Source organism: Haloarcula limicola (genome assembly GCF_010119205.1).
Lineage (GTDB): Archaea > Halobacteriota > Halobacteria > Halobacteriales > Haloarculaceae > Haloarcula > Haloarcula limicola.
In genome coordinates this window covers 1-113205 of the sequence record NZ_WRXM01000002.1, presented here as the reverse complement: position 1 = coordinate 113205, position 113205 = coordinate 1, and the positions used below count along the sequence as shown (strand labels likewise).

Sequence of the window (113205 nt, the reverse complement as noted above, 5' to 3'; positions counted from 1 at the left end):
GCTACTCGCCGGGCTTCGCGCGCAGGAAGCGGGCGTCGAGGAAGCGGTGCTCGACATCGGCCTCAACACCCCGACTCCAGGTAGCAAAGTGTTCGCAATACAAGAAGGCGCAATCGACGCCGGGCTCGAAGTCCCCCACAACGACGACGTCCTCGCCGACTGGCAGCGCACGCGCGGTGCCCACATCGCCGAGTACGCCGAACAGCTGGACGACCCGCTGTACAGCGGGGACTTCGACGCCGAAGACCTCCCGGAGCACTTCGACGAAGTCCGGGAGACACTACTCGAAGGTGACATCGAACTATGAGTGCTGACAACGGCTGGGAACCCCGGACACGCCTCGGCAAGCAGGTCGCCGAGGGCGACATCGACTCCATGCAGGAGGCGCTGACCTCGGGGCTTCCCCTGAAAGAATCGGAAGTCGTCGACCAGCTCGTCCCCGATCTGGAAGACGAAGTACTGGACATCAACATGGTCCAGCGGATGACCGACTCCGGCCGGCGGGTGAAGTTCCGCTGCGTCGTCGTCGTCGGCAACCGCGACGGCCTCGTCGGCTACGCCGAGGGGCGTGACGACCAGGTCGGCGGTGCCATCCAGAAGGCCATCGACGTGGCCAAACTGAACCTCATCGACGTCTCCCGCGGCTGCGGGTCCTGGGAGTGTGGCTGTGGCCGTCCGCACACAGTCGCGCTGCGCACGCAGGGCAAGGCCGGGAGCGTCGAAGTCGAGCTGCAGCCCGCACCGCGCGGACTCGGCCTGGCGGGCGGAGAGACCGTCCGCCACGTGCTGGAACTGGCCGGCATCGAGGACATCTGGACGCGCAGTAGCGGGAACACGCGGACCACGGTCAACTTCGCGAAGGCGACGTTCAACGCCCTGCGGAACACGGCCCAGGCCCGCGTCCCCGAGCGCACGTTCGAGAAGCGCGAGGTGATCGAGTGATGCAAGCGCTCGTTCAGATCCGCGGCGACGTGAACATGGATACGGACATCCACGACACGCTGAAGATGCTGAACATCCACCACGTCAACCACGCCACGCTGGTCCCGCAGACGGAGACGTACCGCGGGATGGTCTCGAAGGTCAACGACTTCGTGGCCTTCGGCGAGCCGAGCCAGGAGACCGTCGAACTCCTGCTCGAAACGCGCGGCGAGCCGCTCGAAGGCGACGCCGACGTCGACGACGAGTGGATCGGCGAGAACACCGACTACGACGACGTCGAGGGACTGGCCGCGGCGCTGGTCGACGAGGAGACGACGCTCAAAGAGCAGGGTCTCTCCCCCACACTCCGTCTGCACCCGCCGCGCGGCGGGCACGACGGAATCAAACACCCCACCAAGGAAGGCGGTGAGCTCGGGAAACACGACACCGAGGGCATCGACGACCTCCTGGAGGCGATGCGATAATGACGAGCAAGAAACGACGACAGCGCGGGTCGCGCACGCACGGCGGCGGGTCGCACAAGAACCGGCGCGGTGCCGGACACCGCGGTGGCCGCGGTGCCGCGGGCCGCGACAAACACGAGTTCCACAACTACGAACCGCTGGGCAAGAGCGGTTTCAACCGCCCGGATCAGGTTCAGCCGGACGTCGCGACGGTCGACGTCCGCGAACTCGACGAGGACGCGCCGCTGCTGGCCGCCGACGGCGTCGCCGAAGAGGACGGCGACGGCTACCACATCGACGCCCGAGACGTCGTCGAGGACGGCTACGAGGCCGACGTGGTGAAGGTGCTCGGTGCCGGGCAGGTCCGGAACGAGCTCACCATCGTCGCCGACGCCTTCTCGGACAGCGCGACGGAGAAGATCGAATCGGCCGGCGGCGCGACGGAACTGAGCGAACGCGGCCAGGAACGGCAAGCGGAAGCCGAAGACGACGAGGCCGACGCGGACGACGAGGAGTAACGACAGATGAGCTGGAAGGACACCGCCGAACCGTTGCTCGTCAGGATGCCAGCAGTCCGCCGACCGGAGGGCCACATCCCGTTCAAGCGCAAGCTGATGTGGACCGGCGGCGTGTTGGTGCTGTATTTCTTCCTGACGAACGTCAAGCTGTTCGGTCTCGACATCGACGCGAGCCAGGACGTCTTCGGCCGATTCGGGTCGATTCTGGCCTCGGGGCAGGGGAGCATCCTGCAGTTGGGTATCGGTCCCATCGTCACGGCCTCGATCGTATTGCAGTTGCTTGGCGGGGCCAACCTGCTCGGGCTGAATACGCAGGACGACCCGCGAGATCAGATCCTCTATCAGGGGCTGCAGAAGCTGCTGGTGCTGGTGATGATCTGTCTGACGGGGCTGCCGATGGTCTTCGCCGGCGGGTTCTTACCCGCCGACACGGCCGTCGCGCAGTCGCTGGGTATCGGGGCCACCGGTGTCCAGTGGCTCATCTTCGCCCAGATATTCGTCGGCGGTGTCCTCATCCTGTTCATGGACGAGGTCATCTCCAAGTGGGGCGTCGGCTCCGGTATCGGGCTGTTCATCGTCGCGGGCGTGAGCCAGCGACTGCTGGGCGGTCTGCTTTCGACGCCCTTCATCGGCGGCCGGAGCGGTATCCTCTACACCTGGTTCCAGTTCATCACCGGCGAACAGGCGACCGGGCCGGTCCTCGCTCCGGGCGGTCTGGAGACGGTGTTCCTCGGTCAGGGCCAGATCCTGGCGCTGATAACCACGATACTCATCTTCTCGGTGGTCGTCTACGCCGAGTCGGTTCGGGTCGAGATCCCGCTCTCGAACGCGCGGGTGAAGGGGGCTCGCGGTCGCTTCCCGGTGAAGCTCATCTACGCGAGCGTCCTGCCGATGATCCTCGTCCGGGCGCTGCAGGCGAACATCCAGTTCCTCGGGCGCATCCTGCACTCGCAGTTGGGGACGCTCCCAGGGTGGCTGGGCAGCTACAGTAACGGACAGGCCACCGGCGGGCTGTTCTACTATTTGGCCCCGATCCAGTCGCCGGGTGACTGGATGTGGTGGCTGGAAGCGACGACCAACCCCGCCTGGCAGATCCTCATCCGCGTCGGGATCGACCTGACGTTCATGCTGGTCGGCGGCGCAGTCTTCGCCGTCTTCTGGGTCGAGACGACCGACATGGGCCCGGAGGCGACGGCCAAGCAGATTCACAACTCCGGGATGCAGATCCCCGGATTCCGCCAGAACGTCGGCGTCATCGAGAAAGTGCTCGAACGCTACATCCCGCAGGTCACCGTCATCGGCGGTGCCCTCGTCGGGCTACTGGCCGTGATGGCCAACATGCTGGGTACCATCGGCGGCGTCTCCGGTACCGGGCTGCTGCTCACGGTCTCCATCACGTACAAGCTGTACGAGGAGATCGCCGAGGAACAGCTCATGGAGATGCACCCGATGATGCGCCAGATGTTCGGCTGAGGCCGCCGAACTCTTCTTTGCGGTCGCTCCCGCTCGAGAGTCACATCTGTGTCGATCCGGTCCGTAACCGGCCCGCAAGCGGAAAAGTTGTCTTGTCTCCTGACTGCCGGTGTTACCGACTGACATTCCCAAGGCGTCAGCCGGCGGTTGGCGTCGTCGTATTGCCGGGAGTCGTCGGCGTGGATCCGCCGGTCGGCGTCGAGTCGGACGCGGTCTCCTCGTCGTCGGGCTCGGGTCCCGGGACGCGCTCGGGGGCGTCACCCGCCGCGAGGAACGAGAGGAGGTTGCCGACGAACGCCTCGTTGTCGGCGTCGTACACCTCGGTTCGTTCGAGGACGGACGCGTCGGCGACGAAGACGACGTTCTCCGTGCGGACGACGGTCGGGTACTGCCCCGTCCGACGGGTCTGGAGCGTCTGCGTGCCGTCGACGGCGGTGTACACCACCTCGGCGTCGCTGTCGTCGCGTACGGAGGCGTAGCTACCGGTGTCGAAGGTAACGGTGTCGACGCCCTCGGTCAGCGGCCCGTCACCGCTCGGGGCCGCGTAGATGCTCTTGAAGTTGTTGTCGTTGGCCGCGTCGTCGACGTTGAACAGCGTCTCGGCACCCATGCGGAACCCGTACTGGCTCGTCAGGTTGTTCGCGCCGAAGGAGACGACCGTCGAACTGGCTATCAGTCCGCCGCTGACGCGCGTTTGGGTCGGTTCACCGAGGATCACGACGTGGCCGCCGGCGTCGGTGTAGTTTTCGAGTACCGCGCGTTCCGTCGCGGTGAATTCCTGGGTCGGCTGGACGACGAGCAGTCCCTCGTGGCCGGCCAGCGTCTCGTTGTAGGGTTTCTCGTCGGTGGTATCGGGATACGAGAGGCGATGACCCGCCCTGAAAACCGCTTCTTCGACCGGTTCGAGGTCCGTCCGTTCGAACTCGTTGCCGTGGCGGGTATCGGCGAGGAGGCGCGCGCTCCCGTTCTCGACTGTGAGCGTGCCGGTTTCGGGATCCGCGTCGACGTTGACGCGCTCCGGCTGGAACTGCGGCGGCGACTGCCCGTCGATCCCCGCGCCGTCGGGCGACCCCGAGTTCCCGTCGACGGCGAGTCCCAGCAGCGCCACTGCGCCGAGGACGACGGCCACCACGACGACGTAAGCGGCCAGTAGTCTGATCGCGCTGCCGTCAGCCATCGACGTACACCTCCGAGGCGTTGGTCTCCGGGACGCCCCAGACGGCGTAGTACTTCACGGGGCGCTGGAACTGTCCATCGTCTCCGGGTTTGCCGACGACCTCGCCGTCGCCGCCCTCGACACGGACCGATGCGTTGCCCAACAGGAGCGTCGGGCTCGACGCCTGCGGTTCCGTCACGTAGACGTCGTACTCGTCGCCCTCGATCCCCTCGGCGCGACTCGCCGCGCGCTCGATGGCGGAATCGAGGTCGCCGATGCGGTCGGCGAAGCCGTTCTCGACGGCGCGGCCGCCGAGGTACGCGCGGCCGTTCGCCACCTCCGTTCGGTCGAGCGAGAGAGCGTCGCCGCGGTGGTACATGACCGTCCCGACGAACGCTCGCTGGAGGGACTCCATCTCCGTGCGAATTCGGTCGATACCGATCTGCGCCTTGTCGGGACCCGAGCGGACGAACTGCTCCTGTTGCTGCCCCGCCTGTTCGATGACGCTCGGGGGCGCCTGAACGATGACGCCGATGCTGCCGACGGTGGAACTGGGCTTGACGATTATCTCGTCGGCCGAGACGATGCCGAAGTATCCGCCCGAGGCCGCCGCCCCCTCCACGTACGCGACGACGGGCATCTCGCTCGCCGTCCGGTTGACCGCCAGATAGAACTCCTCGCTCGCGTCTACGGGGCCGCCGGGGCTGTCGACGCGGAGGACGACGGCCTCGACCGAGTCGTTGTCGCGAATCGCCCGCAGTTGCTCGGCGACGCCGTTGACGTTCGCGTCGTTGGTCGGTCCCCGCAACGTGACGACGGCCACCGACGGGCGCTCCTCGGCGGTCGCCGCCGCGTTCCAGACCACCGGGCCGACTACCGCACCGGTCACGAGCGCCGCCGTGACGACGACCACGTACGCTGCCACAGTTGTCGCTGAGAGGTTATTTTTGATTGACACGATTCTCGGTAGGTACCACCCCAAGTATAAACTAGGGTCGGGTCGCCTGTCACGTTCGGCGGCGCGCGAGTAGCGCGGCGACTACCACGGCCAGTAGCGCGACGAGGACGCCGAATCCGGTGCCGTCCGCCGCTGTCGATCCGCTCTCGCTGGCGGTCGCGGCTGCGGTCGGCCGGTCGGAGCCGTCGGTCGTCGAGGTCGCTCCGCCGCTCGTGGTCGCCGGCGTCGCTGGTGTCGTCGTCCCCGATTCGACGGTGACCGTCACGTTCTCGCCGCCCGCGCCGACGGTGTAGGTGCCGGGCTCGGCAAACCGGTGGACCGCCGTCGCGGTCGCTCGGTCGCCGGCCGGCACCGCGAGTGTCCGCGTGCGCTCGTCGCCCAGCCCGGTGAGGCGGACCGTCTCGTTGCCCGCTCGCTTGCCCGCGTTGGCCACCTCGACGGCCACACTAACGCGGTCGCCGACGGCGACCGTCGAACGGTTCGCTCGCACGTCGGTCACCGACAGCGCGGCGCTCGGGACGCCGATAGTGAGGGTCGCCGGCGCGGCGGTCGCGACGCGGTAGCGATAGCGCTCGCCACCGTCGTCGAGGCGCGTCGTGTTCACGGCCGTCGCGGTGCCGTTCACGTCCCGGTAGGCCGCGAGCGCCGAGGCGTTCGCCTCGTCGAGACGCGAAGCGGGGACGCTGACGGTGAGCGTCACACCGGACTCGCCGTCGGCGTCGGTCGTGACGGTACCCAGCGACCGGATGCCGGCGTTCTCGGCGGTCTTACGTTCCGGCTCGGCGACGCGGAGCGTCGCCGGCGTTCGAGCGGAGGCGAACGTCACTCGCTCGTAGGTCAGGGTCCCGACGGTGACGTTCGGCTCGACCTCGATCCGCCCCTCGTCCGTCTCGCCGGCGATACTGACGACGGCGCTTCGCCCGTCGGGTCGGTCGACCGAGACGTGCGGTTCGCGCGGCGGGGCGTCGGCGTCGTCGCTGTCACCGCCGCTGTCGGCTCCGCCGGAGGAGCCGCCGCTCGGTCCGTCGCTATCGTCGCTATCTCTGTCATTCGTGTCATCGTCTACGCCCCCGCTGTCACTCGCACTCTCTTCGTCTCCACCCGCGCTATCGTCGTCACTTTCGGCGTCATCGCTCGAATCGGGAGCCGGCGCGACCACCACCGTCGTCGCGTCGGCATCGGTGCGGTTCCGGCCGTCGGTGACCGCGAGCTCGAACGTGAGGACAGCTCGGTCCTCTACCGAGGGCGCGGTGAACGCGGGCGTCGGCGAGGCGTCTCCGCCGAGGCTGACCGACGGGCCGTCGGTCTGCGTCCACGCGTAGGCGGGCGACCCGACGACCGCCTCGGAGCCGGTCCCGTCGAGTTCCACCCGCGTGCCGGCCTCGACCGAGCGGTTCGCCCCGGCGTCGGCCGTCGGCGGCGGCGACCCCGCGGCGGTGACGGTGACCGTGTCCGTCGCGGTCGCGTTCCCGTCGCTGGCCGTCAGTTCGAACCGCAACGGCGTCGGCTCGGTGGCTTCGGGGACCTCGAACCGCGGCGCGGCGGTATCGTTGGCCGACAGCGAGACGGTCGGGCCGGCGACTTGCTCCCAGCCGTAGGAGAGCGCGTCGCCGTCCGGGTCCGTCCCGTTGCCGGCGAGGCGGATCTCGGTACCCGGTTCCGCGGTCCGATTCGCTCCGGCGTCGACGGCCGGGGCGCGGTTCCGCTGCTCGACGGTCACGGCGACGCGGTCGGTCGCCGTCCGGTTCGCCCCGTCGGTGACGGTCAGGTCGAAGGCGAGCGTCCGCGGCTCCGCGGTCGCGGGGGCGGCGAACTCGGGCGTCGCCGTGTCGGCGTCGGCCAGCGTGACGTTCGGGCCGCCGACCTGCGCCCAGCGGTAGGTCAGGCCGTCGCCGACCGGGTCCGCGGAGTCGCTCGCGTTCAGTTCGACCCGCGCGTCGGCTCCGACGGTTCGGTTCGACCCGGCGTCGGCCGTCGGCGGCGGTATCTCGGGTTCGCCGCTCACGGTGACGGTATCGGTCGTGGTGTCGGTGATTCGTTCGCCGGTCTCGTCGTAGATGGCAGAACCGGTCGCTCGGAGTTCGTACTCGCCGGATTGCGCGCTTCGAGGGACGCTGACGACGAACTCGACCGCGTGGTCGTCGCCGTCGGTCCAGAGCCACGCGGTCCCGTCCGCGCCGGTTCGCGCGCCGTCGTCGTCCTCGACCGAGAGCGTCCAGTTCTCGGGAAGCGCGACGTCGATCGCGGGCGCGTCCACGTCGTCGACGTCGACGTCGACTTCGACCGAGACCGAACCGCCGGGCTCGACGCGTTCGGTGTCGAGCGATTGGCTCACGACGACGGTATCGTCCGGCGCGGCGAGCGCCGCCGGTGCGGCGAGGAAAACCGAGAGGGTACACGCGACGAGCAGCACTCGCCGAACGCGCGTCCTCGCCATCAGTTCTCACGCGGCGTCGCGGCGGACGCCGCTCGGTTCGATGCGACGGGCGGAGCCGAACGGTGGGGAGCCGACATTCGTGTCCGTAATCGGGGAAGCTACCGGGTTTGTTATGCCGAGCTTGTCGGCGTAAGCGGCGCTTTCCCGCCGTCCCCGGAAACGGCGGCTTCGGCTGCCGGTGCGAACGTTCGGCATAACAATACGCTATTTTTCCCAAGAGTTCGTCCGCATGACAGATCCTCGGCCGACGTCACGCCGGAGCGTACTGAAAGGGGGGACCGCCGCCCTCGCCCTCGTCCTCGGCGGGAGCCGGGTCGGTCGAGTGCGCGCGGACCACGAACACCCGCTCTTGACCACGGCCTTCGACAGCCGCGACCGCTACGGCGACAGCGGCGACGTGCTGGACGATTTCGAGGACCTAGACGAGTGGGAGGCCGACAGCGGGACGCTCGAAGCGAGCACGGACGTGGTCTACAGCGGCTCGCAGTCGGCGAGACTCTCGCTCTCGCCGGAGAGCTCGGACGGGGCCGTCGAGATCGTCCGCGAGTTCGACGACCTCGACCTCTCGGATCGGGACCTCTCGATCGCGATCCGGCTCGTCCGGCCGGAGGTCGAGCAGCTGACGGCCGTCGTCGAGGACGACGACGGCGACTCAGTGACGATGGACCGCCGGACCGTCTCACCGACGTACGGGTGGTTCCGGAGCGACCTCGGCGTCAGCGACGAGTCGGGTGACCCGGATCTCGAAGACGTCTCGGAGATCCGTCTCCGCTTCAACCGCGACGTGGATCGCCCCATCACGGCGTATCTGGACGAACTCCGAACGACGGAACGGACCGACGGCGGTCGCGTCGTCATCACGTTCGACGACGGGGGGATCACCCAGTACACGCGGGCGCTCCCGGTGCTGGAGTCCTACGACTTCCCGGCGCTCACCGCGGTCAACCCCGGGCGGGCCGACGAGGACGACCACCTCGGCGAGGACGAGATGCGCGAGATGCGCGACGCCGACTGGGAGATCGGCAGTCACACCGTCGACCACGAGCGGCTCACGGACCTCTCGGACGAGGAAGCCAGAGAGCAGGTCCGAGACGCCAAGGAGTGGCTGCTCGACCGGGGATTCGAAGTCGGCGCGTCGATGTTCGTCTACCCGTGGAGTTCGAACTCGCCCCGGATCAGGGACATCGTCGGCGACTACCACTACCTCGCGTTCACCGACGGGAGCATCCCCCACGGCGCGCAGTTGACCGGGCCGCTCACGACCGGACGGATCTTCGGTGAGAACCTAGAGCGCCTCGAATCCGTGCTGGACCTCGCCGAGAAGTACGGCCAGACGGCGGTGTTGAGCTACCACGAGATCGGCGCGGACACGGGCTGGGTCTCACGGGCGGACTTCGAGGAGACGATGGCCGGTATCGAGCGCCGGGATCTGGACGTGATCCCCGCTTCCGAGATGCTGACCGAACTGATCGACCCACCGGTCGAGGAGATCCGGCCGAAGTCGCTCAGAGAGGCCGTCGCCCGCGACGGCGGTATCGAACTGGCCGACGCCCAGCGAGCGGTCCGCTGGAACCGCGAGGGATCGTACGTCCCGCGGACCAACGGGAAACGCATGGACGACGAGGCGCTGACGGCGATACTGGACGAGTGGGAGGGCGAGACCTAGAACAGCCGTTCGAGCAGCCCGCGTTCCCGGTGTTTCTCGGCAAGCAGGACCGAACACTCCACGTCGTCGACCACGTCGAGGACCACCGACCCGGAGACGAGGCGACGCAGGAGCCCCTCCTCGGTCGCCCCGAGTATCAACAGCGAGGCGTCCGTGGCGGCGTCCTCGATGACCGTCTGGACGTCGCCGGTCTCGATGCGTCGGTTCGCGTCGGCGAGGCCGTGCTCGCTCGCCCACGTCTGGAGGAACTGCTCGGCCTCCTCGCGGCCGTCGTCGGCGACGTGCAGCAGCGTCACCTCGGAGCCGTACTCCGCCTGTAACATCTGGGCGACCGACGCCGAGAGGTCCGAGTCGGGACCGCCGGCGGTCGGCAACAGGATATTCGAGGGGTCGAACCCGCGGTCGCGGAAGACGAGGAAGTCACAGGGGACGGCCTCGGTGAGTTCGTCCATCGCGGACTCGGCCCGGCCCGGCGAGCCGTGCGAGTCCGGCCCCCACCCCATCACGACGAGGTCGGCGTCGTGCGTGTTGGCCGCGTCGAAGATGGCCTCGTAGGACTTATGCGAGATGATCGTGTGACTCTCCACGTCGACGCCGAACGTCTCGGCGTCCTCGCGGGCGCTCGACAGCAACTGCTCCGAGCTCTCGTCGATCTCGTCGGCCCGTTCGGCGGCTCCCGCGAGCGCCGTCTGGTCGGGGACCGTGACGATGTGGGTGGCGACGACGGTGCCGCCGCGCTGTTTGGCGACGGCGCTGGCGAGCGTGATGAGTTCCTTCTCGTGTGCGGGGTTCGCGAGCGGGACCATCACGCGGTACTGGCCGCCGTCGGGCTGGACGCTCGCCGCGGCGTTGACCGCCGCGCTCGGCATCTCCTCGGAGCGCGAGAGGATGTGCTCCGAGAGGATCCCCTGCTTCTCGGTTCGCGTGCGGGCGTACAGCCCGTACCAGACGACCGCCGCGGCCGCGATGCCGAAGGTCAGCAACAGCGCGTCGCTCGCGACGAACGCCAGTAGCGCGAAGGAGAACACCGCGCCGAGTATCGGCAACAGGGGGAACAGCGGGACCGTGAAGTCGGGCGCGTACTCCTCGGGCGCGACGACGCGCATCACGATGAGCGCGAGGTTCAACAGCCCGTAGATGACGAGGTGGAGTCCCGACGCCGCTCCCGATAAGAGCGTCAGGTCGCCGACGACGATGAACAGCAGGATGAGGCCGCCGGTGATGCCGATGGCGCGGTAGGGCGTCCCGAACCGGGGGTGAATCTCGTTGAGCGCCGGCGTGACGATGCGGTCCCGGCCCATCGCGAAGTTGATGCGCGAGGAGGCGAGGATGGAGGCGTTCGCGCTGGAGGCGGTCGCGAGCAGCCCGCCGAACAGCAGCGCGCCGCCCATGGCGGCCCCCTGGAGGCGCTGGCCCACCTCGACGACGGCGATGGGCGGCGTCTCGCCCGGCGCGACGTTCTCGAAGAGGCCGGCGATGAACCCCTGCGGGACGGCGGCGCTCATGACGACGAGCACCAGCGCGTAGACGACGGTGACGATGACGACGCTCCCGATGACCGCCCGCGGGAGGTTCTTTCCGGGCTGTTTGATCTCCTCGGCGACGCTCGTGATCTGGACAAAGCCGAGATACGAGACGAAGATGAGCCCGGTCGTCTCCAGCGTCGTCACGACGCTTCGCGCTTCGGGGAGGTTCGCGGGGTCGGCCCGCAGCGTCCCGAGGAAGGTGAACACGGCGAGAATCGCCACCAGCAGGATGACGATCGCGTTCTGCAGGCGTCCGGTCTCCTTCGCCCCGACGTAGTTGATGAGGATGAACAGCGCCGCGCCGACGAGCGCGGCGATCTTGACCACCGACAGCGAGAGCGGGCCGACGCCGACGGAGCCGCCGATCCCGAAGATGCGGGCGATGTAGCGACCGAACCCGACCATGTAGAAGGCGCTGGCGAAGGCCAGTCCGAGCCAGTTCGCCCACCCGGCGACCGACCCGAACAGCGGGCCGAGCGCGTGGTTGACGTAGTAGTACGCGCCGCCGGATTTCGGCATCGCCGTCCCGAGTTCGCTCGCCGAGAGCGCCGTGAACATGGCAATGACCCCGCCCAGCACGAACGCGACGGAGGCCATCGACCCGGCCTTGATGATGGCGTCGCCGGGCAGGACGAAGATGCCAGCGCCGATCATCGTCCCGACGCCGATGGTCAGGGCCGCGAGCGGTCCGAGGTCCTTCGCGAGTTCCTCGTCACTCATCGGCGTCCTCGTCGGGCAGAACCACGACCGGACGGTCGTTGTCCGTTATCATCCGCAGCGCCACGTCGCCGGTTATCATCCGAACGAAGCGGTTCCCGCCGCGCGGCGTGACGACCACGGCGGTGGCGTCGATCTCCTCGGCGGCGTCGAATATCGTCTCGGTGACGTCGGTCCCGTAGTAGATATCCGTCTCGACGTCGCCGAGTATCTCGCGGGCGGCCGCGAACATCTCCGCCGCGGCCTCCTCTCGCTGTTCGACGCCCGCCTTGTCGGGCGCGCCGCCGGCCTTCTCGACGACGTTGATGACCACCACCTCCCCGTGCGGGCGGCGGGAGAGGGCGCGAGCGGACGTGACGGCGTCCTCCTCGCTGGCGACGGGCAGGAGCACCCGGTCGAGTAACTCAGCCATAGTGGTCCCTCCCCGGGTGCGAGGGCGGGCGTCGATCGTCTGACGAGTGTCTCGTGACCGAACAAATCATGTCGTTCGAGACTCGCTCGTCACCCTTAACGCTCACGCCTAATCGCCGCCCGCCGGATGGAAATGCACTTGACGGGGCCGACTGAACGGGCCGGGTATGTACGACGCGGAGGGTCGCCGGTGTACGTCGTGATCGTCGGCGCTGGCCAGGTGGGGGCGTCGATCGCCGAGAGCCTCGCCGACAGCCACGACGTCGCCGTCGTCGACATCGACGACGACAGGGTCGAAGAACTCGTCTACGACGTGGACGTACTCGGCGTCGAGGGCGACGGCGCGGACCTCGAGACGCTCGCCGAGGCCGGTGTCGAGAAGGCCGACATCGTCATCGCCAGCACGGACGACGACGAGACGAACATCGTCACCTGCGGGACCGCGATGACGACGACCGACGCGTTCACCATCTCCCGGGTCAAGAGCGCGAAGTTCCTCCGGACCTGGCAGCAGTCCGCGGGGGCGTTCGGCGTCGACCACATGGTGGCGACGAACCTCCTGACGGCCGAGACCATCGCGCGCGTCGTCGGCCTGCCGGCCGCACAGGACGTCGAGACGTTCGCCGACGGCGTCGTCCAGATGGCCGAGTTCGAGATCCCCGAGTCCAGTCCCGTCGCCGACCAGACGGTCCGGGAGGCCGACCGCTACGAGTCGCTGACCTTCGCCGCCGTGTTGCGCGGCGACGAGGTGGTCATCCCCCGCGGGGAGACGGTCTTACAGCCGGGCGACGAGGTGGTCGTCATCGGGAGCAAGGAGAGCGTCCACACCTTCTCTCACGCCATCTCGCCGGACGTCGACGGGGCGCGGAACGTCCTCGTCGTCGGCGGGAGCGACATCGGCTATCACACCGCACGGCTCTTGCAGGACCGCGGCCTGAAGCCCCGACTCATCGAGCGGGACCACGAACGCGCCCGCGAACTCGCCGAGGACCTCCGCGGGACGACGGTCTTAGAGAGCGACGCCACCGACCGAGAGTTCTTGGAACGCGAACACGTCGCGGACGTGGACATGGTAATCGCGGCGCTGGACAACGACGAGAAGAACCTCTTGGCGAGTCTCTTGGCGAAGCGACTCGGCGCGAACCGCGCCGTCGCCGTCGTCGACTCGGGCGAGTACGTCCCGCTGTTCGAGGCCGTCGGCGTCGACGTGGCGGTCAACCCGCGGGAGGCGACCGCCGAGGAGATAACCCGCTTCACCCGCGAGCATCAGGCCGAGAACGTCGCCATCATCGAGTCAGACCGAGCGGAGGTCTTAGAGATCGAGGTGGACGACGAGAGCGTCCTCGCCGGTCGCCCCATCCGCGAGGCCGTCGCCGACCTCCCCGACCGCGTCGTCATCGGCGCGATCACCCGGGGCGGCGAACTGGTGATCCCCCGCGGTGACACCGTCGTCGAACCCGGCGACCACGTCGTCGTCTTCGTCGAGTCGGAGTCGCTCGAAGCCGCCAGCGCCGCCCTCTGAGATGTTCGGAACGACTTCGACGCGGCGGACGCTCCGCGTCGACTGGCGAGCGTCGGTGTCGCTGGTCGGCACGGTGATAAAGTACCTCTCGGTGGCGCTGTTGGCCCCGATGCTCGTCGCGCTGTACTACGGCGAGGACGTCGGCGTCTTCGGGATCTCTATCCTCGTGACTATCTTCGTCGGGTTCGCGCTCGAACGACTCGATACGGACCCTGACCTCGGCGCGCGCGAGGCGTTCCTGATGGTGTCGCTGACGTGGCTGTCGGTCACAGTCGTCGGGGCGATCCCGTACGTGCTGGCGGGGTGGGGGACGGCGTCGACGCTCGCGGACCCCGTCAACGCCCTCTTCGAGTCCATGTCCGGTTTCACCACGACGGGCGCGACCGTGATGGGCGAGATCAGTTTCGAGCGACACTCTCACGCGCTGTTGCTGTGGCGACAGTTGACCCAGTGGCTCGGCGGCATGGGAATCGTCGTGCTGGCCGTCGCCATCCTCCCGGAGCTCTCCGTCGGCGGCGCGCAGTTGATGGACGCCGAAGCGCCGGGGCCCGGCATCGAGAAGCTCACCCCGCGCATCGCCGAGACGGCGCGGGCGCTCTGGCTGGCGTACATCGGACTGACCGTCCTCGAATTCCTGTTGCTGTTCGGTCTCAACCAGCTCGGCTACGCGCCGAACATGGGCCTGTACAACGCCGTGGCTCACCCGCTGACGACGATGCCGACCGGCGGGTTCTCGCCCGAAGCCCGCTCGATCGAGGCGTTCTCCGCGGCGGTGCAGTGGGTCGTCATCCCCTTCATGGTCGCGGCCGGCACCAACTTCGCGCTCATCTGGCGCGCGATCAACGGCGAGCCGCTGGTCTTCTTCGAGGACAGCGAGTTCCGCTTCTACACGGGCGTCATGGCCGCGCTCACGGCGGTCATCGCGGGGCTGCTCTTCGCCGGGCTCGGTCCCGGATTCGCGGAACTGCCGACGAACGTCCCGGCCATCGACGGCAGCGTCGAACGCTCGCTCAGACACGCGGCCTTTCAGGTGACCTCCATCGTGACGACGACGGGGTACGCCTCGATGGACTTCAACACGTGGAGCGACGCCGCGAAGTACGTCCTGCTGTTCGGGATGTTCGTCGGCGGGTCGGCCGGGTCGACCGGCGGCGCGATCAAGGTCGTCCGCTGTCTGGTCATCGTCAAGTCGCTCCGGCGGGAGCTGTTCACGACGATCCATCCGGAGGCCGTCTCGCCGGTCCGCCTCGGCGGCCGGACGATCGACGAACGGGCCATTCGGGGTATCTACGCCTTCACGCTGCTGTATCTGGTCATCTTCTTCGTGAGCGTCGGCGTCGTCTTCGTCGACGCCGCCCGCGTCGGCTACGACCTCACGGCCCTCGAAGCGATGTCGGCCGTCGCCGCCACCCTGGGCAACGTCGGTCCCGGATTCGGCGTCGTCGGTCCGATGAACGGCTACACCGACTTCCCGTGGACGAGCAGAGCGTACATGATCCTGCTGATGTGGGCCGGTCGCCTGGAGATTCTGCCCGTGTTTGTCCTGTTGACCCGGGCCTACTGGCGCTCGTGAAAGAGCGATAACATTTAAATGGTCGTCAGTTGATACTCATTCCGTGGTAGACGTCTCGTCACTGTTCGAACTGTTAGCCGCCGATTATCGCCGGCAGATACTCGTCGTCCTGTGCGACAGCGAGTCCGTGGACGTGCCGGCCGGCCTCCTGCTGCGCTCGGCGAGTGCAGGGGGCGCGCCGAGCGAAGCGCCCGGCTGGCCCGCGACGAACGGCGAAGAGAGCGCCGTGCCGCTCGAACTGATCCACGTCCACCTCCCGAAACTGGCGGAGGCGGACCTCGTGGAGTGGGACCAGTCGGCGGGCGTCGTCTCCCGCGGGCCGGCTTTCGACGAGGTGGAGCCGTTCGTCCGCGTCCTCGTCCGCAACGCCGAGACGCTACCGGGCGACTTGCTCTGAACCGAGCCGCCGCTACTGTACCGGCCCGTACGTCGGTCGAGAGGCGGTGACGAAGCGTTCGCGCCGAGTCGCGTCTCCGAAAAATCGACTGCGAGCGTCCTCTCTACACGAGGTCGCTATCGACGCTCACGACGTAGCGAGCGACGTTCTGCATGTCGACGTCGGTGAACTGCACCTGGAAGTCCCAGACCTGTCCGGGGGACAGCTGCTGGACGTCGTTCTCCTGCTCGACGGTGTCGTTGAAGTCGGTGAGTTCCTGGTCGCTATCGTCGTACAGCGTCACGGAGACCTCGGCCGACTCTACGGCTTCGCTCCCGACGTTTCGGATCGTTCCCTCGACGTAGGTGGTCGATTCCCGGCGCGTCAGACGGTGGCTCGTGATCTCGAGGTTCGGGTCCTGTTGATCGGCTTCCCCGACGATGTCGTCGAAGGAGGTCTGTTCGTTCGCGATGTCGCCCTCGAGGTCGATGACGTACGTCCGGACCTCGCTCAGCTGAGCCTCCTCGAACGTGACGTCGAACTCCCACGTGTTCCCGGTCGCGAGCTGGGTGATCTGGTCCTCTTCGGTCTCGTCGACGAACTCGTAGAGGACCTCGCCCTGGTCGTCCTGCAGCGTCACTTCGGCTTCGACGTACGCGAACGCCTCGTCGCCCGTGTTCTCCACGGTCGCTCGCAGCCCGACCTCGCCGTTCTCTTGATACAGCTCGTGGTCGGTGACGGAGAGGCCTTGCGGCGTATCGTTGACTTCGCCCTGGATGTCTCCGGCCTGACCGGCAGTTCCCTCCTCTTCGGTTCCGGTTTCCTCTTCGGCAGTAGCCGTTTCGGTGTCCGTGGCCGTCTGGGTAGTCCCGCCCGACTCGCCGCCGGCGCCTGCGGTTTCGGTCGCTTCTCCTCCTTCGCCGCCGCCGAGACAGCCGGCGGTAGCACCCAGAAGAGCGGTTCCGCTAACGGATTTTACGAACTCACGTCGATCCATTACATCGACCATCTGGGCGCTTTAGGAGAATGAGGCCAAGGCCTGTCTTTGCAAGTCTCGAACGGGGTTAGGAGGCTGGAACCGTCCACGTGAAGCGGTCTGTGCCGAGCGAATCAAAGGCACTCCCGGGTGACGCGTTCTCAGCGGCGGGGCGGTCCCGATACAGTTCGCTATTCTTCGTAGCGGCGCTGACGGTCGGGATCGGGCTCGAAACGACCGCCGGAGCGAGATTATCCTTCCTCCTCGCCACCTTCACCGCCCTCGCCGTCTTCTTCTCCTTCGTCGTCTTCGCCACTTTCTCCGCCTTCTTGCTCGCCGCCCTCACCGCCTTCCTCGCCTCCTTCGGGCGTGCTACAGCCGGCGAAAGCGGGAATCATCACTGCGGAGCCTACCGCGAGGAATCGTCGTCGTTCCATACTGCGGGTCGCCTCCGCAGACCGATAAGAAATGCCCTTGCGTCGTCAACACTCCGTTCGGGACCACGTCGAACTCCGCCATCACGAGAGCTCCGCGAGACGAGTCCCGTAGCGAACGGTCGACGGCGGTCGGTCGTTACTGTCCCCAGAACGACCGGGTGAACACCACCAGGACGGTGATGATCTCCAGGCGACCGGCCCACATCAGCAGTATCATGAGGACTTTGGTGGTGTCGGGCAGCAGCAGGTACGAGCCGAACGGTCCCAGCCGACCGAAGGCCGGGCCGATGTTGCCGATGGCCGCCAGACTCGCGCCGATCGCCTCCAGCGGTGTGAGCGCGATGCCAACGCGGCTGGCGTCCAGCGCGATGAACACCGCCGCGACGCCGAAGAGGAGGAGATAGAGGAGCGTGAAGCCGACGATACCGCGGACCGCCTCCTCGTCGACGACGACGTCGCCGAGGCGAAGCGGTCTGACGGCGTCGGGGTGGCTGGCGTGGAACAGCTCGCGCCGGAGCGCCTTCAGGACGATGAGCCAGCGGACGACCTTGATGCCGCCGCCGGTCGAGCCGGCCGACCCGCCGACGAACATCACCAGCAGGAGAAAGAGCTGGCTGTAGACCTCCCACTGAGCGAAGTCGCTCGTCGCGTACCCCGTCGAGTTCATCAGCGAAGCGACCTGAAACGCCGCCTCGCGGAGCGCGTTGGCGACGCTCCCCTCCGTCGTCCCGCCGAGGGCGAGCGTCGGCGCGGCACCGTTGAAGAGGAGCCCGAAGAGGATGGCCGTGAACACCGCCGTCGCGCCGGCGTAGGCGCGAAACTCGGTGTCTTCGAGGGGCGCGCGCAGGTCGCCGTCGAAGAGATACCAGAACAGCGCGAAGTTGGTGCCGGCGACGACCATGAACGGAATGACGACCCACTGCACCGCCGCCGAGAATGCGGCGATGCTCGCTCCTTTCGTCGAGAATCCCCCGGTCGGCAGCGTCGAGAAGGCGTGTGCGATGGCGTTGTACAGATTCATCTCCGGCGCGTAGCCGAACCAGTGGAGGGCGTACAGTAGGACGGCCAGTAGCGCGGTAAACGCGAAGTACGCCTGCCAGAGGATGCGGGCCGTCGTGGCGATGCGCGGGGTGAGCTTCTCCAGACTGGGGCCGGGCGCTTCCTCGTTTATCAGTTGCGCGCCGTTGACCGCCAGTTCCGGGAGGATAGCGACCATGAGGACGATGATACCCATGCCGCCGAGCCACTGGGTCAGCTGTCGCCACATCATGAGGGCGTGGGAGTGACGGTCGACGCCGATCTCGCCCATCACGGTCGCGCCGGTGGTCGAGAAGCCGGACATGGACTCGAAGAGGGCGTTGACGGGGTCCGCGAGCGTCGACGCCGTTCCCCAGCCCGCCAGCACGTACGGGATCGCGCCGACGACGGCGACGACGAACCACGTCAGCGCGACGAACAACAGCGCCTCCCGTTCGCGGAGTTCCGTCCCGGGATCGAGTTGTTCGACGGCCAGCCCCAACAGCATCGTGCCGACGATGGAGACGCCGAAGACGCCGACGTCCTCGCCGTAATACAGAGCGACCACCAGCGGGACGAGCAGCGGGACCGCGAGGTACTTGACGACCGTTCCGGTGAGTGCGACGCTCTTTCGCCACTCGACGACGACGTTCATGCCGCCGTCCCGGTGCTATCGATGCGTCTTCTCGTCGCGCGACTCGGGACCGCCGACCCCACCGGGCGGCCCGCCCGATCGTCGACGCGGAGGTGTCCGGACATCCTTGCTACCGTTGGCTGACGAGGCGACGATATTAAAACCGCCAGAGTCGGGCGACCGACGGGAGCGCGACGTATCGGTGCGCCGCTGTCGAGCCCGGCCGCGTCACGGTCTATCGGTGCGTTCCGTCGGCCGCTTCGTCCCCGCACTCGAACGCCTCGACTAGCTGTTCCGGGAACGTCTCCGGTGAGAACACCGACACCACGTCGCCCGCTTCGACGGTGGTGTCGCCGTTCGGCGTGAGCCGGGCGTCGCCGCGTTCGATGCTCACGACGAGCACCTCGTCCGGAAGCAGTCCGGTGCGGTTCGCTTCCGCCAGGGTCTGTCCCGTTATCTCGGCGTCCTCGGAGACGGTGAACTCCACGACTTCGGCCCCGCCGGCGACGCTCTGAAAGTCCCGAATCGCGGTCTGCGGGGGGCCGTCCTCCGGGCCGAACTGCTGGTAGGGATAAAACGCCTCGTCTCGGACGATGGCCTCCCGGTCGATAGTCACGCCCAGGTCCGACAGCTGGCGAGCGATCCGGGCTGTATCGTCGGTGTCGGTCCCGACGACGGTGACCAGCAGGTTCTGCTGGCCGGCCATCAGCTCGCTGACGCGAACCACGCCCGAGACCCGGCCGATGTCGCGCGCGAGGTCAGACTGGGTATCGACGGGCGCGCTGCAGGTGAACTGCATCGTCAGTCGCCCGTCGATCGCCTCGTAGTCTATCTGGGCGTGATAACCCCGGACGACGCCCGCTTCCTCCAGTTGCCGGATGCGGTTACGGATCGTCGCCGGCGTGACGTCGACCTCCTCGGCGATCTTCGGCGCGGCCGTCCCGCGCGCGTCGACCGCGAGATGATAGAGAATGCGACGATCGATCTCGTCGATTCGATAATCCATGCCGGACGTTTCTTTCGTATCGATAATAGCGGTTGTGCTCGCTCTCTCCCGAGAGAGGCGTCTATTCGGTGCCGGCTAGCCGAAATAATTCGATAGAAAATATAGAGCTGGTCGAATAGCTATACGAAAATGTAGCACCGGAATATTTTTTGTATCCGAAACACTCCCGTGTCGTATGGAAGGACACAGCGAGAAGTCCCCCATGGAACTGCTCAAACACCACTACGACGAGACGGAACTCGTCTGTCCGGACTGCGGCTACGAGGACGAAGACGGCAGCTGGTCGAGCGAGACGGACGGCCGCGAGATCCACTACGAACACGAATGTCCGTCGTGCGGTGCCCTCAGAGAGCACACCCTCACCCTGAACGGGGAGTAACTGTTCGCTTCTCGCGGACGCGTCGAAGACGGGTAGCGGCCGCGCCGGTCCGTCGCCTGACGGAGTCCGGTGCACGTGGCGTTAGGAGTCGGTCGAGTGGCCGACTTTTCAGGGCTACCCCGACCGCCTCACGGGCCGCCCCGCCGCGGCCGAACGTCGACGGCCGCCACACTGATATCTCAACGGATACACACTTCTGACAGATGACGCGTGACAGCTTCGAGTCGGACCTCGACGCGTTACGGGCCGACATTCGTGCGATGGGCGAGGACGTCACCGACCGCCTCGACCGCGCCGTCACCGCCTACGAGCGACGCGATCCAGCGATGGGCCGCGCCGTCGCCGAGGCCGACGACGAGATAAACGAGCGCTACCTCGAACTCGAACGGGACTGCATCGACCTCATCGCGCTCCAGCAGCCGGTGGCCTCGGACCTGCGCTTCATCGCCGCCTCGTTCAAGATACTCACCGACCTCGAACGCATCGCCGACCTCGCGTCCAACCTCGGGGCGTACGCCCACGAGATGGAGTCGGAGACCATCCCGAACGTCCCCATCGCCGACATCGCCGACATGGCGCTGGCTCAACTCGACGGCGCGATGACCGCCTACGAGGAGCGCGACGCCGAGCGCTGTCGGACGGTCGCCGCCGCCGACACCGACCTCGACCAGCGCTGTGCGGCCGCCACCGACGACCTCGTCCGCTCGCTGGTCAACCAGGCCCCCGAGGAGGACGAACTGGAGTCGCTGATGGCCGACACCCAGCGCTTCCTCCTCACGGTTCGGGACCTCGAACGGATCGGCGACCACGCTGTCAACATCGCCGCTCGAACCCTGTACATGGTCGAGAGCAGCGACGAACTCATCTACTGAACTTTTTCTTCAGTGGGTTCGCGCGGAGCGCGAACCACGCTCTGCTCACGGGCGCGAAGCGCCCGTTCGCACGGTCAGCGGGACCTTCGGTCCCGCTCGACTCGAAAAACGTTCACGAAAAAGGCCGAACTCGCGGCGATGCCGCGAGTTCGGTGTCTGCCGGAGCACAGCGACGGCAGGCTCGTCAGAACGGAGTTCTGACGGCGAAACCGCGCCTCCGGCGCGGTACGCTCTTTACACCTCTCTTTCGGCGACCGCACGTACCCGTTCGCTCCCGACCGGAGGCGGATTTTGCGCCCAAGGGAAAGGCTGATACACTCGGCAGGGCCACTACGGGCTATGCCACGAGAATCGTATCAGGAACTCCTCGAATCGGTCCGCGAGGACGTCCTCTACATGTCTGAAGTCGTCCTCGACCGGCTGCGGTTGGGGCTCTCCGCCCTCGAACAGAAGGACGAGGAGATGGCCTGGCAGGTCATCGACGGCGACGACGAGATCAATCAGCTGTATCTCGACTTAGAGCAGGACTGCATCGACCTGCTGGCGCTCCAGCAACCGGTGGCCTCCGACCTCCGTTTCATCGCCGCCTCGTTCAAGATCATCACCGACCTCGAACGCATCGGCGACCTCGCCACCAACCTCGGCGAGTACTCCCTGGAGGCCGAGCGCGACGCCTACCCCGAGGTCGACATCCAGGAGGTCGCCGAGGTCGTCATCGAGATGGTCGAGAACGCGATGGACGCCTACGACCGCGAGGCCACGGAGCTGTGTTACAGTATCGCCGAGACCGACGACGAGGTCGACAGCCGCTGTGAGGCGGCCTCCGAGGAGGTCGTCCGCGACCTCATCGAGCGCGAGATCGACGCCGAGACCAGCGACGCGGAGATCGAGCAACTGATGGCCGACGTCTCGCGGCTCCTGCTGACGATCCGCGACATCGAGCGCGTCGGCGACCACGCCGTCAACATCGCCGCTCGCACGCTGTACATGGTCGAGAACGACGACGATCTCATCTACTGAGAGTACCTTTTTGCGCCTCGGGTTTCCTCGCGCCGCTTCGCGGCGCTGTGGGAACCACTCGGCGCAAAAATCTACGCTAAAAAGGCCGAACTCGCGGCGACGCCGCGAGTTCGGTGTCTGCCGGAGCACAGCGACGGCAGGCTCGTCAGAACGGAGTTCTGACGGCGAAACCGCGCCTCCGGCGCGGTATGCTCTCCCGCACACCGACGCTCGACAGCCACGCCCACCCCAACCGACTGCGTTGCTCGCGTCGCTGCGCTACTCGTCCCTCGCGCGTACCTCGCGGTCTGTGAACCGCGAGGGTGCGCGCCACCGCTATGGGGAGTGTCTTCACCGCACCGCTCACTTCACTCCCGGCGCGGCGGTTGCTGTCCGTCGTCGCCGGCCATCCCCTTGTCGGTGATGCGGAACTGGGCGGTGTCGCCGGCGGCCTTCGCGCGGTGTTTCTCCAGCGTGGCGCGGCGGTTGCCGCCGCGGAAGCGGTCGATGCGGAGGATAGCACCGGACCAGTGATTCAGCGTGTGGCCGCCCAGCGCGGTCGAGCGGTCGCTGTCGGGGTCGGTGAACACCTGGTTCGTGAAGACGACGGCGAGGTCGTGTTTGCGGGCCAGCGAGAGCAGATGGGTGATCTGTCGGGCCACGTCCCGGAGGGCCGCGCCGCCGTCCTCGTCGTCCCGCTGGAGGCGGTAGAAGCCGGTAGCGCTGTCGAGGACGACGAGCTCGATCTCGGGCGCGAACTCGGCGGCGTCCTGGACGGCTTCGGCCTGTTCGTCGTAGTCGAAGACCTCGGAGACGATGAGGCGGCCCGCGAGGTCGTCGACCGTCTGGTCCGTCCCGGCGGCGCGGCCGCTGGCGATCTGGCGCATCCGGTCGGCCGAGAGGCCCTCGGTGTCGATGTAGAGGGCGGCGTCGCCACCCGCGGCGACTTCGATGGCCGCCGAGAGGGCGAGGTTCGTCTTGCCGGCCGCCGGCGGGCCGTACACCTGCGTGACGGCCCCGCGCTCCAGTCCGCCGCCCAGCAACTCGTCCAGCGGGTCACAGCCGGTCGAGACGTGGTCGGTCACGAGAGCGGGTTAGACGTGTCCGGATAAAAACGCTCGCACCGACTCGGTTCACGAGGGTGAGAGACGCGCCCCGAGCGCTCGCTCGACGGCGTCCGGGTCGTCCAAGTCTGCGAGCGCGAACCGGAAATCGATTCGGCGGGGACGGTGGAGGACGATGGCGTCGTCGGTTCGGGTGTAGCCGGTGAAGTCGTCCCACGGAAAGAGCCGCCGCGCGACCGGCATCCGCTGTTCGACGCCCACGCTCGAAGCGACGTAGGTCCGCTCCTCGCCAGCCGTAGCGAAGACGATGCCGAGCGGGAACAGGATCTGCGAGGCCGTCTGGAGCCAGACCCTGTTCGTGGCCAGCCCGGCGACGAACCCGGCGGCGGTCACGGCGAGGAGGACGCCGGCGACGGCGAGGACGCGGCGGCGCGCCCGTTCGGGCCACCCGGCCGTGAACTCGCAGTCGGGGTCGACGCCGTCGGTGGCTGCGACGGCGTATCTGGTTCGCGCCATCACGCCGAGGACGAACCCGAGTATCATGGCGAACATGCCGAAGAAGAACGCGAGGAGGCCGGCGATCCCGGTCGCGGCGAGCGAGGCGAATCCGAGGAGGACGAGGGCCGCGGGCGCGATTCCGGGGAGCCAGCGAGCGGCGGACGCACCGAGGCGGGCGTCGACGCCCGCCGCTCGCGCCGTCGCCAGCCAGCCGAGGCCGGTGACGACGGTCAGCGTGACGAGGACGACGCCGTAGAGGACGCCCGAACCGGACATTCCGGCTCGGACGGCGGCGAACGCGGCGAGCGGCGTCGCGAGCAATGCGAGGTAGATTCCGGTGACGACGCCGAACAGCGGGTCACCCGATCGCTCCGGGGCGGTCTCGACGGTGGAGGGCGGCATCGACCGCGGATACCCGCGCCAGCACAATATCTTCACGGGTCGCCGGCTCGGAGTCAACAGTCCCTATAAGTGCCCACACGCTGAAGATTCGACCGTGATAGTCGTCGCGACGGCGGATTTCGAGGTGTACCACGGTGTGGTCACGGAGCTGCGGGACCGCGGCGCCGCCTTTACGACTATCGAACCCGGCGACGAGTGGCCCGAGGAGACCGACGTGGCGGTGATCGCGGCGGGCGAGGCCGTCGAGATTCCGGACGGCGTCGACCTCGTGCAGGCCGACCCCGAGCGGCCGCGGCGAGCGGTCGAGGCGGCCATCGCGGCGCTTCGAGGCGAGAGCGGGCGCACCATCGTCGGCATCGACCCCGGCGAGCGCCCCGGCGTCGCCGTCGTGCACGGCGAGATGGTCGTCGCCGCGTTTCAGGTACCGGCCGCCGACGCCGCCGAGGTCGTCCACCGCGAAGTCGAAGACGCCGCCGACCCGGTGGTCCGCATCGGCGATGGCGCGCGACTCGTCGGCTCGCGCCTCGTCGACGACCTCTCCGACGTCCCCGTGGAACTGGTCGACGAGACGGGGACGACGCCGTATCTCGGCAGCGGCGCGCGCGGGATGGGCGACGTGCTGGCCGCCGTCAACATCGCCCGACTGGAGGGCGAGGAGATCACGAGCCGCGACGTCGAGCCGACGGCGGGCGAACTCCAGCGCATCAAGGACCGATCCCGGGAGGTCAGCGACACCAATCGGGCCATCGACGCGGAACTGGCCCGCGACGTCGCCGAGGGCACGTACACCATCGAGGAGGCGCTGGCCGAACACCGCGGCGACGCGGAGAGCGAAGGCAGTGAAGAGAGCGACGGCGGAGACGACGGTGATTCGGCGGACTAATCTCGGACGATGCGCTCGGCCCGGCGGATGACCTCCCGAACCGGGAGACCGGTGGCGTCGGCGACGGCCGCCGCGTCGTCGAACTCGGCGCTCACGTCGTACACCTCGCCGTCTCCGTCGCTCGCTAACTTCACGTCGACCTCGTACTGCTCACCGTCGAGCGCGAGCGCGACCGTCTCGAACGCTCGCTCGGCGACCCAGCGGTGGCCGGCCCCGTGCTCTCTGACCCCGAGGGTCCCGGTCTCCTCGGCGAGTCTGCGGGCGACGCGCTCGGCGTTCTCGGGCTTGCAGATGACCTTCACGAGGTGACCGGGTCGGGACTTCTTCATCGTCGCCGGGATCACCGAGACGTCGCGGGCACCGACGGCCGACAGCGACCGCTGGAGGTCGCCGAGCAGTTCCGGCGAGGCGTCGTCGAGGTTCGTCTCCAAGACGGTGATGTCGTCCCGGCGGAGTCGCCCCTCGCCCTCGCCGACCATCGCGCGGAGGACGTTGGGTCGCCCCTCGAAGGCGCGGCCACCAGCGCCGTAGCCCGACGAATCGAGCGAGAGCGACGGGAGCGACTCGACGCCCTCGGCGACGTGGGCGAGGATCGCCGCGCCGGTCGGCGTCAGCAGTTCCGCGTCGACCGGGCCGCCCCGCAGCGACCAGTCGGCGCGTTCGGCGATCTCGACGACGGCGGGCGTCGGCACGGGATAGGTCCCGTGGCTCATCTCGACCGTGCCGCCGCCGGCCGACAGCGGCGTCGTGACGACCCGTTCGACGTTCAGGTCGTCGAGCAACAGCGCCGCGCCGACGATGTCGGCGATGGCGTCGTCGGCCCCGACCTCGTGGAAGTGCGTCTCGGCCAGTTCGGTGCCGTGGACGGACGCCTCGGCCTCGCCGAGTATCTCGAAGATGGCCAGCGCGTCCGCCTCGACGCCGCCGTCGAGGCCCATCTCCTCGACGATATCGACGACCTCGGCGTAGCTCCGGTTCGGGCCGTGGCCTTCCGCGTGTGTGTGGCCGTCCTCGTCGTGCGAGTGTGTGTGGCCGTCGTCGTGCGAGTGAGAATGGCTCTGGCCGTCGTCGTGCGAGTGAGAATGGCTCTGGCCGGGGTCGTGATCGTGAGTAGGGTCGTCGCCCTCGTCGTGTGAGTGGTCGTGTTCGGCGTGCTGTTCGCGGTCGTCGTCGGTCAGGAGCACATCGACGCGCGTGGCGCTGATGCCGCTCCGGTCCACTTCGGAGGCAGCGTACTCGACGTCGAGCGCCTCCTCGACGGGTGAGAGGACGGCGCGGTCGGCACCGGCGGCGAGCAACGCGCCGAGGAGCATGTCGCCGGCGGCGCCCATCCGGCCGTCGAAGGCGAGCGTTCGCATACTCGGAGCGTCACGCTCGGCGGATAAAAGCCTACTACAACGGGCCTACGCGCGCCGGACGATGTGGACGTCGTAGGCGTCCTCGTCGTCGAGCTCCTCGATGGGCACGACCACGTCCTCGGTGTCGGCGCTGCCCAGAAAGACGACGGACGCGTTGACGTCGCGGGCGACCTTTCGGACGGTCTCGGAGAGTTCGTTCGCGGAGTAGGCGCTAACGTCCTCGTAGCGGAGTTCGGCGTCGTCGGTCGCCTCCTCGATCTTGCGCCGGAGGTCGCTGGCGGCCGTCTCCGCCGCGAAGTCCTCGTGGGGGTCGACCTGTCGACGGCGCTGCGCGTAGTCGGACCCCGTCGGGATGAGACTGACGGCGACGACTTCGTGGTCGAGGGCGGCGGCGTACTCCACCGCGCGCTCGAGCGCGGCCTCGGCGAGCGACGATCCGTCGAAGGGAACGAGAAACACCATATCGGCGCTATCGGAGCCAGCCTTATCAAACGCGGCGATGGCGGCAGACGCCGGTGGGAATCCGAGTGCGGCCGAGCCGGCCGCTAATCGACCAGATACCGCCGCCGTCGCGCGCCGGCTGAAGTGTGGTAGCAGTTAGCATAAAAAGGCGTCGCTGCCGTCTCCTGCCCGCCGGTAGCATAAAGCATATCTCCCGGGCTACCCGAGTTCTCTGTAGCCTCACTCTACTATGAACGAAGTGCAACTGGAAGTGGCGAAGGCGTACCCGAACGACTCGGGACGCGGCATCGCCCGCCTCGACCCCGACACGCTGCTCCATCTCAAGCTCTCGCCCGGCGACATCATCGAGATAGAGGGGAGCGACACGACGGCCGCCAAGGTGTGGCGCGCCGACCGACAGGACTGGAACACGGACACGGTGCGCATCGACGGTTTCACGCGGCAGAACGCCGACGTGGGAATCGGCGAGCGCGTCGAGATACGGAAGGCCGAGGCCGAGAAGGCCGACAAGCTCGTCCTCGCACCGCCCGAGGAGGCGTCGGTGCAGTTCGGCTCCGACGCCGCCGGCATGGTCAAGCGACAGATCCTGAAGCGGCCGGTCGTCGAGCGCGACATCGTCCCCGTGATGTCCTCGACGAACCACCCCTTCATGCGTTCGCCGGGACAGGCCATCCCGCTCATCGCCGTCGAGACCGAGCCCGAGGGCGTCTGTCTCATCACCGAGGACACCGAGGTCGAACTGCGCGAGGAGCCGATCTCGGGCTTCGAGAAGACCGGCGGCGGCATCACCTACGAGGACATCGGCGGTCTCCAGAACGAGATCCAGCGCGTCCGCGAGATGGTCGAGCTGCCGATGAAACACCCCCAGATCTTCAAGAAGCTCGGCATCGAGCCGCCACAGGGGGTTCTGCTCCACGGGCCGCCGGGTACCGGGAAGACCCTGCTCGCTAAAGCGGTCGCCAACGAGACCTCCGCCAGTTTCTTCTCTATCGCCGGGCCGGAGATCATCTCGAAGTACTACGGCGAATCGGAGCAACAGCTGCGCGAGATCTTCGAGGACGCGAGCGAGGAGTCGCCCGCCATCATCTTCATCGACGAGCTCGACTCCATCGCGCCCAAGCGCGAGGACGTCACCGGCGAGGTCGAGCGCCGGGTCGTCGCCCAACTGCTCACGATGATGGACGGCCTCGAATCGCGGGGTCAGGTCATCGTCATCGCCGCCACGAACCGCGTCGACAGCGTCGACCCGGCGCTCCGCCGCCCGGGCCGCTTCGACCGCGAGATCGAGATCGGCGTCCCCGACGAGGTCGGACGCGAGGAGATCCTCCAGATCCACACCCGCGGGATGCCCCTCTCGGACGACGTCAACCTCGCGAAGATGGCAACGGACACCCACGGCTTCGTCGGTGCCGACATCGAGAGCCTGACGAAGGAAGCGGCGATGAAGGCACTGCGCCGGTACCTCCCCGAGATCGACTTAGACGAGGAGGACATCCCGCCGAGCCTCATCGACCGCATGATCATCAAGCGCGAGGACTTCAAGGGCGCGCTCAACGAGGTGAGCCCCAGCGCCATGCGGGAGGTCCTCGTGGAACTGCCGAAGGTGTCCTGGGACAGCGTCGGCGGGTTAGACCCGGCCAAGGAACAGGTCCAGGAGGCCGTCGAGTGGCCGATGAACAGCCCGGAGAAGTTCGAGCGGATGGGCGTCACCCCGCCCTCCGGAGTCCTGCTGTACGGCCCGCCCGGCACCGGGAAGACGCTGATGGCGAAGGCCGTCGCCAACGAGACGGACGCCAACTTCATCTCGGTGCGGGGACCGCAACTGCTCAGCAAGTGGGTCGGGGAGAGCGAGAAGGCCATCCGGCAGACCTTCCGCAAGGCGCGGCAGGTCGCGCCGACGGTCATCTTCTTCGACGAACTCGACTCGCTGGCTCCGGGCCGGGGCGGCGAGATGGGGTCGAACGTCTCCGAGCGCGTCGTCAACCAGCTACTGACCGAACTCGACGGTCTCGAAGAGATGGAGGACGTGATGGTCATCGGCGCGACCAACCGCCCGGACATGATCGACCCGGCCCTCATCCGCTCGGGCCGCTTCGACCGTCTGGTCATGATCGGCGAGCCCGACGTCGAGGGCCGCGAGCAGATCCTGCGGATCCACACGGACGACACGCCGCTGGCTCCCGACGTGAGCCTGCGCGAACTGGCCGAGCGCACCGGCGGATTCGTCGGTTCCGACCTCGAATCCATCGCGCGCGAGGCGGCCATCGAGGCCCTCCGCGAGGACGACGACGCCGAGGAGGTCGACATGCGGCACTTCCGTCAGGCGATGGACAGCGTCCGGCCGACGATCACGGACGACATCCGCGACTACTACGAGCAGATGCAAGAGGAGTTCAAGGGCGGCTCCAGCCCGCAGCGCCAGCCCGGCGGTAGCGGCCGCATCGGCTTCCAGTAAGCTCGCGTCACATTTCGTCGGATTTCTTCGGCCGCCTGCGGACGTCGCTCTCTGCTCCCGTCAGTGACCCTGCCCTTCCCCGTTCGCCAGCGACGACGCCGCTGGCGAGGCCACCGAGACCGCCACCTCTCACATCGGCGTATCGGAGGGGTTTTACGCGGGACCGAGAGAGCTAGCGGTAGACGGCACGGCCAGACGGCTACCTTTCGAACCCGCGTGGTTTCCACGTGCGGTTACCGCTGTCTGGCCTAAACCGTCGCTCTAACTTCCGCGAGCGGCGGCCATCTCTACCGACCACTCGAACAGGGATAGGACCTGACGAGGCGGAGACGACGTGCGGACGTACCGGCCGCTGTCACGGTCGATGTCTCGAAGCCGGAGAAGAGATCGAACTGTGAGCGCCGCTACAGCTCGCCGAGCTTCCGGAGCAACTGGCCGCGGTACTCCTCGTCGGCCTGGACGCCCTTCAGTTCGAGGACGTTGCGTTCGAGCTTGTCCAGCGCGACGTTGAAGGCCGTCTCGGCCCCGTATCCCTCACCGGAACCGGCGGCCTGTCCCTTGTTGGTCCGGAGGCGGATCTGACACTGGATGAGCGGGGTGCCCCGGAGCTTCTCCTTGTGTTCGTGGAAGCGGACGTGGGCGTGTTTCACCTGCATCGCCTGGTACTTGTCGACGACCTCCCCGATGTCGGTGCGGATGGTCTCCCGGGAGATGGTATCGAGGAGTTTGATGTTGGTTATCTGGACGTCCATGTGGTCCTCCTCGGTGTAGGTCAGCGCCCGGAGCACGTCCGTCTTGGTGAGGATACCGATGACGTGGCCGTCGTCGTCCTCGTCGGTCACGACCAGCCCGGCGAAGTCGTTCTCGAGCATCCGGGAGACGGCGTCTTCCACGGAGTCGCCCAGTTTCGCCGTCTCGACGGGGCTGTTCATCACGTCGTAGACCGGCAGGTCCAGCACGCGTTCGATCTCGCCGGAGCGGTCGCCGCGGGTGGCCTTGTTCATGTCGCGGACCACCACGTCGACGATGTCGTGGCGCGTGACCATCCCGGTCAGCGAGTCGGTGTCGTCGAGCACCGGCAGTCGGGAGATGCCGTGCTTCCGGAGCAGATTGACGACCTGTCCGACGTTCGTGTCCTCGGTGACGGTGATGACGTCGTCGGTGTAGATCTGCTCGATAGTCAGCGCGTCGAGGTTCTCGAGTACGGCTTCGAGGATGTCGTCCTCGGTGACGATGCCCCAGAGCTCCTCGCCCTGGAACACCGGCGCGATTTTAGTCCCGCCCTCGACCAGCACCCGTGCGACTTCGCGCACGTCGTCGGTCCGCCCGATCTTCGGTGCCGAACTGGTCATCGCCCCCGCCTTCGCGTCGTCCTCGACGTGGGACTGGACCAACTGCTTCTGCGTGATGACGCCCGCGTACGCACCGTCCTCGGTGACGATGATGCCCTTCGGGTTCTCCCGCTCGAAGATCGAGCGGACCTTCCCGAGGCGCTTGTTGGCGTCGACCTCGACAAACTCTCTGGTGGCGATGTCAGCAATGTCCATCGTGCTTCACGTCCGCAGATTCTACGTGAAGGGTTATCAAGCTTGGTTTAGTTCCCGGGTTTCGGGAGCCGGACCAGACTTTTACATCGCCGGGCCGTCTGTCAGATATGCTTCCTAACATCGGCGTGTTCGGTCGCTTCACCTACTTCGTGACCGAGGTGGTGTTCGGGTCCGCCGCGCTGGGGTTGCTGTGGCGGGCCGACGCGCTTCGCTCCGCCGCTCGGACCATCGCCGTCCTCTACCCCGTCGCGTACGCGTGGGACTGGTACACGCTGAAAGTCGGCGTCTTCGACATCAAGCTTCGTACCGGCGTCGACGTGCTGGGAATCCCCATCGAGGAGCACATCTTCATGGTGGTGGTCCCCGCGTTCGTGCTGGGGATCCACGAGACTCTGCGAAACCGTGACTGAGTGAACCTGTTACACGGCCGATACTGCATTTACCGAGTGTTAATCGTACGTACTACGGTCACAACGCTGGTAATCGAATTCGAAGAAATCGCCCGACAGCGAGCGGTTAATAGGAATATATATCGTCCAGAGATGTGCATACACTACCCACGGAACCTATATGTAGGCGCGACTGTATGATTCTCATCAGACATGACCGAGGACACTCCCGCGCCCCGAATCGAACTGTACGTCCGGTCGCTCCTCCCCGACGGTGCCCACGAACGGCAGGAGGCCGTCATCGACCAACTCGACCGCCTCGAACGCGAGGACGAGATCGCCGGCTACAACGTCGTCGTCTGGGGCAAGCAGGTCGCCGCCGAGTCCGCCGCGGCCAACACCGAGGAGGGGAAGTACATCCTCAACCGCGTCGCCGAGTTCAAGCAGTGGGCGCTCTCGAACAACGTCTCACTGGAGTCGTTCTACCAGAACAGCGAGACCGACTCCGAAGTCACCGACGACGCCTACGACACGATGGTCCTGCCGGTCATGGGTCTCGCCGAATACCACGAGGGCGAACTCGCCCACGTCGCCCCGTGTACGAAAGGCGACGTCGTCCACACTATCGTGGACCGACTGGAGCGACTGGAAGAAGGCGAACCGTCCGCGCTCGAACAGACCGCGACGGACGTCAGTATCGTCTGAGAGAGACTGTCGTCGGTCGTTTCGACAGTTCGCCGACGTCGGTCGGAGAGAAACGGAGCACAGCGACGACGGCCGCAACCGGCCTACGCGTCCGCTCTGAGCGACTCGGCGTACGAGCCGACGCCTTCTGCGTCTTCGAGTGCGTCTAACACGGTATCGACGTCGACGGCCAGTTCGTACGCCGGTCGTCCCTTCCCGGTCGCCGACTCGGTGCGGTCCTTCGCGAGGACGTCTTCGTCCGCTAGCGTCCGCAGCGCCGAGATGACCTCCTGTCGTTCGACGCCGCCGAACGGTTCCCGATCCACGTCGTCGAGACGGTCGCGCGCCGTCTCCGCGACGTCGTAGGAGTGGGCTGGCGTCTTCCCTTTCACCGACAGTTCTACCACCGACAGTAAGACGAACTGTTCGAACGGCCGCGCCGACTGCAGAGTCTCCTCCATAGGTCCGGGTCGGACGGCCACAGTAAGAAATTTCTGGAACCGGTCGTCTCCGGGACTGCTCTCGGCCGGTCGCTCCGCCGAGCGGGATGCCGGCTCACGAGACTAGTGCTGAACCGCGACGGACGAACGGAGACGCGCTTCCCGAAAGCGCGGTTCTATTCCGACAGCCACCGCGGTCCGTGATACCGGCAGTGTGCAGCGGTCCGGGCGGGCGGAACCCCGTCTCGTAGTCAGCGGGCCGACCGACGCTTAGCTCTCGGGATAGTATATGTAGCTGTGACGGATGTCGCTATCGTACAGTAGCGACCCCGCGGGCAGCCGGAGCAACCGGGTAACGAGGTAGACGTCACCGGCCGCACCGGCGGTATTGAACACCAGCGCGATGCACGCGGCGACCGCGACGACCGGCTGGGGGACGAACAGCAGCGGGCAGAAGATCAGCGTGAGGACGACGAGCGGCGCGATGCCGACGACGATATTGTGATTCCGAGCCTGGTACTGATGGAAGGCCGCGGCGTAGAAGGCACCGAGCTGCGGGGCGACGCCGTACGAGACCGTGTAGTCGAAGTACCGATAGACGAGTCCGTGGACAAGTTCGTGGAGGATAGTTACGAGTCCGACAGCGCCGACCGACGCGAGTAACACCGCCCCCGAGGAGACCGTGAGCGAGATACTGGTGGCAGTCTCTTCGAACGCGAACACTGCTTCGAGGGCGCTCCCCTGGGCGTACCAGAGCAGGCTCCCGAACAGCAGGGCCGAGACCGGCACGATTACGAGTACCAGGCCGAGGAGAACCACGAACGGATAGCGGAACGATCGGGGCTCCTGATAGCCGTCGGGCGTCGCTGGCCGGAGGGTATCGGCGGGGTCGAACTCACTTGAGGGCATTGGATCCCGTTCGGTGTGGGGACGGGTTAATTATCCGCCCGTGAGTTTCGTGACGGACGAGCGCCACCATCCGTCTTTCGAACAACGTGCGCTTTCCGGAACCCGACTCGCCTGCGCGCTTCATACGCTCGAGGCTCGGTGGCCGCCGCAAAATAGCGGGCTCGGGGGTCCTACGCGAACGCAGGACCGGGAATGGGAATCGCTTCCGGCAGAGTTGAACCGCAGATAGACGATCACCTCGCTTCGCTCGGTGCTGCGACTATCAAGATTTAAACCGCCCTCACGAACAGATTTGCGACTCGCGGTTTCGCTCGTCGCAAAATTAGTGGGTTCGGGCGGATTTGAACCGCCGGCCTCCTCCATGTCAAGGAGGTGTCATAACCGACCTAGACCACGAACCCTCGCTGCCTCGTGCAACTCATCCTTGCCGGGGGGTATAATTGAAGGTTTCGAATTCGTGACCGTGCGGCGTCTGTTGATTCGCCGCACGGGCGTGCGTCTGGTAGCGGTCCCCCGACAGGCTTAAGTCATTGTACGAAGTTGTACATCACAACACGAAATAGACCATTGGTGGATACAATGAAGGAGTACATCGAGCGCGTTACCGACGGCGAGGACTTGACACAGGCGGAGGCACGCGAGGTCGCGACGCGGGTCTTCGAGGGCGCGACGGACGCCCAGATCGGGGCGTTGCTGACCGCGCTCCGGGCGAAAGGCGAGACCGAGGGCGAAGTCGCCGGGTTCGCCCAGGGGATGCGCGACGCCGCCCGGACCATCGAGCCCGACCGGGAGGGGCTCGTCGACACCTGCGGGACCGGCGGCGACGACTACGACACGATCAACGTCTCGACGACGAGCGCCATCGTCGCCGCGGGCGCGGGCGTCCCCATCGCCAAGCACGGCAACTACTCGGTGTCCTCTCCGTCGGGCAGCGCCGACGTACTGGAAGTCGTCGGCGTCGACGTCGAGGCGGAACCGAGAGACGTCGAGCAGACCATCGAGGAGAAGGACATCGGCTTCATGCTCGCGCCGGTTTTCCACCCGGCGATGAAGGCCGTCATCGGCCCGCGACAGGAACTCGGGATCCGGACCATCTTCAACATTCTCGGGCCGCTGACGAACCCCGCGGGAGCCGAAGCGCAGGTGCTGGGCGTCTACGACCCCGACCTCGTCCCGATCATGGCCGAGGCGCTGGCCCGCCTCGACGTCGAGCGCGCGCTGGTCGTCCACGGCGACGGCTTAGACGAGATCGGCATCCACGGCAGGACGACCATCGCCGAGGTCGACGGCGACTCGATCTCCGAGTACAGCATCACGCCGGAGGACATCGGACTCGAGACCCGCGACATCGGGCGTATCTCCGGCGGGTCCCCCGAGGAGAACGCGGCGGACCTGCGAGGCATCGTCGAGGGCGACGTGACGGGAGCGAAACGCGAGATCATCCTCGCCAACGCCGGCGCGGCCATCTACGTCGCCGGCGTCGCGGAGACCCACACCGAGGGCGTCGACCTCGCCAGAGAGGCCATCGACTCGGGCGACGCCGCCGCGAAGCTCTCGGACCTGATCGGGGCATGACGCGAGCGAAAATTTGTGGCGTAACGACTCCGGAAGACCGCGACGCCGTCGTCGCGGCGGGGGCCGACGCGGTCGGCGTCATCCACGGCGTTCCCGTCGAAACACCCCGAGAGATCGACGCGGACACCGCCGCGGCCCTCGTCGACGGAGTTCCGCCCTTCGTGACGAGCGTCCTGGTGACGATGCCGACGGCGGTCGAGGAGGCCGTCGACCGCATCGACGCGGTCTCGCCGGACGTCGTGCAGGTCCACGGCGGTCTCGCGCCGGCGGAAGTCGGCGCGCTCGCCGAGCGCGTCACCCAGCGAGTCGTCGCCGCCGTCGACCCCGAGTCCGACGACCTCGCCGACTACGCCGCTCACGCCGACGCGTTGCTGGTCGATTCGGTCGACGCCGACGGGGCCGGCGGCACCGGCGAGACCCACGACTGGGAGCGGACGCGCGAGCTCGTGGCCTCGCTCGACGTGCCCGTGATCCTCGCGGGCGGGCTCACCCCCGAGAACGTCGCCGAGGCCGTCGGGACGGTGCGGCCGTTCGCCGTCGACGTGGCGAGCGGCGTGGAGAGCGGCGGCGGGGCGAAAGACCACGACGCCGTCGAGCGCTTCGTCGCGAACGCGACCGCTCCCGACGCGGAGGTCCCGGCGTGAGCCTCGACGTCTCCCGCGAGCGGTTCGTCGAACGCGCGGAGACCGACCGACCGGTCGTCGTCCGGGCGGCGGCCCAACTCGACGCGGATATCGAACCGCTCTCGGCGTACGCGGCGCTCGCGGGGCGGACCAGCGACATCGACGCGAGCGACTACACGTTCCTGCTGGAGAGCGCCGAGAAGGTCGCCTCCAGCGACCCCGACGGCGCGTTCGCCCCGGAGACCGACGACCGCCACGCCCGTTTTTCCTTCGTGGGCTACGACCCTCGGGCGGTCGTGACGGTGACCGGCGAGGAGAGCGACGTCGAGGTGTTCGACGACCGCTACGCCGGCCTCGTGACGACCAACGGCGGCGACGTCATCGACGACCTCCGGTCGGTCATGCCCGACGCCGAACTGCGCGGGTTCCCCGAGATGGATCGACAGCACCTGGAGGGCGGCCTCGTCGGCTTTCTCTCCTACGACGCCGTCTACGACCTCTGGTTGGACGAGGTGGGCCTCGACCGGCCCGACTCTCGGTTCCCGGACGCCCAGTTCGTCCTGACGACGGCGACGCTCCGGTTCGACCACGTCGAGGAGCGCGTCGACCTCGTCTTCACGCCGGTCCTCAGAGCCGACGAGGACGCGGGCGAGCGCTACGACGAACTCCTTGCCGAGGTCGAACGGGTCGAAGATGCCCTCGCGGACGCCGAGCCGCTCTCGACCGGCGGGTTCACCCGCGAGGCGGAGGTGGCCGGCCCGCAGGACGAGTACGAGGAGGCCGTCTCCCGCGCCAAGGAGTACGTCCTCTCGGGGGACATCTATCAGGGGGTCATCTCCCGCACTCGGGAACTGTACGGCGACATCGATCCGCTCGGACTGTACGAGGCGCTCCGGGCGGTCAACCCCTCGCCGTACATGTATCTGCTCGGCTACGACGACCTGAGCGTCGTCGGCGCGAGCCCGGAGACGCTGGTGTCTGTCGCGGGCGACCGCGTGGTCTCGAACCCCATCGCGGGCACCTGCCCGCGCGGGAACAGCCCCGTCGAGGACCGCCGACTGGCCGGCGAGATGCTCGCCGACGGGAAGGAGCGGGCCGAACACACGATGCTCGTCGACCTAGCGCGCAACGACGTGCGCCGGGTCGCCGAGGCCGGCTCGGTCCGTGTCGAGGAGTTCATGAACGTCCTCAAATACAGCCACGTCCAGCACATCGAGTCGACGGTGACGGGCACGCTCGCCGCGGACGCAGACGCCTTCGACGCCGCCAGAGCGACGTTCCCCGCGGGCACGCTCTCGGGCGCGCCGAAGATCCGCGCCATGGAGATAATCGACGAGCTCGAACGCTCGCCGCGGGGCCCCTACGGCGGCGGCGTCGGCTACTTCGACTGGGGCGGCGACACCGACTTCGCTATCGTCATCCGGTCCGCGACCGTCGAGCACGGCGTCTCGCTGCCCGACGCGGACGTGGGAGCCGACCCGACGCGCGACCGCGTCACGGTGCAAGCCGGGGCGGGCATCGTCGCCGACTCCGATCCCGAGAGCGAGTACGTCGAGACCGAACAGAAGATGGACGGCGTGCTGGCGGCCGTCGAACGCATCGAGCGCGAGCGGCCGCCGGCCGAGACCGGCGCGGAGGTGCGCGAATGAGCGCGCAAGACGCGCGGGAGCCGGCGGCGGACGAGTCGCTTTCGCAGACTCGCGTCCTCTTCATCGACAACTTCGACTCGTTCACGTACAACCTCGTCGAGTACGTCTCCGAGCACGCGACGACCGACGTGGTCCGGAACACGGCGACGCTCTCCGACGTGCGGGCGTTCGACCCCGATGCCATCGTGCTCTCGCCGGGGCCGGGTCATCCCGAGAACGACCGCGACGTGGGCGTGACGATGGACGTCCTCCGGGAGGTCAGTCCCGAGGTGCCGACGCTCGGTGTCTGTCTCGGCCTGGAGGCGGCGGTGTACGCTTACGGCGGCACCGTCGGCCGCGCTCCCGACCCCGTTCACGGGAAGGCGTTCCCCATCGACCACGACGGCGAGGGCGTCTTCGCCGGGCTCGAACAGGGCTTTCAGGGTGGACGGTACCACTCGCTCGTGGCGACCGAAGTACCGGACGAATTCGCGGTGACGGCGACGACCACCACCGAGGACGGCACCGAGTTGACCATGGGCGTCCGTCACCGCGAGTATCCGATCGAAGCGGTGCAGTTCCACCCGGAGTCGGTGCTGACCGCGGTGGGTCACGACGTCGTCAGAAACTTCCTCTCGGGAATCTAGCGGCTCAGAAGCCGAGGATTCCGATCACCCACAGCACAGTCACGGCGACGATGGCGAGGATGACCAGTTTCCAGGCGACTTTCATCACGAAGCGGCCGACGAGAAGTACCAGCGCGACGAGGACTAACCCGACCAGCAACGAGGGGGGCGAGCCGAGCGATCCGAACTGCAACAGGGGGAGCATACCGACAGAGACGCGAGACTGCCACATATAGTTCATGGAAGGTAAGTGGTCACTGACTCGCCGCGGGCCGCAGTCCCCGATTCCCGGCGACTGATCGCGGGGCGGTACCGCGTCGAACGCGAACCTCTCGGTTTGCGTTCAGTCGGGGCAGGGGCGCAACTCCGACTCGAACCCCCGCTCGTTTCCACTGGATTCTCGCACGTCATCTGGCGATTCTGAGGGGGAGTATTTTACTTTCACCGCGGTCTACACACGCTTAAGGAGTGACCAACGTTGCTAGTGGTCGTACGCGACTGTGGTCGTCGTGTGAACGAAATTGCAGGAACTGCCACCGTAGTTACTACTCTACGACAGGTAGGAATTCGCACATGAGATTCAGAAAGCAAGGGTTATAGGACATCCATGAATACCTATTCGCCGCCAGAAATGACAGGAATTCGGCCAACCGTCGAGAGGGGTATCGACCGGCAGACGGACGCTGCCGGGAGGAGGAGCGACGAATGAGCGACGCGGGCCATTCCGCCGACGAACTCACGCTTCCGATCAAGCGAACGGACGGAGACACCTTGGAGGAACGACTGACGAGTAACGCCTATCACAACATTCTCCCCGCCCGATATCTGCGGAAGGACGCCGACGGCGAGCTCGTCGAGGAGCCCGAGGACCTCTTCGAACGAGTCGCACAGAACATCGCGCTCGCCGAGGCCGTCTTCGAGGCCGAGAAGCGCGGCGTCGACGTCACCGTCACGCCCGACCAGCTCAAACCCGACCACCCGCGCCGGGACGAACTCGCCGCCGAAGTGTTCGGGAAGGGCACCACCGCAGAGGACTGGGAGGCCGACGACGAGGAGGCCTCCGAACATGCGAGCGGTGAAACCGCGAGCAGCGCCGAGACGACGCTCTCGGTGTACAACGTCAACAAGTTCGCCTACGAGACGGTGGTTCCGGAACTGCCCGACGAGGTACGCGACCACGTCCAGGAGACCGCCGACGCGTTCCAGGAACAGATGGAGCAGCTCTCGTTCATGCCGAACTCGCCGACGCTGATGAACGCCGGCGACGAACTCCAGCAGCTCTCTGCGTGTTTCGTCGACTCGCCCGAGGACGACATCGACGACATCCACCAGACCGCGAAGGAGGCCGCGCAGGTCTTCCAGTCCGGCGGCGGCATGGGCTACGCGTTCTGGCGGCTCCGGCCCTACGGCGACCCCGTCGGCTCGACCGGCGGCATCGCCTCCGGACCGATCACGTTCATGCGGACCTACGACCAGATGTGCGAGACCATCGCGCAGGGCGGTGCCCGCCGCGGCGCGCAGATGGGCGTCATGCGCGTCTCGCATCCGGACGTCATCCAGTTCATCCACTCGAAGAACAAGGACGTCTCGCTGGCCGAGACGCTCCGCCTGAACGACCCGGACGACTTCACGCACAACTCCTTCGCCGACGCGCTCGAAGAGGCCCGCGGCCTCATCGACGACGAGGGCAAGGTTCCGAAGCACCTCCGCAACGCCGTCGAGGGACATCTCTCTAACTTCAACATCTCCGTCGGCGTCACCGACGGCTTCATGGACGCCCTCCAGAACGGCGAGGAGTTCACCTTCACCAACCCGCGGACCGGCGAGGACCACGTCGCCACCGCCGAGACGGAGGAACTGTACGAGATGTTCGACCTCGGCGAGTACGTCGAGGCCGGCGAAGTGCTCTCGATCCCCGCCGAGAAGCTCTGGGAACGCATCGTCGAGGGCGCTCACGAGAACGGCGAACCGGGCGTCATCTACCTCGAACGCGTCAACAAGGAGCACTCCTTCGACGTCGAGGAACACCCCGACCACCGCATCCTCGCGACGAACCCCTGCGGCGAGCAGCCCTTGGAGGAGTACGAGGCCTGCAACCTCGGACACATCAACCTCTCGACGCTCGCGGCGCGGGACGCCCCGGACTGGCGCGTCTGGGCCGGCGAGCACGCCGACGAGTACGACTCCGACGCCGAGGCCGTCGCGGCGTTCCTGGACGAGGCGATGGACTGGGAGGAGTTCGACCGACGCATCGAACTCGGCACCCGCTTCCTCGAGAACGTCGTGACGATGTCGGACTTCCCGGTCGAGAAGATCGAGCAGAAGGTCCGGGAGATGCGCAAGATCGGTCTCGGTATCATGGGCCTCGCGCAGCTGTACATCCAGCTGGGCGTCGAGTACGGCTCCGACGAGGCCAACGAGGTCGCCCGCCAGCTGATGCGGCACATCAACCACGGCTCGAAGCGGGCGTCGCGCGACCTCGCCGAAGACCGCGGCACCTTCGAGGAGTGGGACAACTCGAAGTACGCGAACCCCACGGAGTACCGCGAGTGGTTCGAGAAGCAGACCGGCGAGGACGCAGACGACTGGGAAGACGGCTTCCCCATCCGCAACCACAACACGACGACCATCGCGCCGACCGGCACCACGTCGATGATCGGCAACACCACCGGCGGCTGTGAGCCCATCTACAACGTCGCCTACTACAAGAACGTCTCCGACGACGTCCAGGGCGACGAGATGCTCGTCGAGTTCGACGACTACTTCCTGCGCGCCCTGGAGGAGAACGGCGTCGACGTCGAGGCCGTCAAGGAAGAGGCCCAGGAGCAGATGGCAAACAACGAGTTCGACGGCGTCACCGGACTCACGACCGTTCCGGACGCCATCGGCGAACTGTTCGTCACGACCGGTGACCTCTCCGCGCAGGCCCACGCTGGCGTGCAGGTCGCCTGTCAGGAGGGCGTCGACTCCGCCATCTCGAAGACGGTCAACGCGCCCAACGACTCGACCGTCGAGGACGCCGCCGAGGTGTTCGAGTACATCTACGACCACGGCGGCAAGGGCGTCACCTACTACCGCGACGGCACCCGCTCGAAGCAGGTGCTGACGACCCGCGCGCAGAACGCCGAGTTCGCCGACATGGACACGGAGGAGATCGTCGCCCAGATCGAGGAGATGTTCGGCGGCGTCGAGGGCTTCCTCGAAGACGAGGCCGTGCAGGCGGCGCTCGACGAGTCCGTCGAGGAGATGCTCTCCGTGGCGGACGGCGAGCAGTCCGACTTCGCCCGCAAGCAGAGTCGCCCGGACGTCCTCCACGGCGTCACCCAGCGCATCGACACCGGCTACGGGAAGCTCTACGTCAACATCAACGAGGACCCGGAGGCCAAGCGGCCCTTCGAGCTGTTCGCCAACATCGGCAACTCGGGCGGCTTCACCGCCTCCTTCACCGAGGCGCTCGCGAAGACCATCTCGACGGCGCTCCGCTCGGGCGTGGACCCCGAGGAGATCGCCGACGAACTGCAGGGCATCCGGTCGCCGAAGGTCGCCTGGGACAAGGGCGAGCAGATCCAGTCCATCCCCGACGCCATCGGTACGGCCCTGCGTCGCTACCTCGACGGCGAGGTGGACAAGGCCTACCCGCAGCAGGTCACCTTAGAGGAGACGGCCGAGGACGAGGAGGAACTCGACGGCCAGTCCGCCTCGACCCAGACTGACGGCGGTCCGGCGTCCGCCGGCGGTGCGGCGGCCGCTCCGGGACCGAACGCCGACGCCGGCACCGAGACGGCCGGCGACCAGCAGGAACTCATCGACGCCGGCGAGAGCCCGGAGTGTCCCGACTGCGGGTCGCTCTCGCTGTACTACTCGGAGGGCTGTAAGACCTGCGAGTCCTGTGGCTGGTCCGAGTGCTGAACTGACCGACTGACCGATCGACTGACGACCGACGACCGATTTCCGCGGCCAGACGAGCGTGTGACACCGGAGCCGACTTCGCCGCGTGCAGTGCCGGTTCGCCTTTCTATTCGGATTCGAACTCGAGTACGTCGTAGACGCCAGCGATATTCGTCTCTCGAACGCTCGCGGTGACTTCTTCGCCCTCCTCGGCGGCGACGTCGGCCACGAGCGTCACCGGTTCGATCGCCTCTCGCCGGAGGAAGGCGGCGATTCGTTCGAGCCACGACGGGCGGCCGCCCTTGCGACAGACGAGGACGTACCGGGAGTCGGCCAGCGACGCCAGTTCGGGGTCGAGGTCGTAGTCGTCGAGTTCGTCGGGCGGGACGACGTGGATGACCTCGCCCGCGATCGTCTCGGTCATATCGGCGTCTCGGGGCACAGCGGGATGTGTCTTGCCAGTCTACGAGAACTCCTTCGAGACCCACCCGGAGGGGCCGGTCGGCTTCGGTCCGGTCTCTTCGTCGGTCTGGACGGTTCCGTCCTCGGTGACCATCCGGACGACGGCGGTGTGAGCGCCCGACGGCGGGTCGTACGTGTAGACCCACTGCCGCCACGCGTCCTCGGCATTCCCGTCGACGTCGACGGAGGGCAGCGGTTCGGAGAGCGAGGCGTCGGTCCACGACTCGCCGCCGTCGGTGGAGACCTCGACGCGGGAGACGCCGCGCAGTCCGGCGTAGGCGTGGCCGGCGAGGCGACGGCGACCGTCGTCGAGGACTTCGCTGTGGTGGAGTTTGGCGATGGGCTTGACCGGCCCGGTGCCCTCCCAGCCCCGGCGTTCCCAGTAGCCGTCGGCTTTCTTATCGAGCACCTCGATCTCGGTGACCCACTTCGTGTTGACCTCCCCCCAGTGGCCCGGGACGAGCGCGCGAACCGGGTAGCCGTGACCGCGCGGGAGGAGCTTACCGTTCATCCCGTAGACCAGCAGGCCGCGGCGCAGCGCCTCGATGGGGAACTCCACGAAGTAACCGTCCTCGGCGTGTAACATCACGCACTCACAGCCGCTCTGGACGCCGGCTTCGTCGAGCAGACGACCGAGGGGCACGCCGGTCCACAGCGCGGTGTCCATCTTCTTGCCGTTGAGGGAATCTCCGACACAGCGCAGCGTCGAGAACTGGTTTCGCGAGTCCATCGAGAGCAGTTCGTCGTAGTCGACCGTCGTCTCCTCCTCGACGGCCCCCGTGACCGAGAGCGACCAGTCGTCGGCGTCGAGGTCGGGGTCGATGGAGTTGATGTCCACCTGATAGAACGTCTCGCTGACCAGCGAATCGAGGCCGTCGACGTCCAGCGAGCGGGCCTCGGCGAGGGCGAGCTTGGTCTCGATGTCCTCGCGGGCCGAGTCGGAGACGGGGAGCGACGGCGCGTCGGCGGCCGTCGCCGCGGGCGTCCGACGCGTTCCCACTGAGTACCCGAGGACGCTCGCGCCGAGGGCGACGCCGACCGTCGAGAGGACGCGCCGGCGCTTCGAGGAGATCGGCGTCCCGTCGCCGTATGCGTCGACCGTCTGTGCGAGGGCGACGACGGCGGCCGCGGCGAGCGCCGGTCCCGCGGCGAGGACGAGTTCGCCCGTGAGCGCGGCGGCGAGCCCCCACGTCAGCACCGCCGTCCCCACGCCGGGGAGCAGCCGATTGTTTGCCGCGTCGCCGGCGACGATGGCCGCCCATGCCGCGAGCGCGACGACCGCTCCGGTGAGCGAGAGGGCGGTCAGGAGGTTGAGTTGCTGGCCGACGCTCCCGAGTTCGGTGATGGCGAGCGAGACGACTTCGCCCGGCATGGTCCGAGCGAGCGTCCGCTCGACCGGCGAGGCGAGAAACGCCGGCGTGTACCCGGTGAGCGCGTACGAGGCGGCGAGTCCGGCGACCGCCGCGACGAGAGAGACGAGCGCCCGGCCTCCGCGCGTGTCGAGGATGTCGTCGGCCATAGTCGGAGGGACGGACTACCCACGCAAAGGCGTTGTTCCAATTTCGCCCCCAAAGAGGGAAGCCGACGGCGCGCCTGCGTCGCGTATGAGCGAGGAGTCGGGCGGCCGCCCCTGTCCGCTGTGCGACCGGGCTATGTACCACCGCCACTGTAAGTACGTCTGTCCGGAACACGGCGTCGTCTACGACTGCGCCGACACGTTCTACTGAGTACCGCGCTATCGAGGACTGCTATCAGATTTATTGTGGTGGACGCGTAGGTAACGGTCAATGGGTAACGACGGCGACATTTCCGTCCTCCACGTCGACGACGACCCGGAGTTCGCAGCGGTCGCCGCGATGCACTTACAGCGAGTCGCCGACGACATCGAGGTCGTGACGGCGTCGTCCGCGAGCGAGGGACTCGACGTGCTGGGCTCGGAGCCGGTCGACTGCGTGGTCAGCGACCACGACATGCCGGGGATGGACGGACTCGACTTCCTGAAAGCCGTCCGGTCGGCGTATCCCGACCTCCCCTTCGTCCTCTTCACGGGGAAGGGCAACGAGGAGATCGCGAGCGACGCCATCTCGGCCGGCGTGACCGAGTACCTCCAGAAGGACGTCGGCACCGAGCAGTACGCGGTGCTCGCCAACCGCATCGACCGCGCCGTGAGCGAGAACCGGGCGAAATCCGCCCTCGAAGAGTCGGAACGGCAGCTGGCGACGCTCATCTCGAACCTGCCGGGACTCGTCTACCGGTGTCGGAACGAGCCGGAGTGGCCGATGGAGTTCGTCAGCGAGGGCGCCGAGGCACTGGTCGGCTACGACAGCGAGGCGCTCGAATCAGGCGAGGTGACCTGGAGTTCGCTCATCGTACCGGGGGACCGGGACGACCTCTGGGAGCGGGTGCAGACCTGCCTCTCGGCCGGCGAGCCCTTCGAGGTGACCTACGCCGTCGAGACGAGGGACGGCGAGCGTCGCTGGATGTGGGAGCGGGGACGGGCCGTCGAGAGCGGCGAGGACGGCGTCGAACTGATAGAGGGCTTCATCACGGACATCACGGCTCGACGGGAGCGAGAGCGGGAGCTCGAACGGGAGCGGGAGTTCACGGAGAACCTCGTCGACGCCATCGACGACGTGTTCTACCTCGTCGGGCTCGACGGCGGCCTACTCCGGTGGAACGACACCGCGACCGAGGTGACCGGCTACAGCGACGAGGAACTGTCCTCGATGACGGCCCTGGAACTGTTCCCGGCGTCGGTCCGTGACCGCGTCGTCGAGGCCACCGGCCGAACGATCGAAACCGGATACGCGACGTTCGAAGCGCCGCTGCTGACGAGCGGCGGGGACGAGATCCGCCACGAGTTCCGCGGCACGCTCATCGAGGACGCCGAAGGTAACGACCTCGGCATTGCCGGGATCGCTCGCGACGTCACCGAGCGAAAGGCGCGCGAGCGAGAACTCGAACGCTACCAGACCATCGTCGAAGCCGTCGGCGACCCGGTGTACACGCTCGACGACGACGGCGTGTTCACCTACGTCAACGAGGCCTTCGAGCCGATGACCGGGTACGCCTCCACGGAGCTCGTCGGCGAACACATCGGGACGATAATGACCGACGAGGACCTCGATAGGGGAGACGAACTGGTCCGGTTGCTCGTCACTGACCCCGACGTCGAGACCACGACGCTCGAGATGGACGTCGTGACTCGGGACGGCGAGCACGTCCCGACCGAGAACAACATGGCGATACTGCCCAGTCCCGACGGGGAGTTCACGGGCACGGCCGGCGTCGTCCGAGACATCACCGATCGCAAGGAGCGCGAACACCGCCTCTCTGAGTTCGCCTCCGTCGTCAGCCACGACCTGCGGAACCCGCTCAACGTCGTGCAGGGACGCCTCTCGCTGGCCGAGGAGACCGGCGACGTCTCCCACCTCGGCGACGCGGCCGCCGCCGCCGAGCGGATGGAACGGCTCATCGAGGACCTGCTGACCCTCGCCAGACAGGGCGAGAGCGTCGGTGAGACCGTCGAAGTGGCGCTCTCCGACACCGCCGAGCGAGCGTGGGCGGGCGTCGACACCGGCGAGGCAGCGCTGTCGCTCGGCTCGGACGGGGCCGTCGAGGCCGACCCCGCCAGACTCCGCGAACTGTTCGAGAACCTGTTTCGAAACAGTGTGGAGCATGGCTCCACGAGCGATCGGAACTCGCCGCGTTCCGATGACAGCGTCGAACACGGTCCATCTGACGGCGACCGAGCGACGCCGCTGACCGTGACTGTCGGGGTGATAGACGGAGACGATCTCGACGGAGCGAACGGATTCTACGTCGAAGATGACGGCGTCGGCATCCCGCCGGGAGAACGGTCGAGCGTCTTCGAACGCGGCTACACCACCAGTAACGGGGGGACCGGATTCGGCCTCGCTATCGTCGAAGACATCGCCGACGCCCACGGCTGGTCGGTCAGCGCTGCGGAGAGCGACGCGGGCGGCGCGCGCTTCGAGTTCACGAGGAGTCGGGACGGCCGCTGAAGTGGCGGTAGGTCGGCCCGGCCAACACCAGCACCGCCATCGCGCCGAGCAACACGAGCAGGTGCGGGAGCGCCTCGACCGAGACGCCGGTCAGCGTCAGCGACCGCATCGACGCCCCGGCGGCGACTTCCGCGACGACCCACGGGATCTCGCCGACGAACGTGCCGACGACGAACGCCCGCGTCGACACGTCGGCGAAGCCCGCGCCGTAGGAGACCGGGTCGGCGGGCACCGGCGAGAGCCGGGCGGCCAACACGCCGCGTGTCTCGCCGGTCACCTCGATGATGCGCCGGCCGGACTCGCCCAGCCGCCCGAACATCCCGCCCTGCTCGCCCGCTCGCTGGGCGAACCGATAGGGGATGAGGCAGGTGACCAACGCGCCCATCAGCGCCACGGGAATGCCGTAGCCGATCCCGAGGACGAACCCGACGAACGCCGACAGCGGCATCGTCGGCCACGCGAACAGCGGACGGACGAGATAGAGGGCGACGATGAGACCCGCCATGTAGACGGGGTGTTCCGAGAGGTGCATCGCCTCCTGGATGAGGCGGGATGGCGAGAGGATCGCCGCGACTACCGCGAGGACGGCGAGCAGCGCCGCCGACCCGAGCACCTGGCGCTTGACGAGGCTGTCCATCTACCGATGAGAGTGTCTCCGACCGGCAAACATCTTGTGGTAAGCGTTAATCCGATGGCGGACGAGGCTCCGGCGTGGACGACGCCGACCGCGACCCCGTCGAACTCGGGGTCGAGCTGCTCGCCCACCTCGAACACGAGGAGCTGTCGGTGGCCGACGCCATGGACCGCATCGAGACGGTGACGACCAACCCCGGCGTCCAGCGCGAGATTCTCGACACCGCGGCGATGCGCGGGGTCATCGACCGCGAGGACGGCCTCGTCCGTCCCCGGTCTCGGGGCACGTACGTCAGTTTCGAGGCCGACGTGGTCGTCCGCGAGGGCGAGTTCTCCTGTGAGCGCTGCGGCGCGAGCATCTCGACGGGCCACTTCGTCCAGTTCGACGGCGGCGAACTGGGGCCGTTCGGGTCGACGTGTATTCGGAAAGTGTTGGGGCGGGAGTAGCGAGGATTCGAACGAAGTGAGAATCCTCGAAGCGGAACGGCGAACGGAGTGAGCCGTGGAGCAGTAGCGTGGTTCGCGCGTCTACAGACGCGCGAACCACGAAGAAGCGAACGACCCGAAAATGCAGCTCTCAGCGACCCTGTCGGAGCTCTTCGATCAGTTTCTCGATGACCTGTTCCTGCCGTTCGATGCGCTCGTTCTGTCGTTCCACGGCGGCGGTGAGCTCGGCGACCTGCGATTCGAGTGACGCGAGGTCGGCGCTGGTATCCGCCGTGGCCGGCGGCGTCCGCTGAGTGGACGGTTGTGACTGGGACGCCGATCGCTGAGCGGCGTTCACGCCGTCCGCCGTGTCCCGCTGCCCGCCGGCTGCGGGGGTTCGTGCGGCCCGTTCGGACGGCTGACCGCCTGATTCGTCCTCGTCGTCCTCGCCGCCGACGAGGGGGTCGATGCCGGCGTCGAGGTCGAGACCGTCCTCGGCGTCTGCTTCCTCGTCCGGTTCCGATCCCACTTTCGCGTTGAGTTCGTCCAGCGACGAGACGTCGTGATAGGCGAACAGCGCCCGCTGGAGCGTCTGCTGGACGGCCGGGGCCTGTTCGGCCGGCGCTTTGATGCGTTCGGGGCGGCCGTCGACGGCGAAGACGATGGCCGTGGCGACGCTGCCCTCCTCGAAGTCGAGTCCGGTGACGTCGGCGAAGGAGTACGATTCGAAGTCGGCGTCCCACGTGACGCCGCCGATGTGTTTCAGCAACTGGGCGTCGGTGACGACGAGCGTGAGCTCGCTGAAGCGGAAGACGCCGTTGACGCCCTCGTCGTCGGCGGTGACGCCGGCGACGCCGAGCCTGCCTTCGAGGAGGCGTTCGAGGACCGTCTCGCCGCGGTCGAGCGGGACGCCGAGGTCGCGCTTCTCGTCGGCGTAGTAGAGGGTGAGCTTGGTCTTCCGGCGGCCCTCGGAGACGGTCAGGCGCTCGAAGTCGTGGGGATAGGCGACGACCTTCTCGTCGCTGAGCAGACCCTCACCGCGATAGACGAGCGTTCGGGTGGCCGTGAAACAGACGACGTCCTCGTCACCGAGGTTGACGCTGGCCCTGATCTCCTCGTCCCCGAGTTCCCGCCGGACGAGGGGTGGTACCTTCATGCTCCCTGCATTTCCGCGTGATGGCTTAAATCCGGGGGGTCAATCGACCCCGCCGTGGGAGTGACCCACAGTCTGCGGGAAGATGAGAACCTTCAAGGCGAGTACCGGCCAAGCATCGGGTGCACCCGAGCCCGGGTGGCTTAGCTGGACATAGCGCCGCACTCATAGGGTTTCACGACTCATGCGGCACCTGCCGACATGACCCGTGGGGTGCTCGTCACGCCCCGAACCTGGGTTATGCGGAGATCGAGGGTTCGGAGCCCTCCCCGGGCATTTTCCAACCGACGCGAACGCCGGTGAGCGGCGCATACAGACGCGTTCTCACGTGTCGCCGTAACCGGTGTTCCGCTCACACTTCGCTGGGGGCGCTCACGTGCATGCCGACGAACCGCCAGTCGCCGTCGCGGCGTTCGAGCGTGCCGCTCCAGCGGGTGTCGAACTCGCGTCGCTCGCCGTCTTCGTCCGTCCACGCGAGGGCCACGTCGTCGCTGAACCACGCCACGTCGCCGCGCTCGGTGACCCTGAGCGCGCGGCTCTCGACGACCCAGTCGCTCGTCGAGAGGGTCTGGTCGCGGAGCCCGGCCTGCACGGCGTTGGACCCGACGAGACGCTCCGAGATGCCGACCTTCACGATGGCGTCATCCTCGGGGCGGTCGTCGGCGAAGAAGGTGTCAAGCGGCGCGCCGTGTCGGAGCGAGTCGTAGTAATCGCGGACGGTCGTGGTCGCGTCCATGGGAGTGCATTCGCCCGAAGCGGCTTACCAGTGTGGGCGAACGGTTTTCCACCGACGGGGCGAAGGCGGCGTATGCGCGCAGCTATCTACCGCGGCCCCGGCGATATCGCCGTCGAGGACGTTTCGAAGCCCGAGATTGAGTCGCCGACCGACGCCGTCGTCCGCGTGACGCACACGGCGGTCTGCGGGTCGGACCTCTGGTTCTATCGCGGCGAGAGCGACCGAGAGGAGGGGTCGCCGGTCGGGCACGAACCGATGGGTATCGTCGAAGAAGTGGGCGAGGACGTCCGCTCGGTGGACCCCGGCGACCGGGTGTTCGCGCCGTTCAAGATCAGCTGCGGGCGCTGTGAGTTCTGCCGGAAGGGGCTGCACACCTCCTGTGTGAACGGCGACTCCTGGGGCGGCGACAACGGCGGCGCACAGGGGGAGTTCGTTCGGACGACCGAGGCCGACGGGACGCTCGTCCGGGTGCCCGACCGGTACGCCGACGACGAGGCGACGCTCGAAGCGGTGCTGCCGCTGACCGACGTGATGGGGACGGGCCACCACGCGGCCGTGAGCGCCGGCGTCGGCGAGGGCGACACCTGCGTCGTCGTCGGCGACGGCGCGGTCGGCCTCTGTGGCGTCCTCGCGGCGCGCCGCCTCGGTGCCGAGCGGATCGTCGCGATGGGCCACCACGAGGACCGCCTCGAGCTCGCGGAGTCCTTCGGCGCGACGGAGACGGTGGCCGCTCGCGGCGAAGAAGCGGTCGAGCGGGCGAGAGAGCTGACCTACGGCGGTCCGAGGCACGTTCTGGAGTGCGTCGGCGCGTCGTCGTCGATGGACGCCGCTATCGACCTCTGCCGACCCGGCGGTACCGTCGGTTACGTCGGCGTCCCCCACGGCGTGGACGAAGCCGGTCTCGACGTGTTCTCGATGTTCCAGGAGAACGTCACGCTCCGAGGCGGCGTCGCGCCGGTTCGCGCGTACGCGGAGGAGTTGCTCGCCGACGTGTTACAGGGGACGCTCGACCCCTCGCCCGTCTTCACGAAGACGGTCGACTTAGACGGCGTTCCGGAGGGGTATCGAGCGATGGACGAGCGCGAGGCGATCAAGGTGCTCGTGAAGGTGGACCACTGAGCGCCAGACACATCCCGCTTCAGTCCAACGTACGGTGATGACACGTTCACCGTCCGTTCTGGTCGTCGGCGGCGGGGCGACAGGTACCGGCGTCGCGCGCGACCTCGCGCTTCGGGGCGTCGACGTGACGCTCGCCGAGCGAGGCGGTCTCTCCAGCGGCACCACGGGCCGCTCGCACGGGCTCTTACACAGCGGGGCGCGCTATGCCGAGAGCGACAGCGCCGGTGCCGAGGAGTGCATCGAGGAGAACCGCATCCTCCGGTCCATCGCCGGGGAGTGCGTCCGCGACACCGGCGGGTTGTTCGTCCAACTCGCCGGCGACGACCCGGAGTACTTCGAGGAGAAGCGAACCGCCTGCGGGACCGTCGGCATCGAGACCGAGCTACTGGACGGCGACGAGGCGAGGGAACGCGTCCCGGACCTCTCGGCGGACGTAGAGCGCGCGATGACGGTCCCCGACGGCGTCGTCTACCCCTCGCGACTCGTCGCGGCGAACGCGGCCGACGTCGAGGCACACGGCGGGACGGTTCACCCGCACGCGCCCCTGGAAGCGCTGAGCACGGTCGAGGGGTGGGTGACCGAGGCGCGGCTCGGCGGCGCGGTCGACGACACCGTCGAGGTCGACTACGTCGTCAACGCGACCGGTGCGTGGGCCGGCGACGTGGCGTCGATGGCGGGCGTGACCGTCGAGATGGCCCCCACCCGCGGCGTGATGGTCTCAGTCGAGTACGACGGGGTCGACCCGGTGTTGAACCGCTGTCGGGACCCCGCCGACGGCGACATCGTGGTCCCGCACGACTCCGAAGCGGTGCTGGGGACGACGAGCGTGCCCGTCTCGGACCCCGACGACTACGAGCGGGCCGACTGGGAGGTCGAGAGCTCCATCGAGGAGTGCGCGGCGATGTTACCCCCCGTCGCCGATTCGCCGGTCGTCCGGAAGTGGTGGGGCGTCCGACCGCTGTACGCGCCGGACGAGGGCGACGGCGACCGGCGCGGTATCTCGCGGGGGTTCTTCCGGCTGGACCACGCCGAGGACGGCGTCGAGAACTTCCTCAGCATCGTCGGCGGCAAGCTAACGACCTACCGACAGATGGCCGAAGCGACCGCCGACCGCGTCTGTGAACGCCTCGGCGTCGACGCCGCCTGCGAGACGGCGACCCGGGAACTGCCGGGTGCCGACGACGCGGCGCGGCTGGACGAGTTCGTCGACAGATACGACGGCCAGGGACCGACCGACGAAGACGTGGTACGAAAGCGGGAGTGAGCGGCCGACCGCACCCTCAACTCCCCGAGAACTCGCCGAAGGCGGCTTCGAAGTCCTGAATCTCGCCGATCGTCTGATCGGCGGTCCGCTTGAGCGACTCGACGCGCTGTGTGACCTCGTGATACTCGTCGTGGGCGTCGAGTTCGGCGGCGTTCTTCTCGGCTTCGAGCGTCGCCTTCTTCGAGGCCATGGCGAAGTACCGCTGTATCTGTTCGTCGTAGGCGTCTCGGACGAGCATCTCCTCGACCGTCTCGTAGAGGTCCGCGCGCGTCACCGGCTTGGTCAGATAGTCGTCGAACGGCATCTCGACGATGTCGAATCCCGGGTCGACGGCGGTGACCATCACGATGCGGCAATCGAGGTCGCGTTCGCGGATCCCGTCGAGCACGTCGTCGCCGGACACCCCGGGCATCTGTCTGTCCAGAAACACCACGTCGACCGACTCGTCTACCGCTTCGAGCGCGCTCTCGCCGCTGTTCGCGCTCCGGACGTCGTGACGCATCCCGAGCCACGTCGCGTACAGCTCTGCCACGTCCCGTTCGTCGTCCACGACGAGCACCGTCGCCGTCTCTGAATCCGCGGTCATATGCGCCTTTGATACCTCCGTCTCGATGGCCGGACCGCCTGCATCTGTTACGTCTTGCCGAATGGCTACCATAAATCCACCTGACGGATTATCAGACATGATTTTCGACTGGTCGGTTGAGAATCATTATTGCCCATAGTAAAATTACCCGTGGCGAACGTCTCTCCGGCGATGGTCTCAGTAACGGGCGCGTGGTCGCTCGACGAAGTCGCCGACTTCCTCACCGAGACGACGGTACCGATCCGCCTCGGCTGTCGGCGACCGTCGGGCGATCTCTGGATGCTCTCGCTGTGGTATCGCTATCGAGACGGCGACTTCGAGTGTGCGACGGCCGCCGACGCCGACGTCGTCCGCTATCTCGAGGCCGACCCCGAGGTCAGTTTCGAGGTGTCGACGAACGAGCCACCATATCGCGGCGTCCGTGGGAACGGGCGCGTCACGATAGCGCCCGACGACGAGAAACAGGTGTTGCGAGCGCTCATAGAGCGGTATCTCGGCGGGACCGATTCGCCGCTGGCCGAGCGGCTGCTCTCGCCGAACCGGAAGGAAGTGAAGATCACCGTCGCGCCCGAGCGGCTCCACTCGTGGGATTACAGCGACCGGATGTAACGCGGGCCGTCGGCGATTTGTACGAGGGGGACCTACGGGCGACCGATGAGCACCGATCCGTCGGCCGTTCGCTCGCTCGCGGTCAGCGCCGAGGACCTCCTCGCGGCGGCGGAGGCGAGCGCGCGGGACGGCCCGAACGCGGTCCTGCGCGTGACGCCGCCGTACAGCGGTCGGATGCGCGCGCGCCTCCACGTCGTTCAGGGCGACGCCGACGACGAGACCCTCCACATCCAGCCCGCGTCGCTCCTGCGTGAGGACGCCCCGCCGTATCCGACGCCCGACCGGACCGCCGACGAGCTCCGCGACCGGGACGACGAGACCTACGGCGTGGCTCGGCACCGCGAGTACCACGAACGGCGCGTCGCGGAGTGGCGCGAGACGCTGCCCGACCACGTCGCGGAGACGGTTACGATTTCGGCGGACGGTCACGAGGTGCGTATCTCGCTGCTCGGACCGTGAAGACCGAAATGATATATGGATTGGAAGATTTGGCGTTACGACGAGTTACTGCCTGAGAAGTGTCGATAAAACGTCTCGGCATCTCTAATAAATCCGTAAAACGTCTAGTCAGTCGCTTCCAGACGTAAAACGAGACAAAATCGGTCGAAGGCTCTCGCGGTTATATCATAGCGGGCCGCATAGTTGTCGGTAGGTCACCCGCCATGTCAAGTTCGTCAGCTAACGAACTGTTCGCCCGTTTCGACGAGACGGTCCCGAACATCGGTCAGTCCCTCCTGGCCCCCGTTCGAGGTATCGCCTTCTGGACAGCCATCGCCCTCCCCTTCCTCTATCTCCCGCTGTTAGCTTCGGGCCTCCACTCGGCTCCCGTGCGGACGGCGTTCGCCGCGCTGGTCGTCTGTAACGCCGTTTCGCTGCTCATCGGCCACTCGCACGCGCGGGAGTAGTCGGCCGATTATCGCAGTATCAGGCCACATATTTATATTCCTACTCATCTAAAAACGGGTATGGCCGCTTACGGCCGGCCGACCTTACGAGACCTGTTCGACGAGTCACCGACGCCGCATATCGCCCACCCACCGCGCAGTCACCATCGAGACTTCTACATCGCCACAGACGGCTCCTTCCGCCCACACAGCGGCGGTGCCGTCGGCGACGATGGCTCCGTGGAGGAGGGCGGCCTCGGCGTGGTCGTCGAGACGTTCGACGGCGAACGCGTGGTCCGGCTGTCTGTCCCCGACAGTTCGCCGGACAACAACGTCGCCGAGTATCGAGCGCTGCATCTCGGACTGGACGTCCTCGCCGCGCGAGCGCCGACGAACGCTCGCATCGGGCTCCTCATCGACCACGACCAGCTCGCCGAGAACGTCAACGCCGAAGTGTTGGCCACGCACGGGTCGGCGTACGACCCGCCCCACGGCGTCTCCGTCCCCCCGTCGACGGGCCTTCACTGGCGTGGCATCCAGGCTCGCATCAACGGCTTCGACGAGATCAGGGCCGCTCGCATCTCCAGCGACCGGAACCCGGCTCATCCGCTGGCGAACGCCCCCGACCAGTACGCTCACGTCAACGGCGAACCCGACCGGTGTGTCGTCCCACAGACGACCACCACCGACGAGCGCGTGCCGCCGCCGTCCCGGTCGAACCGCGGCGGTGCCTCGGACTGAGCCAGAGGCGGTCACGTCGAAACCCAGTCAGCGGTGCTCTCGCCAGCGCCACGTCGGCTCCCAGTCGAACAGCGTCGCCGCCTTCGACGTATCGACCAGCGCCGCGTGGTCGTCCTCGGGGAAGTCGTCTCGGACCGTCGCGTCGTCGAACAGCTCGGCGACGAGCTCCTCGCTGGGCGTCTCCGCGCTCGTATCGGGTGCCGACACCCAGACGCGTTCGTGACCGTCGAAGGACGCCTCGACGGTCCGGCGGACGAGGTCGACCACGTCCGAGGTGTGGGCGTAGGTGAACAGCGTGTTTCGCTGCCCGTGCAGCGATCCGCTCTCGCGCATCCCCGAGAGCGTCCGGTCGGCCTCGGCGAACGTCTCGCGGGCAATAGCGTCGTCGACTACCCACGGGAACCGCAGCGAGGTGATCGTCCGCGGCGCGCCCTCGTCCCGGCGGGCGAACCCGTCGGCGACGGTTTCGAGCGTCTGTTTGCCCATCCCGTAGGGCGTCGAGGGCGTGAGCCGATGGGATTCGTCCACCGGCAGGTAGTCGACGGTGATGGGGTCCGGTTCGAACCCGCCGCCGATGGCGCTGAAACTCGACGCGAGCGTCACCGTCTCGACGCCGAGTTCGCCCGCGGCCTCTAGCACGTGATAAGTCGACATCGCGTTGCTCTCGAACGTCCGATAGCCGGGCGTCGCCTCCGGCGTCGGGAGCATCCCGAGGTGGACGACGGCGTCGGCGTCGCTCTTCGCGACCGACCCGTACACTTCGCCCGCGTCGAGCAGGTCCGTCGTGAGATAGGCGTCCGAGTGCGACTCGTCTCGCTTCCCGCGCGAGAGGTTCACCGTTCGGTACCCCTCCGCAGACAGGTGCTCGAGGACGGCCCGCCCGACCCGGCCGTTCCCGCCGGTGACGGCGACTGTTTCGGTCACGTACCGTCATCTCGGGGCCACGACCAAAGGTCATGCGGCGGGTCCCGGACCGTCACTGACGCCACCGACGACGTGTCACGGCCGACCGATCCCGTGAAACGCCCTTGCATATGTTACGAGAAACCACGATGCCTACGACTTCGACGTTTCAGCGACGTTACGCGGCTCAAACTTTAAGTCGGGGCGGCAATATACGTCATACCGAGAGGTGTCTCACAGATGAGTATCCGTAGCGGCAGGACCCGCGACCCAGATGAACAGCGCCGGGACCGGCCGACACCGTCGGTCACTCGATACGACCTCGTGCTCGCGCTCATCCCGACGGCGTTTCTGCTGGCCGCGGTCGCGGCGGTAGCGATCGGCGTGCCGCTTCCTCTCGCCTTCGCCGCTGGCTCGCTTCTCTCCGTCGCGGCCGTCACCGACGTGCTCTTCCTGCATCCGCCGACGGAGTCGCAGTGACGGTCATGTCGCCGCGGCTAGTCCTGTTGCGCGTCGACGACGGCGACGCCCGCCAGATTCACGATGTCTTTGACCTCGTCGCCGCGCTGGAGGACGTGGACTGGCTTGTCCATGCCGACGAGCATCGGCCCGATGGCCTCAGCGCCGCCGAGGCGCTGGAGGAGCTTGTAGCCGATGTTCCCCGCTTCGAGGTTCGGGAACACCAGCACGTTCGCGGGGTCGTCGAGTTCGGAGAACTCGTAGGTGTTGGTGAGGATCTCCTCGACGACGGCGGTGTCGGCCTGCATCTCCCCGTCGACCGGGAAGTCGACGCGGCTGTCGTTCTGTAGCTTCTCGACGGCTTTCCGCGGTTTGCGCGTCCCCTCCGTGTCGACGCTGCCGAAGTTCGAGTACGAGAGCATCGCCGCCCGCGGTTCGACGTTGAAACTGCGGGCCAGTTCGGCGGTGTGGCGGGTGACCTCGGCCAGCACGTCCTCGTCGGGGGCCTGATTGACCGTCGTGTCCGCACAGAAGACGACCTGGTTCCGGAAGGTGAGCATGTAGACGCCGGCGGCGTACTCGGCGTCGTCGGCCGTCCCGATGACCTGTAGCGGCGGGCGAAGCGCCGAGGGGTAATCGTGCGTGAGGCCGGTCAGCATCGTGTCGGCGTCGTCCATCTCGACCATCACGCTACCGAGGTAGTTGCCGTCCCGAATCAGTTCCTCGGCCTCGCTCCGGGTGATGCCCCTGCGCTGACGGAGTTCGTAGAGCCGCTCCGCGTACTCCTCGACGTCGGCGGTGTCGGGGTCGACCACGATGGGGTCGAACTCCAGGCCGAACCGACGGCGGGTCGCCTCGATCTCGTCTGCGTCGCCGATCAGGACCGGTTCGGCGATGCCCTGTTCGACGAGCTGGTAGGCCGCGCGGATCATCTTCTCGTCGTCGCCCTCCGCTAAGACGACGCGCTTGGGGTCGCTCTTGGCCTTGTTGAGGACGACGCGCATCATCTCGCGGGACTTCCCGAGCCGGGCCTCCAGTTTCTCGACGTAGTCGTCCAGGTCCAGTTCCCTCCGGGCCGCGCCGCTCTCCATGGCGGCCTCGGCGACGGCGGGCGTCACTTCGAAGAGGACCCGCGGGTCGAGTGGCTTCGGGATGATGTATTCGGGGCCGAACTGGAGCGGTTGGTCGCCGTAGGCCTTGACCACGGCGTCGGGCACGTCCTGCTGTGCGAGTTCGGCCAGCGCCTCGGCGGCGGCGACCTTCATCTCCTCGTTGATCTCGGTCGCGCGCACGTCCAGCGCGCCGCGGAAGATGAACGGGAACCCCAGCACGTTGTTGACCTGATTGGGGTAGTCCGAGCGACCCGTGGCCATGATGACGGTGTCGTCGCGGGCGTTCTTGGCGGTCTCGTAGTCGATCTCGGGATCGGGGTTCGCCATCGCGAAGACGGCGGGGTTCTCGGCCATCGACTGGACCATCGTCTCGCTGACGATGCCCCCGACCGAGAGGCCGACGAAGACGTCCGCGCCGGCCATCGCGTCCGCGAGATCGCCGCCGGGGACGTCGCGGGCGAACTCCTCCTTGAACTCGTTGAGCTCCTCGTGTTGGGCGCGGTCCTCGGTGATGATGCCCGAGGAGTCACACATCGTGATGTTCTCCTTTCGCGCGCCCAGCGAGACGTAGAAGCGCGCGCTGGCGATCGCGCTCGCGCCGGCCCCGGAGAAGACGATATCCAAGTCCGCGAGGTCCTTATCGGCGATCTCGGCGGCGTTGACGAGCGCCGCCCCCGAGATGATCGCGGTCCCGTGCTGGTCGTCGTGGAAGACGGGGATGTCCAAGTCCTCGCGCAGGCGGCGTTCGACCTCGAAACACTCCGGCGCGGCGATGTCCTCCAAGTTGATGCCGCCGAAGGTCGGCTCCATCGCGCGGACCGTGTTCACCATCGCGTCGGCGCTGTCGGTGTCCAGTTCGATGTCGAAGACGTCGATGTCGGCGAAGCGCTTGAACAGCACGCCCTTTCCTTCCATCACCGGCTTTCCGGCTTCGGGCCCGATGTCGCCGAGTCCCAACACCGCGGAGCCGTCGGAGACGACGCCGACGAGGTTCCCCTTCGCCGTGTAGGTGAACGCGTCGTCGGGGTTCTCGGCGATCTCCTCGCACGGGGCCGCGACGCCCGGCGAGTACGCGAGCGAGAGGTCCCGCTGCGTGTTGGTCGGCTTCGTCGTCGCTATCTCTATCTTCCCGGGCGGATCGCTGCTGTGGTACTCGAGTGCGTCCTCGTCCAGACCCATAGTCGATGGTCGAACGCCAACTAAAAAAAGACGGGTTTACCGTCAAGCGACGTACCCGACATCAACGTGCGTCGAAATCGTACGTCGGTCCTGACGTTTCACCGTCGCGCGTCGTCGGTGAGGTCCGCGACGTCGTTCGCGAGGTCCGCCACCGCCTCGGACTGCTGGTCCGTCGCGGAGACGATCTCCTCGGTCGCCGCTTCCGCCTCCTCGGCGTGGACTTTCGCGTCCTCTATCATCGTCGTGATGTCCTCGATGGCGCTCGCCTGTCCCCCGTTCGCGTCGGCGACCTCCTGGATGCCGGACGTGGCCGCCTCCACGGCGGTCGTTATCTCGTCGAGCGCGTCCAGCGCCGCCTGGATCTCGGTCTCGGCCCGTTCGACCTGCTCGTGCGAGTCGTCGACCATCTCGGCCGTCTCCGTCGCCTGGGCCTGGATGGTGTCGATGCTGTCGGATATCTCGGCGGCGTGGTCGCTCGTCTCGTTCGCCAGCGTCTTCACCTCGTCGGCGACGACGGCGAACCCGCTCCCGCTCTCGCCCGCCCGGGCGGCTTCGATATTGGCGTTCAGCGCGAGCATGTTCGTCTGCTCCGCGACGTCGGCGATGACCTCCGCCACATCGCTGACCCCGTCCATCCGCGATTCGAGGTCGGTGACGCTGTCGACGAGCGACTCGCTCGTCTCGGTGAGACCGTCGGTCACCTCGTGGACCGCCTCGCTGGCGTCGGCCCCGTCCTCGGCCGCGGCGAGCGCGCGCTCCGCCGCGCTGGCGACCTCGCTCGACGTGGCGGCGACCTGCTGCATCCCGGCGCTGACGTTCTGCACGTTGTCGGCGGCCGTGTCCAGCGCGTCGGCCTGTTCGGCGACCTGTCGCTCGACGGTTCGAGCGGCCGACGCCGTCTGGTCGATGGCACTCGCGAGGTTCGCCGTCTGCGTGTCGACCTGTCCGGTCAGGCGGTCGAACTGGTCGGCCATCTCGTTGAGCGCGTCGACGACGTCCAACAGCGCGTCGTCGACGTACTCTCTCCCCTCCTCGTCGTCGAACGACGCGCGAGCGCCGAGGTTCCCCCGTCCCATCGCGGTCATCGTGGCTTCGAGCTCCCCGACGAGGTCGGACACCGCCTCGTGCCGACGGGCGTCGTCGGTCCGGTCCTGAACCATCTCCACGACGGCGACGACCTCGCCGTCGGCGTACAGCGGCGCCGCGCTGAAGGAGATGTGCCGCTCCTCGCCGTGCTGGTCCTGCATGACGCTCGTGTCCCGGTACAGCGTGAACTCCGCGTCCTCGACTTTCGGCACGTCGTACTCGAGGTGGGTCCGCTCGGGCGCGTCGAGCACCTTGTCGGCGAGCGTCTTCCCGCGGCGGCTATCCGGATAGAACGCCATGCTGGCCATCTCCATCGACTTGGCGTCGTCCTCTCCGACCCCGGTGAGCGCGGTCAGCGAGCGGTTCCACGTCACGATCTCGCCGTCCGCGTCGAGGATGAACAGCGGCGTGCCGACGTGATGGAGAACGTCGTGGAAATCTATCGGCGGGTCGTCGGCCGCCGCCGCGGAAGCCGTCTCTGCTGCGACCTCGGTCGCTCGATCGCCGGCACCCGCCGTCGCCAGTTCGGCCCGCAGCTCGCGCTCGACCGCCGCGATGGTCTCGTGTGTCTCCTCGTCGAGTTCGTCCCGTAACTGGTCGAACGCATCGCCGACGATCGCCTCGGTGTCCGGGTTCCGATCGTGGCCGTCCCCCGGTACCCCTGTGGTAACCGCCGTCGTCTGACCGCCGTCGGTCTCTACCCGTTTACTGTCGTTCGATTCATCGTCGTCTCCGAACAACGAGGCCAGGTCTCTGGGGAACATGATGGCCGAGACCCTCTCACGGAGTGTAAAAAGCGTACGCTCCAAAATACCACAATTAATAATCGGACCACCGGCTCTGCCGACCGCTCAAAGAAGGGGATAAGTACGAGCGCACGAAGACTCGAACATGACCGACCGCTTCCGTCGGCTACTCGCGGTGACGACGGCGCTGACCTTCGCGCTCATCCTGCTGGGCGTCTACACCGGTGCCATCGGCGCGGGTCTGACCTGCAACGGACGCTGGCCGCTGTGTGACGGCTGGCTGGGACTGTTTCCCGCCAACTGGGCGAGCTTCGTCGAGTGGTTCCACCGGCTGGTCGCCATGATCACCGGCTTCGCCATCCTCGGGTCGACGTACGCCGCCTGGCGCGGCGGTTACTCGTCTCGAATCAAGTACGCGACGGCCGTCGCCACCGTCGTCCTCCCGATCCAGATACTGCTGGGGGCGAACACCATCGTCAACTTCGGGGCGGCCGCGCAGGTGCTGCACCACGCCGCCGCGCTGGCGATTCTGGTGGCGCTCGTCGCGGCGACCGCGTGGGCCTACGACGGCACCGCGGCGGACGCCGAGACCCGCTCTGACGCCCGGACGAGCGAGTCGGCCGCCGAGACGGACCCGAGTCCGAGCTCCGACTGAGCGGGCGGCGCTCGCCCCCGAAACGTACAACGCCCGTAGTACCCGTTCGTAACACTAATCCCCAGCTACGTTGTTTTACCGGGTATGTCAGATCGAAGTCTCTCGCGTCGGCAGTACCTCACGTCCGTCGGCGGCGCGGCGGTGACGCTCTCGGTCGCCGGTTGCATGGGTGACGGCGGTAGCGGAAGCGGCGACGGCGGCGGTGGGAGCGGGTCCACCGGCACCGAGCAGGCACCGAGCATCACGGCCGGTACCGCACCCGGGTTCCCGCCCTTCGAGATGAAGGAGGGCGGCGAACTGGTCGGCTTCGACATCGACCTCTTCGAGGCCGTCGTCTCCGAGACGGAGTATCAGTTCGACGGCTGGTCGGAGTTCGAGTTCGACTCGCTCATCCCGGCGCTCACCAACAACAACATCGACGCCATCGCGGCCGGGATGACCATCAACGAGAAGCGCGACGAGACCATCGACTTCACGGACCCCTACTACTCCTCGGACCAGGCCATCGTCGTCCGCGAGGACGGCGACTTCTCGCCGGGGAGCCTCTCGGACCTGGCGGACCGCCCCATCGGCGCGCAGAAGGGCACCACCGGGGAGGGCGTCGTCCAGGACGAACTCGTCGGCGACGAGATCACCCAGAACCAGTACAACGCCTACGACAACTACGTGCTGGCGATTCAGGACCTCCAGAACGGCAACGTCGACGCCGTCGTCATCGACGTCCCCGTCGCCGAGACGTTCGCGAAGAACCGCCCCGTCGAGATAGCGTTCGTCTACGAGACCGGCGAGAAGTTCGGCTTCGGCGTCCGCACGGACGACGACGAACTGACGAGCGCGCTCAACTCGGGGCTCTCGGCGGTCCGGGAGAGCGGGCGGTACGAGGAACTGACCCAGAAGTGGTTCGGCGAGTAGAGCGATGCTTCAGACAGGCGACTGGACGTTCGTCCTGAACAACCTCGACTACCTGCTCTCGGGGGCGGCCGTCACGGTCGGGCTGACGATCGCCAGCCTGTTGCTCGGCCTGTTGGTCGGCTTCCCCGCCGGCGCGATCGAGGTGTACGGCGACGGCATCGGCAAGCGGTTGGTGAGCCTGACCGGCGTCGTCCTCCGCGGGACGCCGATCGTCGTCATCATGCTCGTGCTCTTCTTCGTCGTCTCCATCTCCAAGTCGGCGTTCGTCACCGCGGCGGTCGGACTGGGGCTGCGCAGCGCGGCCTATCAGTCCCAGATCTTCCGCGGCGCGCTCCAGAGCGTCGACGACGGGCAGATGGAGGCCGCCCGCTCGATCGGGATGAGCCGGCTCGGCGGCATCCGCCACGTCGTCGTCCCGCAGGCCCTGCGCCGGAGCATGCCCGGGTTCCAGAACGAGTTCACCATCGTCCTGAAGGACACTAGCATCGCCTTCGCCATCGGCCTCGCGGAGCTGCTGACGCGCGGCTACGACCTCTTCACCCAGAGCGGGCGCTCGACGGCGGTTCTGGAGGTCTTCCTGGTCATCAGCGCCATCTACTTCGTGCTCACGTTCGCGACCAACCGCGGGCTGGACCGGCTGAGCGAGTACTACGCGATTCCGTCGGGTGAGAACACATGACACTGCTACGAGTCGAGGACGTCGACAAGTCCTACGGCGACGAGGAGGTACTGAACGGCGTCAGCTTCGAGATGGACCGCGGCGACGTGGACGTCCTCGTCGGCCCGAGCGGGAGCGGGAAGTCGACGATGCTGCGCTGCATTAACCGACTGACCGAGGTCGACGACGGCGACATCTGGCTCAACGAGACCCACGTCACCGCGCCCGACACGGACGTCAACGCGCTCCGACAGGAGGTCGGGATGGTGTTCCAGGACTTCAACCTCTTCGCGCATCTCACCGCCCTGGAGAACGTCACGCTCGGGCTGAAACGCGTCCGCGGGATGGACGCCGACGAGGCGAACGAGCGGGCCGCCGACCACCTTCGGCAGGTCGGGCTGGCGAATCAGGCCGACTCCTATCCCGCCGAACTCTCCGGCGGTCAGCAACAGCGCGTCGGCATCGCCCGGGCGCTGGCGATGGAGCCGAAGCTGATGCTGTTCGACGAGCCGACCAGCGCGCTCGACCCCGAGCTCGTCGGCGAAGTCGTCGAGGTGATGCGCGACCTCGCCGAGCGCGGGACGACGATGCTCGTCGTCAGCCACGAGATGGGGTTCGTCCGCTCGGCGGCCGACGACGTCCACTTCCTGGACGACGGGCGCGTCGTCGAGTCGGGACCGCCCGAGCAGCTGTTCCAGCGGCCGGAACACGACCGGACCGAGGAGTTCCTCGCGGGTCTCCAGTCGAGGGCACCGGAATGAGCACCGGCGAACCGTCCGTCGCCGACGAGGTGCGGACGACGGCCGACGTCGACGTCGACCGGCCGTGGGCACTCGCCGGACTCGCGGTGTTCTGGGGCTGGCTGCTGATCCGCTGGACCAACGACTTCCTGTTGCCGAACTCGCTGGCGTTCCCGAGCGACCGGTCGTTCGTTCCGGTCGCGCCGTTCGCCTCGGCGGCGGAGTCGGTCGCGGCGGTCGCGGCCTCGCTGGGCGTGGTCGGCGCGCCGCTCGACGCGCTCGCGGGCGTCCTCTCGTTCGTCGCCGGGGCGATTCCCTCGCTCCCGCCGCTGGCCCGCGGCGCGTGGCTCACGATCGTCCTCACCGTCGCCGGCATCGCCTTCGGGTTCGTGCTGGCCGTGCCGCTGTCGGTCGCGCGCGTCTACGGCGGCCGGGGGCTGCGGTGGCTCTCGCTCTCGTACACCGAGCTCATCCGCGGCACGCCGCTGCTCGCACAGCTGTTCGTGCTCTACTTCGGCCTGCCGCTGACCCAGATCATCCGCACGCTCCCCGGCATCGGCGTCGGCATGGTACCGGGGACCGCCGTCTGGGTCGCCATCATCGGCTTCACGCTCAACAGCGCTGCCTACCAGGCCGAGTACATCCGCTCGGCGCTCGAATCCGTCGACGCCGGCCAGCTGACCGCCGCCCGTTCCATCGGCCTCTCGAAGGTCGACGGCATCCGCTACGTCGTCCTGCCGCAGGGCCTGCGCTACGCCATCCCCGGGTGGTCGAACGAACTCGTCTACCTCATCAAGTACTCCTCGCTGGCCGCGTTCATCACGGTCCGCGAGCTGTTCTTCCAGGCCGAGTCCATCGCCAACGACACGTTCCGCTACACGGAACTGTTCGTCCTCGCCGCGCTCTTCTACCTCGCGCTGGTCGTCTCGGCGTCGCTCCTGATGAACGTCGTCGAGGAGCGGACGTCGATTCCCGGACTGGGCGGGAAGCGTCAGGCCTGAAGAGCGCGCTCGACTCGTCCGGCCTACATGAAATCGGAGAGGCCGGACTGCTGGTCGTCGTCCTCGGCCGCCTCGCCGTCGGACGACTCCACCGCGTCCGCCGTCGCGTCGGCTGCCGTCGTCTCGTCGCCGAGCGTCGACTGCCCGTCGCCCCCCTCCGATCCACTCTCGTCGGCGGTGTCGGTCGTCTCGCTGCCATCGCCGCCGACGTCTGCGCCGCCGTCCACGGTCGCCCCCTCGAACGCGCCGCCGGAGTGTTCCACGGCGGCCTCCTCGCGGCGGCGTTCGGCGTCCTCGACGATGGACTGGACCTTGTTCGTGTCCTCGCCCGACCCGGTGACGAAGGAGACGTGCTCGGCCTCCAGCTCGTAGGTGGCGGCCATCGCCACCGTCAGGTCGCGGTTCGTGCAGTGGTGGGTCATCGTCGCGAGGAACGGCATGATCTCCCGACGAGCGGTCCGCATGGAGACGCCGTCGATGACGGCGATCTGCTGGGCGATGTGGTCCCGCGTCTTGCGCGCCCCCTTCGAGCGGCCGAGTTTCGACCAGTAGCTCGGCGGCCCGTAGCGGGTCCAGCCGCCCTTCTTGCCGTCACGGGCGGCGGCGACGCCGGCGGTCATGTTGTCCCCGGCGTACCGCCAGAACGAGTAGTTCTGCGTCGCCCGTACGCGGCCCAGCCACTTATCGGCGTTCGAGAGGAAGCCGTAAGCCCGCGCGAGTTCCGCGCCCTCGTAGTCCTTGGGCATGTTGTCCTCGATCCAGTTGATGAGGTCGTCCGGCGTCTCGTCGACGTCGTAACTGGCCTTCAGCGCCTCCTCGGCTGAGCCTTCCTTGAGCACGACGTCGAGGTACTCGAAGATGCCCTCCGAGGTGTCACGCTCGCCGGAGACGTAGTCGTCGGCCTCGATACGGTCGCGGCCCTCGGCGGTGGCCTGCAGGTCCTTGATGGCTCCCCGCAGGTCGCCGCTGTTCTGCTCGGCGATGTCCTCGATAACGGCGTCGGTATACTCGACGCCCTCTTTCCGACAGATGTCTCGCAGGACGGGGACGATCGAGCGCTTCTGCACCGCCGAGAACTCGACGTCCTGACAGTTGTTGCGAAGCGAGTTCGACATCTCGTAGAACTCGTTGGCGATGAGGATCATCGGCTGGCCGGCCTCCTTCACGAGCGAGGAGACGGCGCGTGCGCCCCCGCGGTCGGCGTTACCGTGGATGTTGTCCGCTTCGTCCATGATGACGAGGCGACGCCCCTGCCCCCCGGCGGTCAGCGTGCCGGACTTGGCGGCTTCGCCGGCCACCCGGTCGATGACGTCCTTCGTCCGGGAGTCGCTGGCGTTGAGTTCGATGGTCGGCCAGCCCATGTCGTTCGCCAGCGCGTGCGCGGCGGAGGTCTTGCCCACCCCGGGCGTCCCGTGGAGGATGATCGCCTCGCGGTGGCTCTCCCAGGTGTCGGCCCACTCCTTCAGGGCGTCGCGGGCCTTGTTGTTTCCCCGTACCTCCGAGAGCGTACTCGGGCGGTACTTCTCCGTCCAGTCCATCAGATCGTGTGCCCCCTATACACAAGATTGATTACGGCTTCACGGTATTTCCGTTGCATGGCTCGTATGCATATCCACGTTGACGACGGGCAAAAAACCGACTGGGAGAACTTCATCGAACATGAGGAAGCGGGGCGTAAATACAAGAACGTCTCAGATCTCGTGCGGAAGTCTGTTTCCGAGCAAATATCACGCGACAAAGGACAAAGTGGTGTTCCGGACGAGGTCGAGAGTATGCTCTACGACATTCTCGACGAATTCAGTAGTCTACAAGCGAAGATGGCGATGGCGAACGAAGCGCTCGACACGCTGGAAAACCAGCAGCTCGACGAGGAGACCGTTGACGAGGTAGTCGGGTTCCACCGTGAACTGATCGAGGGTGAGTTGGAGAAGTTCGACCGATCCAACGATTCATCGGGTGAGGACAGTGCCTAAGACCGCTAAAAAACCGGACGAACCTCCCGTCTCAGACGACGATCCTCGCGGCCCGTACACCATACTCGGTGCTCGCGCGAAACGAGTACGAGATCTGGACGAGCTCAAGGAGTACATCACGCTCCCGACACCCATCCGGAATCACTTAGAGCAGCGACTTGAACGGTTCGAATCTACTAATCCGACTAAGGAAGAGCGGGAAGAGTTCAATGAGGTTGATTTCGATTTCCCCGATCCGGTGCAGAACTATCTCGACTTACGGGTGAAGGCGCACTTCTCGAAGCAGACACTCCAGAACCGGCAAAGCGCGTATCGACACTACATGGTGTACAGTCTCGTGCAGAACGTAGACTTTCTCGAACCGACGATGATTGCAGTTGAGGATTTTGTCGATCATCAACTACTGCATGGGTATTCAGAGGGGTCGGTCCAGAACCGAGTGTATGATCTCTCTGCGTTGTTTGGATATCTGGTGAAGAAGGGTGTTGTTGACGAGAATCCGGTGCAGCGGGATGAATTCGATATGGGGGTATCGCGATCGGAAACGTACAAGGAGATTCGGTATATTGAGATCGAGGATTACGAGAAATTGCTGGATGTGATCGATGATACTCGTGATTTGCTCATCGTTCAAATCTTGTGGAATTGCGGTGTTAGGGCACAAGAGCTGGTGAACATTCGAGTGAGTGATATTACCGACTTTAATGGGGATGACGACAACGGCGGGGGTGGGAAGGATCGGTCGATTAAGATTGAGACGGCCAAGCAGGATGGTTACGAAGATCGAATGGTGTACTATCCACCGTCGGTGGAGCGAACGCTGAAGAAGTGGTTGGAAGGAGGCACGAGGAATGGGTATTTGCGTGCGAATGAGTCCGACTATTTGATTCTTGGTGAATCAAGCGAAGATCTGCATCCGAATCGCCCGACAGAGATTATTCATGACTACGCTGAGGAAGCGGGTATCCAAGCGAAAGTGGATAAGGGGCCGAATGCAGCGGGTACGACACGCAATACCGTCACTGCGCATGCGTTCCGGCACTCGTTTGCTGTGCATCGCGTTCGGAATGGTATGCCGATTGTTTTCTTGTCGGATTTATTAGGACATTCGGATATCACTCAGACCCGCGAATACTTGCGCTTCAGGAAGGAGGACATAAAAGAAGCAGAAAAGAAGTACCGGCCCTGACACTTGAAATTGCTATATTGAAAGATTGCGATCTCCTCTTTGTAGTAGGAGATATGACCAATCAGCAAGCTTTTGGATACTTCTAATAATAATCACACCCACGATGGATGATACCGACCCAGCAAACGATCTGTTAAGATTGGCTGAGCTCGACCACGAGACACTCAATGATGCTAGTGACGAGCAATTGTTGCGGCTTGCAGCATCCTATAAGCGCGGTGATATCGAAGATATGGAGTCTCTCAGTACGGAGGCTATGGTGACGTTGATGCTTCGAAAACGAGGGTACCAGTTTCACCGAGACGAGGACAGTGTAGATATTGAAGCTCCTGACGGCGAGCGCCAGTCACTGACCAATTACCTCTGATCCACATCCGAGGTGAGATGTGTTCTATGTTTGTGCTGAGCGCATGTGCCGTGTGAGTGTGTAATGTACATGTGCTGTCGGTAGTACATCGATTTAGATTGGCTCACCTCAAGCCGAACCCCCGGGTTTCGTGTTGAGAGAACCAGGTCTAGCCGGCTCTACCTATTGTTTTCGTCGTTCCTCGATCCATTCTCCAATTTTTACCTTGGCGTCGGCGATCCATTTTGGGCCGGTGTAGATGGTTACGGTATAGGTGGTGTCGTTGCTGGTCATTGTGTCGATGTAAGGCGTTGGCGGGGGTTAGGTGCCGGAGTCGGGAGTGGATGTGCCGATAGAGTGTGCCGTGCAGATGTGCGGTGTGATTGTGTTGTGTGCCGAGCACATGTGCATGTGCGAGGTGCTTGTGCTGTGAAAATATGCTATAATACTAATCCATAAAATAGAGAAATACTCGTATAATAGCCCTGAGACGGAGTTATCGTGCTCGTAGTAGCAATAAAATCGAACCACACCGAAGTGTTCGCTGATACTGACGAAATTGAGGAAAGCGACCCCGACTGGCTGCGTATAGATCACCGGGAGGGTATCCGCGCCGATCAGTTACTAATCATTCCGGAGGAGGATGTTAGTAACAGTATTACCCGTGATGAGTGGGCGGAACTGATGGAGGCGCATTCAGATATCAACTATGATGGTGGTATTGATGAAGAGTTAGAGGAGTGACCGGCTAGGATTCTGATTCGGCACTTCCCCCTGTTTCTTTACCTTAGAGCTCCGTACTAGCCGCTAATGGCTTACTTCGGGGTCTCGACTGAGCGCTACGGCGGCTGGTCAAAGAAGGAGAAGGAAGATGCATTGGAGAACGCGGAATTACCACCGGATCGGGAACCGCGCAAGGAAGAGGATGAGTGACGATACTGGTCCGGAGTATGATGGTGAATTTGATGTCAAACAATGGGCCGCGATAGCAGAGGATTCCGCCGCCGAGCAGTACACCGACCTAGATACCAATGACTGACCCCGAGGAAATCGCACAGGCGTATCGCGCGCATGCAGACGATGCTGCGGAAACAAACAAAAAGTGGTCGCAAGTCACCCTGGAAGCCAACGGCTCCCTCGGCCCGCACCCCGGCGAGAACGATGACGATGATTAACTGGGGAGAAACAGATCTCTGGCAGGGGATTCAGGATGCGAAGAACGATCGGTTCGTGCGGTCCGACTGCACGTTTGAGTTCTGAGCGTGGTGTCGCATAAGGAGGAAAACCCGTTACAGAACCCGATTTGCACCACTCAAACAGGGGTGATAGTAGTCACAGGAGCGAAGAAACGTCTTTGAGTGTCACTTCTACCGAGAATAGAGGCTTATTCGCCACTCATCGAACGGATAATGTGATCCATGATCTGTGAACCTCCGGCGTGTTCGATAAATGTGACTACTTCACTAGCGGTGGTGACTCCAATATACTCATCGGGGAAGATGAACAGCATAATAATTGCATTTGCGGTCGGATAAAAGAAGATATTCTCTCCACCCTCAGGGTCTGCCGCTTCATCAAATGGTACTGCATCGAGAACCCTCTGATAGACCTTCCCGAGGCCTGCTGGGTTCTCATTTAGTTCACCTACAAGGCCTGCCCGTTCTTCCTCGTCCACTTACAGACCAACATTAGTCTCACGGGCCACGTTTTTGTCTTTTAGGTAGTTCTCCATTTCAGTCATATCTGCTCGCCCGACGATCTCGAAGTTCAGATGGTCTTTTGGTACAGGTGTTGCAATGGATCGAATGTACCCATAGATTTCAGCTATGAATTCTTCAGGTGGAAGGGCTTTCTTCCCACTAGTTCGGTCATCGTCATCTTCGCGTGTAACGTGGTAGAGGATAGATTTTTCGTCGAATGCGAGGGTAAAGTGACGGCTGTTCCAGTCATTTGTGACTGAGAACCCGCTTGTAGTCGGGTTGATTCCGAACATGTCGGTACCGAAGCGGATGGTGACATTGTCACTGGCCGTATCAACGTGGATGTCAGAGCCTGGGTTGAAGTTGAACGTGGTCACCGGTTATAGTTTCCAACGTGTTGTTGTTCAGGTTATTACTTATTTCTATAGTTTCGTATTTGTGTACAAACATGCAGCGAGCTAGGTGGTGATCTTCTGAGACGGTCGAATTCGACTGACTAAGCCAAAATTTATATCTGGTGACAGTTCTTGACCTGGACAAATAACGAGATTAACATGCAGTATGAGAACTCCCCACCGGTCGCTTTTGTCCCACCCGACGTTCTGACGCTCCGCAGGGTCGAGTCTACTATTATTGATTGACCGACCGACGGCCCAGACTGGCTGCGAGAAAGAGTGCGGTGACGAGCAGAAGACCGGCTAGGATCTGTGTCGGAGCAATGGCGTTGATCAGTCCTAGCACCCCGACGACTACCATTGCCACCGACAGCAGCAGAAGGGAGACCTGTCTCTTACCAACAGCAGACATCAGTGCTCGTCGCTTTGTTCCGCTTCCACCGCGAGCTCTAACTGGCGGACGGGACTACCGGCTAGAACAGCCATGCAGTCGCTGCAATACCCGATCGTAATGTTCCCTTCGTCATCAAGTCGGTCTTCATCGTATTCATGAGGTTCCATTTCCACCGTTTTCCATGGTTCTTCGCACTCCCGGCACAACACAGGTATTGTGTCGGTCATTAACACGTGGTACTCAGAGTCCGACCTTAAACATGGGGACGGGGCAGAGAACTATGGTGCAGGGGTATACGACACTGCTCCCATTTTTAGACATTCTCGTCTCGATTCGCTTCTGTGGGTGAGGGCTTCAATAGGGCCGATCAGATTAGTTTGATGAGCATCTAAAAAGTGGTCACCTGACACTACATATTAAACAGCTGAAGAGTATACTGAGAGCATGAGCATTGAGAGGGTCCGAGAGAAGCATACTTCGCTCGTCAAGCAGCTATCTGAGTCAGAGGAGTCGTCGCTGGCGCCGAGCAAAATTGCGGGGCAATTCTATTGCGAGAAGCAGGTCGCGCTCACTCGGGAGCACGGGGACATTGAAACACCTGCAAAGACCCGTGGGAGCGAAACCCACGAGAAAGCAGCCGAGGACTCTGAAGAAGTCTCTGACGAGGAATTTTGGCGGGCTTTAGAGAGAGGTGAGCGCCAGGTTATCGTCGAGAGTCCCTTCATTGGCGAGGCAGCGGAATTCCTCATCGGTGGTATTCCGGACGCCGTTCTCTTTGAGAATCAGAGCCCGCAGCTTATCTTTGAACGAAAGACGACGTCGAGGCCTGACTACCTCTACAAGAACCAGCGAATCCAGGCATGGCTGTACGGTTTCATTCTTGACAGTCTCGGCTTCCACACCGACAATCTGAGGATTGCCGTCCTTAGCCACGAGCAATCACTAGAACCGGGGACAGGAAAGGAACTCCAGCAGTTAGTGATGGCAAGTTACGAGGGGTGGGAGACCGGTGACCACGAACTGACTGAGTCTCCGACGGCCATCCTGCATCTTTCTGAGTTCTCAAAGGTAGAGTATCTGGAGGACCTCAACTGGGCTCTCGGATATTGGCGAAATGAGCGGGAGCCGATTCCAACGGAGAAAGCGGCGAAGTGCCGAGCGTGCGAATACAACGACGTTTGTCCAGATGCCCATGTCTGAACTCCCAGAACCCTTAGTTCGGGATTGTCTCTACAACTGGCTCGGATATGGTAGTCTCGACAGCCCGTATTGGTTCATTGGAATCGAAGAAAGCCTCTATCGATGGGAGGGGTTCAACAACGTAGACGACGTAGAGGACTTCTTGAGGTTAAGGCGGGAGTTCGGACTGACAGAGGACTTTAAACAGGTATGGGAGGAAAAGCATGGATTTGCCTTGGAGAAGTTCTCTGGACCGTCAACGTGGAGATTCCAAGCGGTGTTCATGATGACACTAGAAGATCCATCACTATTAGAGGAGTCGTCAGCGACGCTCGGGAGAAGAGCTAAGGAATACGTATTTGAGAACAAACGGCTTGGTCGGCGAGGCGGGGATAGCCTCACCGGAGAGTTCTTTCCACTCCCGAAGAGCCTGGATACGATTGAACCCTACGACCACATCTGGAAGTCTGAGGCCGCATACCACAGAGAGGTGATTCCAGGACGAGAACATCTCCTGACGGATGCTATCGAAGAGAGCAACGGTGTAAGGTGCATCGTTTCCTACGGGAACACGAACACCAACCCGACACCAGAGGTCCTTTTGAACCATTATCCCAGTGAGAAGGTTGAGACGCTGGTCTCGACCGAGCGCTCGACCTCTTACGAACTCTACAAACTCACAGTTGATGACGACTCAGTCCACCTTATCCATACGCCGTTTTTTGGGATGGGTCAGGCTTCCTATGCCGAGGTGGCCAGAGCAGCAGGTCACTATCGAAATATGGGATAGTGTGTTCAGAATTGTGGCAAATAGTAGTATTCAGAGGGACCACATTTGATGGCCTCGAAGAGGGTGTTTGTGTTCAGGGGCCGAAGAAACTCAGTAGCGTCCAGGCGGGAATAACAACACCTGTACCGTGGTAAACGGATTGAACCACGAGATTGGGGAAAATCTGATGTCGAGGCCCCAGTGACTCGCCCAGTCAGTCATATCGAACCAGCCATTCCGGGGATTGCCTGCTGAGTCAGCAGTTTTCGAGGGATAGTACGGAGCGACGTTGCCTGAGTAGACGTGCATAGAGTAGACCGCGGCAGTTCCCTTCGAGTCAAGCCAGAGCGTCGGGTGATCGGCGTGAGGTGGGGCGTGTGGGGGCTCGCCGCGTTCACCAATCTGCTCTAGTTCCTGGTCCACCCACGAACGAGTTTCCGAACAAGTACACTCCTCTTCTCCTGTAATCAGGCGCCGAATGCAGGGAGTATCAGCAGGTCGTTCAAGATCATAGGCAGTCTTAAACCGTTCCCGGAGCTCCGGGGCAAGGATGTCGCCTAGCACCCGGTAGAGGTCATCTTGATCCGGGAGGTCCGTCGCCTCAAAGTAGGCATTGATAGCGTCCTCTAGAGCGCGGTATTCCTCGCTCACATGGGTCTCGGGCTGGAGTCCTGGTCCCAGAGAAGGATTATTCTCCATCACTTTTACTGCTGGAGAGCTACGTATTAACGGTTGGCTCCGAGTTCCCGCTTCTTGTCTCGGCTACTTCCACAGAGACCTCAGAGACGTTCTCGGGGAACGCCTCTATCATACGTTGCTCGAGGACCGCAGCCATCACCTCTGCTGTTGGTGGCTGATTGAGGACCACAACAGCGTCACCATCTCCCGACCGTTCAAATGCCTCAATGAGCAGGTCACCTTTTTCCGAGTAAAAAACGGTGGTCCCACTCGCTGATGATGGCCGTAACGTCGCCCTTGTCGACGATCCACCCCTCCTCGCTGATTTCGCCGGTGACCGTCACTGAAATTTCGTAATTGTGCCCGTGTGGGCGGGAGCACTTCCCGTCATGGTAGCGGATGCGGTGCCCCGAACTGATTCGGTTAGGACACTCACGACCGACGTGGAGGGTCCGCTCGCCCGCCTCGTCAAGGGAGATATTACTGGAGTATTCTCCTGAAGCTATCTCGGGCATACTCACCGATGGTTCAGATAGCATATAAACATACGGTACTCAGTGAAGATGGACCACCTATAGACTTCCTCTCACTCACAGTAGCAACGAACTGGACCCTGATTGTGTTCCTCCCCATCCGCGGATATTTCACAGATGAAGGTCTTGGCATCTGGATAGAGGATCACACGGGCTTCATCTACGTTTTCGACCCGCGAAACATCCTCTACCGGCCAGTCGGCGTCCTCAGTGCTAGACTAGGTGTAGTAATCATCTTCACCAGAAACGGCAAAATCAAGCACGCAGGTTCCACTAATTAGAATATAATTAACTGCACCAAGCGTCGTCGACTGAACAATGTGGGGCATGTAGTGAAGTCTTCAGCGGTTCGGAGTATAAAACACTGGACCCGACCTCTTCAGTTCCACCACGGAAGCAGTACGCTAATATGCCGAAAAGAGAAACACAGAGTAGGTGATTGAATAGTGCGGTTCTACGTTCCCGAGTGGGATGATCGGGTTGACGCGAACTACGATTTTCTCCACGACGAACACTCGACGCTCGGGACCGATGAGCGTGATCTAGCGTATATTTGGGACTTATTCGACAGGAAGAACACTCCGATCGACGGCGTCCTCATCTCGAGAGAACAGGCAGAGGAGAGTTCGACTAAGGCACAGCGATTGACCGAGAACGGAATTTACGACGCATCCAAACTGGACCTGCCTAGATGGCTCCCGACGATCAGCGATTGTGGTGCGTGGGGCTACAAATCTCTCCCCTTCCCACCGTACGACAACGGCGAGATGCTTGAGTTCTACGAGCAGCTCGGCGTGACTACAGGTGTGACGATTGACCACCTCGTCCTTGGGGCGGGCCATACTGCTCGCCTCTATCTCAATGAGCGTGCTTTCAGCGGGGACTTTAGCAAAGGTGACATCCCCGAGGAGGTGACCGAGGAACTCGACGTCATGATCGATACGTGGCCCAACGGCGATGGCAGTTCTAGCCGCAGATGGCCTTCGTATGTCGCGGAAGAAGAACCCTCCATATATCACGTCTCGACTATCGAGCCATTCACACGAACTGATTTCGAGGGGGATGTCGAGGAGATCATTGCACATCTCCGTAGCGACCCTCGGGCAGTCTATCGGGCCGACGATATGCAGTATCGGTACGATCTCACGCTCCGCAATGCTCGCGATATGCGCAAACGGTACGAGGAAGGGGATTACTCGTTCCGACTGATGTCCGCTGTGCAGGGTTGGGACTGTGAATCGTACGTAAACGCGACCAAGGAAGTTCTCGATCTTGGGTATCAGTATCTTGGTATCGGTGGTGTCGCTGGAAGTCCGGAGAGTGCAGTCAAAGATATCGTGAGTGCCGTTGGGAACGAAATCAAGAGCTTCGAACGAACGCACGAGACTCGCATCGACACCCACGTCTTTGGATTCGCCAAGAGCGGTGCTTTCGAGACCATCGGTCGTAGTGGTATGACGAGTTTCGACAGCGCAAGCATGCTCCGTGCAGCGTGGACAGGGGGACAGAATTACCATCTCGACAGCGACGAGCGCTATGACGCGATTCGCGTCCGGTACCCGAGCTATCGAGACGACCTCCAAACGAGTATCGAGAAGGCTCTTCGAGGGCAGGAGATGTTGTATGCCCTCCGGGCGTTCGACAATAACGAGCCGATTGCAGATGCACTTCAGACATGGCACAACCGAGCGACACAAGCTCTCAGTGAGATCACGGAGTACCTTCTCGAGCACCGGCACGACGAGCGGTATGACGTGGCGTACATCAAAGAAACTGAAGAGGCATTCCGTTCGGGCTACGACCACGGGCGTGCGTTCCGGGCGAGTTTCGGTGACCCGCTGAGTTCGAAGTTGATCAAACTTCTCCGTGACGATGATCCCGAGAACCCGATCCCGTTCACCGAGTACGATGACCTGGTTGCAGTTGCAGAGAAAGTATTCACCGATTGGACACCAACGTTGCTCGATGTCGTTGTGGAACGAGAGTCAGAGACGCCAGGCACTATCAACGCGTTGTGGCCCCTCGTCGAGGCGTACGCGACCTGGGACCCGATCAGCGATGCAAACCTTCTGGACGATTACCGTGACCTTCTCAACGCCAAGCCTTGGAAACGGTGTGACTGTCCAATCTGTACACGGAACGGAATCGAAGTCGCAATCTTTCGAGGGAATAACCGTAATCGGCGCCGTGGATTCCACAATACTCGGCGATTCTATGACCAATTCGAGGGTGATCTCCCGAAAATTCTCGTCGTGACGCGTCCATCTGCGTCTGTGATGGGACAGGGAACTATGGAGAGATATCTCCGTAACGATCGACCGACGTTCTGGGGTAGTGTTCACGACCTCCCTGTCGCCGAAATCGGGGCTGTGTCGGCAACCGGATTGCACGAGTGGTGGGCTAACCGTCCAGAGACAGCATCGTTCGACTCCAACGGCCTAGCCGACGTCCTTGTCACCGAAGGTGAGCGGTATCAGGATATTTTCGTCGACGCTCGGCACTTAGAGCTGGACGAAGCAACTCGCAGTCGGCTTGAGGACGTCAACTGCACGGTACATGAACACACCAACCCCGCAAGCATTCGAGACGGCGTTCTCGAACGCCTCGGGTACGAAGACGAATTCCTCCCACAGCATCTCATGCAATCCGGACTGACCGACTACTAACCATGCGTGTACTCATCGTCGGCCAGTGTTCTGGCTCTAAAGATAACCCAGAGAACGTATCCGAGTTCGATGCCGCTGAAATCGACCAATACGATCGCGAGGCCTTACTTGAGAGAGATAAGGTTCAGGGTATTCCGGCAAGACAATTATACACCGGACGCCAGCAGCAGTACATTGACTTCGCCGTTGATCATCTCCGAGAGAGCGGAGATACGGTTAATCGAGTCTACATTAGTGCAGGGTTTGGCCTCGTTGACGAAGACACCGAGTTACCGCCGTACGACATTACGTTCTCTGATATGACTGCGACCGAGATTGACGAACGTGCGATCAAGTTAGGAATTCCGCAGAACGTCCGTGACGCCGTACAGACGGACCCACCATACGACCTCGTCGTTCTGGCCCTCGGTAGCGACTACTACCGCGCGTGTGACCTTGAAGAAGTTCTCAATGCACTTCCGACCGAGACGACGGGTGTCGTATTCAATCAAGAGAGTCTCGCCGTGGATCGCGATAACGTCATATCGATTTCTGCTCGGCTAGCAGAAGCGAAGGAACATGGCACAATCGTCGTCGCCCTCAAGGGCCGCTATCTTCAGAACTTCGCTGCACATCGTAGTGAGGGGAAACGCGTAGAGTGCCTGGAGAAGTTGGCTCAGTATCTAACGACTGAACCCACAACACAGAGTGGGTTGGGCGACTACCAGTAGTAGGCCAGTGGATCTGTTCAGAGTCCCTTCCTGAGTAATGAATTGAGATCCCTCAGTTCATCAAGGAATCGTTCACCACGCTTAGTGATGCTATACCGAACATCTCTACGAGTATGCTCTCTCCGATCAATGAGATCGTACTCGGCAAGGAGTCTCAGTCTATCAGTGATGACATCGTTCGAGGTATCGAACTGCTCCTGAACCGTCGAGAAATTCTGTGGACTCTCCTCTGACAGCGACGATAGGATCTTTATCGACCATTTTGATTCAACCACTGACCGAACCTCGTTATACATCACCCCGTACTGATTGGTGGGTCATTATACATACTCCGGATTATCTGCAGTTTGGGTTGGTCTGAACCAACCTTTTATGAGCCTCGCCAGCTTATCGAAGCGCGCCGCCATGCTGTACCGACACCGCACGCTCAAGACACCGCACGGGCCGCTGGAGACACCAGTGCTCTTTCCAGTCCGCAATATCGGAAAACGGTCGAGCGATAATACCCCAGAGTACGCCGACAGTATACCTGACCTCCGGACTGCAATGGTAAACACCAGAGCAATCCGCCAGCGTGGTCCACAGTGGGATCGTCTTCTCGAGGGGGCTACGATACGTGAGGAGATGGGCGTTCCTAGTAAGACTATTCTGTACGCCGACAGCGGTGGGTTCGATTATCGTTCCAAAGAAGTCGACACTACACCAAAGCAAGTACTGGAAACACAACGGCAACTTGATGCAGACATTTATGGGACGCTTGACCGACCTCTCTCACCCGAAAATCGGGCAGTAGAGAACCAACAGCGAATTGAGGAGAGTACAACATATGCACTCCAAGCAAGCGATGCTCACGAAGGAGAGGCACTTCTTTTCGCCAGTGTTCATGGGCACGATCCCAAAACAATCCGGAACACACTCCGATATCTCGAACGTAAAGGGGACTTCGACGGATATGCTCTCGGTAGCTTAGTGCCGATTAGGACAGATTACAAGAAAGTAACCAAACTAATACTGTCTGCTCGACGAGTTACGGACAAGCATCTCCACGTTTACGGGTTAGGTGGCATTGTCTATCAGCCGCTGTTGCTGTATCTAGGCGTCGATAGTTTCGACTCATCGGCATTCATCCGGAGCGCAGGCAATCGAAACTACCTTGTTCCAGGATTCGGCGGTACGGAACTCCATAGCATCGAGGAATTAGAGCATCTACCATGTTCGTGCCCAGTCTGCTGCTCACGACCGCTGTCGACCATACGCAAGGACCGGAATCTGCTGACGCAACACAACCTCTGGTCGCTGGTGACTGAACTTCGTCGGTTCCGGTACATGGTCGCAGGCGATTACGATATCGAGGCGTATCTCGACCTTCGGTTCGAGCACAATGAGGTGACTCAGCGAGCATATCAAATGGCGAAACAGCAAGTTCGGAGGTTCACATGAGCGAGCGTCCCACGGTGCGACCGGTTACTCTTGCTCGCCTTATTGAGGTGACCCATGCCTGTAAAGGCGAAAGCCAAACGACTGCTGAAATCGAGGCTGCATTGAACGTCAGCCACCGACGAGCACGCGAGACAATTCTTGAAGCGCTGCGTGTCGGCCTGATTGACGAACATAATCCTGAGGATTCCGAGACGTGGTTTCTGGCGACCCAGATAGGCGTCGATCTCGTCAAGGCAGTTCGGGATGAGAACTGGGACCGAGTCAACAATATCTTGGAGGCACAGAGCCCCCACTACAGGGCACTCCTTCAGTCACTCAAGGAGACTGCACCAACCGATCTAGAAACAATCCTTAGAGATCTACAGACACGAGAGCAAAGCACCGGACGGACATATAATCAGACGAGCGTTGAGGTTCTCGGTGACTGGGGCGAACGTCTCGGACGTATCCAGCGCAACGCGTTCACCGGTACTTACTATCCAGTTGAACGCGACAGCGTCACGTCCAGCTTCACCGACCATCTGTTGTCAGTATTCGACGATTTGGAGGAGACTGGGGGAGTGTCACTAAGACAACGCTATCTTTCAATCCCGAAGCTGCGCGAGCACTACTGTGAGCAGTTTACGTGTCCACGCGATCCCTTCGACAAAGCTCTGGTTCGTCTTGCAGAGCAGAATGTCGGACGAGTAGAGCTGTCGGGCGCCCCCGTGGATACGGTAGCCAAAGATGCGAAACTCGGCATCAAATCCATGACGATCGCCGATAGCGGTAGTCTCGTTTCTACTAATCAGTCGACCGACAAAGTGATGCGCGGTGTCGAACAGTTCGGCAAGCGATACTACTATCTCGCGGTCCACGACCGTGACCTCGAATACGATCCAAACAACGATGACTGACAACGGTTTCACCATTACCGACGAACAGCGCGATTACTCCCAGTTCAACTTGGAGGAGAATCCTTTCCCCTACAGTCCTGTTCCGAAAAACGACCCGGAGATATACTGCGGACAGGAACACGCAGCGAAGCGAATTAGCGACACAGTCTCTACGATGCTCAGTACCGGGAAGTCGAAACACCTTGTCGTCACAGCCAAATACGGTAACGGGAAGTCACATACGCTCAAGTACACACGGTCACTGGTCCGTGATCGCGACGACGTACTCGTCGGTTACGTCGCCCAACCCGGGGAGGGATTCCGTGATATCTACCACGAGTTCCTCTACGATCTAGGGTTTGATCGAGTGCAGCAACTCGCGTACGAGTATCTCGCTCATATTACCTCAGATATTACTGACTGGCATCCATCCAGGCCCGATGAGATGTGTGAGTTAATCGACGAGGGCGAACTGCTGCTCTCGGAGATTATTCCAACAGCTATCCAACGGCTTAATACAGTTACCCAGTTTGCGGACTTCTCACGAGCGATCGTTCACATGGTGTACGAAGATACTAACCTCTACGCTTGGCAGTGGCTGACCGCCGAAGGAATCCGCTACGAGCAACGGAAGGAAATGGAGATTCATAGCGCCCTCGACGACGACACGACGAGCGTTCGGGCGTTCACTGCTCTAAAGAATATCCTCCTTGAGCTGGGGTATACCGGTGTGTTCGTCTTTGTTGACGAGTTCGAAAGTATTGCCCGGCTGTCGCCGAAGGACGAACAGGCGACGCTAAATAGCATCCGTCATCTGATGGACCAGAATAGTCACGGCCTCTGTCTGCTGTTTGCCTGTGCACCAGAGGTGTGGCAAGACGTGATGAGTGAGTACCATGCCTTCTCTGAACGGATCGGTCAGGAGGTAGCGTTGCGTCCGTTGACAGACGAACACCTCACCGACTTGGTGGCCTCGTATTTAGATACCGCTCGAGTAGATGGGACTGGAGGAATCGCCCCGTTCGAGGAGGAATGCTTACAATGGGTTCATCAGCGTTCTCAGGGTAACGTTCGGCAGGTACTATCGCTGTGCAGTCGTCTGCTTGACGTAGCGGCGGACCGTCAACAGACTCGAGTAGGACGAGAACTGGGGGAAACGATGATATCTGATTAGATGCAAAGCGTGAATCGTCCACTAAAGGGGAATGTCGTGGCAGTATATGGCAAGTAGAGTGGAAGGATTCTCTAATAGTTTGATAATGTTTATTGACTCTTTAGTTGACGAACTTACTGATGGAAAGGACCGTTGACGGTGAGAAATGGGTAACACGTGGTTGGGTTAACGTCCTTCAGGTTCTGTATGAGACAGATGTTGTCGTCAGTTTGAGCCATATGACGGTACCCGAACACATGTCTGAAGACAGATATGACGTGGTAGAGAGCCTCTCGACCGATTCCAAACTACTTACAGAGACAGAGCTTACCGAAGACCAGGCGATAATCGAACTTAATCACCTTCTGGATGAAGGACTGGTTCACTACCTCAGACCCTTCGAAGACACAGATTTCGTGGTATATCGATTGACTGAGGAGGGATACCGGGTAGCTCATGATTGGTACCGGACCCAAAAAGAGGATAAGTGGCGTTCGGAGAGTCGAAAAATAGACGTTGTTCTAACCCTGGCTACTGGGTTGCTGGCAGCGACGGCACTGATTCAGGGATACTTAGCCTATCAAGAGGTTCAACCGCCAGAGCAATTGTGGCTGTTAGGTGGTGCTGGCATCGTGCTGGTACTCACCTTTTCACTTGTTATTGGTCGTCGTGGAAGCCGTGGACCTAACCTTTGGTAAGACTAGCCGACGGATGCATACCATAACAGTCGTCTGTTGAACACATCGCAAGAGGGCTGGGAGATCAAATCGTGCTTTCCACGGGTTCTCTCCGGCGGGTAGTAATCTATGACTCGATACGGGCGGTGTTCTTACTAAATCCGATGGATTTTATTTCCAGCTTTTAAATGGGATCTGTATGAGCAAGGCCGATGTCTGGGCCCAATGGGTGGACATCCACAATCTTGACGACAGCGTCCCTCTGTTCGAAACTGACGCCGATGGTGTGATCCAGACAGAGCAATTCGGAAACGGACCGCACGAACGCGATGTTCTCAAGCGGAGTGCGGCCATGGAGCGACTGGTCATTGAGCAGGCAGAAAATGTTGAGACCGACTTCCACGAACGAGGGCAACGGTACGAGGGTGTGATTTATGTGATGTACTGGCTCGGCTCCAATAAAGATGTAATCCCACTCTACATCGGAAAATCGGGGAAGTTCGCGTCTAGTGGGTATAAACTCAATCCAAACTTAAAGTACATCCGGGAGCGGAAGTCACGGTTCGCAAGATGGGGGTATGGGACTGCGTTTCATCTAGGCGGTCTGAGTCAGGCATACTTCGATTCAGCTTGGGAATCCACTGGTGAGACACCAGGGTCCTCAAAAGGGCGATGGATTCGGACGCTTTTCGAGCCGAAGTCTCGTCGACTCAAACGGAATGTCTATCTGTGGATGAAAGCTTGGGAGGTTGACGATATAGGCCCCTATACACCAGACACGGGGGCCTCGCCATACCTTGAAGAACTCGAACAACAGCTTATTGCATTAGCATGGGAACTGTATCCTGATTTGCTACTGAACACTGAGGGGGTCCCCTACAATCCAGAGGCATATGCTCACTTAGGAGGTTGGACCGACCAATCGGATCTGACTGATTTTGAGTAACTGAGGTGAAGATACTGTGGGTTGCAGGGGATGTATCGCGGATATTAATCGCGGAACTGTTTCTCCGAGTCGATTACTCTGATACATATACTGTCAAGGCTCGTTTTTGTCTTCTTTCAGCGCTTCAAGATCTGGGGGTTCGTCAAAAATCATTTCAAAATTGACAACATCACTGAGCTGCTCAAGGTAGTTAATGAGCTGCTTCCGTTCATTCTGTATCCTCTGACGTTCACTCTGTAGCTCCCGTACAGTGTCTACAACAGTGGCCATGGATGCGTCGTCGTCTAATTCCAACACACTACGAAGTTCTTCAAGTTGCTGTGAATCAAAATCTGGAGATGGTACTTCTCGCTCAGGGATACTGGCTTCTTCAGTCCCGGAGTCAGACACAACGGAACTCCTCTGGAAGTTGGAGAGGTCCGTACTATCCTCAGACGATTGACCTTTCGACGTCTCAGTTGTACTGGAACTACCCCCATGGTTCCCGGATGATGAACGTCCTGTCGTTTCACTTGATGATTCGATTAACCGGTCGGCTGGGGAACTACGTGTTGGGCGTTTATCAGGAGAGTCGGGCTGGTCAGGGCTCGGTTCTGATTCGGGTTCAGAGAACTCTGGTCCTCGACGCACGTCCTCTGATGTAGAGTGCTTGGCACGCCAAGAGTCGAAATCGAATTCGCCGATGGTGGTCGCTGACTCAAGGGTGGTACCGTGCTGCTTGAACTCCTCTTGGTACCTTGGCAAGAGCCAAGCAGGCACTCCGTCGGTCTCATTTGTAATTGCTCTCTCTTCGGCGGCGTGAGTCTCTGCGAGTTTCTTGATGTCCTCAATCAACGGGATTGTGTTCGGACTATCTGCGAAAACTGGCACCTCAAAGTCCTCAGGGTCAGGGCATTCTTTGGGAGAGAGCTCTGTGATGCTCTCGTGATCGTATTCCGTCTCGAAGTAACGCCGGTAAGCAGGTAGTCCTTTAATCGCTACTGAATCGTCTGCTCGAATTCGGAGTTCCGAGTGTAACCGAACGCGCTTGATGAGACCATCTCGTTCGGGATACAACCGATAGTACTTGCCAGTTGCGGTACTTCCGGGTTTCTCATTGAAGCGAGGGCTATTGACTTTTGAATTCGATTTGTCGATTGTTTCAACGGTTTCGGAGATCTCGTCACGAATGTGGTTGTCAAACGTCTGTATATCCTCGCCGGAGTAGGCAGCTAAGATCCATTTTGGGAGATTTTCGTAAGTCTGACGTCGATATTCGCTAAGGGCATTTTCTGTGACATTAAGAAGATGATCGGTTATCTCTTGAGTTCCATCGAGGCCATCCTTCGTATCAGACCAAGGCATATCCTCTGCCGGGCCATATAATTCGATGACGCAATGCAGCCGACCGTGACCTTGTGATTCGCGGAATTTGCCAAGGTACCGAGTAGAGAACAAATCGTTATCGGTGTCTCGGAACAGTACGTTCCGGTTATTCATCGTTACCGTTAGCCCAGCATCTTTGGGCTTTGACGAGGGCATTAAGGCCACCGTGATGTCGGCCCGAAGAGCGTCCTCTAATTCGATTTCGGTAGTATTCGCGAAGGGAAGTCGCTCATACCGTCTCGGATGAAGTCCATCGAGCGGTAGCCAACTAAGTTGGACTGGATTGGGGACATCTACTTGTTCCCCGTGTTCAGGACCAGACCAACTGAGTTCGAACTCGATAGAACCTTCAGTTTCACTTGATGGAGCAGCGATGTGAATTCCGTTTCGAAGGAAGTGCTCGTATGTCTCACCAAGTCGCCAGAGAGAATCGCTAGCCCTCTCGTCAATCTCATCTCTGTCTCGTCCAAGCAGGTTTGACCAGACGTTTTCATTCAGATCTTCAACGATGATTCTTGTATGGCCTTCCTCTAAATCATCAACTCGATAAACATCCGATTGGTAGACATCGTCGTCGGCGAGTTTGTTATTTTCGGTGGCTTTGAGATCTCGAGCATCCACTTCGAAACCCGCAGCAACTTCGTATCCATTCGCATGTGACTCGTATTTGATACGGTCTCCAATACCGATGAGTCGTTTCGCTCCGACACCGAAGCGCCCAATTCCCTCAGGTGGAGCATCCGTGTGGCCTAACTGAAAGAATCGGGCCAGTTCGTTCGGCGGAACACCGCCGGCATTATCAACAATTATCAATCGCTCGGGACTCTGATCATCAACAGCCGAGTTTTCCGCATCGGATTCGGTAGTAGAAGGGGGTTCGTATCGGACTTCTACTTTTAACGTATCTGGGTACTTAGCTCCATCTAACGCCTGTCGACGGACGAAGTCGATCGAATTGTCAATTGTCTCGGATACTATCGCGTATGGAGAGGCCCCTGCGGCGAACGCACGGTAGATATTGGGGAGGGGTTGATACTCAACTGATTTCGGGAGTCCAGCTCGGTCCGATGATTCACTCATGTTGGGTGGAGTTTGATCACAATCGCCTCTTGTTAGAGACGATAACGTGCTTCGACGATTCGTTATTGGAACCTATAGCGCCACCACATATAAAAATAGCGTGCGACAGTACTAGTTGCCTCTGTCAAGACCCTACTAGCGCCATCTAGCCGGGCCTGTGGTCGGTCCCGATATCTAATAGCCTACAGTAGCGCGGATCAGATCAGTTCAGGATCTCCTTCCCTCTGCACGGTGATACCCTCCGGCCAGCATCGTGGTCGAGAATGGCGGCACCAAAGCGTCTGATCACCTATTGACGCCTGTGTAACCTGGAAAGAGAGTCCACAACCAATAACTTTAATAAGGCTCGCCCTAACAGTAGCTTGTGGCACGCAATAAGGCGTTCCGGACCATCGCGACCGGTCGGCAGTGACCGAGGCCCGGCCTGAATGTGCGTTGTCACGCGGGTGCGCCAACACCCACGCGGTGAAAATGGCCGTTGGAGCGGCCTAATCAAGTGATCGCAATGAAGGGTTACCCCTACAGAGACTTAGTAGTAACGCTCGCTCTCGGACGGACCTTGGCACAGCAAGTCGAGGTGATGGGCCGATGAGCATCAACACCAGCGGCTCAACGCCGGAGGTCTCGTCCCACGCCCTCCAGCGCTACATCCAGCGGTCGGATTCTCCGATGGTCACGGCTGCTGACCTCTCCTACCGGTTCGCTACCGGCCTCCGCGTGGAAATCGAGGGCAAGAACTACACGGAGGCTCGCCTAACGCAGGAATCCGGCATCCCGCTCGTTCTCCTCCGCCAGCACTCGCACGTCGCGACGGTCGTGTACGCACGCGGAGAAACTGTTCTGTTCACCGACGCATCGCCGACACTTGAGTGTCGAAAGTGCGGCATGAAGGAACCCGGCGCGGACGGGACAGCGACCTGTACGGAGTGCAAGGCCAACGACTGGATGCTCATTGATCCGCCGCTGTAGCGGCGGCAAATTCACATCACTGAGCGACAACTTCGGCCCGTTCGGAGCACGTCCCGTTCGACTCGGGCGGCGGGCATCGCCCTTTTGGGGCACACAACCGTGACAGACGAACACCCGACACCTGGACCCGAAACGTCGCCGGATGACCTCGAACTCGACGAGTTCCTTGAGGTCATGCGGGCGGTGCGACAGGTCCAGAACGACGACCCAAACTGGTCGTTCGACGACGACCAAGAAACCGCCATCCGGCACGAAACAGGGCCACTGCACCTGACGGCAGGACCGGGCGCAGGTAAGAGTACCGTGACCGAGGTGACGGTCCTGAAGTGGTTGCTAGTGGACGGCATCCCGCCCGGTGGGATCATCCTCACCACCTTCACTGAGAAGGCCGCCGAGAACCTCGAGCAGCGTCTGGAACGCGATCTCGCCGCCCTCGGCTACGACGACGTGTTCTCCGTCGACGAGTTACACGTGGGCACTGGCCACCAGCTTTGGGGCGAGATCATGCGCGACTACCGGTTCGACGACTACCGCAACGTCGACCTCTTGGACGAGGACGCCCAGGAGATGTTCATCGCCCGCCACAGCGAGTACGTCGACGTGCTCGCCGACGGTGACGTCGCCACGTTCCGAGACGTCGTTCCCCGGATGAACGACGACGGCACCTGCTCGAAGGGGGCTGCGGCCACCACCGCGAAACGGTTGTTCAACCGACTTTCGCAACTGCGAGTCGACGTCGAAGCACTCGCCGAGTCCGACCGACTCGAGTACAGGCGGCTAGCCGAGGGGTACCGGGACTACCTAGCAACACTGCGGGACGAGTCGCGGTGTGACTTCGCGCGACTTCAGGAGCGGTTCCTGGCGTTTCTCGACACAGAGGCTGGCCAGCGGTTCGCACAAGGGGACTCAGAACGCGAGGAGCCACCGTTGCAGCGGATCGCTGTTGACGAGTACCAAGACGTGAACCCCCTCCAGCAGGCGATCTACTTCCGACTCGCCGAGCTGATGCCGGACCAGGTCCCGACGTTAGTAGTGGTAGGGGACGACGACCAGGCGCTCTACCGGTTCCGCGGTGGGACCGTCGACTGTCTGATTGAGTTTCCCGAACGTCTGTCCGATTACCTTGGTATCGACCAAGACGAAATCGAGACGCAACAACTGCGCTGGAACTACCGTTCCCGTCCGGAGATCGTCGAGTGGGTCAACCGCCACATCGGCTATTACCCGACGATGCAGGTCACTGGGGCCCGTGCACCGGGCAAGGAGCCACTAAACGCGGCACGTGACGCCGTCGACCACCCAAGCGTCCACCTCCTGAAGGAGGACAACAAAGCGCAGGCCGCGGCAGCCTTCGCTGACCAAGTCCAACGACTTCACGCTGAAGGCTACGTGCAGGACCTCAACCAGGTGGCACTGCTAGCCCACAGTACTCGTGAATACTGGCCGCAGTGGGACAACACGACGTTCGTCGGGGAGTGCGTCAACGCATTGGAGGCGCGCGACATCCCGGTACACAACCCGCGGAACAAGGGATTCGTCCAGCACGAGGAGGTTCAGGCGATGTTAGCAGCGCTAGCAGTGTGTTTCGACCCGGACCTTCAGTGGGCGGAAGACAACGTGCTTCCCTACGGTGGGCTCGGGGATGACTTCCAAGAGTGGCTCACCACTCTGGACGACGTGATTGAACGACACGACGCGAAGGACCTCGCGAACTACCTCGAAGTCACAGCCGCCCGGATTCGAAGTGCTCCCTCTGGCAGCGTAGCCGACGTCTCCGCCGTCGACCTCTACAACCGGATCAGGTCCTTCGAGCCGTTCTCGACGTGGACGAAAGACGACGGCCACGTCAACCGCGCCAAGCGGCTGGGGAAGCTCAGCCAGCTTCTCGAGGCATTCGAGGGCATCGCGGAGGGCGTGACCGAGAACCGAAAGCTCACCCGCACATCTCACGACGAGTACGACACCGTCTCGGTGCGGTTTCTGAGCGACTTCTACTGGACGTTCGGTCAGTACCTCCAGAGCAAAGGTCTCGACGACCCGGAGGACCAGTACGACACCTTCCCGAGCGGGCACGTCCAGGTGATGACGGTCCATCAAGCCAAGGGCCTAGAGTTTCCGGTGGTCTTCCTCGCGAGCTTGGAACGGACCGCAGAGAAGAACTACGACGTTACAGACGACGGAGAGGTGGTCCCCCGAGTAGCGGACCTGCTCAGCGACTACACCGACTGTACCCCACCGACGGACGTTCCCACACGTGCCGAGCGGGACCAAGTCCGGCAGTTCTACGTCGCGCACTCGCGCGCAGAGGACAACCTTGTGCTTCTGGGAACTGACTACTACCTCCGGGGGGCCGACGGGAGTACGGTGCTCCCTTCGCTCGGCGCTGACGCCAGCGGTCCAGTCGGTGTCGACTGGTTCGACGCAGACCAGCGGCTGGACCAGGAAGCCGAACTCGCCCCCGACGGAACTACGGTCGGCCCGCCTTCCACCGACGACACCCGTCGGACCTACTCGATCGTCGCTGACGTGCTCTCGTTCCGACGGTGCAAGCGACAGTACGGGTACCACACCGAGCACGAGTTCGCCGCCGGGAGCGGGACCCAGCTGTTCGCTGGGCTAGCCGTCCACCAGACACTTGACTGGGCACACCGCTACTACAACGGTGATGTTGACGGCGTAGCCGAAGGTACAACCCCCGACGAGGGCAAACTGCGTGACGAGTTCGATAGTGTCGTAGAGTCGCTCCGGGACCAGCGGATCATGCCGATGGGGCAGGACGCGGTCAACGCTGTGTTCCAACACGTCAAGCGGTTCAACGCCCAAATCGGACCGGACCTGTACCCCCAGGTCATCAACACCGAGTGCAAACTCCGGCGTAACGCTGGCAGCTTCATCCTCACCGGAGTCGCCGACGTGATCGCAGACGAAGCAGGCCACACGAAGCTCTGCGACTACAAGGCGAGCCAGCGACCGAATTCTGGAGGGGGGTACCTCCAGGACTACCGCGAACAACTGCTCGTCTACGCAGGGCTCTACGCCGAGAAGGAAGACGAGTACCCAGACAGTGCAGTGCTGTACTTCCTCGGCGAGGAAGATCCGGAAGCCACCCGACTCGAATTAGACTTCACCGAGAGTGAGATCCGAGCGGCGATGTCCCGGTTCGAGAACACGGTAACCGAACTCGAGCACGTCCGCGAACACAACGACTGGGACGACCTGGACGACTGGGACGAAGACGACCTCCCCGACAAGGCAACGTGCGACGAGTGCGATTTCCGCTGGGACTGCGACGCACGAGACTACGACGACCGGTAGCCTAGTCTTCATAGTATCATCGTAGTCACCCTTTGTAAGTGGTCTGTGATCGGTAGCGTAACTAGAGCAGCCGTGGCGTGGCTCAAGTAGTATCAGAGGGCAGTTCATCACCGATCCAGACTATGAACTGGTCCATAGTCGCGAAGGACGAGTGGTCGATATTGACCGGGATGTTGCCGGGCAGGAAACCGGTGATGAACGAGACAGTTTGATCTATCTTGTGGAGTTTGACAACGGCAAGAGCAAGCACTTTCGGTGGCGAGACCTCAAATCCAGCAACAGGCGTTAATCCAGAGCACGTTCTACGGCCCTGTGTGCGGAGTAGACTGCATCAAGAGGAGCCAGTGGACGAACGGTCTTTTGACGTGAATCATAGTCAATGACGCCCGCCTCTGAAAGCCGAGGGAGCTGTTGTTGTATATTTGAGATGTACGCAGATTTCCGATCATCTCCAATGGATGCGAGATAGTCGGCGATTTCGCCAGCATCGGTGATGGGCCCCTCCATCTCTACCAAATAAACGATAATATGCCGACGTCGTTTGTTCGATAAAAGGTCGTAGGCTACAGACGGGGGGACTGAGGGAGTACTAGCCGAATACCTGCGTTTCGAGTGCTTAACGGTGTTTTTGAAGCGTTGGAGCAGACTCATCGTTGACCTGTACCGGAGTCTGCTCAAGCGACTAGGATAAAGCCTAGGACCAGCCCCACTCGTTACGACCAGCTCGCTTCGACGGATTCGTCGGTCGCACAGATCTCGCAAGTGGGCGAGCTCTGTGTCGCCGTGTTTGGCTTGTGTCGTGGTATGTCTCCTCCAAGATGTTCCCAGCCCTCTTCTGAGATATGGATGTATTCATGGGCCATCCCGGGCCTTTCAACCAAATCGAGTTTTTGGAGGTTTTGTAGGGCCTCGCGATGGCGTTCGCTTGAGTACTTGCTCATCCGCTCCCCTACGAGTCGACGAAGCCGGTGGTAGTCGATTGGATCGTGAAACGCAACTACTTCCAACATCACGCGTTCAGCGGATTTTTCAGGAGCCATCGTGTGTTTCGCAGCGGCAGAGCCACTAGTATGTGATTGGCCTAAGTGGGGATAGGGTTCCCCAAAAAGTGACACTCTGATATTTTGTGACGGTCTAGTTTTGTGGTGGCCCGAGGAACACCCCGAAGATGTCTGGTTTGCTCGACATTCACCCGAATCTTCGGCTGGATTATTCAGTGGAGCAGAAAAACGAGTCGCGCCTTCATTGGGCCATTAAAGCAGCTGTCGTGGAGCTTTTGCGTTCCGACGCAGCAGTAGTCGGATCAATCGAGACGGAGCGAAAGACGGGGGAGTTGATTGGTGATATCCGCTGTCAGTTGTCCGAATCTCCGCCTGATATACCCCAGCGATTTGTCGTGGAAGTTGAGACACCAGCGTCGGATAAGGAGCGGCGGCGGGCAACCCTCGACCATCTTCGCCATGGCTACGCAGTCTTCTGGGTTTTCACCGTTGATGCTGTCGAGGACCGACGCAAAACAGAAGAACTGCTGGGTAAGCATCTGTCATCTCGGCCATCCTTGGGTGTTGCCTCGCTTGTTGACGGCGAACTTTCTCTTGGTTCCCCAATCACGTGGAGCGAGTTTGAGTACCAACCGCCTTGGTTGGGAGACACGGAACTCAGAATACCAACCTATGACCGGTATGAAGACTGGTTCTGCCACGGTGACTTCGATCTCGATGGGCGACGTGTCTCAATATTCCGTCAACCAGGGAGTCACGAACTCTTCGTAAGCCACTATCGGAATGACGGTCAACAGACACTCCCACAACGAATGTCCCTGTCGATGGCGGAGTTACGACAACGTCTCCGAGAGGGTGAAGTCGTACGGCAAGGCCCAATTCGAGGGCCGCCCTGAGTGAGCCACTATCAAGACTGAGGCTGAATCGAAAGAATTCAATTTATACGAATATATCTTCACGCTAGTGCCGACTCAACGCGATAAGATTTGGTCTGCGACACTGCAACTTATGGATCCGACGGTCATTTCGGGCAACTGAGATCCAAAATATAATTGAAACAGATCCACCTTCCGAACGGACCGTTCAGGACACGCTTGATGCGATGGAGTCTTTAGATTTCCTTCGGAGCGAAGGTGGCACTGGAAGAGCCCCCGTATCTATTATCCGCGAGAAATCAACCCAACACAGGAAGTGGGAGGATATACTCCTCGGAAGAGCAACCAGTCTGGGACAATCCCGTACCCTGGCTCTAAGGACCATCTCGCGGGATGGATTATTGATACGATGCCAATCCACGATACGTACGTGGAGGTGTTTGGAGGTGCCGCGGGTGTGCTTTTCAGCAAGCCCCGATCCAAGTACGAGGTCTACAACGATATCAACGATGACCTGACACAGTTCTTCAAAATCCTGCGGGACCGACCTGATGACCTTGCAGAGTGGCTACAAGCTGTGCCCTATTCGAGATCACAGTACGAGAGTTGGGTTTCTGAATTTTATCAGGGGACTCGGCCTGACGATCCCGTTGAACGAGCAGGCCGGTACTTTTCTCTCCGATATATGCAGTACCTCGGTGTGTCGAACAACCCAAATGGATTTAAAACCCGGGCGAAGCGGTCTCCAGCTCGAACGTTTGACAACGCCAAAAAGCGTCTCCATACCCTTTCTGACCGATTCCAACAGGTAACTATCGAACACCGGGACTATCGCGAAGTTCTCTCGAAATACGACGATACCAGTGTCGATGTCCTGTTTTACGCCGACCCACCTTATGTCGACTCTGAACAGCACTATCTGGGTGACTTTGACCATGATGATTTCGTCGACTGTCTGAGAGCTGTCGAGAATGATTGGATCGTCTCCTACTCAACGATCCCTCAGGGGCTCGAAGAGTACACCGTACTAGAGCAACGGAACCATCATCGAATGTGCCGAAATTCAGATGACGTCAGAGAGCGGCTCATCTGTAACTTCGACCCAGACAAACGAGCCTTGTTCGAAGAGAACACCAGCACTTGAAACCTGAGTCAGTCTTTGCCCCTTTGTTCTCCCGTTGAATCTCGGTAGTGGTACTGTGAATTCCCCGTTACTTGGTAAGCTGTATGGTCCAAGTACGGCAGTTACAGCTCGTTAGATGATGCTGTATCCCGGTGAATCGTCCCGTAAGGTGCATCTGTGCTGTATAGTCCTCCGACCAGTTACCATACAACAAAGTTTTGTTCAACAAGCCATTAATTTACAGTATGGCGAACCATGAAAAGAAATTCCCACAACCAAACCCCTACCAAGTAACGCTTCTACGGAAAATTGAGCAAGATGCACGAGTAGGCCTCTGGGAAGAGCGAAAGAAGCACCTCCGCGAACTTTACCAGGTTAATGATAGCGAGCTCAATGTTTTAGAAACAATGGCGACATTGGAAACACCCGACTGGACCACTACCTATGATGGGCAAGAACACCACTTGCTCGAGGGCCATACGTGGTTGCGAAAGGCAAGTGGTGTCGACTTCGAGTCACTTCAGAACCGCGGACTTTTGGAACGACCTCGTGTCGACGGTGAGCCTCGGCAGAGAATCTATCATCGGGAATACTGGAATTTGACGAGTGAGGCTCGGGATTTAATTGATACCACAAAAGTCGGGTCGGGCATTGGTGACCTCAATGAATCGGTAGTTCATAGTCTGGGAGTCGCCCTCACCTCACTCTACGCCAAGTATATTGCAGAGGAGAACGCTAACACCACATATTCGCTTGACGCATATGCTCCTGATGAGAGTGTCGTCTATGATCTTCTGACGCGGGATGCAGATACCGGCGAAGTTCTGGCAAGTGCCGAAGTTGAAACAACCGTACCCGAATATTCCCGACTACGCACTGAAGCAGTCAAACTCGCTTATCAACCAGGACTAAGTCTGTGGGTGGCTCCAAACCGTGATGTACTTGTTCGAATCATGAACACTCTTCGCAACATGGGCATTCTCACCCTCTCACGTCCTCTCCCACGGACGTTGGCGTTGATGTCGTCCGATTCGGTTCGTGGTATCCGCGAGCGTATTCAGACGGCGGCAGACAACGATGAAACCGAGAATGAGTACGTCACCGATGTCGCGACATATGCGTTCTTGGCTGACGAGTTGAAGGAAGTTCGACCGGAATTCTTCTACACCAACTCGAAATCAACGTCGGTCATCCAATAACCACGGTTTTGGTTGGGCCGAGCTGGAAATGCTGCTTCAATTGATGTGCCCGTATTTGCGCCGTGAGTAGGTTCCGACAGCACAACAGATATTGTCCCTTCTGATGATTCCCTGTTGACGGATTCTGATCTACCGGCCATTGACCGGGTATGTACGCTTCGTAGCGATGAGTTTCTGGCTCAACCAATAGACCGGCATTTGCGAGCCTCCGCCGGTGACGATCATACGATGAATCAGAAATTCCAGCTGTATCGATAATCTCGGACCGTTTTACAGGTTCCTCAGCCATGAAAAGGGCCTTCATCATCTTCCGTGCTGCCGGAGATAGCCACGGGTAGATCGCCTTTGGAGACGTTGCTCCGATTCCCCGCACTAGAGAAGAGATTGTAAGGGGAGCATCAGATGGTGCAAGCCGATTGGCAGCGAGCAGTGCCTCCGCTACGTCGAAGGGAGAACAGGTAAGCGATGAGTGAGTGAGATTCCCAAAGGCGTGCAAATATAGGCGGGTCACAGACTCCAACGTATGATCCTTGGATAGGTCTCGATTGGTCCGCTGGAGAATCATCTCTACCGTGTCACGCATCCCAACATAGGTGTTGCCACAAGTGACCTCGATAGGAATGCGAATCCCTTTCTCGACGCCTGTTGCGATCTGCTTCCAGACTGGGATGGACTCAAAGGCCTCCACCAGATCGTCCTCAAAGTCGGTGACATCCGGTCCAGCAATGACCCAGTTAGCGGTGAGTTCCGCATCGCGATCGTTATCATCGATGTCGACCGGGAAGCGATAGCTGAGCTTGTCACCGTCCTTCTCGAGTAACATACGATGGGCAGAGTTCCCCCTATATACCGCGTTCTTCGGCACCGTAGTTTTCAGGAAGGCGATGAACCTCTCGTACCTTTGGTCGTTCCGTGTGAGCTGGGCGGTGTCGGGGATACGAACGTGGACAGTTACGTCGAGACCGACAGCATCGTAGAGGCTCGTCGCAGAGGCCAGCAGTCCGTGAGCCTCAGAACAGATCCACGCCCAAGTGTCGGGGTCTTGGTCACGGTACCAGAGACGACGGAGCAAAGCATCGCCGACTTGTTCGTACCGCGTCCGGATGTGGTCGTAGTCGGCGTCGGTTATCCAACCCATTTGACGTCCGAGACGGAGGGTGTCGAGTGCGGTAGGATTCGATAGAAGGGGATCGACACGAGAGGGTGTCAGGAGATCATCAAAGGCGCGGCTGCTAAGTAAGGTAGTTGCAACACGAGCAAGGGTTGGGATAGGGCCTCCCCACTGTACGAGGACATGGACTTCGTCGTCAGAGCTCCCCAGGTAGACTTCACGACCATCGTCAAACTCAGTGATACAGTCACTTACGAGAGTCACACCGCGAGCGTGGTTGCCTGCCGCGAGGCGATCCACGAGCTCTTGCTCACTGAGCCAACATCCATCCGGCGATAGCTTGCGGATGTTGGGTCTCCTGAGACCTCTCGCGTTGGCTGCGAGACTTTCTTCGAAGGGTTTGCCCTCCTCGGCTGGGTGGGGTGGGTCGGCCCCTGACACTATACTTGTGTTTCGTTGAGGGGGTCCGGTAAGGTGGTCGTCAAGCTGTACTTGCTGTGGGTGGCGAACGCGGTTATCATCGGTCAAAAGGCTCTGTGCAAACCGTCCCTCAGGAGTAAGTGTGACTGCGTTGTGGCGACCATTGAGGGTGTCAACGTCGAAGAAACCGTAGTTCTGTTCGAGTTCGAGATAATAACGATCAATGGTGCCATCACTCAGCTCAACTATACTGTCGTTCTTCAAATCACGGAGTTCAATGCATTCCCCTTCTTCAGAGGTACTGCGCCGAGGAGTTGAAGTCTTCCGCCACCTGGGGAGAGGGAACGAAGACGATTATAGACAGCTTGGCGATCAACCTCGTGTTGATTCGAGGAAGAGCCGGGGGGCTCGTGGTTCTGGGTATTGTTGTTCTGAGTAAGGTGCTGGTCACACCATGTCGGGTGGCGGTCACGGAGGAATTCCTCTAGAGTTGGTGCGACGACGAGATCGATATCACAGGCTGTTGCAAAGAGATTGAATGTCCGGAGAGCTTCCTCGCGCTGGGATCGACGTGTATTCCGCCACGCTTCTTCGTCGAGATACAGCGCTACAGAGACCGTTCTTGAACAGATATCTAACAGCCGTACAGGGCCAGGAGCGAGTTCATCAAAACCACTGCTTGACTCATCCGTGCCGGTGCCGATTCGAATGAGGTTCGCGAGTGTATCATTCTCTTCTGGAGATGGCAACTCACTGGACGGAAGGTCACCGAATTTCAGCGTGAATGTGGCCGCTGCAAAGGCATACCATCCCCTAATTGCTGTGACATCATATTCATTTTGGAGGATGGTGTCGACCATACCAACCTTTTGCCCTTTCAAGAGTCGAATATCGTGCTGAAGCGAGACTTCTTTTACAGCTTTTGCCATCCAAGGGAGAAGTTCCTTGAGTAGAGGTGGGAGAAACGAACGACGGGAGGTAGATACGTCGGTCTGGATGACATCGTACTGTTCTGGAGAACTAGAAGCAGAGGCGAACTGTATCGACCCCTGATCATCCGATGCTGGTGGTTCAGTATCTGTGGAGGGCATATTGTAGCTGACTGAAAGTTCCGTGCTCATTTAACGGCTTGTCAGACAACTATTGGTAATTCATCAATCTCCAAATGCAGTATTAGTATGGGATCCCGCAATTAACCACGGCATCACCAACACACCCATCAAGCACCGCTTCAACGGCTACGAGGTCCATCAGAAATCCAGTAAAATGGTTTCAGCCAATCTGTCGAAAGTATCTCGGATCTTCTATGGCCTCAAATCAGATAGCGCAGAGTGCTCGGCCACCGATGGCACTATGAATATCGTAGAACACGCTTGGAGAGGCGACTTTCCTTATCAGGTCTATGTAACTTGCGAGGAATCCGTGCGCGAACTTTCCATAGAGAAAGCCAATGATTCTGAATATACTGAGAATCGCCTTTGTTGAAATCCTAAGAATATGACATATTTTGGCTCGGCGTGGTCAATACAGGGAAAGCACTTACTGATGAATAAATGAAACACGGGTATGCAACGTCGAAGTGTCATTGCCACACTTGGCACACTGATACCAGCTGTCAGTGGCGGATGCGTCGCCTCTATCCGGGAAACTGTGAATCCAACTACTCAGCTCGGATGGTTTGGAGTCCATAACCGTGACACCAATTCGCCACACCGATTTGATCTTGAAGTAGAACGAGATGGGGATATTGTTCATTCATCTTCACATAGGGTTGAAGCAGCGCGTGAGTTCGAGAATGGTGGGCAGTACAACGACGGGGCTGTGGCAGAGTGTGAATGGGGAAGTACCCCGGGTGATTATACGGTCCGTGTCCGAGTAGACCGAAACGATTGGACAGAAAAATCCGTTACGAAGTTCGCAACCTCGAGAGACGTGGATTGTGTCGTCGCTGATGTCGCATATCGGTCTACACTCAGCATCGATTTCAAAGAGGGTTGTGACCGAGATGATTATGACCAGATGTGCTCTTTCACGAAATAGATTCGCAGGCTTTGTGGAGCGAAGTCGGTGACTGCTTCTAAGGCTGAATCAGACACTACACATGCAACCCTAACTAACAGCTGTTCCATGTGTTAAACTATCTAAAGAATAGGATTTCAACAGAGCCAACTAACCGATAATCCTTCCCAGAGGTTTATGAGTATGTGATGTGTTCGGTATAAATCCTATTGGATTGGTTACAATGTCAGAACAAACTCAAATGATTATGGTCCACTATGAGAGTATTATCCACGCAGCACACGCCCAATACTGCGAATCTGATGGCGGTACGCACGCATTAGTCCTTGATAAAGAAAATAACATGCTCTCCTACTCTCCCGGTGGAAATTACTACGATGACGACAAGATTTACGCAACAAACCTAATGATTATCGACTTCAATGACGATACAGATTCTCCGCTTGAAGCTGTTGAGTACACCGAAGTAACTGCTGATACCGTTGAGTTCTACGGAGAGACGTACGATTTAGAGATTCTTTACGGCTGAACACACAATACTCCCTGCTGAACAACCACTCGTAACAGGGTTGAGTAAGTACGTAGCACGGGAATTCGGGACCGGTTACAGTTATACCTAGAGTTCTTGTTCGGTAGTGTGACTATTGACGACAGTGGATGAGTGCGATGCTAGACCGGTAGTAACGATATTCCTACGGTCAGATATCCACCACACCACATCATGCATATCGAGCAGTAAAGTCCGAAAACCGCTCCTCCCATTCCCTCTCCTTAGCGGCTAGGATCCTAGCCGTTACAGCGTGTCTTGGGATGATCGAGGAGTTTCTCTATAACATTGCAATCTGAGGAGATAGAGTAACGAGGAACGCCTACGAACAATGATCACTTGTGGTTCGAGCCCATGACAACCACGCTTCGCCGGCGTCGTCAACTGCATGTTGCGCGTCCTTGGAATCGACCGTCATCTCAATCACGGGGGCGGCGGTGTTCTCGTATTCGGCAAGATCGATATCTGTCGGGGTCCATTCTTCTTCCACGACAACGTCAACTACGTCGCCGTGGTCGCGCACCCAGAGATACGCAGTCACCCGCACACCATCGCCACTCCGCAAGATGTCGGTCTGCGCAAGGATGTCTGGGTACTCGGAGTCGTGCAGGTCACGCCACCCATATGGAGGGTTGAGAGCAGTCATACACTGATAGTCAGAGGGTAGAGTAATCGCTGTTGCGACGTGCCCGTCAACAAGTAACGGCAATAATCTCTTTCATCACCCACGAGATCGGTGCGTGAGAGCTGATCACCCATGATTTGGCAGTGTAAAATCCTACTTTCGGCCCTATGTATCCCGACACTATCGGGTTAATTGAACATCCTGCTCCGTCAAGTACGATTTCACTTTGGTAGTCACGGAGCTTAGCCGGGAATATCGACTTTCCCCAGATCGCACACTGAGACATCGTAATTCCAGATCGCTTATGACCTATTTATTGAGTTTATCATAAAGAAAGGAACTAAAAATATTAACATAGTACTTTGATTTTGTTAGAATTTATTTCAAACTCTGAGTACTTCGCCCGATATAATAACAATTGAGAATTATGTATTATCAATTATGGGCCGCAAATAATTTGATTTCGTGGGGAGTATATATGTTTCTCTTTCTTTAGCATAACTTTCAACGGGTAGTGTAAAGTGAATATCAATCACTTCTGGTGTGGGTTTAGGAAGGTCTATTTTCAAACGCCCCGAGATATCGATTGTCGTTTTATATACGAACGATCTTAGTATTTGTGTGTTATTTATATCTGCACTAATTTCTGCTTCGGCGATATCCTGAGCATGAAGTCCTCGTCGAATAGTCTCCTGGGATAAACCTGTCTTTTTTGATATATAAAATATAATGAGGTCTGAAATAAATTCAGATACCTGATACAAGTGTTGTTCAATGTCGTCTTTCACTATCCAGCCAATAATTGCGACGAATCCCTTGGTTACAGCAGCAGTAAGCTGTCTAGAAAACTTATTATATAATGATTTAGATATATTATAATGCGAGGAACGAGTCAGTATACTCATCTTCTTTAAGCGAAAATAAGAGGTACACAGATCCTCGTCAGATTCAGTTAGTTCAGTTGGATCTATATTTGAGAATGATTTTGCTGCTTCTTTCACATAGGAAACTTGCTTGTACAAATTTACAATATAGTCATCAGTATAACCATAGGAATAACTTCCAACTGGAAATGACCCATTGACTCCTTGGATTTTAAGCTCGATTATGTTTTCTTCAACACTAGTCTTGTGGGACTGATTATCCAATACTTCATCAAATTGTCGATAGAGTGATTTAGACGGATTTAGTTCAGATACTAAAACTTGAAATATATATTTTCCACTAGTTGGCAAGTCCACAAAACTGTCAATTCCTCCCACCAAACTAGGATTGGGTTTCGTATTACTACTATTAGATAATATTGTTCCCAATCCCCCTGCATCATCAATTAATCTACCTGTACTCTTTTCTGACAATGCATAGGAAAAATAATTGTCTGTAGCACCGGTGTTTATAAGGAATCTTTGCCCCTTTTGTGCACTGAACTCTATCCAATGGTGGCCCGGAGTGACATTTTCCTTGGTGATAGTACGAATCTGGTTCTGATCCGCGCGCCATTTTGTTATTTCGCTCAAGCAACCCGCCGTTGCTGTTGCGATAGCTATTCCTCCACGAATCATATCTCGCCGGTTCATGTGAACATATAGCACAATATGGAATATTAGCATTTCTGCTGGAACAAGTAGATAGGGGTCGTCTAAGATGTGATATTATAGTCAGTAGGAATTCAGATGATAGCCGTGCTCGACATCACCACCGATATGACCCAACCAGATATCGCTGAGGTGTACGATTCCAGCGATAAACGCGTACGTCGCGCGAAGAAGAAGTACGGTGACGAGATCGAGTCTTGGATTCAGTCATCGGATTAACTCTGGTTGACTGGATCTGCCTCGCGTGTGTGCGCGGGCCCGCCTTGGAAGGGGTGGGTGTCCGTCCGTCCACTCTGTTACTAAGCAACCATATTCCTACCCGACACGTACTAACTTACGTCTCTTTGGTCATTTCTTTCCCCACATTTATTCTTTTGATTAGGTCTTCTGTAGAGGATATGTCATGTGATTCCATATATTCTCGGATCTCCGTTTGCAAGTGTTCGAATTCCTCGGACTCTGGACTGCTCCTTGTAAAAGCGAAAGCCATCACTGCACGGTCAGACTCTGTTAGTGTATCGCCCAATAGAGTAAGTGCCTTTTTTGTATCAAGATGGCTGTAGTGACGGCGTCTTCAATTTGAGTCTTAGCTGCTAAGGCACCAAGCGGGGGTCCAGCTCCTGTTGACCAATCGATTTCTGATCCTGGGCTAAGATCCTCATAGGCGATGGCGCGTTTCATGCTCTCTAAACCTTCGTCGAGTGTTGAGAGCTGGTTATAAGCTCGGACCACGCCTTCTGCTGTTTGGGCGTCGAGAGAACCGATTTTGTCGGTGTTTGATGTATATATTGTTCGTGAAGTGAACTGTTTGTCTGCTGTGTATCGTAATAGTGATATTTGAGCGTTCAACTCGGACTCGAAGGATTCTTTGTATTCCTCTTCCGTTAACGCGTATGCGTTTTTCTTTGCTTTCTCCAAATCATGTGCAGTATATAGTAATTGCTCTAAGCGTTCGTCGTGGGTTCGGAGTTCAACTGCTAACGCATCGCGGAGAGCCTCAACTTCGTTCTCTTTTTGGCGTTCTTCCCGTCGTTGAATAGCGTATTGACCAATCACGACACCGATGAGAGTCATACTCCCCGCGGCGAGACTCCCCCAGATTGTAGGATCGAGATTGAAGAGCCAGTTGATTGCTGCGTTGAGCACTACGTTTGTATTTGGGAATCATTCCGATAGACGTTGTGTTCTCTGGAACACCAAACTGAGAAGGAACGTCTCACGCACTGCGATCATCCGGGGTTTGTGCCCATGAGAGCCATGCGTCGCCGGCGTCATCTACTGCACGTTGCGCTTCTCCGAGAGTGACCGTCATGTCGATTACTGGCACGGCGGTGTTTGCGTACTCGGAAGGATCGATGTCTGTAGGGGTCCATTCTTCTTCGATGACGACGTCGACCGCGTCGGTACCGTGGTCGCGCACCCAGAGAAACGCGGTCAAGTGCACACCATCGTCACTCCGCAGGCTGTCGGTCTGCGCAAGGATGTCCGGGTACTCGGAGCCGTGCAGCTCACGCCAACCGTCTGGAACATCAAGAGTGATTGCCATGTGTATGAGTGACGTAATGGTGGGTGTTTGCTGTTTCGGCGATTGTGTCGACGTCGCCATCTCCGCCGAATGTTTCAAATATCTGATTGCAAATAAGGTTCTAATTCTCGCGTACCGTCAATAAAAACGGTTGCGAGTGTCTATCAATCGCGGTTGAGCTAGTTATCAACTCTGTCCCCGCCCCAATAGTGGGCCCTCAACACACACAATTATTTGTACTTCTCCGTCCAGTCCATTACCGAGAGACAGGCGCGTGGCGCGTTTAGTGGTTGCGGAGCGTCACCCTTCGTCTATCTCTTTCAGACCCAATCGGGGCGCGATTTCCTCGTATGCGTCGTCACTGGAGACGATGGTAGCCCCATCTGACTCCACGAGGTGGAGCGCGCCGAAGGGAGTGAATCCATGGTCTTCGACGTACGTCGCCGCCGCGACGACCGTATCCACGTCACCGCGTACCTCCACGAGTTTCGCGGCGTTCGTGACCACCCGCTCGGTATCCCGCTCCTCGCGGTAAGCGACCATCAGGAGTTCGATGAGGGTAAACTGCGACGTCCAGAGTTCGTCGCTGTGTTCCCGATACACCCGCTCGGCCGCCTCGCCCAGCCAGTCCTCGTCTTTGATGAGCGCGAGCAGGAAGTCCGTCTCGGCGTACATTCAGCGCCCGGCCTCGTCCAGCGACGCTTCGCGAGCGCTTTCCCGGATTTCGTCGGCCGTCTTTTCGACGTCGGCGAACTCGTCTCGAAGCGCATCGAGGGGGTCCTCCGCGATCGGAATGAGCTTGATTCCGTCGTGGAGGTCGATGACGTGATAGTGTTCGCCGTATCGCTCTCTCATCTCCTTCGGGAGCGTCAGCCGTCCCCGGTCGTCGAGCGTCGTCTCGGACATACTGGGAGGGTACGATGGGTAATTTCAAAAGAGTTCCCCAAAGATCCACCGTCTGCCCATCGGCGGCACTGTTCCACCGCTGAGAAAGGACTATACGGGTGCCTCGACAGGTGTCCGATACTACCGATGGGGAACGACCGAGGCGACGCGGGGACCGAAGCGGGCGGACGAGGGGAACTCGGTCGAGAAGTGACGGAGAACGCCGCCGAGGCTCTCGAAATTCTCGCCCAGGGGTTCTTCGCATATCCTGACAACGACCTCGACCGAGCGACGCTGGTCGAGCGTGGCCTGCTCGCGGACGACGAAGACGGCTTCGAGTCGGCGAGACTCGACCTCCTCTACGACGGTTCGCTCGTCTATCTCTATCGGCTCCTCGTCGTGCTATACGCCGAGAGCGAGGGACGGAATCTACTGGACACGGCCGACGAGACCTACGCGCAGTACAGTCTCGACTCGCTGAAGCGGACCGTCGTAGCTCGGCTCGATAGCGCGGACTCTTCGTACGACTATCGGCAGACCGACCTGTGGTCGCGTCTCGACGACCTGTTCGAACTGCTCGACCGCGGGAGCGGGAGTGAGCGGCCGGAGATCGACGAGGACGACCCGTCCATTCCGGCGTACGGCAGTTGGCTGTTCCGAACGGACCCCGACGAGGACTCCCCTCGCGAAGCGCGCTTCCTCGCCGACTACGCAGTCGGTGACGCGCACCTCGCGCGGGTCGTCGACCTGCTGACCCGCCGCGGAGACGGCGGCGAGACGGCGTTCATCGACTACGCGTCGCTGGACGTTCGAGAGTTGGGGAGCGTTCACGAGACCCTCCTGCAGCACCGACTCGACGTGGCAGACGAGCCGCTGACGCTGACGGACGGGACCTACACGGCCGCGGGCGGCGGCGAGGACGTCGCCGTCCCGGCGGGCGACGTCTACCTGACGACGGACGACGGCGAGCGGAAGGCGACGGGCGCGTACTACACGCCGGAGTACGTCGTCGAGCACGTCGTCGAGCGCACCCTCGGACCGCTCGTTCGGGACATCCGAGCGGACCTCGAAACCGAGCGCGCTCGTGGCGATGGAGACGGGGCGCGAGCGCGCTCGGCCGACGAGTTCGCGCGACGGATCTTCGACCTGAACGTGCTGGACCCGGCGATGGGGAGCGGTCGCTTCCTCCTCGCCGTCGTCGAATACCTCGCGCGGGAGGTCGTCGCCGAACGGGAACGGCAGGTGGGAGCGGCGGATGGCGAGTCCGTCGACGTAACTCGGGATATGGATCGAGCGCGACGACAGGTCGCGCGACGCTGCGTCTACGGCGTCGATCTGGACCCGCTGGCCGTCGAACTGGCGACGGCGTCGCTCTGGCTTCGGACGGCGGCCGCCGACCGCCCGCCCGCGTCGTTCGACCGCCACCTCAAGGCGGGTAACGCGCTGGTCGGGAGCGACGTCGAGGAGATACCCATGGGCGAGAACGACTTCGGGCGACCCGAACGCGACCGCCATCGCCAGCGGTCGACGGCGATCGCGAACGTCCACACCGCCGAGCGGTTCGGCCTCGAGACCGTCCCGGACGACGCGTACCGGCGGATGGCCGCCGTGTTGGAGGACGACGAGGCGTGGACGGCTATCGAGCGGGAGGGGTGGTTTCGGGAGGCACAGCGGTGGGCAGACGACGGTTCGTACTTCCACTGGGAACTCGAATTCCCGGAGATGTATCGCGACGAGGGCGGCGACCCGCTCGACCGACCCGGGTTCGACGCCGTCGTGGGAAATCCGCCCTGGGTGGCGACCGCCGGGCGGGCGAACGTCAGCGCCGCCATCGAGACGGACCTCCGGGCCTACCTCGAAGACGCCTTCGAGACCACAGAAGGCCAGTTCGATCTCTACGCGGCGTTCTACGAGCAGGCGATCCGACAGTCTCGGACGGGCCGCGTCGGGTTCGTCGTCCCCGATTCGGTGCTGACGCGCGAACAGAACGAACCCATCAGGGCGTACGTCCTCGAACACACGTCGCTCACCGAGATACTGCAGGTCGGCACCGCGTTCGAGGGCGTCGAGACCGGCGCGGTGGTTCTCGTCAGCGGCGACGAGACGGACGCCGTCCGCTGTGCGAGCGCGACCGGCACCGACCGACCGGACCTGGACGGTATCACCTACGACTCGATACCGGCTCACGTCTTCGAAGCGCAAGACGCGAAGCGATTCCTCCTGTATCTCGACGAAGACACGCGCTCGGTTCTCGATCGGATCGAGCGCCGGCCCCCGCTCGGCGAGTTCATCGCCATCTCGCGGGGCGAAGAGGTGAGTAAAGACGCGTCACATCTCACCGAGAGCCCGCGAGCGCGGGGGGAAACGCGACCGATCGCGCCCGGCGGCGCGGTGCGTCGGTACGGCATCGACGAGGACGAACTCCGCTACGTCGAGACCGCCGACCTCGAAAAGGACGAGCGCAACTACGCGAGCCCGAAGCTCGTCTTCCGCCAGACCAGCGCGTCGCTCGTCGGAACGCTCGATACGGACGGTCTCGCGACCGTCAAGTCGGCGTACAACGTCCACGCCGAGTCGGGATCGGCCGACGAACTCAAACACCTGTTGGGGGCGTTGAACTCCTCGGTGCTGAACTTCTATCACCACTACAAACACGCCGCTTACCGGACCGTGTTCCCGCAGATAAACCAGTCGACCTTCGAGGCGCTGCCGATGGCGTTCGACGGAGAACCGGACCCGAAACTCGTCGACGCCGTCGACCGCGCGCTCTCGCTGACGGCCGAGCGCTCCCGGCTCGACCTCGACCTCGCCGAACACCTCGGGTCCTACGAGTTCGGACCGTCGCTGGGGAGTCTCTCCGAGTGTCGGCCGATCGAGGGCGTCTCGGCGACGAAGCTCGGGGCGACCGCCGACGAGTGGCCGAATCTGCGGATCGGCGACGTCCACGCGGAATCGCGTTCGAACGGCGTCGTCCTCGCCGCGACCGCTCGGTACAAACCCGACGGCGACGCGGTCGAGACCGACAGGTGGGGATACGCAGAGACCGACCCGATTCCGGCGCTCGGACTCGACGGCTTGGACGACGAACACGAGACGTTGGTCGAAGCCTTCGTCCCCTATGCTGCGGACAGAGCCGAGGGGGTCGCCGACTTCCGAGCGAACGCGACGCAGTCCAGTTCGCTCCTCGCGCGATTGCAGTCGCTGACGCTGCCGCGCCTCGGCGACGTGGCGGCGGGGCTTCGGGCGTTCTCGGCCGAGCGCGCTCGCGCTCGGGAATTAGACGACCGAATCGAGGAGACCGAGTCGGCCATCGATCGCCGAGTCTGCTCGCTGTACGGGCTCTCCGAGGACGAACGGGACGTGATTCGAAAAGAGTTCGGTAGCGGGTGAACGTGCTGTCTACGAGTCGGAGCGGTCGCCCGATTTAGGCCATGTTCCGGCACGTCTCCACGCAGTCGCGGAGCACGTCAGCACAGAGCTGACAGTGGTCGGCGTCGTGGCTCTCGCACTCGTCGGCACACGCCTCGCAGGCGTCCGCACAGGCCTCGGCGAGCTGGGAGCTGAACTGCGAGTCCCGCGCCATGAACCGGGCGTGCAGCGACGCGATGTCGGCCACGTCTCGGCAGAGACGGGCGCACTCCTCCATGTCCTCGCTTCCGAGACACTCGTCGGCACACCACTCACAGACCTCCGCGGCCTCGTTGCAGTTCTCGATGCACTCTCGCTGCTCGTCGCTCAGGTGGTCGATCTCGGAAACAGTCTCGGATAGTGACATTGCATCTCATACATCGAGTGGATTCTGCTTCCGAGCTTCGCCTTCAAGTGCAAGTTGGGTGAATCAACACCTGCGGCCCTAACACGGCCGTATCTCGACGGGCAGCTCGGCGTGGAGCCGACCGTTTTAGTACGGAGACGAGGCGATCGGAGGCCGTGTTACCGACACCTCTCGGCCCGTCGACTCCCGACCGGCGAGCGGTCAGTTCTATCGTCGCCGTCGTCCTCTTGCTCGGTTTGACGGTCGCTATCGCCGGGTCGGTGTCGGCACTTGCATTGGGTTACGCCGACGAACTGACTGCGCCCGCACCGACCGTCGCTCACTCCAGCGGCGAGTACGAGACGTATAGCACCGGCGGCGGCCGATACACGGAACAGGTCGTTCGCGTCACCCATCTCGGCGGCGAGACGCTCCGCGTGCGGGATCTGGAGATCGTCCTCGACGCGAGCGACGCCTGCGGGAAGACCGGTCGGTTGGTGAACCTCCCCGCCGACGGTGACGACCTCCGACCGACCGGCGAGTACGTCCGCGGGTCCGACGTCTTCGACAACTCCTACGACGCCGTCGAGGGACCGATCGGCACGGGCGACGTGGACGACGACGGCGAGTGGACCGCCGGGGAGACGGCGCAGTTCCGCGTCTCGACCAGCGAGTGTTCACTCGACAGCGGCGACCACCTGGTCGTTCGCGTCGTCCACGCGCCCACGAACAGCGTCGTCATCGAGGAACGGATTCGAGTCGCTTGAGATGCCGCCGTGAGCGGCGTGTGGGCCGCGTTTCGGTACTCTTTTGTTCCAGTCAACCCACCTTGCGGACCAATGGCACGGGCAGCGCGGGACGACCTCGCCGAGAAGATCGCCGGGGAGGTGGCCCTGAGCGATGAACCGGGGGCGACGCTCCGGAAGTGGCGAACCGACTTCGGCGTGGCTCAGACCGAGTTAGCCGACCAGTTGGACGTCTCGCCGTCGGTCGTCTCCGACTACGAGAGCGGGCGGCGCGACAACCCGGGAATCAACGTCGTCCGGCGGCTCGTCGGCGCGCTGCTCGACATCGACGAGGACCGCGGCGGCGACCACATCCGCCAGCACGCCCGCGTCCTCTCGGCCGGGTTCGACAGCGACGTGGTCCACGACCTCCGGGAGTACGCCGCCAACGTCGGCGTCGAACGGGTGTACGACGCCATCGACGCCGAGGAAGTCCACCGCGGCAGTCAGGACACCGTCGCCGGCCACACCGTCATCAACTCCATCGCGGCCATCACCCGCCTCTCCTCGGACGAGTTCTTCCAGCTGTACGGCCAATCGACCAACCGCGTCCTCGTGTTCACGAACGTCACGCGCGGCGAATCCCCGCTCGTGGCGCTCCGAGTCGTCTCGCCGACGCCCAACGCCGTCGTCCTCCACGGCCTCGATAGCGACGCCGTCTGGGAACACGCCGAGGACCTCGCGCGCATCGACGACTTCTCGCTCGCGGTCACCGACGTCGAACTGGACGACCTGTTGGACGGTCTGCACTCGCTACCGTAGTCGGCGAGGGCCGCGCTCTCCCCGGTCGCACGCCCCTCGCTACTGCTCTGCGGTTCCCTTCGGTCACTGCATCGCTTCGAGGTTTTCGCTCCGCTCAGACTGGCTATGTCGCGTCTGCCTCCCACCCTTCAGTGTAGATGTTCTCTTCGTCCACGCCCTCGTCTTCGAGCAAGTCCCGCGTCTCCACGACCATCTCGGGGACGCCACAGAGGTAGACGTCCGTGCCGTCGAGTCCGTCCAGCGCTTCGGGGAGGTGGTCCTGTACGTGACCGGTGCGTCCGTTCCACGCTCGGTCGTCGTCGGCATCCGAGAGGACGTACTCGACGCTGACGTTCTCGTTCTCCGCCCGGAGCTGATCGAGGCTCTCGCGGAAGATGAGATGGGATTGGTCGCGCTCGCCGAACACGAGACGGGCGTCGCCCTCACCCTCGCGTGCGTACTGCTTCACCATCGGATACAGCGGCGTGATACCGGTGCCCGTCGCCACGAACACGGCGTCGCGATCGAAGTCCCGGACGTGGAGGTTCCCGTCCACCGCCTCGATCTCGATCTCGTCGCCCGGCGTCCGCTCGTGCATGAACACTGAGCCGTTCCCGTCGTCGTAGCGTTTGATAGCGAGTACGAGCTGGTCGGTGCCGGGCAGATTGGCCGCGGTGTAGGGCCGCGAGTCGTCCTCGCCGTCGTTCTCGAAGTGGACGGCCGTGTGCTGGCCGGGCCGATACTCGAAGGTGTGGTCGTCGGCGACGAGCCGGAACTGCTTCACGTCGGGGGTCATCTGATGCACGTCGGCGACAGTGACCGTGAGCGTCATGGCCGGGTTTCGGGATGCGAAAGGGGTCAGAAGTGTGCTTGCATGCTTCGGGAACGATGCCGCTTCGCTTCCGCTCGCGGGTCGTCTCCCCGCTCGCCAATAACGGGGGCCGCTCCCTGTGGTCGCGCCCCTCGCTACTCGACGTATCGGTATTTCCGCTCACCCATCCGCCCCCAGCCGTCGAAGACGAACTCCGATTCGGGCGCGGTGAACTCCTCGACGTCGGCCTCTGTGTCGTGGTTGTGGACGTCGTGGATCTGCTCGTACTCCTCGAAGGAGAGGTCGTACCGCTCGCGGTTCTGCTCGTCGATATTCAGTTGAGCGATCTCCTCTTCCCAGCCGGGGACGACCGTCTCGGCGTGGACTTCCGCCTGTGCGCCGGAGCCGTAGGAGGCGACCAGCAGCTGTTTCCCGTCCAAGTCGCGGCCGTTCTCGCGGGCGTGTTTCAGGCCGGCGGCGCGGGCGATGTGGACCGACCCGGTGTACCAGTTGCCGACCTCGCGCGAGATCTCCAGCGTCGGGTCGATGGTGTCGGCGTACCAGTCCTTGTATCGCTCCGTCTCGGTCAGCGAGTCGGTGTACTCCCGGATGGCGTCGCGGAACGCGTCGTCGGTCTCGAAGTCCTCGCGCATCGGCTGGTGGCCGATTTCGGCGGCGACGGCGTCCTCGACGTCCGTCCCGCGGATGATGTGTCGGTAGCCGAGCGCTGCGGCCTTCCGGACCATTCCCGGGAACGGCGTGTGGAACGGGATCAGCGGGTAATCGTCGGGGTGGATGTCGCCGGCCGCCGACTCGAAGTCGTCGAGTGCCTCGCGCATCCGGGCGAGGTAGACGTTCACCGAGCGCTTGCCGTCGACGGACGGGAACTGCTGGTTCGGCTTGAGGAAGTCCGTCTCGTCGGCGCTGCCGAAGCCCTGTTCGGCGGAGAGTTCCACGAGGTCGGGGTCCTCCGAGACGAGCATGGCGACGGCACCCGCCCCCTGCGTGGCCTCGCCGGGGTCGTCGCGGGCGTACAGCGCCGTGTCGGTTGCGATGACGATCGCCGAGCGACCGCGATTTCGCCCGGCGCGGATCCAGTTGTAGGCGTCGTCTAAGCTCTGTGTCCCGGCGATACACGCGAACTTCCGCTCGCCCTTGTTCGCGTGGTGGAAGTCGCCGTCGTACACCTGTTCGAGACAGCCGGCGACGTACGTGGAGACGGGTTTGGAGTTGTCGAAGGAGGACTCCGTGGCCACGTCGATGCGGCCGACGTCGTCGGGCCCGAGGCCCTTGCGCTCCATCAGTCGGTGGGCCGCGTTGGCCGCCATCGTCACGATGTCCTCGTAGACGTCCGGGAACGACGAGGCGTGCAGTCCCAGCCCCTTCGTGTACTTCCCGGGGTCGTCGCCCTGCGCCGGCGCGAACGTCTCGGCGAGATCGAGCTTCAGCTTCCCTGTCCATATCTCCATCGCGTCGATACCGACTGCTGTCATGTGAGAACGGTCACTACGAGCGTATAAGATACTGTCGACCAAGAGTTCGACGCTTGTCGAACTAACGCATCGTTCCGGTCACGACGGCGTGACCGTGATCGTCTTCGAACCCGTCGTACCGTCGTCAAGACGATAGTAGAGCGTCACTTCGAACGTGCGGCCCGTTATATCGACCGACTCCCCTCGGTTGTCTCTGAACTCGAATAACGAGATAGTGAAGTCGTTTCCAGCGGATGTCTTTGGATTCTCAGCGTTGCTGAAACCGTCGCTGTCCATGTCGAAGGTGTAAGGGAGGTTGACCCCGTCATTGATGTCTACGTGACCGTCGTTTGCCGTACCGCTGACATACACTTCGGTACGACGTACTTCGTCATTCAGCGCACCGACGTTGTCGCTCAGCGCTCTAGCAGGCCCGGTGGGACGAGTCACTCGTATCTCCGTTATCTCGACGCTCTGAGAGAACTGGTTCGTAACGGTAAACTCAACGCCGCCGGAGACTTCCGGGGAGAAGTAGCCCTCGTCATCGGGACCATCCACGGCCACAGCATCCATATTGTAAATGAGGTCGTCAACGGTGTTTATCACGTTGAGAACAAGCGTGTCTCCGCTGCTCCCGCTCGTCGCATACACTTTCATGCCACCGTCGTTCGATGGTGAAAACACGGTTTCGTTCTCTCCGCTAGTGTTCGTCGTACCGGTAGTTCGGGTGAATGACCCGACGTCAGTGTCGTTGACCGCGTACTGGACAGCCGCGCCGTCTGCAACGGGCGAAGTCCCCATCGTGAGCGTCGCATCGGCTGTCTGGCTTGCGTCGATGGTACATGTCCCGTCAGGACCGTCGGGACAAGCCACACCTGACTGCCCAGTAGGGTCAAGCCACATGACGCCGTACGCACCACTACCGCCGCTGTCGCTATCCTCATCGTCGACCGGAGCAGAAATATTAACGACTATCGAAGCGTTCTGGACCGTTGTCGGGTCGAATGCGCTAGCGTTGGCCGCATCGGAACTGATGTAACTGAAGTGAATACGTTGCTCACCTGTTTGACTGGAAGGGGCGACGTATGTGAACGTAACCTCACCGTTTTCATCTGGAGTTTGTGAGGGGGAAACGAGCCGACCGGCACTAGCATTCCCGTAGACGATAGTTTTGGAAACGTTCGCTGGTGGGTTATTGAATCGATCGCGGACCTCCAGCGTCAGCTCGGTCCGCTCGGTCTGCGTGAGCGAGTACCGACCGTCGTCACTAGTGGTCAGGTATGCGGTGTTTTCCTCCGTCACCTGTGTACCGACGCCCACCTTCATCATGTGGAGCGTGTACGTTTCGTCGCGTGCGAGTTCGACCGTCACGTTATGGAGGCCACTTGCTGTCGGCGAACTACGGATATCGGTGACGGTCGATTGTGTATCGTTCAGAAATTCCCAGTAGGTGGCAGATCGTAACGAGAGGAACGATATAGTGATATTCGATCCGGCGTCGTCAAGGCGCACTTCCTGGGTAGATACCGTGACGCTTCGCACGTCGACAGACGTACTGGCACTCGACGTTCGAGCTAGTGAGCCGTTGAGAGTAACGAGCGAGATATCGGTCCCGTTGATAAACGTTTGATTCGCCAGCGTGAGGTTCGCACCGCTGAAGCGATTGTATAGGACGGTGTGTTCGTAGACCGTTGTCGGGGCTTGCGTATAGCGGTTGTACCCCGGATCATATCGGATGGCACCGGTGTTGTAGTGGTGCGTCGTGTTCCAGTAGTCCCCTGTCTCACCGCTGGCCGAGGCGTTCGAGATAGTTAGCTTGACCGTCGGGTCGGTCGTACCGACAGTCCGTAACGAACCAGCCGCTGGCCCGGGATTGACCGCGACAGCCCGAGACGGGTACCTAGTTCCGAGTTGAATCGATATCGCCCGTGTGTCCCCGGCGGTCGACATCGAGACGATGGCGTTTCGCAGGTCCTGCATCTGCGATTGGACCTGCTGGTTGTGGTTGAACTCGACCTCCCGGTTCTGCTCCGGAATGACGAACGCCTGATAGCTCGAAAACGCGACGACGAGGACGGCGAACAGCAACACCGCTCCGATCTGCACCGACTGCGCTCGCTCGTCCCCGACGAAATCCATGCACGCCGGTTGCAGAGTGGGTAGTAAAAAGGTATCTGCCCCAGTATCAGCTCTCGTTCTGCCGATTAGGCCTCGTCTTCCTCTTCGACGACCTCGGGGTCGCTCATCGCCGTCTGGAGGCTATCGAGCCCGTTGACCCACTCCGAGACCAGGCCGTAGTCCAAGTTCTCGGCGACGTCCATGGAGAGTTCGTCGCCGTTGATGATGCGCGTCCCGGCCTGCACGCAGTAGCCGAGCGCCGCGTCGAGGTCCTCCTCGGCCTCGGCGTCGGCGGCGGCCCCGACGTAGTCGGCGACGGAGGCGTCCTCGGCGACGCCCTCGGCGACGTACTCCTCGGCGGCGTAGAAGACACAGAGCAGCGACGTCTGGACGCCGTCGATCAGCATCAGCGTCTCCTCGTCCTCCATCTCTAGGTCCGCGAGGACGATCTCGCGGACGCCCGCGAGCTCGTCGAGCGCGGTCTCCTCGTCGAGTTCACCGTCCTCGTAGTCGGTGAGTATCTTCGCGACGGCGATCGCCGTGTCGTCCTGTAAGTTCAACAGGAGGCGCGCCGAGTCCTCGTCTTCGGGGTCGACGTTCTCTTCGCCGATGCGATCGAGCCAGTTCTGCCAGCGTTCTTCGGTGTAATACTCCCCCGGCGGAGTGCTCATGTCTCCCCGTACGTGCGCCCGGGGATAGTAGTTTCGACAGGCGATGCCGACGGCCTGATCGGATGAAAGACCGTAGCAGCCCCTCTCTGCACGGCACAGTCGACGACGGCCGGCGAAGGCTCGTCTCCGCGGGGATTTATACGCCGGGAAGTGGTACGTCGTGACATGTCACAGCGACGGTCGACGCGCGCGGCGGTCGGCGCTGTCGATCCGGTAGTCGTCGGTAGCGTGGCGACGCGTGTGGGGCTCGCGCTCCTCGTCGGGAGTCTGCCGATCATCTCCGGGACGTTCGCGGGGATGGTCGCGGACGGGGCGACGCTCGGTCTCGCACTCGACGCCGCGGCGGCGGCGCTCGACGGGCCGCTCGTCGGCGGGTTCACCATCGCTCGACTGTTCCACGTCGGCGTCCTCGGCGCGCTGGTCGGCTGCTGGCTGCTCGGTGCCGGCCTCGTCCTCGACGGCTACTTCGGCGGTCGCGACGAGTGACGCGGTCGCGCACGGGCCGCGCGACAGCGATACGCTCGCGGCGGCGTGGGCGGTGACATCGAGGCGTCGGTGGCCGTCAGTCTTCGCTCTCCGCGTTCACCGAGCGGATCACGCTCTCCGGGGTGCCGTCCTCGCCGTCCGCTCGGGATTGGAGCGTCCGCTGTGGGAACGGGATCGAGATGCCCTCCTCGTCGAAGGCGGTTTTCACCTCCTGAACGACGGCCGAGATGGCCTGCCACTTCCGGGGCGGCGTCGGGTGGTCGATCCAGAACCGCAGTTCGAGGACGATGGCCGAATCGCCGAACGACTTCGGAACGACCTGTGGCGGGGGAGAGTCGACGACTTCCTCAACGGCCGCCATCGTCTCCTGGGCCAGCTCCGTCGCTCGTTCCACGTCGGTGTCGTAATCAACGCCGAGGTCCATCGTCAGTCTGAGCAGTCCCTTCTGGCTCCGGTTGGTGACCGCCTGGTCGCCGACCCGGTCGTTCGGGATGACGACGAACTCCCCGTCGAAGTTCTCGAGTCGCGTGTTGAAGACGGTGATCTCCGTGACGATGCCCTCCTGTTCGCCGATGACGACCCAGTCGCCGATAGTGAACGGCCGGGAGAACATCAGGACGAACCCCGCGATGAGCGACCCGAGCGTCGTCCGAGCGGCGAAGCCGACGACGATCCCGAGGAAGCCCGCCCCCACGAGCAGGCCGCTGAGGTCCAGCCCCCAGATCGCGAGGATGGTGACGCCGATGACGATGGAGATTGTCACCTGTCCGACCCGAAGCAGTATCTCCTCCTGATGTTCGGTGAAGTCGTCGAGCGCGAGGCTGAGTCGGTCGATACTCCGCTTCAACTGATCGGAGAGGACGAACCCCAACAGCACCAGGAGGACGCTCTGTGCCGTGGCGTACAGTTTCGGACTCCCCTCCAGAATTATCGGCGCGGCGACGTCGACGACGTCCACGAGATCCCAGACGATGAGAAACGAGACGACGACGAGGCACAGCGCCGTCAGCTGGAGCGAGCGGAGCAACACGCCCCGAGACGACGTCGGCGTGAGCGACGCGATTCGCTCCATCCCGCGCCCCATCCGTCCCGACCGCATCCAGTCGCTGAATGCGCCTCGGAACTCCGAGAACAGCGCCGGCGCGACGACGATGCTGAGAAAGAGGACCAGAACCAAGAGGATAGTCGCCGTGAGGCGGCCCTTGGTGGCCTCCAGTCGCTGGAGGAGTTCCTGCAGCTCCGCGATGAATTCGACTATCCGCTCCCCGGTTATCTCGCTCTCCGGCGTCGGCACGGCGGTCCCCTGCACACGCCTCTATCGGAGCCGTAGCGACTTGTGTCTTCGTCTCTGGGCCGACGAGCGCGGCTCGATGGCGAGACCGGGAAACGAGAGCGGTATCGCCGCCCCGAGCTCGGGAGAAGCCGGCCGCCTCAGACGCCGCGGCCCTGCAGTTTCTCCTCCTCGGGGAGGTCGGCGTTGGCGTCGCCGCGCATCCCCGAGCCGATGTTCTTGCTGATCTCGGCGAGCGCCT

109 protein-coding genes, 2 tRNA genes and 2 pseudogenes (1 of these 113 only partly in view) are annotated in these 113205 nt (G+C 62.4%); 62 read left to right on the top strand and 51 right to left on the bottom strand.

What is annotated here, in order from left to right:
* The 5 genes in view from GO488_RS09995 to secY are tightly spaced (at most 6 nt apart) and all read left to right on the top strand, a layout consistent with a single transcriptional unit that may run on beyond the window.
* Nucleotides 1–307, top strand: the 3' portion of a protein-coding gene (locus tag GO488_RS09995; protein WP_162317688.1) for a 50S ribosomal protein L18. Its footprint begins 257 nt before the window's first position; only the last 307 of its 564 coding nucleotides appear in the window; its start codon lies beyond the left edge, outside the window; the stop codon is at nt 305–307.
* Entirely contained in the window at nt 304–942 is a 639-nt protein-coding gene (locus tag GO488_RS09990; RefSeq protein ID WP_162317687.1) for a 30S ribosomal protein S5, read from the top strand. Before GO488_RS09995 ends, GO488_RS09990 begins: the two co-directional genes overlap by 4 nt.
* Nucleotides 942–1406 (top strand): 50S ribosomal protein L30, encoded by a 465-nt coding sequence (gene rpmD / locus GO488_RS09985; RefSeq protein WP_162317686.1) that lies wholly within the window; start codon nt 942–944, stop codon nt 1404–1406. The genes GO488_RS09990 and rpmD overlap by 1 nt, the downstream gene beginning before the upstream one ends.
* Nucleotides 1406–1903 (top strand): uL15m family ribosomal protein, encoded by a 498-nt coding sequence (locus GO488_RS09980; RefSeq protein ID WP_162317685.1) that lies wholly within the window; start codon nt 1406–1408, stop codon nt 1901–1903. The genes rpmD and GO488_RS09980 overlap by 1 nt, the downstream gene beginning before the upstream one ends.
* A gap of 6 nt (nt 1904–1909) precedes the next feature.
* The gene (secY, locus tag GO488_RS09975; protein ID WP_162317684.1) at nt 1910–3376 is read left to right on the top strand and encodes a preprotein translocase subunit SecY; all 1467 of its coding nucleotides are present in this window, start codon (nt 1910–1912) and stop codon (nt 3374–3376) included.
* A gap of 136 nt (nt 3377–3512) precedes the next feature.
* Here secY and GO488_RS09970 read toward each other — a convergent pair whose 3' ends face one another.
* From GO488_RS09970 to GO488_RS09960, 3 genes are all read right to left on the bottom strand, one after another.
* A complete protein-coding gene (locus tag GO488_RS09970) occupies nt 3513–4553 on the bottom strand; it encodes a motility-associated ABC transporter substrate-binding family protein (RefSeq protein ID WP_162317683.1) in 1041 nt (346 codons plus the stop codon).
* Nucleotides 4546–5457: a S49 family peptidase gene (locus tag GO488_RS09965; RefSeq protein ID WP_241692926.1), complete on the bottom strand. Its 912-nt coding sequence runs from the start codon at nt 5455–5457 to the stop codon at nt 4546–4548. The genes GO488_RS09970 and GO488_RS09965 overlap by 8 nt, the downstream gene beginning before the upstream one ends.
* 82 nt (nt 5458–5539) lie before the next feature.
* Nucleotides 5540–7927: a PKD domain-containing protein gene (locus tag GO488_RS09960; RefSeq protein WP_162317681.1), complete on the bottom strand. Its 2388-nt coding sequence runs from the start codon at nt 7925–7927 to the stop codon at nt 5540–5542.
* A gap of 229 nt (nt 7928–8156) precedes the next feature.
* Between GO488_RS09960 and GO488_RS09955 the strand changes: the two genes are divergently transcribed.
* The gene (locus GO488_RS09955; protein WP_162317680.1) at nt 8157–9593 is read left to right on the top strand and encodes a polysaccharide deacetylase family protein; all 1437 of its coding nucleotides are present in this window, start codon (nt 8157–8159) and stop codon (nt 9591–9593) included.
* Here GO488_RS09955 and GO488_RS09950 read toward each other — a convergent pair.
* Nucleotides 9590–11839, bottom strand: a complete 2250-nt coding sequence (locus tag GO488_RS09950; protein ID WP_162317679.1) for an amino acid permease — start codon at nt 11837–11839, stop codon at nt 9590–9592. The genes GO488_RS09955 and GO488_RS09950 overlap by 4 nt on opposite strands.
* Nucleotides 11832–12248: a universal stress protein gene (locus tag GO488_RS09945; protein ID WP_162317678.1), complete on the bottom strand. Its 417-nt coding sequence runs from the start codon at nt 12246–12248 to the stop codon at nt 11832–11834. The genes GO488_RS09950 and GO488_RS09945 overlap by 8 nt, the downstream gene beginning before the upstream one ends.
* 189 nt (nt 12249–12437) lie before the next feature.
* Here GO488_RS09945 and trkA point away from each other — a divergent pair, with 189 nt between their 5' ends.
* The 3 genes from trkA to GO488_RS09930 are packed head-to-tail and all read left to right on the top strand — an operon-like array spanning nt 12438 to nt 15739.
* Entirely contained in the window at nt 12438–13769 is a 1332-nt protein-coding gene (gene trkA, locus GO488_RS09940; RefSeq protein ID WP_162317677.1) for a Trk system potassium transporter TrkA, read from the top strand.
* A gap of 1 nt (nt 13770) precedes the next feature.
* Nucleotides 13771–15342 (top strand): TrkH family potassium uptake protein, encoded by a 1572-nt coding sequence (locus GO488_RS09935; protein ID WP_162317676.1) that lies wholly within the window; start codon nt 13771–13773, stop codon nt 15340–15342.
* Between the two features lie 43 nt (nt 15343–15385).
* A complete protein-coding gene (locus tag GO488_RS09930) occupies nt 15386–15739 on the top strand; it encodes a DUF7344 domain-containing protein (RefSeq protein ID WP_162317675.1) in 354 nt (117 codons plus the stop codon).
* A 103-nt stretch (nt 15740–15842) separates the two neighbouring features.
* Here the strand turns inward: GO488_RS09930 and GO488_RS09925 are convergent, their stop codons facing one another.
* The 4 genes from GO488_RS09925 to GO488_RS09910 form a co-directional block, all read right to left on the bottom strand.
* A complete protein-coding gene (locus tag GO488_RS09925) occupies nt 15843–16715 on the bottom strand; it encodes an FxLYD domain-containing protein (protein WP_162317674.1) in 873 nt (290 codons plus the stop codon).
* A gap of 230 nt (nt 16716–16945) precedes the next feature.
* A complete protein-coding gene (locus GO488_RS09920) occupies nt 16946–17131 on the bottom strand; it encodes a hypothetical protein (protein WP_162317673.1) in 186 nt (61 codons plus the stop codon).
* 136 nt (nt 17132–17267) lie between these two features.
* The gene (locus tag GO488_RS09915; protein WP_162317672.1) at nt 17268–18803 is read right to left on the bottom strand and encodes a TrkH family potassium uptake protein; all 1536 of its coding nucleotides are present in this window, start codon (nt 18801–18803) and stop codon (nt 17268–17270) included.
* Nucleotides 18804–19017: 214 nt separating this feature from the next.
* Entirely contained in the window at nt 19018–19788 is a 771-nt protein-coding gene (locus GO488_RS09910; RefSeq protein ID WP_162317671.1) for an Lrp/AsnC family transcriptional regulator, read from the bottom strand.
* A gap of 175 nt (nt 19789–19963) precedes the next feature.
* Here GO488_RS09910 and GO488_RS09905 point away from each other — a divergent pair, with 175 nt between their 5' ends.
* The 3 genes from GO488_RS09905 to phoU (GO488_RS09895) all read left to right on the top strand — a co-directional run bounded on the left by GO488_RS09905 (nt 19964) and on the right by phoU (GO488_RS09895) (nt 22059).
* Nucleotides 19964–20167, top strand: a complete 204-nt coding sequence (locus GO488_RS09905) for an HVO_0649 family zinc finger protein (RefSeq protein ID WP_162317670.1) — start codon at nt 19964–19966, stop codon at nt 20165–20167.
* 203 nt (nt 20168–20370) lie between these two features.
* Nucleotides 20371–21039: a phosphate signaling complex protein PhoU gene (gene phoU, locus GO488_RS09900; protein WP_162317669.1), complete on the top strand. Its 669-nt coding sequence runs from the start codon at nt 20371–20373 to the stop codon at nt 21037–21039.
* A gap of 339 nt (nt 21040–21378) precedes the next feature.
* Nucleotides 21379–22059 (top strand): phosphate signaling complex protein PhoU, encoded by a 681-nt coding sequence (gene phoU, locus GO488_RS09895; RefSeq protein ID WP_162317668.1) that lies wholly within the window; start codon nt 21379–21381, stop codon nt 22057–22059.
* A 347-nt stretch (nt 22060–22406) separates the two neighbouring features.
* Here phoU (GO488_RS09895) and radB read toward each other — a convergent pair whose 3' ends face one another.
* Both radB and GO488_RS09885 read right to left on the bottom strand, forming a co-directional pair.
* Nucleotides 22407–23123, bottom strand: coding sequence for a DNA repair and recombination protein RadB (gene radB, locus GO488_RS09890; protein ID WP_162317667.1), 717 nt, complete (start codon nt 23121–23123; stop codon nt 22407–22409).
* 48 nt (nt 23124–23171) lie between these two features.
* On the bottom strand, nt 23172–24002 hold the full coding sequence (locus GO488_RS09885; protein ID WP_162317666.1) for a hypothetical protein: 831 nt from the start codon (nt 24000–24002) through the stop codon (nt 23172–23174).
* A gap of 94 nt (nt 24003–24096) precedes the next feature.
* Here GO488_RS09885 and GO488_RS09880 point away from each other — a divergent pair, with 94 nt between their 5' ends.
* Nucleotides 24097–24885, top strand: coding sequence for a hypothetical protein (locus tag GO488_RS09880; RefSeq protein WP_162317665.1), 789 nt, complete (start codon nt 24097–24099; stop codon nt 24883–24885).
* On the opposite strand, the gene larC is transcribed toward GO488_RS09880, so the two are convergent.
* Nucleotides 24882–26243 (bottom strand): nickel pincer cofactor biosynthesis protein LarC, encoded by a 1362-nt coding sequence (gene larC, locus GO488_RS09875; protein ID WP_162317664.1) that lies wholly within the window; start codon nt 26241–26243, stop codon nt 24882–24884. The genes GO488_RS09880 and larC overlap by 4 nt on opposite strands.
* A 45-nt stretch (nt 26244–26288) precedes the next feature.
* Nucleotides 26289–26705 carry a universal stress protein gene (locus GO488_RS09870; protein ID WP_162317663.1) on the bottom strand — a complete coding sequence of 139 codons (417 nt, stop codon included), beginning with the start codon at nt 26703–26705 and terminating at the stop codon, nt 26289–26291.
* Nucleotides 26706–26934: 229 nt separating this feature from the next.
* Between GO488_RS09870 and GO488_RS09865 the strand changes: the two genes are divergently transcribed.
* Nucleotides 26935–29160 carry a CDC48 family AAA ATPase gene (locus GO488_RS09865; protein ID WP_162317662.1) on the top strand — a complete coding sequence of 742 codons (2226 nt, stop codon included), beginning with the start codon at nt 26935–26937 and terminating at the stop codon, nt 29158–29160.
* A 404-nt stretch (nt 29161–29564) separates the two neighbouring features.
* Here the strand turns inward: GO488_RS09865 and GO488_RS09860 are convergent, their stop codons facing one another.
* On the bottom strand, nt 29565–30707 hold the full coding sequence (locus GO488_RS09860) for a CBS domain-containing protein (RefSeq protein ID WP_162317661.1): 1143 nt from the start codon (nt 30705–30707) through the stop codon (nt 29565–29567).
* A gap of 107 nt (nt 30708–30814) precedes the next feature.
* Here GO488_RS09860 and GO488_RS09855 point away from each other — a divergent pair, with 107 nt between their 5' ends.
* Nucleotides 30815–31117: a lycopene cyclase domain-containing protein gene (locus GO488_RS09855; RefSeq protein ID WP_162317660.1), complete on the top strand. Its 303-nt coding sequence runs from the start codon at nt 30815–30817 to the stop codon at nt 31115–31117.
* 192 nt (nt 31118–31309) lie between these two features.
* Nucleotides 31310–31801, top strand: a complete 492-nt coding sequence (locus GO488_RS09850; RefSeq protein WP_162317659.1) for an HTH domain-containing protein — start codon at nt 31310–31312, stop codon at nt 31799–31801.
* Between the two features lie 83 nt (nt 31802–31884).
* Here GO488_RS09850 and GO488_RS09845 read toward each other — a convergent pair whose 3' ends face one another.
* The 3 genes from GO488_RS09845 to GO488_RS09835 form a co-directional block, all read right to left on the bottom strand.
* Complete coding sequence (locus tag GO488_RS09845) at nt 31885–32241, bottom strand: hypothetical protein (protein ID WP_162317658.1); 357 nt, start codon at nt 32239–32241, stop codon at nt 31885–31887.
* Between the two features lie 249 nt (nt 32242–32490).
* Complete coding sequence (locus GO488_RS09840) at nt 32491–33129, bottom strand: DUF3267 domain-containing protein (protein ID WP_162317657.1); 639 nt, start codon at nt 33127–33129, stop codon at nt 32491–32493.
* A gap of 326 nt (nt 33130–33455) precedes the next feature.
* Nucleotides 33456–33530, bottom strand: a tRNA-Val gene (locus GO488_RS09835).
* 178 nt (nt 33531–33708) lie between these two features.
* Here GO488_RS09835 and trpD point away from each other — a divergent pair.
* From trpD to trpG, 4 genes are read left to right on the top strand one after another with little or no spacing between them, the layout of a single operon-like run.
* Nucleotides 33709–34704, top strand: coding sequence for an anthranilate phosphoribosyltransferase (gene trpD / locus GO488_RS09830; RefSeq protein WP_162317656.1), 996 nt, complete (start codon nt 33709–33711; stop codon nt 34702–34704).
* Nucleotides 34701–35348, top strand: a complete 648-nt coding sequence (locus GO488_RS09825; RefSeq protein ID WP_162317655.1) for a phosphoribosylanthranilate isomerase — start codon at nt 34701–34703, stop codon at nt 35346–35348. The genes trpD and GO488_RS09825 overlap by 4 nt, the downstream gene beginning before the upstream one ends.
* Entirely contained in the window at nt 35345–36976 is a 1632-nt protein-coding gene (gene trpE, locus GO488_RS09820) for an anthranilate synthase component I (RefSeq protein ID WP_162317654.1), read from the top strand. Before GO488_RS09825 ends, trpE begins: the two co-directional genes overlap by 4 nt.
* The gene (trpG, locus tag GO488_RS09815) at nt 36973–37602 is read left to right on the top strand and encodes an anthranilate synthase component II (protein ID WP_162317653.1); all 630 of its coding nucleotides are present in this window, start codon (nt 36973–36975) and stop codon (nt 37600–37602) included. Before trpE ends, trpG begins: the two co-directional genes overlap by 4 nt.
* A 4-nt stretch (nt 37603–37606) precedes the next feature.
* On the opposite strand, the gene GO488_RS09810 is transcribed toward trpG, so the two are convergent.
* Nucleotides 37607–37786 carry a DUF8029 family protein gene (locus GO488_RS09810; RefSeq protein WP_162317652.1) on the bottom strand — a complete coding sequence of 60 codons (180 nt, stop codon included), beginning with the start codon at nt 37784–37786 and terminating at the stop codon, nt 37607–37609.
* A gap of 500 nt (nt 37787–38286) precedes the next feature.
* Between GO488_RS09810 and GO488_RS09805 the strand changes: the two genes are divergently transcribed.
* The gene (locus tag GO488_RS09805) at nt 38287–41490 is read left to right on the top strand and encodes an adenosylcobalamin-dependent ribonucleoside-diphosphate reductase (RefSeq protein WP_162317651.1); all 3204 of its coding nucleotides are present in this window, start codon (nt 38287–38289) and stop codon (nt 41488–41490) included.
* Nucleotides 41491–41596: 106 nt separating this feature from the next.
* Here GO488_RS09805 and GO488_RS09800 read toward each other — a convergent pair whose 3' ends face one another.
* The gene (locus GO488_RS09800; RefSeq protein ID WP_162317650.1) at nt 41597–41893 is read right to left on the bottom strand and encodes a DUF7526 family protein; all 297 of its coding nucleotides are present in this window, start codon (nt 41891–41893) and stop codon (nt 41597–41599) included.
* 39 nt (nt 41894–41932) lie between these two features.
* Nucleotides 41933–43450, bottom strand: a complete 1518-nt coding sequence (locus GO488_RS09795) for a molybdopterin-dependent oxidoreductase (RefSeq protein WP_162317649.1) — start codon at nt 43448–43450, stop codon at nt 41933–41935.
* An 85-nt stretch (nt 43451–43535) separates the two neighbouring features.
* On the opposite strand from GO488_RS09795, the gene GO488_RS20070 reads away from it, so the two are divergent.
* Nucleotides 43536–43658 carry an HVO_2523 family zinc finger protein gene (locus GO488_RS20070; protein WP_268899419.1) on the top strand — a complete coding sequence of 41 codons (123 nt, stop codon included), beginning with the start codon at nt 43536–43538 and terminating at the stop codon, nt 43656–43658.
* 60 nt (nt 43659–43718) lie between these two features.
* Nucleotides 43719–45956, top strand: a complete 2238-nt coding sequence (locus GO488_RS09790; RefSeq protein WP_162317648.1) for a hybrid sensor histidine kinase/response regulator — start codon at nt 43719–43721, stop codon at nt 45954–45956.
* On the opposite strand, the gene GO488_RS09785 is transcribed toward GO488_RS09790, so the two are convergent.
* Nucleotides 45931–46593, bottom strand: a complete 663-nt coding sequence (locus tag GO488_RS09785) for a TVP38/TMEM64 family protein (protein ID WP_162317647.1) — start codon at nt 46591–46593, stop codon at nt 45931–45933. The two genes, GO488_RS09790 and GO488_RS09785, sit on opposite strands and share 26 nt — an antisense overlap.
* 74 nt (nt 46594–46667) lie before the next feature.
* On the opposite strand from GO488_RS09785, the gene GO488_RS09780 reads away from it, so the two are divergent.
* Nucleotides 46668–47036 (top strand): DUF5830 family protein, encoded by a 369-nt coding sequence (locus GO488_RS09780; RefSeq protein WP_162317646.1) that lies wholly within the window; start codon nt 46668–46670, stop codon nt 47034–47036.
* A gap of 130 nt (nt 47037–47166) precedes the next feature.
* Here GO488_RS09780 and GO488_RS09775 read toward each other — a convergent pair whose 3' ends face one another.
* Nucleotides 47167–48171 (bottom strand): DUF7115 domain-containing protein, encoded by a 1005-nt coding sequence (locus tag GO488_RS09775; RefSeq protein WP_162317645.1) that lies wholly within the window; start codon nt 48169–48171, stop codon nt 47167–47169.
* A 129-nt stretch (nt 48172–48300) separates the two neighbouring features.
* On the opposite strand from GO488_RS09775, the gene GO488_RS09770 reads away from it, so the two are divergent.
* A tRNA-Met gene (locus GO488_RS09770) sits at nt 48301–48444 on the top strand.
* A gap of 76 nt (nt 48445–48520) precedes the next feature.
* Here the strand turns inward: GO488_RS09770 and GO488_RS09765 are convergent.
* The gene (locus GO488_RS09765; protein WP_162317644.1) at nt 48521–48904 is read right to left on the bottom strand and encodes a nuclear transport factor 2 family protein; all 384 of its coding nucleotides are present in this window, start codon (nt 48902–48904) and stop codon (nt 48521–48523) included.
* Nucleotides 48905–48976: 72 nt separating this feature from the next.
* Here GO488_RS09765 and GO488_RS09760 point away from each other — a divergent pair, with 72 nt between their 5' ends.
* Both GO488_RS09760 and GO488_RS09755 read left to right on the top strand, forming a co-directional pair.
* Nucleotides 48977–50023 (top strand): zinc-dependent alcohol dehydrogenase family protein, encoded by a 1047-nt coding sequence (locus GO488_RS09760; protein WP_162317643.1) that lies wholly within the window; start codon nt 48977–48979, stop codon nt 50021–50023.
* A gap of 37 nt (nt 50024–50060) precedes the next feature.
* A complete protein-coding gene (locus GO488_RS09755; RefSeq protein WP_162317642.1) occupies nt 50061–51287 on the top strand; it encodes an FAD-dependent oxidoreductase in 1227 nt (408 codons plus the stop codon).
* 16 nt (nt 51288–51303) lie between these two features.
* On the opposite strand, the gene GO488_RS09750 is transcribed toward GO488_RS09755, so the two are convergent.
* Nucleotides 51304–51873: a HalX domain-containing protein gene (locus GO488_RS09750; protein WP_162317641.1), complete on the bottom strand. Its 570-nt coding sequence runs from the start codon at nt 51871–51873 to the stop codon at nt 51304–51306.
* A gap of 171 nt (nt 51874–52044) precedes the next feature.
* Here GO488_RS09750 and GO488_RS09745 point away from each other — a divergent pair, with 171 nt between their 5' ends.
* From GO488_RS09745 to GO488_RS09730, 4 genes are all read left to right on the top strand, one after another.
* Nucleotides 52045–52482 carry a pyridoxamine 5'-phosphate oxidase family protein gene (locus tag GO488_RS09745; protein WP_162317640.1) on the top strand — a complete coding sequence of 146 codons (438 nt, stop codon included), beginning with the start codon at nt 52045–52047 and terminating at the stop codon, nt 52480–52482.
* A gap of 45 nt (nt 52483–52527) precedes the next feature.
* Nucleotides 52528–52941 (top strand): DUF8009 family protein, encoded by a 414-nt coding sequence (locus GO488_RS09740; RefSeq protein ID WP_162317639.1) that lies wholly within the window; start codon nt 52528–52530, stop codon nt 52939–52941.
* A 203-nt stretch (nt 52942–53144) separates the two neighbouring features.
* The gene (locus GO488_RS09735) at nt 53145–53387 is read left to right on the top strand and encodes a DUF8028 family protein (RefSeq protein WP_162317638.1); all 243 of its coding nucleotides are present in this window, start codon (nt 53145–53147) and stop codon (nt 53385–53387) included.
* Nucleotides 53388–53447: 60 nt separating this feature from the next.
* The gene (locus tag GO488_RS09730) at nt 53448–54107 is read left to right on the top strand and encodes a ribonuclease H family protein (protein ID WP_162317637.1); all 660 of its coding nucleotides are present in this window, start codon (nt 53448–53450) and stop codon (nt 54105–54107) included.
* A gap of 27 nt (nt 54108–54134) precedes the next feature.
* On the opposite strand, the gene GO488_RS09725 is transcribed toward GO488_RS09730, so the two are convergent.
* Complete coding sequence (locus tag GO488_RS09725; RefSeq protein ID WP_162317636.1) at nt 54135–55031, bottom strand: NAD-dependent epimerase/dehydratase family protein; 897 nt, start codon at nt 55029–55031, stop codon at nt 54135–54137.
* A 219-nt stretch (nt 55032–55250) separates the two neighbouring features.
* Here GO488_RS09725 and GO488_RS09720 point away from each other — a divergent pair, with 219 nt between their 5' ends.
* Nucleotides 55251–55490, top strand: coding sequence for a DUF8015 family protein (locus GO488_RS09720; RefSeq protein ID WP_162317635.1), 240 nt, complete (start codon nt 55251–55253; stop codon nt 55488–55490).
* Between the two features lie 17 nt (nt 55491–55507).
* On the opposite strand, the gene GO488_RS09715 is transcribed toward GO488_RS09720, so the two are convergent.
* Both GO488_RS09715 and GO488_RS09710 read right to left on the bottom strand, forming a co-directional pair.
* On the bottom strand, nt 55508–57760 hold the full coding sequence (locus GO488_RS09715) for an NADP-dependent malic enzyme (protein WP_162317634.1): 2253 nt from the start codon (nt 57758–57760) through the stop codon (nt 55508–55510).
* Nucleotides 57761–57858: 98 nt separating this feature from the next.
* Nucleotides 57859–59610 carry a methyl-accepting chemotaxis protein gene (locus GO488_RS09710; RefSeq protein WP_162317633.1) on the bottom strand — a complete coding sequence of 584 codons (1752 nt, stop codon included), beginning with the start codon at nt 59608–59610 and terminating at the stop codon, nt 57859–57861.
* Nucleotides 59611–59737: 127 nt separating this feature from the next.
* Here GO488_RS09710 and GO488_RS09705 point away from each other — a divergent pair, with 127 nt between their 5' ends.
* The 5 genes from GO488_RS09705 to GO488_RS09685 all read left to right on the top strand — a co-directional run bounded on the left by GO488_RS09705 (nt 59738) and on the right by GO488_RS09685 (nt 63558).
* Entirely contained in the window at nt 59738–60247 is a 510-nt protein-coding gene (locus tag GO488_RS09705; RefSeq protein WP_162317632.1) for a COX15/CtaA family protein, read from the top strand.
* A gap of 84 nt (nt 60248–60331) precedes the next feature.
* Nucleotides 60332–61159, top strand: a complete 828-nt coding sequence (locus GO488_RS09700; RefSeq protein ID WP_162317631.1) for a basic amino acid ABC transporter substrate-binding protein — start codon at nt 60332–60334, stop codon at nt 61157–61159.
* Nucleotides 61160–61163: 4 nt separating this feature from the next.
* Nucleotides 61164–61838, top strand: coding sequence for an amino acid ABC transporter permease (locus GO488_RS09695; RefSeq protein ID WP_162317630.1), 675 nt, complete (start codon nt 61164–61166; stop codon nt 61836–61838).
* A complete protein-coding gene (locus tag GO488_RS09690) occupies nt 61835–62578 on the top strand; it encodes an amino acid ABC transporter ATP-binding protein (RefSeq protein ID WP_162317629.1) in 744 nt (247 codons plus the stop codon). The genes GO488_RS09695 and GO488_RS09690 overlap by 4 nt, the downstream gene beginning before the upstream one ends.
* Nucleotides 62575–63558: an amino acid ABC transporter permease gene (locus GO488_RS09685; RefSeq protein ID WP_162317628.1), complete on the top strand. Its 984-nt coding sequence runs from the start codon at nt 62575–62577 to the stop codon at nt 63556–63558. The genes GO488_RS09690 and GO488_RS09685 overlap by 4 nt, the downstream gene beginning before the upstream one ends.
* Nucleotides 63559–63581: 23 nt before the next feature.
* Here GO488_RS09685 and GO488_RS09680 read toward each other — a convergent pair whose 3' ends face one another.
* Nucleotides 63582–65096, bottom strand: a complete 1515-nt coding sequence (locus GO488_RS09680; protein WP_162317627.1) for a replication factor C large subunit — start codon at nt 65094–65096, stop codon at nt 63582–63584.
* 66 nt (nt 65097–65162) lie between these two features.
* On the opposite strand from GO488_RS09680, the gene GO488_RS09675 reads away from it, so the two are divergent.
* The 5 genes from GO488_RS09675 (at nt 65163) to GO488_RS09655 (ending at nt 68241) form a co-directional block, all read left to right on the top strand.
* Complete coding sequence (locus tag GO488_RS09675; protein ID WP_162317626.1) at nt 65163–65531, top strand: hypothetical protein; 369 nt, start codon at nt 65163–65165, stop codon at nt 65529–65531.
* Complete coding sequence (locus tag GO488_RS09670) at nt 65524–66720, top strand: tyrosine-type recombinase/integrase (RefSeq protein ID WP_162317625.1); 1197 nt, start codon at nt 65524–65526, stop codon at nt 66718–66720. Before GO488_RS09675 ends, GO488_RS09670 begins: the two co-directional genes overlap by 8 nt.
* Before the next feature lie 103 nt (nt 66721–66823).
* The gene (locus tag GO488_RS09665) at nt 66824–67087 is read left to right on the top strand and encodes a hypothetical protein (protein ID WP_162317624.1); all 264 of its coding nucleotides are present in this window, start codon (nt 66824–66826) and stop codon (nt 67085–67087) included.
* 480 nt (nt 67088–67567) lie between these two features.
* Nucleotides 67568–67810 (top strand): hypothetical protein, encoded by a 243-nt coding sequence (locus tag GO488_RS09660; RefSeq protein ID WP_162317623.1) that lies wholly within the window; start codon nt 67568–67570, stop codon nt 67808–67810.
* Nucleotides 67811–68097: 287 nt separating this feature from the next.
* Nucleotides 68098–68241 (top strand): hypothetical protein, encoded by a 144-nt coding sequence (locus GO488_RS09655; protein ID WP_162317622.1) that lies wholly within the window; start codon nt 68098–68100, stop codon nt 68239–68241.
* Between the two features lie 209 nt (nt 68242–68450).
* Here GO488_RS09655 and GO488_RS09650 read toward each other — a convergent pair whose 3' ends face one another.
* Both GO488_RS09650 and GO488_RS09645 read right to left on the bottom strand, forming a co-directional pair.
* The gene (locus tag GO488_RS09650) at nt 68451–68741 is read right to left on the bottom strand and encodes a hypothetical protein (RefSeq protein ID WP_162317621.1); all 291 of its coding nucleotides are present in this window, start codon (nt 68739–68741) and stop codon (nt 68451–68453) included.
* Nucleotides 68742–69143, bottom strand: coding sequence for a hypothetical protein (locus tag GO488_RS09645; RefSeq protein ID WP_162317620.1), 402 nt, complete (start codon nt 69141–69143; stop codon nt 68742–68744). It lies immediately after the preceding gene.
* Between the two features lie 856 nt (nt 69144–69999).
* Between GO488_RS09645 and GO488_RS09640 the strand changes: the two genes are divergently transcribed.
* Together GO488_RS09640 and GO488_RS09635 are read left to right on the top strand one after the other, a co-directional pair.
* Nucleotides 70000–70755, top strand: a complete 756-nt coding sequence (locus GO488_RS09640; protein WP_162317619.1) for a PD-(D/E)XK nuclease family protein — start codon at nt 70000–70002, stop codon at nt 70753–70755.
* Nucleotides 70742–71524, top strand: a complete 783-nt coding sequence (locus GO488_RS09635) for a hypothetical protein (protein WP_162317618.1) — start codon at nt 70742–70744, stop codon at nt 71522–71524. Before GO488_RS09640 ends, GO488_RS09635 begins: the two co-directional genes overlap by 14 nt.
* A gap of 90 nt (nt 71525–71614) precedes the next feature.
* On the opposite strand, the gene GO488_RS09630 is transcribed toward GO488_RS09635, so the two are convergent.
* Complete coding sequence (locus GO488_RS09630) at nt 71615–72202, bottom strand: hypothetical protein (protein WP_162317617.1); 588 nt, start codon at nt 72200–72202, stop codon at nt 71615–71617.
* Nucleotides 72203–72221: 19 nt separating this feature from the next.
* Nucleotides 72222–72696 (bottom strand): annotated as a pseudogene (locus GO488_RS09625) (6-pyruvoyl trahydropterin synthase family protein).
* A gap of 8 nt (nt 72697–72704) precedes the next feature.
* Between GO488_RS09625 and GO488_RS09620 the strand changes: the two are divergent.
* The 3 genes from GO488_RS09620 (at nt 72705) to GO488_RS19790 (ending at nt 76090) form a co-directional block, all read left to right on the top strand.
* Nucleotides 72705–72995 (top strand): hypothetical protein, encoded by a 291-nt coding sequence (locus GO488_RS09620; protein ID WP_162317616.1) that lies wholly within the window; start codon nt 72705–72707, stop codon nt 72993–72995.
* A 165-nt stretch (nt 72996–73160) separates the two neighbouring features.
* Nucleotides 73161–75380, top strand: coding sequence for a queuine tRNA-ribosyltransferase tRNA-guanine transglycosylase (locus tag GO488_RS09615; RefSeq protein WP_174242496.1), 2220 nt, complete (start codon nt 73161–73163; stop codon nt 75378–75380).
* Between the two features lie 2 nt (nt 75381–75382).
* Nucleotides 75383–76090, top strand: a complete 708-nt coding sequence (locus GO488_RS19790) for a hypothetical protein (protein ID WP_174242495.1) — start codon at nt 75383–75385, stop codon at nt 76088–76090.
* 17 nt (nt 76091–76107) lie between these two features.
* Here GO488_RS19790 and GO488_RS20205 read toward each other — a convergent pair whose 3' ends face one another.
* A complete protein-coding gene (locus GO488_RS20205; RefSeq protein ID WP_367398175.1) occupies nt 76108–76386 on the bottom strand; it encodes a winged helix-turn-helix transcriptional regulator in 279 nt (92 codons plus the stop codon).
* 76 nt (nt 76387–76462) lie between these two features.
* Here GO488_RS20205 and GO488_RS09605 point away from each other — a divergent pair, with 76 nt between their 5' ends.
* The 5 genes from GO488_RS09605 to GO488_RS09585 all read left to right on the top strand — a co-directional run bounded on the left by GO488_RS09605 (nt 76463) and on the right by GO488_RS09585 (nt 81181).
* Complete coding sequence (locus tag GO488_RS09605; RefSeq protein ID WP_241692925.1) at nt 76463–77530, top strand: tRNA-guanine transglycosylase; 1068 nt, start codon at nt 76463–76465, stop codon at nt 77528–77530.
* Nucleotides 77527–78426 carry a hypothetical protein gene (locus GO488_RS09600; protein ID WP_162317614.1) on the top strand — a complete coding sequence of 300 codons (900 nt, stop codon included), beginning with the start codon at nt 77527–77529 and terminating at the stop codon, nt 78424–78426. The genes GO488_RS09605 and GO488_RS09600 overlap by 4 nt, the downstream gene beginning before the upstream one ends.
* Nucleotides 78419–79579, top strand: a complete 1161-nt coding sequence (locus GO488_RS09595; protein ID WP_162317613.1) for a BREX system ATP-binding domain-containing protein — start codon at nt 78419–78421, stop codon at nt 79577–79579. Before GO488_RS09600 ends, GO488_RS09595 begins: the two co-directional genes overlap by 8 nt.
* Before the next feature lie 119 nt (nt 79580–79698).
* A complete protein-coding gene (locus GO488_RS09590) occupies nt 79699–80256 on the top strand; it encodes a hypothetical protein (protein WP_162317612.1) in 558 nt (185 codons plus the stop codon).
* 178 nt (nt 80257–80434) lie between these two features.
* A complete protein-coding gene (locus GO488_RS09585) occupies nt 80435–81181 on the top strand; it encodes a hypothetical protein (protein WP_162317611.1) in 747 nt (248 codons plus the stop codon).
* A gap of 93 nt (nt 81182–81274) precedes the next feature.
* Here the strand turns inward: GO488_RS09585 and GO488_RS09580 are convergent, their stop codons facing one another.
* The gene (locus GO488_RS09580) at nt 81275–83626 is read right to left on the bottom strand and encodes an ATP-binding protein (RefSeq protein WP_162317610.1); all 2352 of its coding nucleotides are present in this window, start codon (nt 83624–83626) and stop codon (nt 81275–81277) included.
* Nucleotides 83627–84214: 588 nt separating this feature from the next.
* Here GO488_RS09580 and GO488_RS09575 point away from each other — a divergent pair.
* From GO488_RS09575 to GO488_RS20300, 3 genes are all read left to right on the top strand, one after another.
* Nucleotides 84215–84595, top strand: a complete 381-nt coding sequence (locus tag GO488_RS09575) for a hypothetical protein (RefSeq protein WP_162317609.1) — start codon at nt 84215–84217, stop codon at nt 84593–84595.
* A 99-nt stretch (nt 84596–84694) separates the two neighbouring features.
* Entirely contained in the window at nt 84695–87910 is a 3216-nt protein-coding gene (locus tag GO488_RS09570; RefSeq protein WP_162317608.1) for an ATP-dependent DNA helicase, read from the top strand.
* A 91-nt stretch (nt 87911–88001) separates the two neighbouring features.
* On the top strand, nt 88002–88199 hold the full coding sequence (locus tag GO488_RS20300) for a DUF8139 family protein (RefSeq protein WP_479682645.1): 198 nt from the start codon (nt 88002–88004) through the stop codon (nt 88197–88199).
* Here the strand turns inward: GO488_RS20300 and GO488_RS20200 are convergent.
* Together GO488_RS20200 and GO488_RS09565 are read right to left on the bottom strand one after the other, a co-directional pair.
* Nucleotides 88196–88561 (bottom strand): DUF7344 domain-containing protein, encoded by a 366-nt coding sequence (locus GO488_RS20200; protein ID WP_422111217.1) that lies wholly within the window; start codon nt 88559–88561, stop codon nt 88196–88198. The genes GO488_RS20300 and GO488_RS20200 overlap by 4 nt on opposite strands.
* Before the next feature lie 62 nt (nt 88562–88623).
* Nucleotides 88624–88950, bottom strand: coding sequence for a hypothetical protein (locus GO488_RS09565; RefSeq protein ID WP_162317607.1), 327 nt, complete (start codon nt 88948–88950; stop codon nt 88624–88626).
* Nucleotides 88951–90102: 1152 nt separating this feature from the next.
* On the opposite strand from GO488_RS09565, the gene GO488_RS09560 reads away from it, so the two are divergent.
* Both GO488_RS09560 and GO488_RS09555 read left to right on the top strand, forming a co-directional pair.
* Nucleotides 90103–90930: a DNA adenine methylase gene (locus GO488_RS09560; protein WP_162317606.1), complete on the top strand. Its 828-nt coding sequence runs from the start codon at nt 90103–90105 to the stop codon at nt 90928–90930.
* Nucleotides 90931–91154: 224 nt separating this feature from the next.
* Nucleotides 91155–92108, top strand: a complete 954-nt coding sequence (locus GO488_RS09555) for a hypothetical protein (protein ID WP_162317605.1) — start codon at nt 91155–91157, stop codon at nt 92106–92108.
* On the opposite strand, the gene GO488_RS09550 is transcribed toward GO488_RS09555, so the two are convergent.
* Together GO488_RS09550 and GO488_RS09545 are read right to left on the bottom strand one after the other, a co-directional pair.
* Nucleotides 92098–93903, bottom strand: coding sequence for a hypothetical protein (locus GO488_RS09550; protein ID WP_162317604.1), 1806 nt, complete (start codon nt 93901–93903; stop codon nt 92098–92100). The genes GO488_RS09555 and GO488_RS09550 overlap by 11 nt on opposite strands.
* On the bottom strand, nt 93900–94760 hold the full coding sequence (locus GO488_RS09545; RefSeq protein WP_162317603.1) for a hypothetical protein: 861 nt from the start codon (nt 94758–94760) through the stop codon (nt 93900–93902). The genes GO488_RS09550 and GO488_RS09545 overlap by 4 nt, the downstream gene beginning before the upstream one ends.
* A 1145-nt stretch (nt 94761–95905) precedes the next feature.
* On the opposite strand from GO488_RS09545, the gene GO488_RS09540 reads away from it, so the two are divergent.
* Nucleotides 95906–96187 carry a hypothetical protein gene (locus GO488_RS09540; RefSeq protein ID WP_162317602.1) on the top strand — a complete coding sequence of 94 codons (282 nt, stop codon included), beginning with the start codon at nt 95906–95908 and terminating at the stop codon, nt 96185–96187.
* Nucleotides 96188–96527: 340 nt separating this feature from the next.
* Here the strand turns inward: GO488_RS09540 and GO488_RS09535 are convergent, their stop codons facing one another.
* The 6 genes from GO488_RS09535 to GO488_RS09510 form a co-directional block, all read right to left on the bottom strand.
* Nucleotides 96528–96851, bottom strand: a complete 324-nt coding sequence (locus GO488_RS09535; protein WP_162317601.1) for a hypothetical protein — start codon at nt 96849–96851, stop codon at nt 96528–96530.
* A 404-nt stretch (nt 96852–97255) separates the two neighbouring features.
* Nucleotides 97256–98407, bottom strand: a complete 1152-nt coding sequence (locus GO488_RS09530) for a hypothetical protein (RefSeq protein WP_162317600.1) — start codon at nt 98405–98407, stop codon at nt 97256–97258.
* A gap of 528 nt (nt 98408–98935) precedes the next feature.
* On the bottom strand, nt 98936–99571 hold the full coding sequence (locus tag GO488_RS09525; RefSeq protein WP_162317599.1) for a hypothetical protein: 636 nt from the start codon (nt 99569–99571) through the stop codon (nt 98936–98938).
* Nucleotides 99572–99641: 70 nt separating this feature from the next.
* Complete coding sequence (locus GO488_RS09520) at nt 99642–100031, bottom strand: hypothetical protein (RefSeq protein ID WP_162317598.1); 390 nt, start codon at nt 100029–100031, stop codon at nt 99642–99644.
* A gap of 219 nt (nt 100032–100250) precedes the next feature.
* Entirely contained in the window at nt 100251–100625 is a 375-nt protein-coding gene (locus tag GO488_RS09515) for a PIN domain-containing protein (RefSeq protein ID WP_162317597.1), read from the bottom strand.
* Nucleotides 100626–100856, bottom strand: a complete 231-nt coding sequence (locus GO488_RS09510; RefSeq protein WP_162317596.1) for an AbrB/MazE/SpoVT family DNA-binding domain-containing protein — start codon at nt 100854–100856, stop codon at nt 100626–100628.
* Between the two features lie 126 nt (nt 100857–100982).
* Between GO488_RS09510 and GO488_RS09505 the strand changes: the two genes are divergently transcribed.
* On the top strand, nt 100983–104225 hold the full coding sequence (locus GO488_RS09505; RefSeq protein WP_162317595.1) for an Eco57I restriction-modification methylase domain-containing protein: 3243 nt from the start codon (nt 100983–100985) through the stop codon (nt 104223–104225).
* Nucleotides 104226–104259: 34 nt separating this feature from the next.
* On the opposite strand, the gene GO488_RS09500 is transcribed toward GO488_RS09505, so the two are convergent.
* The gene (locus tag GO488_RS09500; RefSeq protein WP_162317594.1) at nt 104260–104610 is read right to left on the bottom strand and encodes a four-helix bundle copper-binding protein; all 351 of its coding nucleotides are present in this window, start codon (nt 104608–104610) and stop codon (nt 104260–104262) included.
* Between the two features lie 155 nt (nt 104611–104765).
* On the opposite strand from GO488_RS09500, the gene GO488_RS09495 reads away from it, so the two are divergent.
* Nucleotides 104766–105356, top strand: coding sequence for a type IV pilin N-terminal domain-containing protein (locus GO488_RS09495; protein ID WP_162317593.1), 591 nt, complete (start codon nt 104766–104768; stop codon nt 105354–105356).
* 72 nt (nt 105357–105428) lie between these two features.
* Nucleotides 105429–106136, top strand: a complete 708-nt coding sequence (locus GO488_RS09490; RefSeq protein ID WP_162317592.1) for a helix-turn-helix domain-containing protein — start codon at nt 105429–105431, stop codon at nt 106134–106136.
* Between the two features lie 103 nt (nt 106137–106239).
* On the opposite strand, the gene GO488_RS09485 is transcribed toward GO488_RS09490, so the two are convergent.
* The 4 genes from GO488_RS09485 to GO488_RS09470 form a co-directional block, all read right to left on the bottom strand.
* On the bottom strand, nt 106240–106947 hold the full coding sequence (locus GO488_RS09485; protein ID WP_162317591.1) for a ferredoxin--NADP reductase: 708 nt from the start codon (nt 106945–106947) through the stop codon (nt 106240–106242).
* 134 nt (nt 106948–107081) lie between these two features.
* Nucleotides 107082–108419 carry a hydroxymethylglutaryl-CoA synthase gene (gene hmgB, locus GO488_RS09480; protein ID WP_162317590.1) on the bottom strand — a complete coding sequence of 446 codons (1338 nt, stop codon included), beginning with the start codon at nt 108417–108419 and terminating at the stop codon, nt 107082–107084.
* 78 nt (nt 108420–108497) lie between these two features.
* Nucleotides 108498–110537, bottom strand: a complete 2040-nt coding sequence (locus GO488_RS09475; protein WP_162317589.1) for a hypothetical protein — start codon at nt 110535–110537, stop codon at nt 108498–108500.
* Nucleotides 110538–110602: 65 nt separating this feature from the next.
* Entirely contained in the window at nt 110603–111187 is a 585-nt protein-coding gene (locus tag GO488_RS09470; RefSeq protein WP_162317588.1) for a DUF2150 family protein, read from the bottom strand.
* A gap of 165 nt (nt 111188–111352) precedes the next feature.
* Between GO488_RS09470 and GO488_RS09465 the strand changes: the two genes are divergently transcribed.
* Complete coding sequence (locus GO488_RS09465; RefSeq protein ID WP_162317587.1) at nt 111353–111673, top strand: hypothetical protein; 321 nt, start codon at nt 111353–111355, stop codon at nt 111671–111673.
* Between the two features lie 76 nt (nt 111674–111749).
* On the opposite strand, the gene GO488_RS09460 is transcribed toward GO488_RS09465, so the two are convergent.
* Both GO488_RS09460 and GO488_RS09455 read right to left on the bottom strand, forming a co-directional pair.
* Complete coding sequence (locus GO488_RS09460; protein ID WP_162317586.1) at nt 111750–112982, bottom strand: mechanosensitive ion channel family protein; 1233 nt, start codon at nt 112980–112982, stop codon at nt 111750–111752.
* A 122-nt stretch (nt 112983–113104) separates the two neighbouring features.
* Nucleotides 113105–113205 (bottom strand): annotated as a pseudogene (locus GO488_RS09455) (pyridoxal 5'-phosphate synthase lyase subunit PdxS); the annotation flags it as partial.

Bases quoted from the DNA above. Each gene is read 5' to 3' on its own strand.
- GO488_RS09990 (WP_162317687.1), top strand. From the start codon at position 304: ATGAGTGCTGACAACGGCTGGGAACCCCGGACACGCCTCGGCAAGCAG.
- rpmD (WP_162317686.1), top strand. From the start codon at position 942: ATGCAAGCGCTCGTTCAGATCCGCGGCGACGTGAACATGGATACGGAC.
- GO488_RS09980 (WP_162317685.1), top strand. From the start codon at position 1,406: ATGACGAGCAAGAAACGACGACAGCGCGGGTCGCGCACGCACGGCGGC.
- secY (WP_162317684.1), top strand. From the start codon at position 1,910: ATGAGCTGGAAGGACACCGCCGAACCGTTGCTCGTCAGGATGCCAGCA.
- GO488_RS09970 (WP_162317683.1), bottom strand. From the start codon at position 4,553: ATGGCTGACGGCAGCGCGATCAGACTACTGGCCGCTTACGTCGTCGTG.
- GO488_RS09960 (WP_162317681.1), bottom strand. From the start codon at position 7,927: ATGGCGAGGACGCGCGTTCGGCGAGTGCTGCTCGTCGCGTGTACCCTC.
- GO488_RS09955 (WP_162317680.1), top strand. From the start codon at position 8,157: ATGACAGATCCTCGGCCGACGTCACGCCGGAGCGTACTGAAAGGGGGG.
- GO488_RS09950 (WP_162317679.1), bottom strand. From the start codon at position 11,839: ATGAGTGACGAGGAACTCGCGAAGGACCTCGGACCGCTCGCGGCCCTG.
- GO488_RS09945 (WP_162317678.1), bottom strand. From the start codon at position 12,248: ATGGCTGAGTTACTCGACCGGGTGCTCCTGCCCGTCGCCAGCGAGGAG.
- GO488_RS09935 (WP_162317676.1), top strand. From the start codon at position 13,771: ATGTTCGGAACGACTTCGACGCGGCGGACGCTCCGCGTCGACTGGCGA.
- GO488_RS09925 (WP_162317674.1), bottom strand. From the start codon at position 16,715: ATGGATCGACGTGAGTTCGTAAAATCCGTTAGCGGAACCGCTCTTCTG.
- GO488_RS09920 (WP_162317673.1), bottom strand. From the start codon at position 17,131: ATGGAACGACGACGATTCCTCGCGGTAGGCTCCGCAGTGATGATTCCC.
- GO488_RS09915 (WP_162317672.1), bottom strand. From the start codon at position 18,803: ATGAACGTCGTCGTCGAGTGGCGAAAGAGCGTCGCACTCACCGGAACG.
- GO488_RS09910 (WP_162317671.1), bottom strand. From the start codon at position 19,788: ATGGATTATCGAATCGACGAGATCGATCGTCGCATTCTCTATCATCTC.
- GO488_RS09905 (WP_162317670.1), top strand. From the start codon at position 19,964: ATGGAAGGACACAGCGAGAAGTCCCCCATGGAACTGCTCAAACACCAC.
- phoU (WP_162317669.1), top strand. From the start codon at position 20,371: ATGACGCGTGACAGCTTCGAGTCGGACCTCGACGCGTTACGGGCCGAC.
- phoU (WP_162317668.1), top strand. From the start codon at position 21,379: ATGCCACGAGAATCGTATCAGGAACTCCTCGAATCGGTCCGCGAGGAC.
- GO488_RS09885 (WP_162317666.1), bottom strand. From the start codon at position 24,002: ATGCCGCCCTCCACCGTCGAGACCGCCCCGGAGCGATCGGGTGACCCG.
- larC (WP_162317664.1), bottom strand. From the start codon at position 26,243: ATGCGAACGCTCGCCTTCGACGGCCGGATGGGCGCCGCCGGCGACATG.
- GO488_RS09870 (WP_162317663.1), bottom strand. From the start codon at position 26,705: ATGGTGTTTCTCGTTCCCTTCGACGGATCGTCGCTCGCCGAGGCCGCG.
- GO488_RS09865 (WP_162317662.1), top strand. From the start codon at position 26,935: ATGAACGAAGTGCAACTGGAAGTGGCGAAGGCGTACCCGAACGACTCG.
- GO488_RS09860 (WP_162317661.1), bottom strand. From the start codon at position 30,707: ATGGACATTGCTGACATCGCCACCAGAGAGTTTGTCGAGGTCGACGCC.
- GO488_RS09855 (WP_162317660.1), top strand. From the start codon at position 30,815: ATGCTTCCTAACATCGGCGTGTTCGGTCGCTTCACCTACTTCGTGACC.
- GO488_RS09850 (WP_162317659.1), top strand. From the start codon at position 31,310: ATGACCGAGGACACTCCCGCGCCCCGAATCGAACTGTACGTCCGGTCG.
- GO488_RS09845 (WP_162317658.1), bottom strand. From the start codon at position 32,241: ATGGAGGAGACTCTGCAGTCGGCGCGGCCGTTCGAACAGTTCGTCTTA.
- GO488_RS09840 (WP_162317657.1), bottom strand. From the start codon at position 33,129: ATGCCCTCAAGTGAGTTCGACCCCGCCGATACCCTCCGGCCAGCGACG.
- trpD (WP_162317656.1), top strand. From the start codon at position 33,709: ATGAAGGAGTACATCGAGCGCGTTACCGACGGCGAGGACTTGACACAG.
- GO488_RS09825 (WP_162317655.1), top strand. From the start codon at position 34,701: ATGACGCGAGCGAAAATTTGTGGCGTAACGACTCCGGAAGACCGCGAC.
- trpG (WP_162317653.1), top strand. From the start codon at position 36,973: ATGAGCGCGCAAGACGCGCGGGAGCCGGCGGCGGACGAGTCGCTTTCG.
- GO488_RS09810 (WP_162317652.1), bottom strand. From the start codon at position 37,786: ATGCTCCCCCTGTTGCAGTTCGGATCGCTCGGCTCGCCCCCCTCGTTG.
- GO488_RS09805 (WP_162317651.1), top strand. From the start codon at position 38,287: ATGAGCGACGCGGGCCATTCCGCCGACGAACTCACGCTTCCGATCAAG.
- GO488_RS09800 (WP_162317650.1), bottom strand. From the start codon at position 41,893: ATGACCGAGACGATCGCGGGCGAGGTCATCCACGTCGTCCCGCCCGAC.
- GO488_RS09795 (WP_162317649.1), bottom strand. From the start codon at position 43,450: ATGGCCGACGACATCCTCGACACGCGCGGAGGCCGGGCGCTCGTCTCT.
- GO488_RS20070 (WP_268899419.1), top strand. From the start codon at position 43,536: ATGAGCGAGGAGTCGGGCGGCCGCCCCTGTCCGCTGTGCGACCGGGCT.
- GO488_RS09790 (WP_162317648.1), top strand. From the start codon at position 43,719: ATGGGTAACGACGGCGACATTTCCGTCCTCCACGTCGACGACGACCCG.
- GO488_RS09785 (WP_162317647.1), bottom strand. From the start codon at position 46,593: ATGGACAGCCTCGTCAAGCGCCAGGTGCTCGGGTCGGCGGCGCTGCTC.
- GO488_RS09775 (WP_162317645.1), bottom strand. From the start codon at position 48,171: ATGAAGGTACCACCCCTCGTCCGGCGGGAACTCGGGGACGAGGAGATC.
- GO488_RS09765 (WP_162317644.1), bottom strand. From the start codon at position 48,904: ATGGACGCGACCACGACCGTCCGCGATTACTACGACTCGCTCCGACAC.
- GO488_RS09760 (WP_162317643.1), top strand. From the start codon at position 48,977: ATGCGCGCAGCTATCTACCGCGGCCCCGGCGATATCGCCGTCGAGGAC.
- GO488_RS09755 (WP_162317642.1), top strand. From the start codon at position 50,061: ATGACACGTTCACCGTCCGTTCTGGTCGTCGGCGGCGGGGCGACAGGT.
- GO488_RS09750 (WP_162317641.1), bottom strand. From the start codon at position 51,873: ATGACCGCGGATTCAGAGACGGCGACGGTGCTCGTCGTGGACGACGAA.
- GO488_RS09745 (WP_162317640.1), top strand. From the start codon at position 52,045: ATGGTCTCAGTAACGGGCGCGTGGTCGCTCGACGAAGTCGCCGACTTC.
- GO488_RS09740 (WP_162317639.1), top strand. From the start codon at position 52,528: ATGAGCACCGATCCGTCGGCCGTTCGCTCGCTCGCGGTCAGCGCCGAG.
- GO488_RS09735 (WP_162317638.1), top strand. From the start codon at position 53,145: ATGTCAAGTTCGTCAGCTAACGAACTGTTCGCCCGTTTCGACGAGACG.
- GO488_RS09730 (WP_162317637.1), top strand. From the start codon at position 53,448: ATGGCCGCTTACGGCCGGCCGACCTTACGAGACCTGTTCGACGAGTCA.
- GO488_RS09720 (WP_162317635.1), top strand. From the start codon at position 55,251: ATGAGTATCCGTAGCGGCAGGACCCGCGACCCAGATGAACAGCGCCGG.
- GO488_RS09715 (WP_162317634.1), bottom strand. From the start codon at position 57,760: ATGGGTCTGGACGAGGACGCACTCGAGTACCACAGCAGCGATCCGCCC.
- GO488_RS09710 (WP_162317633.1), bottom strand. From the start codon at position 59,610: ATGTTCCCCAGAGACCTGGCCTCGTTGTTCGGAGACGACGATGAATCG.
- GO488_RS09705 (WP_162317632.1), top strand. From the start codon at position 59,738: ATGACCGACCGCTTCCGTCGGCTACTCGCGGTGACGACGGCGCTGACC.
- GO488_RS09700 (WP_162317631.1), top strand. From the start codon at position 60,332: ATGTCAGATCGAAGTCTCTCGCGTCGGCAGTACCTCACGTCCGTCGGC.
- GO488_RS09695 (WP_162317630.1), top strand. From the start codon at position 61,164: ATGCTTCAGACAGGCGACTGGACGTTCGTCCTGAACAACCTCGACTAC.
- GO488_RS09690 (WP_162317629.1), top strand. From the start codon at position 61,835: ATGACACTGCTACGAGTCGAGGACGTCGACAAGTCCTACGGCGACGAG.
- GO488_RS09685 (WP_162317628.1), top strand. From the start codon at position 62,575: ATGAGCACCGGCGAACCGTCCGTCGCCGACGAGGTGCGGACGACGGCC.
- GO488_RS09680 (WP_162317627.1), bottom strand. From the start codon at position 65,096: ATGGACTGGACGGAGAAGTACCGCCCGAGTACGCTCTCGGAGGTACGG.
- GO488_RS09675 (WP_162317626.1), top strand. From the start codon at position 65,163: ATGCATATCCACGTTGACGACGGGCAAAAAACCGACTGGGAGAACTTC.
- GO488_RS09665 (WP_162317624.1), top strand. From the start codon at position 66,824: ATGGATGATACCGACCCAGCAAACGATCTGTTAAGATTGGCTGAGCTC.
- GO488_RS09655 (WP_162317622.1), top strand. From the start codon at position 68,098: ATGACTGACCCCGAGGAAATCGCACAGGCGTATCGCGCGCATGCAGAC.
- GO488_RS09640 (WP_162317619.1), top strand. From the start codon at position 70,000: ATGAGCATTGAGAGGGTCCGAGAGAAGCATACTTCGCTCGTCAAGCAG.
- GO488_RS09635 (WP_162317618.1), top strand. From the start codon at position 70,742: ATGCCCATGTCTGAACTCCCAGAACCCTTAGTTCGGGATTGTCTCTAC.
- GO488_RS09630 (WP_162317617.1), bottom strand. From the start codon at position 72,202: ATGGAGAATAATCCTTCTCTGGGACCAGGACTCCAGCCCGAGACCCAT.
- GO488_RS09620 (WP_162317616.1), top strand. From the start codon at position 72,705: ATGGTTCAGATAGCATATAAACATACGGTACTCAGTGAAGATGGACCA.
- GO488_RS19790 (WP_174242495.1), top strand. From the start codon at position 75,383: ATGCGTGTACTCATCGTCGGCCAGTGTTCTGGCTCTAAAGATAACCCA.
- GO488_RS20205 (WP_367398175.1), bottom strand. From the start codon at position 76,386: ATGTATAACGAGGTTCGGTCAGTGGTTGAATCAAAATGGTCGATAAAG.
- GO488_RS09605 (WP_241692925.1), top strand. From the start codon at position 76,463: ATGAGCCTCGCCAGCTTATCGAAGCGCGCCGCCATGCTGTACCGACAC.
- GO488_RS09600 (WP_162317614.1), top strand. From the start codon at position 77,527: ATGAGCGAGCGTCCCACGGTGCGACCGGTTACTCTTGCTCGCCTTATT.
- GO488_RS09595 (WP_162317613.1), top strand. From the start codon at position 78,419: ATGACTGACAACGGTTTCACCATTACCGACGAACAGCGCGATTACTCC.
- GO488_RS09590 (WP_162317612.1), top strand. From the start codon at position 79,699: ATGGAAAGGACCGTTGACGGTGAGAAATGGGTAACACGTGGTTGGGTT.
- GO488_RS09585 (WP_162317611.1), top strand. From the start codon at position 80,435: ATGAGCAAGGCCGATGTCTGGGCCCAATGGGTGGACATCCACAATCTT.
- GO488_RS09580 (WP_162317610.1), bottom strand. From the start codon at position 83,626: ATGAGTGAATCATCGGACCGAGCTGGACTCCCGAAATCAGTTGAGTAT.
- GO488_RS09575 (WP_162317609.1), top strand. From the start codon at position 84,215: ATGAGCATCAACACCAGCGGCTCAACGCCGGAGGTCTCGTCCCACGCC.
- GO488_RS20200 (WP_422111217.1), bottom strand. From the start codon at position 88,561: ATGAGTCTGCTCCAACGCTTCAAAAACACCGTTAAGCACTCGAAACGC.
- GO488_RS09565 (WP_162317607.1), bottom strand. From the start codon at position 88,950: ATGGCTCCTGAAAAATCCGCTGAACGCGTGATGTTGGAAGTAGTTGCG.
- GO488_RS09555 (WP_162317605.1), top strand. From the start codon at position 91,155: ATGGCGAACCATGAAAAGAAATTCCCACAACCAAACCCCTACCAAGTA.
- GO488_RS09545 (WP_162317603.1), bottom strand. From the start codon at position 94,760: ATGAGCACGGAACTTTCAGTCAGCTACAATATGCCCTCCACAGATACT.
- GO488_RS09540 (WP_162317602.1), top strand. From the start codon at position 95,906: ATGGTCCACTATGAGAGTATTATCCACGCAGCACACGCCCAATACTGC.
- GO488_RS09535 (WP_162317601.1), bottom strand. From the start codon at position 96,851: ATGACTGCTCTCAACCCTCCATATGGGTGGCGTGACCTGCACGACTCC.
- GO488_RS09530 (WP_162317600.1), bottom strand. From the start codon at position 98,407: ATGAACCGGCGAGATATGATTCGTGGAGGAATAGCTATCGCAACAGCA.
- GO488_RS09520 (WP_162317598.1), bottom strand. From the start codon at position 100,031: ATGGCGACGTCGACACAATCGCCGAAACAGCAAACACCCACCATTACG.
- GO488_RS09515 (WP_162317597.1), bottom strand. From the start codon at position 100,625: ATGTACGCCGAGACGGACTTCCTGCTCGCGCTCATCAAAGACGAGGAC.
- GO488_RS09510 (WP_162317596.1), bottom strand. From the start codon at position 100,856: ATGTCCGAGACGACGCTCGACGACCGGGGACGGCTGACGCTCCCGAAG.
- GO488_RS09505 (WP_162317595.1), top strand. From the start codon at position 100,983: ATGGGGAACGACCGAGGCGACGCGGGGACCGAAGCGGGCGGACGAGGG.
- GO488_RS09500 (WP_162317594.1), bottom strand. From the start codon at position 104,610: ATGTCACTATCCGAGACTGTTTCCGAGATCGACCACCTGAGCGACGAG.
- GO488_RS09490 (WP_162317592.1), top strand. From the start codon at position 105,429: ATGGCACGGGCAGCGCGGGACGACCTCGCCGAGAAGATCGCCGGGGAG.
- GO488_RS09485 (WP_162317591.1), bottom strand. From the start codon at position 106,947: ATGACGCTCACGGTCACTGTCGCCGACGTGCATCAGATGACCCCCGAC.
- hmgB (WP_162317590.1), bottom strand. From the start codon at position 108,419: ATGACAGCAGTCGGTATCGACGCGATGGAGATATGGACAGGGAAGCTG.
- GO488_RS09475 (WP_162317589.1), bottom strand. From the start codon at position 110,537: ATGGATTTCGTCGGGGACGAGCGAGCGCAGTCGGTGCAGATCGGAGCG.
- GO488_RS09470 (WP_162317588.1), bottom strand. From the start codon at position 111,187: ATGAGCACTCCGCCGGGGGAGTATTACACCGAAGAACGCTGGCAGAAC.
- GO488_RS09465 (WP_162317587.1), top strand. From the start codon at position 111,353: ATGTCACAGCGACGGTCGACGCGCGCGGCGGTCGGCGCTGTCGATCCG.